At 57.3% G+C, this 115,343-nt stretch carries 103 protein-coding genes, 1 tRNA gene and 2 pseudogenes; 53 read left to right on the plus strand and 53 right to left on the minus strand.

What is annotated here, in order from left to right; genetic code table 11:
• The first annotated feature begins 14 nt into the window (after window positions 1–14).
• A complete protein-coding gene (locus tag RGV06_RS08700; RefSeq protein ID WP_019822326.1) occupies window positions 15–662 on the plus strand; it encodes an AP2 domain-containing protein in 648 nt (215 codons plus the stop codon).
• On the opposite strand, the gene RGV06_RS08705 is transcribed toward RGV06_RS08700, so the two are convergent.
• From RGV06_RS08705 to edd, 4 genes are all read right to left on the minus strand, one after another.
• Window positions 631–2,091 (minus strand): ATP-binding protein, encoded by a 1,461-nt coding sequence (locus RGV06_RS08705; protein ID WP_019822324.1) that lies wholly within the window; start codon window positions 2,089–2,091, stop codon window positions 631–633. The two genes, RGV06_RS08700 and RGV06_RS08705, sit on opposite strands and share 32 nt — an antisense overlap.
• Window positions 2,081–2,812, minus strand: a complete 732-nt coding sequence (locus RGV06_RS08710) for a response regulator (RefSeq protein ID WP_019822322.1) — start codon at window positions 2,810–2,812, stop codon at window positions 2,081–2,083. The genes RGV06_RS08705 and RGV06_RS08710 overlap by 11 nt, the downstream gene beginning before the upstream one ends.
• 116 nt (window positions 2,813–2,928) lie before the next feature.
• Window positions 2,929–3,885: a glucokinase gene (locus RGV06_RS08715; protein ID WP_198820977.1), complete on the minus strand. Its 957-nt coding sequence runs from the start codon at window positions 3,883–3,885 to the stop codon at window positions 2,929–2,931.
• Entirely contained in the window at window positions 3,882–5,708 is a 1,827-nt protein-coding gene (gene edd / locus RGV06_RS08720; protein WP_322149821.1) for a phosphogluconate dehydratase, read from the minus strand. The genes RGV06_RS08715 and edd overlap by 4 nt, the downstream gene beginning before the upstream one ends.
• Window positions 5,709–5,917: 209 nt before the next feature.
• Here edd and gap point away from each other — a divergent pair, with 209 nt between their 5' ends.
• The 7 genes from gap (at window position 5,918) to RGV06_RS08755 (ending at window position 12,985) form a co-directional block, all read left to right on the plus strand.
• The gene (gene gap, locus RGV06_RS08725) at window positions 5,918–6,919 is read left to right on the plus strand and encodes a type I glyceraldehyde-3-phosphate dehydrogenase (protein WP_019822319.1); all 1,002 of its coding nucleotides are present in this window, start codon (window positions 5,918–5,920) and stop codon (window positions 6,917–6,919) included.
• A gap of 4 nt (window positions 6,920–6,923) precedes the next feature.
• The gene (locus tag RGV06_RS08730) at window positions 6,924–7,388 is read left to right on the plus strand and encodes a methylglyoxal synthase (protein ID WP_019822317.1); all 465 of its coding nucleotides are present in this window, start codon (window positions 6,924–6,926) and stop codon (window positions 7,386–7,388) included.
• A 165-nt stretch (window positions 7,389–7,553) separates the two neighbouring features.
• The gene (locus RGV06_RS08735; protein ID WP_046808867.1) at window positions 7,554–8,072 is read left to right on the plus strand and encodes an RNA polymerase sigma factor; all 519 of its coding nucleotides are present in this window, start codon (window positions 7,554–7,556) and stop codon (window positions 8,070–8,072) included.
• A gap of 51 nt (window positions 8,073–8,123) precedes the next feature.
• Entirely contained in the window at window positions 8,124–9,092 is a 969-nt protein-coding gene (locus RGV06_RS08740; protein WP_037031625.1) for a FecR family protein, read from the plus strand.
• Between the two features lie 118 nt (window positions 9,093–9,210).
• Complete coding sequence (locus tag RGV06_RS08745) at window positions 9,211–11,808, plus strand: TonB-dependent receptor (RefSeq protein WP_322149823.1); 2,598 nt, start codon at window positions 9,211–9,213, stop codon at window positions 11,806–11,808.
• A 111-nt stretch (window positions 11,809–11,919) separates the two neighbouring features.
• Complete coding sequence (locus RGV06_RS08750; RefSeq protein ID WP_019822313.1) at window positions 11,920–12,528, plus strand: biliverdin-producing heme oxygenase; 609 nt, start codon at window positions 11,920–11,922, stop codon at window positions 12,526–12,528.
• 55 nt (window positions 12,529–12,583) lie between these two features.
• Window positions 12,584–12,985, plus strand: a complete 402-nt coding sequence (locus RGV06_RS08755; RefSeq protein ID WP_019822312.1) for a YbaN family protein — start codon at window positions 12,584–12,586, stop codon at window positions 12,983–12,985.
• 152 nt (window positions 12,986–13,137) lie between these two features.
• On the opposite strand, the gene arcD (RGV06_RS08760) is transcribed toward RGV06_RS08755, so the two are convergent.
• Window positions 13,138–14,565: an arginine-ornithine antiporter gene (gene arcD / locus RGV06_RS08760; RefSeq protein ID WP_019822311.1), complete on the minus strand. Its 1,428-nt coding sequence runs from the start codon at window positions 14,563–14,565 to the stop codon at window positions 13,138–13,140.
• Between the two features lie 455 nt (window positions 14,566–15,020).
• Between arcD (RGV06_RS08760) and arcD (RGV06_RS08765) the strand changes: the two genes are divergently transcribed.
• The 12 genes from arcD (RGV06_RS08765) to RGV06_RS08820 all read left to right on the plus strand — a co-directional run bounded on the left by arcD (RGV06_RS08765) (window position 15,021) and on the right by RGV06_RS08820 (window position 29,479).
• Window positions 15,021–16,448: an arginine-ornithine antiporter gene (gene arcD / locus RGV06_RS08765; protein WP_019822310.1), complete on the plus strand. Its 1,428-nt coding sequence runs from the start codon at window positions 15,021–15,023 to the stop codon at window positions 16,446–16,448.
• A 33-nt stretch (window positions 16,449–16,481) separates the two neighbouring features.
• Window positions 16,482–17,738, plus strand: coding sequence for an arginine deiminase (gene arcA / locus RGV06_RS08770; protein ID WP_322149824.1), 1,257 nt, complete (start codon window positions 16,482–16,484; stop codon window positions 17,736–17,738).
• Between the two features lie 77 nt (window positions 17,739–17,815).
• Entirely contained in the window at window positions 17,816–18,826 is a 1,011-nt protein-coding gene (locus RGV06_RS08775) for an ornithine carbamoyltransferase (RefSeq protein ID WP_019822306.1), read from the plus strand.
• A 124-nt stretch (window positions 18,827–18,950) separates the two neighbouring features.
• Window positions 18,951–19,880: a carbamate kinase gene (arcC, locus tag RGV06_RS08780; protein ID WP_019822303.1), complete on the plus strand. Its 930-nt coding sequence runs from the start codon at window positions 18,951–18,953 to the stop codon at window positions 19,878–19,880.
• Between the two features lie 54 nt (window positions 19,881–19,934).
• The gene (locus RGV06_RS08785) at window positions 19,935–20,294 is read left to right on the plus strand and encodes a DUF5064 family protein (protein ID WP_019822301.1); all 360 of its coding nucleotides are present in this window, start codon (window positions 19,935–19,937) and stop codon (window positions 20,292–20,294) included.
• Between the two features lie 184 nt (window positions 20,295–20,478).
• Window positions 20,479–21,987 (plus strand): sigma-54-dependent transcriptional regulator, encoded by a 1,509-nt coding sequence (locus tag RGV06_RS08790; protein ID WP_019822300.1) that lies wholly within the window; start codon window positions 20,479–20,481, stop codon window positions 21,985–21,987.
• Window positions 21,988–22,382: 395 nt separating this feature from the next.
• On the plus strand, window positions 22,383–22,766 hold the full coding sequence (gcvH, locus tag RGV06_RS08795) for a glycine cleavage system protein GcvH (protein WP_019822299.1): 384 nt from the start codon (window positions 22,383–22,385) through the stop codon (window positions 22,764–22,766).
• A 10-nt stretch (window positions 22,767–22,776) separates the two neighbouring features.
• Window positions 22,777–25,635 carry an aminomethyl-transferring glycine dehydrogenase gene (gcvP, locus tag RGV06_RS08800; RefSeq protein WP_046808872.1) on the plus strand — a complete coding sequence of 953 codons (2,859 nt, stop codon included), beginning with the start codon at window positions 22,777–22,779 and terminating at the stop codon, window positions 25,633–25,635.
• A 153-nt stretch (window positions 25,636–25,788) separates the two neighbouring features.
• The gene (locus tag RGV06_RS08805; protein ID WP_046808873.1) at window positions 25,789–27,165 is read left to right on the plus strand and encodes an L-serine ammonia-lyase; all 1,377 of its coding nucleotides are present in this window, start codon (window positions 25,789–25,791) and stop codon (window positions 27,163–27,165) included.
• 17 nt (window positions 27,166–27,182) lie between these two features.
• Complete coding sequence (gene gcvT / locus RGV06_RS08810; protein ID WP_019822295.1) at window positions 27,183–28,307, plus strand: glycine cleavage system aminomethyltransferase GcvT; 1,125 nt, start codon at window positions 27,183–27,185, stop codon at window positions 28,305–28,307.
• 378 nt (window positions 28,308–28,685) lie between these two features.
• Window positions 28,686–28,898: a cold-shock protein gene (locus tag RGV06_RS08815; protein WP_019822293.1), complete on the plus strand. Its 213-nt coding sequence runs from the start codon at window positions 28,686–28,688 to the stop codon at window positions 28,896–28,898.
• A gap of 92 nt (window positions 28,899–28,990) precedes the next feature.
• Window positions 28,991–29,479, plus strand: coding sequence for an RDD family protein (locus RGV06_RS08820; protein WP_019822291.1), 489 nt, complete (start codon window positions 28,991–28,993; stop codon window positions 29,477–29,479).
• 90 nt (window positions 29,480–29,569) lie between these two features.
• Here the strand turns inward: RGV06_RS08820 and RGV06_RS08825 are convergent, their stop codons facing one another.
• From RGV06_RS08825 to rpoE, 4 genes are all read right to left on the minus strand, one after another.
• Window positions 29,570–30,985 carry a DegQ family serine endoprotease gene (locus tag RGV06_RS08825; protein ID WP_019822289.1) on the minus strand — a complete coding sequence of 472 codons (1,416 nt, stop codon included), beginning with the start codon at window positions 30,983–30,985 and terminating at the stop codon, window positions 29,570–29,572.
• Window positions 30,986–31,170: 185 nt separating this feature from the next.
• Complete coding sequence (locus RGV06_RS08830; protein ID WP_322149827.1) at window positions 31,171–32,133, minus strand: MucB/RseB C-terminal domain-containing protein; 963 nt, start codon at window positions 32,131–32,133, stop codon at window positions 31,171–31,173.
• Between the two features lie 8 nt (window positions 32,134–32,141).
• Window positions 32,142–32,732 (minus strand): sigma-E factor negative regulatory protein, encoded by a 591-nt coding sequence (locus RGV06_RS08835; RefSeq protein WP_019822286.1) that lies wholly within the window; start codon window positions 32,730–32,732, stop codon window positions 32,142–32,144.
• A gap of 31 nt (window positions 32,733–32,763) precedes the next feature.
• The gene (gene rpoE, locus RGV06_RS08840; protein ID WP_019822285.1) at window positions 32,764–33,345 is read right to left on the minus strand and encodes an RNA polymerase sigma factor RpoE; all 582 of its coding nucleotides are present in this window, start codon (window positions 33,343–33,345) and stop codon (window positions 32,764–32,766) included.
• A gap of 509 nt (window positions 33,346–33,854) precedes the next feature.
• Here rpoE and nadB point away from each other — a divergent pair.
• From nadB to RGV06_RS08870, 6 genes are all read left to right on the plus strand, one after another.
• A complete protein-coding gene (gene nadB, locus RGV06_RS08845) occupies window positions 33,855–35,462 on the plus strand; it encodes an L-aspartate oxidase (RefSeq protein ID WP_019822284.1) in 1,608 nt (535 codons plus the stop codon).
• A gap of 303 nt (window positions 35,463–35,765) precedes the next feature.
• Window positions 35,766–35,987: a hypothetical protein gene (locus RGV06_RS08850; RefSeq protein ID WP_048351794.1), complete on the plus strand. Its 222-nt coding sequence runs from the start codon at window positions 35,766–35,768 to the stop codon at window positions 35,985–35,987.
• Window positions 35,984–36,841 (plus strand): DUF4123 domain-containing protein, encoded by an 858-nt coding sequence (locus tag RGV06_RS08855; protein WP_322149829.1) that lies wholly within the window; start codon window positions 35,984–35,986, stop codon window positions 36,839–36,841. Before RGV06_RS08850 ends, RGV06_RS08855 begins: the two co-directional genes overlap by 4 nt.
• Window positions 36,838–37,611: a hypothetical protein gene (locus RGV06_RS08860; RefSeq protein WP_322149831.1), complete on the plus strand. Its 774-nt coding sequence runs from the start codon at window positions 36,838–36,840 to the stop codon at window positions 37,609–37,611. The genes RGV06_RS08855 and RGV06_RS08860 overlap by 4 nt, the downstream gene beginning before the upstream one ends.
• A 12-nt stretch (window positions 37,612–37,623) precedes the next feature.
• Window positions 37,624–38,397 (plus strand): hypothetical protein, encoded by a 774-nt coding sequence (locus RGV06_RS08865; protein WP_322149833.1) that lies wholly within the window; start codon window positions 37,624–37,626, stop codon window positions 38,395–38,397.
• Window positions 38,398–38,410: 13 nt separating this feature from the next.
• Window positions 38,411–40,117 carry a lipase family protein gene (locus tag RGV06_RS08870; RefSeq protein WP_322149834.1) on the plus strand — a complete coding sequence of 569 codons (1,707 nt, stop codon included), beginning with the start codon at window positions 38,411–38,413 and terminating at the stop codon, window positions 40,115–40,117.
• 10 nt (window positions 40,118–40,127) lie between these two features.
• Here RGV06_RS08870 and RGV06_RS08875 read toward each other — a convergent pair whose 3' ends face one another.
• Together RGV06_RS08875 and RGV06_RS08880 are read right to left on the minus strand one after the other, a co-directional pair.
• A complete protein-coding gene (locus RGV06_RS08875; protein ID WP_048351798.1) occupies window positions 40,128–40,580 on the minus strand; it encodes a protein YgfX in 453 nt (150 codons plus the stop codon).
• Complete coding sequence (locus tag RGV06_RS08880) at window positions 40,564–40,818, minus strand: succinate dehydrogenase assembly factor 2 (protein ID WP_003440597.1); 255 nt, start codon at window positions 40,816–40,818, stop codon at window positions 40,564–40,566. The genes RGV06_RS08875 and RGV06_RS08880 overlap by 17 nt, the downstream gene beginning before the upstream one ends.
• A gap of 138 nt (window positions 40,819–40,956) precedes the next feature.
• Here RGV06_RS08880 and RGV06_RS08885 point away from each other — a divergent pair, with 138 nt between their 5' ends.
• Window positions 40,957–41,901 (plus strand): YgfZ/GcvT domain-containing protein, encoded by a 945-nt coding sequence (locus tag RGV06_RS08885; RefSeq protein WP_019822270.1) that lies wholly within the window; start codon window positions 40,957–40,959, stop codon window positions 41,899–41,901.
• 30 nt (window positions 41,902–41,931) lie between these two features.
• Complete coding sequence (locus RGV06_RS08890) at window positions 41,932–42,735, plus strand: HDOD domain-containing protein (protein ID WP_322149836.1); 804 nt, start codon at window positions 41,932–41,934, stop codon at window positions 42,733–42,735.
• Window positions 42,736–42,853: 118 nt separating this feature from the next.
• Here RGV06_RS08890 and RGV06_RS08895 read toward each other — a convergent pair whose 3' ends face one another.
• Together RGV06_RS08895 and RGV06_RS08900 are read right to left on the minus strand one after the other, a co-directional pair.
• Window positions 42,854–44,257 carry a sensor histidine kinase gene (locus RGV06_RS08895; protein ID WP_019822268.1) on the minus strand — a complete coding sequence of 468 codons (1,404 nt, stop codon included), beginning with the start codon at window positions 44,255–44,257 and terminating at the stop codon, window positions 42,854–42,856.
• Complete coding sequence (locus RGV06_RS08900) at window positions 44,250–44,921, minus strand: response regulator (RefSeq protein ID WP_019822267.1); 672 nt, start codon at window positions 44,919–44,921, stop codon at window positions 44,250–44,252. The genes RGV06_RS08895 and RGV06_RS08900 overlap by 8 nt, the downstream gene beginning before the upstream one ends.
• A 425-nt stretch (window positions 44,922–45,346) precedes the next feature.
• On the opposite strand from RGV06_RS08900, the gene RGV06_RS08905 reads away from it, so the two are divergent.
• From RGV06_RS08905 to RGV06_RS08920, 4 genes are read left to right on the plus strand one after another with little or no spacing between them, the layout of a single operon-like run.
• Complete coding sequence (locus tag RGV06_RS08905) at window positions 45,347–46,324, plus strand: Bug family tripartite tricarboxylate transporter substrate binding protein (RefSeq protein WP_019822265.1); 978 nt, start codon at window positions 45,347–45,349, stop codon at window positions 46,322–46,324.
• A 58-nt stretch (window positions 46,325–46,382) separates the two neighbouring features.
• Window positions 46,383–46,841, plus strand: a complete 459-nt coding sequence (locus RGV06_RS08910; protein ID WP_019822264.1) for a tripartite tricarboxylate transporter TctB family protein — start codon at window positions 46,383–46,385, stop codon at window positions 46,839–46,841.
• Window position 46,842: 1 nt separating this feature from the next.
• Complete coding sequence (locus RGV06_RS08915; RefSeq protein ID WP_019822262.1) at window positions 46,843–48,357, plus strand: tripartite tricarboxylate transporter permease; 1,515 nt, start codon at window positions 46,843–46,845, stop codon at window positions 48,355–48,357.
• Window positions 48,350–49,396 (plus strand): AbrB family transcriptional regulator, encoded by a 1,047-nt coding sequence (locus RGV06_RS08920; protein WP_322149839.1) that lies wholly within the window; start codon window positions 48,350–48,352, stop codon window positions 49,394–49,396. The genes RGV06_RS08915 and RGV06_RS08920 overlap by 8 nt, the downstream gene beginning before the upstream one ends.
• A 45-nt stretch (window positions 49,397–49,441) precedes the next feature.
• Here the strand turns inward: RGV06_RS08920 and ung are convergent, their stop codons facing one another.
• The gene (gene ung, locus RGV06_RS08925) at window positions 49,442–50,134 is read right to left on the minus strand and encodes a uracil-DNA glycosylase (protein WP_019822260.1); all 693 of its coding nucleotides are present in this window, start codon (window positions 50,132–50,134) and stop codon (window positions 49,442–49,444) included.
• Window positions 50,135–50,794: 660 nt separating this feature from the next.
• On the opposite strand from ung, the gene RGV06_RS08935 reads away from it, so the two are divergent.
• The 4 genes from RGV06_RS08935 (at window position 50,795) to RGV06_RS08950 (ending at window position 52,868) form a co-directional block, all read left to right on the plus strand.
• Window positions 50,795–51,016 carry a cysteine-rich CWC family protein gene (locus RGV06_RS08935; protein ID WP_046808678.1) on the plus strand — a complete coding sequence of 74 codons (222 nt, stop codon included), beginning with the start codon at window positions 50,795–50,797 and terminating at the stop codon, window positions 51,014–51,016.
• Window positions 51,017–51,049: 33 nt separating this feature from the next.
• Window positions 51,050–51,775 carry a pseudouridine synthase gene (locus RGV06_RS08940; RefSeq protein WP_019822256.1) on the plus strand — a complete coding sequence of 242 codons (726 nt, stop codon included), beginning with the start codon at window positions 51,050–51,052 and terminating at the stop codon, window positions 51,773–51,775.
• 55 nt (window positions 51,776–51,830) lie between these two features.
• Complete coding sequence (locus tag RGV06_RS08945; protein ID WP_198821930.1) at window positions 51,831–52,688, plus strand: alpha/beta fold hydrolase; 858 nt, start codon at window positions 51,831–51,833, stop codon at window positions 52,686–52,688.
• Between the two features lie 106 nt (window positions 52,689–52,794).
• Window positions 52,795–52,868: transfer RNA gene (locus RGV06_RS08950), tRNA-Gly, on the plus strand.
• 84 nt (window positions 52,869–52,952) lie between these two features.
• On the opposite strand, the gene RGV06_RS08955 is transcribed toward RGV06_RS08950, so the two are convergent.
• From RGV06_RS08955 to RGV06_RS08970, 4 genes are all read right to left on the minus strand, one after another.
• Window positions 52,953–54,230, minus strand: coding sequence for a GGDEF domain-containing protein (locus RGV06_RS08955; RefSeq protein ID WP_019822252.1), 1,278 nt, complete (start codon window positions 54,228–54,230; stop codon window positions 52,953–52,955).
• A gap of 80 nt (window positions 54,231–54,310) precedes the next feature.
• Window positions 54,311–54,946 carry a LysE family translocator gene (locus tag RGV06_RS08960; RefSeq protein ID WP_019822251.1) on the minus strand — a complete coding sequence of 212 codons (636 nt, stop codon included), beginning with the start codon at window positions 54,944–54,946 and terminating at the stop codon, window positions 54,311–54,313.
• Window positions 54,947–55,049: 103 nt separating this feature from the next.
• Entirely contained in the window at window positions 55,050–56,207 is a 1,158-nt protein-coding gene (locus RGV06_RS08965; protein ID WP_046810672.1) for a phospholipase D-like domain-containing protein, read from the minus strand.
• Window position 56,208: 1 nt separating this feature from the next.
• The gene (locus RGV06_RS08970) at window positions 56,209–56,799 is read right to left on the minus strand and encodes a YceI family protein (protein ID WP_019822247.1); all 591 of its coding nucleotides are present in this window, start codon (window positions 56,797–56,799) and stop codon (window positions 56,209–56,211) included.
• Between the two features lie 238 nt (window positions 56,800–57,037).
• On the opposite strand from RGV06_RS08970, the gene olsB reads away from it, so the two are divergent.
• Both olsB and RGV06_RS08980 read left to right on the plus strand, forming a co-directional pair.
• Entirely contained in the window at window positions 57,038–57,793 is a 756-nt protein-coding gene (gene olsB / locus RGV06_RS08975) for an L-ornithine N(alpha)-acyltransferase (RefSeq protein ID WP_019822245.1), read from the plus strand.
• The gene (locus RGV06_RS08980; RefSeq protein ID WP_019822243.1) at window positions 57,793–58,572 is read left to right on the plus strand and encodes a lysophospholipid acyltransferase family protein; all 780 of its coding nucleotides are present in this window, start codon (window positions 57,793–57,795) and stop codon (window positions 58,570–58,572) included. Before olsB ends, RGV06_RS08980 begins: the two co-directional genes overlap by 1 nt.
• A 631-nt stretch (window positions 58,573–59,203) precedes the next feature.
• Here RGV06_RS08980 and RGV06_RS08985 read toward each other — a convergent pair.
• A complete protein-coding gene (locus tag RGV06_RS08985) occupies window positions 59,204–59,473 on the minus strand; it encodes a hypothetical protein (protein WP_019822242.1) in 270 nt (89 codons plus the stop codon).
• 427 nt (window positions 59,474–59,900) lie between these two features.
• Window positions 59,901–60,488 (minus strand): ACP phosphodiesterase, encoded by a 588-nt coding sequence (locus tag RGV06_RS08990; protein ID WP_048351385.1) that lies wholly within the window; start codon window positions 60,486–60,488, stop codon window positions 59,901–59,903.
• A 156-nt stretch (window positions 60,489–60,644) separates the two neighbouring features.
• On the opposite strand from RGV06_RS08990, the gene RGV06_RS08995 reads away from it, so the two are divergent.
• From RGV06_RS08995 to RGV06_RS09005, 3 genes are read left to right on the plus strand one after another with little or no spacing between them, the layout of a single operon-like run.
• On the plus strand, window positions 60,645–60,947 hold the full coding sequence (locus RGV06_RS08995; protein WP_019822239.1) for an ArsR/SmtB family transcription factor: 303 nt from the start codon (window positions 60,645–60,647) through the stop codon (window positions 60,945–60,947).
• A gap of 11 nt (window positions 60,948–60,958) precedes the next feature.
• A complete protein-coding gene (locus tag RGV06_RS09000) occupies window positions 60,959–62,125 on the plus strand; it encodes an MFS transporter (RefSeq protein WP_019822237.1) in 1,167 nt (388 codons plus the stop codon).
• A 20-nt stretch (window positions 62,126–62,145) separates the two neighbouring features.
• Window positions 62,146–63,195 (plus strand): alkene reductase, encoded by a 1,050-nt coding sequence (locus tag RGV06_RS09005; RefSeq protein ID WP_322149844.1) that lies wholly within the window; start codon window positions 62,146–62,148, stop codon window positions 63,193–63,195.
• Between the two features lie 613 nt (window positions 63,196–63,808).
• Here the strand turns inward: RGV06_RS09005 and rpoS are convergent.
• From rpoS to RGV06_RS09045, 8 genes are all read right to left on the minus strand, one after another.
• Complete coding sequence (gene rpoS / locus RGV06_RS09010) at window positions 63,809–64,813, minus strand: RNA polymerase sigma factor RpoS (RefSeq protein WP_019822232.1); 1,005 nt, start codon at window positions 64,811–64,813, stop codon at window positions 63,809–63,811.
• A 106-nt stretch (window positions 64,814–64,919) separates the two neighbouring features.
• Window positions 64,920–65,738 (minus strand): peptidoglycan DD-metalloendopeptidase family protein, encoded by an 819-nt coding sequence (locus RGV06_RS09015; RefSeq protein ID WP_322151862.1) that lies wholly within the window; start codon window positions 65,736–65,738, stop codon window positions 64,920–64,922.
• A gap of 210 nt (window positions 65,739–65,948) precedes the next feature.
• Window positions 65,949–66,584 (minus strand): protein-L-isoaspartate(D-aspartate) O-methyltransferase, encoded by a 636-nt coding sequence (locus RGV06_RS09020; RefSeq protein ID WP_173667434.1) that lies wholly within the window; start codon window positions 66,582–66,584, stop codon window positions 65,949–65,951.
• A 41-nt stretch (window positions 66,585–66,625) separates the two neighbouring features.
• Complete coding sequence (gene surE, locus RGV06_RS09025; RefSeq protein ID WP_019822227.1) at window positions 66,626–67,375, minus strand: 5'/3'-nucleotidase SurE; 750 nt, start codon at window positions 67,373–67,375, stop codon at window positions 66,626–66,628.
• Window positions 67,363–68,421, minus strand: a complete 1,059-nt coding sequence (gene truD, locus RGV06_RS09030; protein WP_322149845.1) for a tRNA pseudouridine(13) synthase TruD — start codon at window positions 68,419–68,421, stop codon at window positions 67,363–67,365. The genes surE and truD overlap by 13 nt, the downstream gene beginning before the upstream one ends.
• A complete protein-coding gene (gene ispF / locus RGV06_RS09035; protein WP_019822224.1) occupies window positions 68,418–68,891 on the minus strand; it encodes a 2-C-methyl-D-erythritol 2,4-cyclodiphosphate synthase in 474 nt (157 codons plus the stop codon). The genes truD and ispF overlap by 4 nt, the downstream gene beginning before the upstream one ends.
• Before the next feature lie 62 nt (window positions 68,892–68,953).
• On the minus strand, window positions 68,954–69,796 hold the full coding sequence (gene fghA / locus RGV06_RS09040; RefSeq protein ID WP_019822223.1) for an S-formylglutathione hydrolase: 843 nt from the start codon (window positions 69,794–69,796) through the stop codon (window positions 68,954–68,956).
• A 155-nt stretch (window positions 69,797–69,951) separates the two neighbouring features.
• The gene (locus RGV06_RS09045; protein WP_019822222.1) at window positions 69,952–71,064 is read right to left on the minus strand and encodes an S-(hydroxymethyl)glutathione dehydrogenase/class III alcohol dehydrogenase; all 1,113 of its coding nucleotides are present in this window, start codon (window positions 71,062–71,064) and stop codon (window positions 69,952–69,954) included.
• A gap of 108 nt (window positions 71,065–71,172) precedes the next feature.
• Here RGV06_RS09045 and RGV06_RS09050 point away from each other — a divergent pair, with 108 nt between their 5' ends.
• A complete protein-coding gene (locus tag RGV06_RS09050; RefSeq protein ID WP_046810488.1) occupies window positions 71,173–72,069 on the plus strand; it encodes a LysR substrate-binding domain-containing protein in 897 nt (298 codons plus the stop codon).
• A 123-nt stretch (window positions 72,070–72,192) separates the two neighbouring features.
• Here the strand turns inward: RGV06_RS09050 and ispD are convergent, their stop codons facing one another.
• From ispD to rpsB, 23 genes and pseudogenes are all read right to left on the minus strand, one after another.
• Complete coding sequence (gene ispD, locus RGV06_RS09055; protein WP_019822220.1) at window positions 72,193–72,897, minus strand: 2-C-methyl-D-erythritol 4-phosphate cytidylyltransferase; 705 nt, start codon at window positions 72,895–72,897, stop codon at window positions 72,193–72,195.
• Window positions 72,894–73,172, minus strand: a complete 279-nt coding sequence (gene ftsB / locus RGV06_RS09060; protein ID WP_019822218.1) for a cell division protein FtsB — start codon at window positions 73,170–73,172, stop codon at window positions 72,894–72,896. Before ftsB ends, ispD begins: the two co-directional genes overlap by 4 nt.
• A gap of 168 nt (window positions 73,173–73,340) precedes the next feature.
• A complete protein-coding gene (gene eno / locus RGV06_RS09065) occupies window positions 73,341–74,630 on the minus strand; it encodes a phosphopyruvate hydratase (protein ID WP_019822217.1) in 1,290 nt (429 codons plus the stop codon).
• Window positions 74,631–74,783: 153 nt separating this feature from the next.
• Window positions 74,784–75,629 (minus strand): 3-deoxy-8-phosphooctulonate synthase, encoded by an 846-nt coding sequence (kdsA, locus tag RGV06_RS09070; protein ID WP_019822215.1) that lies wholly within the window; start codon window positions 75,627–75,629, stop codon window positions 74,784–74,786.
• Window positions 75,630–75,634: 5 nt separating this feature from the next.
• The gene (locus RGV06_RS09075; protein WP_019822213.1) at window positions 75,635–77,266 is read right to left on the minus strand and encodes a CTP synthase; all 1,632 of its coding nucleotides are present in this window, start codon (window positions 77,264–77,266) and stop codon (window positions 75,635–75,637) included.
• A 272-nt stretch (window positions 77,267–77,538) separates the two neighbouring features.
• Window positions 77,539–78,855, minus strand: a complete 1,317-nt coding sequence (gene tilS, locus RGV06_RS09080) for a tRNA lysidine(34) synthetase TilS (protein WP_322149846.1) — start codon at window positions 78,853–78,855, stop codon at window positions 77,539–77,541.
• A gap of 108 nt (window positions 78,856–78,963) precedes the next feature.
• On the minus strand, window positions 78,964–79,911 hold the full coding sequence (locus RGV06_RS09085; protein WP_046810490.1) for an acetyl-CoA carboxylase carboxyltransferase subunit alpha: 948 nt from the start codon (window positions 79,909–79,911) through the stop codon (window positions 78,964–78,966).
• 184 nt (window positions 79,912–80,095) lie between these two features.
• The gene (dnaE, locus tag RGV06_RS09090) at window positions 80,096–83,617 is read right to left on the minus strand and encodes a DNA polymerase III subunit alpha (RefSeq protein ID WP_322149847.1); all 3,522 of its coding nucleotides are present in this window, start codon (window positions 83,615–83,617) and stop codon (window positions 80,096–80,098) included.
• Window positions 83,618–83,695: 78 nt separating this feature from the next.
• Window positions 83,696–84,313 (minus strand): ribonuclease HII, encoded by a 618-nt coding sequence (rnhB, locus tag RGV06_RS09095; protein ID WP_322149849.1) that lies wholly within the window; start codon window positions 84,311–84,313, stop codon window positions 83,696–83,698.
• Window positions 84,314–84,324: 11 nt separating this feature from the next.
• Window positions 84,325–85,455, minus strand: a complete 1,131-nt coding sequence (gene lpxB / locus RGV06_RS09100; RefSeq protein ID WP_322149851.1) for a lipid-A-disaccharide synthase — start codon at window positions 85,453–85,455, stop codon at window positions 84,325–84,327.
• Window positions 85,456–85,457: 2 nt separating this feature from the next.
• Window positions 85,458–86,234 carry an acyl-ACP--UDP-N-acetylglucosamine O-acyltransferase gene (lpxA, locus tag RGV06_RS09105; protein ID WP_019822203.1) on the minus strand — a complete coding sequence of 259 codons (777 nt, stop codon included), beginning with the start codon at window positions 86,232–86,234 and terminating at the stop codon, window positions 85,458–85,460.
• Window positions 86,231–86,671 (minus strand): 3-hydroxyacyl-ACP dehydratase FabZ, encoded by a 441-nt coding sequence (gene fabZ / locus RGV06_RS09110; protein ID WP_016781990.1) that lies wholly within the window; start codon window positions 86,669–86,671, stop codon window positions 86,231–86,233. The genes lpxA and fabZ overlap by 4 nt, the downstream gene beginning before the upstream one ends.
• A gap of 109 nt (window positions 86,672–86,780) precedes the next feature.
• Window positions 86,781–87,835, minus strand: a pseudogene (gene lpxD, locus RGV06_RS09115) (UDP-3-O-(3-hydroxymyristoyl)glucosamine N-acyltransferase).
• Between the two features lie 2 nt (window positions 87,836–87,837).
• Window positions 87,838–88,341, minus strand: coding sequence for an OmpH family outer membrane protein (locus RGV06_RS09120; protein ID WP_019822199.1), 504 nt, complete (start codon window positions 88,339–88,341; stop codon window positions 87,838–87,840).
• 44 nt (window positions 88,342–88,385) lie between these two features.
• A complete protein-coding gene (gene bamA / locus RGV06_RS09125) occupies window positions 88,386–90,731 on the minus strand; it encodes an outer membrane protein assembly factor BamA (protein WP_019822197.1) in 2,346 nt (781 codons plus the stop codon).
• 75 nt (window positions 90,732–90,806) lie between these two features.
• Window positions 90,807–92,159 carry a sigma E protease regulator RseP gene (gene rseP / locus RGV06_RS09130; RefSeq protein ID WP_019822195.1) on the minus strand — a complete coding sequence of 451 codons (1,353 nt, stop codon included), beginning with the start codon at window positions 92,157–92,159 and terminating at the stop codon, window positions 90,807–90,809.
• A 43-nt stretch (window positions 92,160–92,202) separates the two neighbouring features.
• Entirely contained in the window at window positions 92,203–93,390 is a 1,188-nt protein-coding gene (gene ispC / locus RGV06_RS09135; protein WP_019822193.1) for a 1-deoxy-D-xylulose-5-phosphate reductoisomerase, read from the minus strand.
• A pseudogene (locus tag RGV06_RS09140) lies at window positions 93,387–94,192 on the minus strand (phosphatidate cytidylyltransferase). The gene ispC and the pseudogene RGV06_RS09140 overlap by 4 nt, the downstream one beginning before the upstream one ends.
• Window positions 94,192–94,947, minus strand: coding sequence for a polyprenyl diphosphate synthase (gene uppS / locus RGV06_RS09145; RefSeq protein WP_019822189.1), 756 nt, complete (start codon window positions 94,945–94,947; stop codon window positions 94,192–94,194). The pseudogene RGV06_RS09140 and the gene uppS overlap by 1 nt, the downstream one beginning before the upstream one ends.
• 15 nt (window positions 94,948–94,962) lie before the next feature.
• Window positions 94,963–95,520 (minus strand): ribosome recycling factor, encoded by a 558-nt coding sequence (gene frr / locus RGV06_RS09150; RefSeq protein ID WP_019822187.1) that lies wholly within the window; start codon window positions 95,518–95,520, stop codon window positions 94,963–94,965.
• On the minus strand, window positions 95,517–96,260 hold the full coding sequence (pyrH, locus tag RGV06_RS09155) for a UMP kinase (protein WP_003440426.1): 744 nt from the start codon (window positions 96,258–96,260) through the stop codon (window positions 95,517–95,519). Before pyrH ends, frr begins: the two co-directional genes overlap by 4 nt.
• Window positions 96,261–96,468: 208 nt before the next feature.
• A complete protein-coding gene (gene tsf / locus RGV06_RS09160; protein ID WP_019822186.1) occupies window positions 96,469–97,338 on the minus strand; it encodes a translation elongation factor Ts in 870 nt (289 codons plus the stop codon).
• A 205-nt stretch (window positions 97,339–97,543) separates the two neighbouring features.
• Window positions 97,544–98,287 carry a 30S ribosomal protein S2 gene (gene rpsB / locus RGV06_RS09165; protein WP_016781981.1) on the minus strand — a complete coding sequence of 248 codons (744 nt, stop codon included), beginning with the start codon at window positions 98,285–98,287 and terminating at the stop codon, window positions 97,544–97,546.
• A 534-nt stretch (window positions 98,288–98,821) separates the two neighbouring features.
• On the opposite strand from rpsB, the gene map reads away from it, so the two are divergent.
• From map to dapC, 3 genes are read left to right on the plus strand one after another with little or no spacing between them, the layout of a single operon-like run.
• Window positions 98,822–99,676, plus strand: coding sequence for a type I methionyl aminopeptidase (map, locus tag RGV06_RS09170; RefSeq protein ID WP_322149853.1), 855 nt, complete (start codon window positions 98,822–98,824; stop codon window positions 99,674–99,676).
• 55 nt (window positions 99,677–99,731) lie between these two features.
• Window positions 99,732–102,434: a [protein-PII] uridylyltransferase gene (locus tag RGV06_RS09175; protein ID WP_019822183.1), complete on the plus strand. Its 2,703-nt coding sequence runs from the start codon at window positions 99,732–99,734 to the stop codon at window positions 102,432–102,434.
• 26 nt (window positions 102,435–102,460) lie between these two features.
• The gene (gene dapC / locus RGV06_RS09180) at window positions 102,461–103,660 is read left to right on the plus strand and encodes a succinyldiaminopimelate transaminase (protein WP_046809199.1); all 1,200 of its coding nucleotides are present in this window, start codon (window positions 102,461–102,463) and stop codon (window positions 103,658–103,660) included.
• A gap of 177 nt (window positions 103,661–103,837) precedes the next feature.
• Here dapC and RGV06_RS09185 read toward each other — a convergent pair whose 3' ends face one another.
• A complete protein-coding gene (locus tag RGV06_RS09185; RefSeq protein ID WP_019822178.1) occupies window positions 103,838–105,484 on the minus strand; it encodes a Na+/H+ antiporter in 1,647 nt (548 codons plus the stop codon).
• Window positions 105,485–105,766: 282 nt separating this feature from the next.
• Here RGV06_RS09185 and RGV06_RS09190 point away from each other — a divergent pair, with 282 nt between their 5' ends.
• The 4 genes from RGV06_RS09190 to RGV06_RS09205 are packed head-to-tail and all read left to right on the plus strand — an operon-like array spanning window position 105,767 to window position 108,811.
• A complete protein-coding gene (locus RGV06_RS09190; protein WP_228795906.1) occupies window positions 105,767–106,075 on the plus strand; it encodes an arsenate reductase in 309 nt (102 codons plus the stop codon).
• Between the two features lie 36 nt (window positions 106,076–106,111).
• Entirely contained in the window at window positions 106,112–107,146 is a 1,035-nt protein-coding gene (dapD, locus tag RGV06_RS09195) for a 2,3,4,5-tetrahydropyridine-2,6-dicarboxylate N-succinyltransferase (RefSeq protein WP_048351378.1), read from the plus strand.
• 58 nt (window positions 107,147–107,204) lie between these two features.
• Entirely contained in the window at window positions 107,205–108,410 is a 1,206-nt protein-coding gene (locus tag RGV06_RS09200) for a cysteine desulfurase (protein ID WP_046809202.1), read from the plus strand.
• Window positions 108,407–108,811 (plus strand): SufE family protein, encoded by a 405-nt coding sequence (locus RGV06_RS09205; protein WP_322149854.1) that lies wholly within the window; start codon window positions 108,407–108,409, stop codon window positions 108,809–108,811. The genes RGV06_RS09200 and RGV06_RS09205 overlap by 4 nt, the downstream gene beginning before the upstream one ends.
• Before the next feature lie 282 nt (window positions 108,812–109,093).
• Here the strand turns inward: RGV06_RS09205 and tcdA are convergent, their stop codons facing one another.
• On the minus strand, window positions 109,094–109,903 hold the full coding sequence (gene tcdA / locus RGV06_RS09210; protein WP_048351376.1) for a tRNA cyclic N6-threonylcarbamoyladenosine(37) synthase TcdA: 810 nt from the start codon (window positions 109,901–109,903) through the stop codon (window positions 109,094–109,096).
• A gap of 276 nt (window positions 109,904–110,179) precedes the next feature.
• On the opposite strand from tcdA, the gene RGV06_RS09215 reads away from it, so the two are divergent.
• From RGV06_RS09215 to RGV06_RS09230, 4 genes are all read left to right on the plus strand, one after another.
• A complete protein-coding gene (locus tag RGV06_RS09215) occupies window positions 110,180–112,771 on the plus strand; it encodes a glycosyltransferase (RefSeq protein ID WP_046809203.1) in 2,592 nt (863 codons plus the stop codon).
• A gap of 104 nt (window positions 112,772–112,875) precedes the next feature.
• Window positions 112,876–114,027 carry a succinyl-diaminopimelate desuccinylase gene (dapE, locus tag RGV06_RS09220; protein ID WP_046809204.1) on the plus strand — a complete coding sequence of 384 codons (1,152 nt, stop codon included), beginning with the start codon at window positions 112,876–112,878 and terminating at the stop codon, window positions 114,025–114,027.
• Window positions 114,027–114,836: a putative RNA methyltransferase gene (locus RGV06_RS09225; protein WP_019822161.1), complete on the plus strand. Its 810-nt coding sequence runs from the start codon at window positions 114,027–114,029 to the stop codon at window positions 114,834–114,836. The genes dapE and RGV06_RS09225 overlap by 1 nt, the downstream gene beginning before the upstream one ends.
• 80 nt (window positions 114,837–114,916) lie before the next feature.
• Window positions 114,917–115,294, plus strand: coding sequence for a hypothetical protein (locus tag RGV06_RS09230; protein WP_019822159.1), 378 nt, complete (start codon window positions 114,917–114,919; stop codon window positions 115,292–115,294).
• Window positions 115,295–115,343: the final 49 nt, after the last annotated feature.

Raw genomic sequence — 115,343 nt, forward strand, 5'->3', positions numbered from 1 at the left:
AGGAGATGAGACTCATGCAAAAATATCGCAAAACGGCCCAGAACCACTGCTTCATTTGCGTGCTTGAATACCCGGACGGCTGCCGCTACGCCTGGAAGCTGGATATCCGGCGCTCAGGCAAGGTACATGTCCACCACTTCGACTTCGCGGAGTATGGCGGCGAGGCTGCTGCATTGAAGGCGGCCGAAAACGTGCGCGACCAGTTGGTGCTGACAATGCCCCAGGCCATCACCTATGAAAATCGCCAGCGCCTGACTTCCCACAACACCAGCGGGCACCCCGGGGTCTATCGGGTGCACGCCAACCATATCCATTACTGGCGCGCGACATCCCGCATTCACGGTTACAACCTGAGCAAGAGTTTTCGTGTTGATCGGTATGGCGATGACGAAGCCAAGCGGTTGGCGCTGCAAGAGCGCGAGAGGCAGTTAACCCTGTGCAACGAGCCCTATGACATCGCCATGGAAAAACTGCAGCAGCACTTCAGCCAGACCAGCAGGCGGGTGCGCGAAAACCGTATTAACGCTGCGATGAGCAGTCACCGACTGCCCAAACCCCTGATTGAAGAGACACCCGAGCGCCCTTTGGAACCCTTGCTGCCCATCAGTGCCGAACAGGCGAGCCAGTCGATCAGTCGCCATTTCGCGGCAAGTACAAAGTGACCCGCAGACCGCCTACACGCAGGTTTTGCAAGCTCACTTCACCGCCGTGGCTATGGGCAATGCTGCGGGCAATTCCAAGCCCCAGCCCGTAACCCTGCTGCTGCCCGGCCAGGCGGAAGTGAGGCTCAAACACTTGCTCCAGACGCTGTTCAGGTACGCCCGGCCCCTCGTCATCGACGGTGAGCACAAAGGCCTGGTCATTGTCATCGATACGCAAGTGGGCGTTGTTGCCGTATTTGAGCGCGTTGTCGATCAGGTTGCCCATGCAGCGGCGCAGCGCCAGTGGCTTGCCCGGGTAAGGCCTGAGGGCCCGCCCCTGCAGCGTTACACGACCGTTACCTTGGGGGAGCAAATAGGGTTCGATCAAACAATCGAGCAGATGATTCAAGTCCACCGCCTCGATGTTTTCGTGAATATCTGTATCTTTCACGCATTGCAGAGCGCCTTTGACCAGCATCTCCAGCTCATCCAGATCGCGGCCGAACTTGTGCTGCAATTGCTCGTCTTCCAACAGTTCGACCCGCAGGCGCAAGCGGGTGATGGGCGTGCGCAAGTCATGGGAAATGGCGCTGAACAATTGACTGCGCTCGGTCAGGTAACGGCTGATGCGAGCACGCATGCTATTGAAGGCACGCCCCACCTCGACCACCTCACTGCCACCCCCGATCTCGACCGGTTTGACCTCTTCTTCACCCAGAGACATATCTCGCGCCGCTCTGGCCAGACGCTTGAGTGGCCGGCTTTGCCAGTGCACCAGCAAGCCGATGAACAACAATAAAAAAACGCTGCTAAGCACGATAAACCACACCTGCAATGCCGGCAGCCCTTCTTCCTCAAGGCTGGTGTAGGGCTGCGGCAACAGGGACGCGATATACAGCCACTCGCCGGGCACCATCTGAATTTGTGTAACCAGCACCGGCGGATTGACCGGTTCAAGTGTCAACGCAAAATGCGCCCAAGAGCGCGGCAACTCATCGAGCTTCAGGCCCGCATTGAAAATGCGCAGGTCTTGGGGGCTGACGAATGTCACCGACATGTCGACATTGGGCCCCACCGCCTCGCGCAGCACTTTGTCCACAGCGTCCAGCACGGCCTGCTTGCGCTGGGTCGGTGGCAATACCGGCATGTCCAGGGGCTTGTCATTGAGGCTCACGACAAACCGTGTTCCGCCCATGCTGCGCAATTGATCCAGTACCAGTGGTCGATAGGCCAGCGGCAAGGAACGCAGGTAGGTCACGGTCGCATTCATCGAGTGCGCCATGCTGCGCGCACTGTTGACCAGCCCTTCAAGTTGGGTGGTGCGCAACTGCGACAACCAGATCGCACTCGACAGGGTTTGCGCCAGCAAAATGGCCAGCAACGTCAGCAGCAACATGCGCCCCAGCAACGAGCGGGGCATGTGCAATTTGCGCAGAAAATTAAAGGTCATTGCCGGACGAAACCTGAGCCGCCAATTGATAGCCGCTGCCACGAACGGTGCGAATCAACCGGGGGGGTTTGTCGGTGTCGCGCAGACGCTGGCGCAAGCGACTGACAGCCATGTCGACAATTCGGTCCAGGGGCATCAGGTCTCGGCCCCGGGTCGCATTGCCGATGGTGTCACGATCAAGAATCTGTTGCGGGTTATCCAGAAACAGCTTGAGCAACGCGAAATCGGCCCCGGACAAAATCACCTCTTCGCCATCGGTATGAAACAGTCGATGGGTCACGGTGTTCAATCGCCACTCCTCAAAAGCGAGCACTTCGTTGCCCCAACTTGTATTGGCAAATTGCGCTCGACGAAGTAATGCCTTGATTCGTGCCAGCAGTTCGCGGGGGCTGAAGGGTTTACCCAGGTAGTCGTCGGCGCCCAGTTCAAGGCCAATGATGCGGTCCGCTTCATCTGAACTGGCGGTGAGCATGATGATCGGGATCTGGGCAAAACGTGGATGCTGACGCACCCATCGGCACAGGCTGAAGCCATCTTCGTCGGGCAACATGACATCGAGGATCAGCAGGTCACTTGCGTCCCCATCAAGTGCTTCACGAAAGCCCGCCCCATCGCCCACGGTACGCACCTGAAAACCGGCGCGGGTGAGATAGATATCAAGCAGTTCTCGAATTTCCTGGTCATCATCGACCAGCAAAATGGATTTGCCGGGAGTGCTCACAGTGATGTTCCTTATTGTTTTTATCACGTCTGTGGGAGCGGACTTGTTCGCGATGCAAGCGACTCTATGCCTGCGCTATCGCGAGCAAGCCCGCTCCCACAGTGTGTGCATGGCTTTTAGCCAAATGCCTGTTGCAACGCCACTCCCGCGCCGATCAATCCCGGATACGGCGCTGTCACCAGCCACACCGGGATCCCCTTGAGGTAGTCGCTCATGCACCCTTTGTCGGCAAAACTGCGGGCAAAGCCGCTGGCCAGGAAAATATCGGCAAAGCGCGGGATGACACCGCCCACGATATACACCCCGCCACGCCCACCGATGGTCAGCACATTGTTACCCGCCACACGCCCCAGCCAGCAGCTGAAGTGCTCCAGCACCTGCAGGGCAACCGGATCACCGGCCAGGGCCGCTGCCGTGATTGCACGGTCGCTGTCCAGCACCGGCGTATGGCCATCCACCGCGCAAATCGCCCGATAGACCCGCGGCAAACCGTTGCCGCTCAAAATGCTTTCAGCACTCACATGCCCGATTTCGTTGTAGATGTGCTGCCACAACTGCACTTCACGGGGGTTGCTCATGGGCAGGTCAACGTGACCACCCTCCCCCGGCAAGGCCATCCACTGTGCCTCACCCAGGTTCAGCAAGGTGCCCACGCCCAGCCCAGTTCCCGGCCCGATAACCACGGCGGGTCGTGTCGGATCCGGGATGCCAGGGCACACCTGGCGTACGTCTTCAGGTTGCAGCCGGGTCATGCCCAGGGCCATCGCGCTGAAGTCGTTGATCAACAGAAGATTGTCGACCTGCAGGTCCTTACAGAACCCCGACCGGCTCAAGCGCCAGTGGTTGTTGGTAAAGCGAAACTCATCGCCACTCACGGGACCTGCCACTGACAGGCACACCGAACCTACAGCACCCAAGGCCAGATCCAGGTCGCTCAGATAAAGCTTGATGGCTTCTTGCGGGCAGGCGAAATCAGCTGTTGCCAGCACACGAACCGAGCGCAGCTGGTCGTTATCCCACAACGCAAACCGGGCGTTGGTTCCGCCAATGTCACCGACCAGTGCGAGCTTCATTTCAGATTTTCCAGAGACGAGGTAAAGGTACTCGCGCCCTGCTCGGCCGAACTGAAAGCCTGACGCATGAACGCAAACAACTCACGCCCGGACCCAACGGCATTATCCAGAGTGCCGATTGCCGGGGTGCGCGCCGCGAATTCTGCCTCATCCACCAACAGTTGCAATGTTCCTTTTACGCCGTCCACGCGAATCATGTCGCCGTCCTGAACCCGCGCCAGGGCGCCGCCGATCGAAGCTTCCGGACTGACATGAATCGCTGCCGGGATCTTGCCCGAGGCGCCTGACATGCGTCCGTCAGTGATCAGTGCCACTTTAAAGCCCCGATCCTGCAGTACACCCAGGAACGGCGTCATCTTGTGCAGCTCGGGCATGCCATTGGAACGCGGGCCCTGAAAACGCATCACGGCCACAAAGTCGTGTTCCAGCTCACCTGCCTTGAACGCGTCGGCCAGTTGTTGCTGATCCTGGAACACCCGTGCCGGGGCTTCGACGATTTGATGCTCAATCGCTACCGCCGAGACTTTCATCACGCCGCGGCCAAGATTGCCTTCCATCACCCGCAAGCCACCCTCGGCCGAGAACGCACGTGCAACCGGACGCAAGATCGTCTCGTCGAGGCTTTCGATCGGGCCTTCGCGCCAGACCAGTTCACCGTCTACCAGGAACGGTTCACGGGTGTAACGGCTCAGACCGAAGCCCGCTACCGTGTTGACATTTTCGTGGAGCAAACCGGCTTCCAGCAGTTCACGAATCAGGAACGCCATACCGCCTGCGGCCTGGAAGTGGTTGATATCGGCCTTGCCGTTTGGATACACGTGGGACAGGGTCGGCACCACTTCGGACAGGTCCGCCATGTCTTGCCAGGTCAGCTGAATGCCCGCGGCCATCGCAATCGCCGGCATATGCAAGGTGTGGTTGGTCGAGCCGCCGGTGGCATGCAGCGCAACAATGGAGTTCACCAGGGAGCGCTCGTCGACGATTTCGCCCAACGGGGTGAAGTCGCCATTTTGCTTGGTCAGGCGAGTGACCTGATGAGCGGCTTCGCGGGTCAGCGCATCACGCAATGGCGTGTAGGGATTGACGAAAGAAGCGCCCGGCAAGTGCAGGCCCATGACCTCCATCAGCAACTGGTTGGTGTTAGCGGTGCCGTAGAACGTACAGGTGCCCGGGCTGTGATAGGACTTCATCTCCGACTCAAGCAGCTCTTCGCGGCTGGCCTTGCCTTCAGCGTAACGCTGACGCACGTCGGCCTTTTCCTTGTTGGAAATACCCGACGGCATCGGCCCGCCCGGCACAAAGATGGTAGGCAGATGACCAAAGCGCAGTGCGCCCATCAACAGGCCCGGCACAATCTTGTCGCAGATCCCCAGCATCATTGCTGCATCGAACATGTTGTGGGACAGCGACACGGCCGTCGACAGCGCAATCACTTCACGGCTCAGCAGGCTGAGCTCCATGCCCGGCTCGCCCTGGGTCACGCCATCGCACATGGCCGGCGTGCCGCCTGCGAACTGGCCCACCGAGCCAATTTCGCGCAACGCTTTTTTGATTTGTTCAGGAAAGTGCTCGTAGGGCTGATGCGCCGACAACATGTCGTTATATGACGAAACAATTGCGACGTTGGCGGCGTTCATCATCCGCAGGCTGTTTTTATCTTCAGTGCCACACCCTGCCACGCCGTGGGCGAAGTTGGCACATTGCAACTTGCCGCGTTGCGGGCCGTCACTGGCGGCGCCGCGAATAAGCGTCAGATACGCCTCACGGGTTGCGCGACTGCGGGCAATAAGACGCTCGGTGACTTCAAGAACGCGGGGATGCATGTGTTGAACTCCAGGCTAACGGATGTGGCGACCTGTACGTGTCCTATGCTGACCGAAGGGCTTTTAGGAGCGACTTCAATCATTCGGACCCGTTGATTCAGGTCACTCGTTGTAGATAAAACAAAATATTGCCACTTAAATGGCTTGTTTTCTATTTTTATGCGAATAATCTTGTAATTCCAACAACAAATCGATGGCAGGCGCTTTCCATGACTCTACGAATCGCAATCAATGGTTTTGGCCGAATCGGCCGTAACGTCCTGCGCGCACTGTATACCCAAGGCTACCGTCAGGACCTGCAGATCGTCGCTATCAACGATCTGGGTGACAGTTCGATCAATGCTCATCTGCTGAAGTACGACACGGTTCACGGCACGTTCGACGCGACGGTCGAGCATGACCAGGAGAGCCTGACGGTCAATGGCGACCGCATTAGCGTGACCGCTATTCGCAACCCGGCTGAACTGCCATGGGCGGCACTTAAAGTCGATGTGGTGTTTGAATGCACAGGTTTGTTCACAGATCGCAGCAAAGCTGAAGCGCATATTAGCGCTGGTGCCCGTAAGGTGATTATCTCTGCGCCTGGTAAAAATGCCGATGCGACTGTGGTCTATGGTGTTAACCACGACATTCTGCGCCAATCCCACCAAATTATTTCCAATGCTTCCTGCACCACCAACTGCCTGGCACCTGTGGCGCAAATCCTGCACCGCGAGTTCGGCATTGAAAACGGCCTGATGACCACCATCCACGCCTACACCAATGACCAGAACCTGACCGACGTTTATCACTCGGACCCGTACCGTGCGCGCTCGGCCACCCAGAACATGATCCCGAGCAAAACCGGTGCAGCCGAAGCGGTTGGCCTGGTATTGCCTGAGCTGGCCGGCAAGTTGACCGGCATGGCCGTGCGGGTTCCAGTGATCAATGTATCGCTGGTTGACCTGACTATTGAACTCAAGCGCGAAACCACCGCAGCTGAAGTCAACGCGCTGTTCAAGGAAGCCAGCCAGCATTCCAAGGTACTGGGTTACAACACCCTGCCGCTGGTATCGAGCGACTTCAACCACAACCCGCTTTCGTCGATCTTCGACGCCAATCACACCAAGGTCAGCGGCAAACTGCTGAAAGTACTGGCCTGGTATGACAACGAGTGGGGCTTCTCCAACCGCATGCTCGATAACTGCCTGGCGCTGTGCAACGCGGAGTAACGCGATGATCGGTATCAGCTTCACTACAGCCACCCTGGCAGCGCGCAAGCGTATCGCCCTGGTGGCTCATGATCATTGCAAGGGATTCTTGCTGGATTGGGCCGAGCGACACACCTCGGCACTCAGCCAGCACAACCTGTGCGCCACTGGCACCACGGGCCTGTTACTGAGTCAGCGCCTTGGACTGCCGATCGAAAGCATGATCAGCGGCCCGCTGGGCGGCGATCAGCAGGTCGGTGCCCAGATCGCCGAGCAGCGGGTCGACATGCTGGTGTTTTTCTGGGACCCGTTCGAACCCCAGCCCCACGACCCGGACATCAAGGCGTTGTTGCGGGTGGCTGCGGTTTGGAACATTCCAGTGGCCTGCAATGAATGCAGCGCCGACTTCATGCTCAGCAGCCCGCTGATGAGCCAGCCCCATGAACACCGCATCCCGGACTACAACGCGTACTTGAAGGGCCGAGTTTAGGTTTTTGGTGGGAGCGAGCCTGCTCGCGAAGACGCGCTATCGTCTACAACCTTCGCGAGCTGGCTCGCTCCCACCAGAACGATTTCACGTCATTTCAAAACAGCGCTTGACCAACAGTACAGATGATAAGCATTATCATTCGCTCAAAACCGGTCGGGTAGCACTGTGAGTCAGTCCCACTTCAATCAAGTCTTCCTGACCCAGCGGGTCACCTTGCTGCGCACGCTGGAGCGGATGGTCAATAACCACAGCACCGCTGAAGACCTGCTGCAAGAGACCTACCTGCGCGTGACGCGCGCCTTGAGCGAGCGTTCCGTCGAACACCTGGAACCCTTTGTTTTCCAGACCGCACGCAACCTGGCGCTTGATCATCTGCGCGCCCGGCGCATTCAGTCACGCACAGTGGTCGAAGATGTGCCACTGGACGTCATTGAAGGCGTCGCCTCCCCTCTCAGCACCCCGGAAGAAGACCATCAAGCCGCGCAATTACTGGAGCGTTTGAGTGTGAGCCTGAGCCAGCTAAGCGCCCGTCAACAGCGGATTTTCATCCTGAGCCGTCTCCACGGCTGCAGTTATCAAGAGATTGCCGAAGAGCTTGACGTTTCATTGAGCACGGTTCAAAAGGAACTCAAATTAATCATGGCAATCTGCATCGGGGTAGCCGACAGACTTAATCGCCCTTAACCTTGACTGGCGACGCCTGTACGAACGCTCTGAAACTGCCAAGGAACATCCGTGACGGACACTCACCAATCAGCTGCGCCTGAAGAGGCGCAAAACATGCTGCAAGACAGCGCCATGGATCAGGCACTGGACTGGCTGATTACCCTTGAGTGTGCGAGCAACGAACAAAAAGCCGCCTTCGATAACTGGCTCAATGCCGACCCTGCCCACGCCCATGCCTTTGCCAAAGCCAACGCAATCTGGAATGGAGAACCGGTGCTGGCTGCTGCGCAAACCCTGCAAACCCGGCGCGCCCCCAGCCTGTTGCGTCGCATCGGGCGGCACTGGAAACACCTGGCAACAGCGGCGGTGGTGATTATCTGTGTCGGCAGTTACAGCAACGTGCCCTTGCGACTGCAAGCCGATCATCTGACCGTGGTCGGCGAGCGCCAGCGCCTGCAGCTCGAAGACGGTTCAAAAGTGCTGCTTAACACCAACTCTGCGTTCTCCAGCAAAGTGGTCAACGCCCAGGCCAGCGCCCGCCTGTACCAAGGCGAGGCGTACTTCGAAATCCCGGCCGACCTGGAACTCCCTATGGTGCTCGATGCAGGCCCCGTGCGTGTCAGCGTGCGCGATACCGACTTTGCAGTGAGCTACCTCAATGGCGAAGCGCAAGTGCGGGTGCAACGCGGCGATGTTGATTTACGGGTAAGCAGTGCTGGCACGCAAATGCGCTTGTCAGCCGGTAACAGCGTGCGCATTGGCCCCAACGGATTCAGCAAGACCGCCAGGCTCAACCCCCAGACCGATCTGGCCTGGGTTCAGGGGCGTCTGGTGTTTGAAAACTGCCCGATGGGCAAAGTACTGGATGAAGTGCGACGCTATTACCCCGGATGGATCGTGAGCAACAACGACAAACTCGCCAGCATTGCAGTGACCGGAAATTACCGGCTCGATCAACCGCTGGATATCCTGCGCTCACTCGCCCACATCACCTCGAGCAACATCTCGGAATTCCCCGCGCTGGTCATTCTCAATTAGTTGTAAGTTTTTTTACGCGATAGCCACAGGTCGTTCGTCTCGTTGTAGTCAATGCAACTGATTCGCATTTTGAATCAGCTTCGCAACTATAAGATTCGTTCACCACGGAGCGCTATCAATGCCCACTCGTTTCAACAGCCGGTCCTCATCCAACGTCCGCACGGGCGGTTTGCAACAGTGCACGTTGTCGTTGTTGACCGCTGCCATGCTCCTGGCCGGTGTACAGGCGACTCCCGTCCTGGCAGCGACCGATGAGCAGCCGGCCACCCGCTCCGTGGGCAATTACAAATTTGCGATTTCCCAGCAGCCGCTGGCGTCTGCCCTGAACGACTTCAGCGCCGTCACTGGCTGGCAGGTCGGCTTGCCGGCAGAGCTTGCGCAGAATGTTTCCTCGCCCGGCGTACGCGGCTCCCTGCCTCCGGAAAAAGCCCTTGAACGCCTGCTCATCGGTACCAACCTGGGCTACCGCAAACTGGGCAGCAACAACATTGTCCTGGAAAAGCGCAGCAGCTCCACCGGCACCCTGGCCTTGCAACAAGTGACCATCAGCGCCACTCGCCAGGAACAGGACGTGAACTCGGTGCCCAGCACCGTCACCGTCCATGACCGCCAGGAGCTGGACCGCGATAACGTCAATAACATCAAGGATCTGGTGCGTTATGAGCCGGGTGTGTCGGTAGGTGGCGCCGGTCAGCGCGGCGGCATCAGCAACTTCAACATCCGCGGCATCGACGGCGACCGGATCCTGACCCAGATTGATGGCGTTGAAATCCCCAGCTCGTTCTTCAACGGCCCTTATGCCAAGACCCAGCGCAACTACGTCGACCCGGAGATCATCAAGCGCGTCGAGATCCTGCGTGGCCCGGCGTCGGTGCTGTACGGCAGCAACGCCATCGGCGGTGCCGTCAGCTACTTCACCCTGGACCCGGATGACATTATCAAGCCGGGCCAGGATGTCGGTGCCCGCCTGAAAACAGGCTACAGCTCGGCCGATCGCAGCTGGCTCAAATCCGGTACCGTGGCCGGTCGTTCGGGTGAGTTCGATGGCCTGCTGCACCTGAGCCAGCGCGACGGGCATGAAACCAAGTCTTACGGCGATCACGGCGGCACCGGCCTGTCCCGTACCGCGGCCAACCCTGAAGACGTGAAAACCACCAACGTGCTGGCCAAGGCAGGTTGGAACTATAACGATGACGATCGCCTGGCCTTTACCTACGAGAAGTACAAGGACCGCTCGGATATCGATTTGAAAAGTGCTGTCGGCGGCCCGTTCAACAATGGCCAACCCCTGGGCATGTATCGCTCCCGAACAGGTCAGGACACCATTACTCGCGAACGTTTCGGTGTGGAAAACAGCATGGTTCTGGATACCGTGCTGACCGATCACTTTAAGTGGAGCCTGAACTACCAGATCGCCAAGACCGACCAAAACACCCTGGAAAATTACTTCCCGTTCACCCGCAATGTGATGCGCTCGCGCAACACCAAATATGAAGAAAAAATGTGGGTCCTGGACGCCCAGGCGGATAAAGCTTTCCAGATTGCCGACACCGATCACTTGCTGACCTACGGCGCCACCGTCAAGCACCAGAACGTCACCGGTTCACGCAGCGGTTCAGGTACTTGCCTGGCAGTAGGCAGAGGGTGCACGGCTGTCGGGGCCAATAGCCCGAGCGATTATCTGGTCAAGTCCAGTGACTTCCCCGATCCAACCATCAACACCTACAGCCTGTTCGCCCAGGATCAGATCAGCTGGAACGACTGGACCTTTATGCCGGGCCTGCGCTACGACTACACCAAGCTGACGCCGCACATCACCCAGGAATTTCTCAATACCGTCAACAGCGACCAGCGAGGCACTGTGAACGATGACGACAAAGTCTGGCATCGTCTGTCGCCCAAATTTGGCGTGACCTACGCGTTCAACGACAACTACACGTGGTACGGCCAATACAGCGAAGGCTTCCGCACCCCAAGCGCCAAAGCCTTGTATGGCCGCTATGACAACCTGCAGGCGGGTTACACGGTAGAGCCAAACCCTGATCTGGAACCGGAAAAAAGCAAAAGCTACGAGACTGGCCTGCGCGGCAACTTTGATGCCGGCTCATTCGACGTCGCGGTTTTCTATAACAAATACCGTGATTTCATCAATGAAGACGCCATCACCCCCGGCTACAACGAACTTGCGTTCCAGACCAACAACATCAAGCACGCCACCATCAAGGGGGCTGAAGTCAAAGGCCGCTTGAATCTGGACGCCTTCGGCGCGCCGCAGGGTCTCTACACCCGCGGTTCGATGGCTTATGCCCACGGTCGTAATAACGACACCGGTCAACCGATCAACAGCGTCAACCCGCTGACCGCCGTCATGGGTCTGGGCTACGAGCAACAGAACTACGGTGGCCTGGTGAGCTGGACACTGGTCAAGAGCAAAAATCAGGTCGACGACAGCACCTTCTTTACCCCGGACGGCACCAGCAAACAGTTCAAATCGCCGGGCTATGGCGTGCTGGATCTGACCGGTTTCTACAAGGTCAGCCAGGACGTCACCGTCAACGCTGGCCTGTACAACCTGACCGACAAGAAATACTGGAACTGGGATGACGTACGCGGTTACGACAGTGTGGGTGAAGCCGGTGTGCTGAACCCGGCCAATATGGAGCGTTTGACCGCTCCGGGCCGCAACTTCGCGATCAATCTGGTCTGGGATATCTGACCGCGCGCCTCACTGCGCAGACTTTTGTACTGCGCAGTGAGGATTTTTTACTGTGATCCGTCTTCCTGATCGTCTAGTTACAAAGTGCATCTCATTCTCAAGGATATTGGCATGACCACTCCAGATTCCGCACCGCGTCCTTCCGAGCGCTCCAAGCGCCTGACCCTCGCCACCCGTGAGACTCACGACACCCTGGGCGAGAAGGTCATGGGCCGCGATCCCTTTGGCAGCCTCGAAAACTACACCCACTTTGCGACCGCCCAGTATCTGTTCCTGACCGAGCTGGCAGCGCTGCATACCGATCCACGCCTCACTCAGCACATCCCTAACTTGCCTGAGCGCTGCCGCGCAGCTCAAATCAAGGCAGACCTGATCGACCTGGGCGTAGAACTGCCGGCACCTGTTACCGGCGCGGTTAATGCACCGAGCAAGGCACAGGCACTGGGTTGGGTGTTTGTGTCCGAAGGCTCCAAACTGGGCGCGGGCGTACTGATCAAGCAAGCCCGTCTGCTGGGCCTCAGCGAAACCCACGGTGCCCGTCACATGGGCGAACCTGCCGAAGGCCGTGGTCGTAACTGGAAGAGCTTTATCGAAATGCTCGACAGCGTCGAACTCACCCCAGAGGAAGATGCCGAGCTGGAACAAGCCGCCAACGATGCTTTCAGCCGCTTTACCTTCCTGCTGGAACAGACCTACGTGAAACAGCCAGAACTGGCTTAAGCTTGTTGCCCGGCCAGCACTCGCTGACCGGGCGTCCTTTACGCGTCTTGAGCTTATGACCCGCCAAACCCAATCCTCGTCGAAAATCGCGCGTATCCTGTTCGGCTTGCTGGCCTACGTGAGCCTGGGCATTGGCTTGATCGCGATTGTGATTCCCGGCCTGCCGACCACTGAATTCATTTTACTCGCCGCCTGGGCCGCGACCAAAAGCTCCCCACGCCTGAGTGCCTGGTTAGAAAACCATCGATTATTTGGCCCGATTCTGACCCATTGGCGCAACGGTAAAATCATCCAGCGCAAAGCCAAAGTGAGCGCCACCCTCAGCATGCTGCTCTGTGCAGGATTGATGCTGTACGTGCTCGATCACGACTGGCCTGTGTTCCTTGCCATTGCCGGCATGAGCATGGGTAACCTGTGGATCTGGTCGAGGCCGGAAAGCTTGCCAAGTACTTCGTAGCAGCTGCCGAGCCTGCGAGGCTGCGTCCGGCGGCGAAGCCGTCGTAAAACCAGAATCCCGTTTTAACCTGACACAACGAAGTTGCCTGACTTTACGACGGCTACACCGCCGAACGCAGCCTCGTTCCTTCGGCAGCTGCTACCAAAGACAAATCATAAGGATATTGCTCCGCTGTAGAGCGCATACGCCGCCCCCAGTGCTGCGATCAACACCGCCGCAAAAATGACTTTTTCCCAGGACTTGAACAGCACTTCGCCCTGCTCACGCTTGGCCTTGGCAAAGAAGATTATCCCCGGGGCATACAACAATGCCGACAGCAGCAGGTACTTGGGCCCGGCGGCATACAGAAGCCACATCGCATAGATCAGCGCTATCCCCCCCACCACCATGTCCTTGATGCGCCGGCGGCTCGCCTGCTCGTAAGTCTCCCCCCGCACGCACAGCAGCACCGCATAGGCTGCCGACCACAGATAAGGCACCAGAATCATCGACGACGCGAGGTAGATCAGGCTGGTGTAGGTCCCCGCTGACACCAGGGTAATCACCAGAAAAATCTGGATCATGGAATTGGTCAACCACAGGGCATTGACCGGCACATGGTTGACGTTTTCTTTTTTCAGGAACGCCGGCATGGTTTTGTCCCGGGCCGTGGCATACAGAATTTCAGCGCACAACAATGCCCACGACAACAACGCGCCCAGCAGCGAAATCGCCAGCCCGATGCTGATCAGGATCGCGCCCCACTCCCCCACCACATGCTTGAGCACACCGGCCATCGACGGATTCTGCAGGTTCGCCAGCTCTGGCTGACTCATGATCCCCAGCGACAGCACGTTCACCAGTACCAGCAAAGCCAGTACCCCAAGAAAACCTACTACCGTAGCCTTGCCGACATCCGAGCGTTTTTCCGCACGACCCGAGTAGACACTGGCGCCTTCGATACCGATAAAGACAAACACCGTGACCAGCATCATGTTGCGCACCTGGTCCATCACGCTGCCCAGGCTGGGCGTTTCAGTGCCCCAAAAGTCCCGGGTAAAAATATCCGCCTTGAAGGCCACGGCGGTGAGCACGATAAACATGACAATCGGCACGATCTTGGCAACTGTGGTCAGCTGGTTGATAAACGCTGCCTCCTTGATCCCGCGCAGCACCAGAAAGTGCACGCCCCACAGCAACAGCGACGCACAGCCGATGGCAACAGGCGTGTTGCCCTGACCAAACACCGGAAAAAAATACCCCAGGGTGCTGAACAGCAACACGAAGTAGCCCACATTCCCCATCCAGGCACTGATCCAGTAGCCCCAGGCGGATGAGAAGCCCATGTAGTCACCAAACCCGGCCTTGGCGTAGGCATACACCCCCGAATCGAGTTCCGGCTTGCGATTGGCAAGGGTCTGAAACACGAAGGCCAGCGCCAGCATCCCTACCGCAGTGATCGTCCAGCCGATCAATACGGCACCACCCGCAGCACGCTCGGCGATATTTTGTGGCAGCGAAAAAATCCCGCCGCCGATCATCGAACCCACCACCAATGCGATCAAGGCGTTTAGCCGAAGCTTCTGCGTCTGTTGCGACATCGCCACCTCTGAGTGTGCTGTTTATTTAAACTCATCATTATCGGAATTAAAGCGTTCACCGACTAATTATAGGTACCCGCCGAACGTTCAATAGGGTTGCGCAATAAGCCAGCCGTTACTAATAACGTTCTTTTCTATTGAAGCCTAAAAAACAGTTCACATATAGATGACGATTTAATTTCATCGACCGTTTCATGAAACATGGACGTGACATTTGCAAATCTGAAAATACTGGCTAGCTTCAATCTCCACGACAACGCGATTAACCGACCTATTAATACCTGAAAACACCTCTGGCGTAAGGCTTTCAGGAAGCGTCATAAAAATACGTCATCGCGACCTTCCCCGCTCTACTAACAATGGAATGTAGTAATGCCCTGATCTATGTCAAATGGCTTGATTATCAATGGACTTAACTTCGAAGCCTCACTTCTCCTAGATTGGAGTCACTACAAATGTCTGATACTCCTGGAAAACTGCGACTGGGTGCGCTGGTTGCTCTGGTAGTCGGCTCAATGATTGGCGGCGGTATTTTTTCATTGCCGCAAAACATGGCCGCCAGTGCCGATGTAGGTGCAATCCTGATCGGCTGGGCAATCACCGCAGTCGGTATGCTGACCCTCGCTTTTGTGTTCCAAACCCTCGCCAATCGCAAACCTGACCTGGACGGTGGTGTCTACGCCTACGCCAAGGCCGGCTTCGGCGATTACATGGGTTTCTCATCCGCCTGGGGCTACTGGATCAGTGCCTGGCTGGGTAACGTCGGCTACTTCGTGTTGCTGTTCAGTACCTTGGGCTACTTCTTCCCGATCTTCGGCGAAGGCAACACCCCCGCCGCCATCATCGGCGCGTCAATCCTGCTCTGGGCCGTGCATTTCCTAGTACTGCGCGGGATCAAGGAAGCTGCGTTCATCAACCTGGTCACGACCGTTGCCAAGATCGTACCGCTGGTGCTGTTTATCCTGATTGCCATCTTCGCGTTCAAACTGGACATCTTCACCAGTGACATCTGGGGCGTAAAAAACCCGGACCTGGGCAGCGTGATGGACCAGGTGCGCAACATGATGCTGGTCACCGTGTGGGTGTTCATCGGCATCGAAGGCGCAAGCATCTTCTCTTCCCGTGCCGAGAAACGCTCCGACGTGGGCCGCGCAACCGTGATCGGTTTTATCACCGTGCTGCTGTTGCTCGTACTGGTGAACGTGCTCTCGCTGGGCATCATGACTCAGCCTGAGCTGGCAAAACTGCAGAACCCGTCGATGGCGGCCGTGCTTGAGCATGTTGTCGGTCACTGGGGTGCGGTGCTGATCAGCGTCGGTTTGATCATCTCTCTGCTGGGTGCCCTGCTGTCCTGGGTGCTGCTGTGCGCCGAGATCATGTTCTCGGCCGCTAAAGACCACACCATGCCGGCCTTCCTGAAAAAGGAAAACGCCAACCATGTACCGGTCAACGCCCTGTGGCTGACCAACGCCATGGTGCAACTGTTCCTGATCATCACACTGTTCTCGGCCAGTACTTATCTGTCGCTGATTTACCTGGCGACCTCGATGATCCTGGTGCCTTACCTCTGGTCTGCGGCCTACGGCTTCCTGCTGGCGGTGCGCGCCGAGACTTACGAGAACGCCCTGGCTGAACGCAAGAAAGACCTGATCATTGGTGGCATCGCGCTGATCTACGCCATCTGGCTGATCTATGCCGGCGGCCTCAAGTACCTGCTGCTCTCGGCCTTGCTGTACGCACCTGGCGCCATTCTGTTCGCCAAGGCCAAGCGAGAAAGCGGCCAACCTGTTTTCACCAACATCGAGAAAGTGATTTTTGCCGCAGTAGTGATCGGCGCCCTGGTGGCTGCCTATGGTCTCTACGACGGTTTCCTGACCCTGTAACAACCTGTTTGTGTACTTTGGAGGATGACTGTAATGACCACGGAAAAAGTGAAGTACGGCGTGCATTCCGAAGCCGGTAAGCTGCATAAGGTTATGGTGTGTTCCCCAGGCCTGGCTCACCAGCGCCTGACCCCAAGCAACTGCGATGAACTGCTGTTCGATGACGTGCTGTGGGTCAACCAGGCCAAGCGTGACCACTTCGACTTCGTCACCAAGATGCGCGACCGCGGCATTGATGTGCTGGAAATGCACAACCTGCTGACCGATATCGTCGCCCTTCCAGAAGCATTGGACTGGATCCTGGACCACAAAGTGACCCCCAATCAGGTGGGCGTGGGCCTGGTCAACGAAGTCAAATCCTGGATCAAGAGCCTTGAGCCACGCCAGGCGGCCGAATACCTGATCGGCGGCGTGTCGGCAGACGATCTGCCGGACAGCTTCGGTGGCAAGACCATCCAGATGTTCCGGGACTTCCTGGGGCACACCAGTTTTATCCTGCCACCACTGCCCAACACCCAGTTCACCCGTGACACCACCTGCTGGATTTACGGTGGCGTAACGCTGAACCCGATGTACTGGCCTGCGCGTCGTCAAGAAACCCTGTTGACCACCGCGATCTACAAGTTCCACCCCGAGTTCACCAACGCCGAATTCCAGATCTGGTACGGCGACCCGACTGTCGACCATGGCAACGCCAGCCTTGAAGGCGGCGACGTAATGCCGGTCGGTAACGGTGTGGTACTGATCGGTATGGGCGAGCGTACTTCGCGTCAGGCCATCGGCCAACTGGCGCTGAACCTGTTCAAGAACAAAGCCGTAGAACGCATCATCGTGGCCGGCATGCCCCGCTCCCGCGCCGCGATGCACCTGGACACCGTGTTCAGCTTCTGCGACCGCGACCTGGTGACCATCTTCCCTGAAGTCGTGAAGCAGATCGTTGCCTTCTCCCTTTACCCGGATGACAAGAAACAAGGCGGCATCGACGTGCGACGCGAAGAAGGCAGCTTCCTCGAAGTCGTTGCGCACGCCCTGGGCCTGAAAAAACTGCGTGTCGTCGAAACCGGCGGCAACTCCTTCGCGGCAGAACGCGAGCAGTGGGACGACGGCAACAACGTGGTGGCGCTGGAACCTGGCGTGGTGATCGGTTACGACCGCAACACCTACACCAACACCCTGCTGCGCAAGGCTGGCGTTGAAGTGATCACCATCAGCGCTTCCGAGCTGGGACGCGGCCGTGGCGGCGGTCACTGCATGACCTGCCCGATCGTACGTGACCCAATCGACTATTAATTCACTCAAATGATTGCTTGCGGCGGCCCCCACAAGGGGCGGCGCAAGCCGGTTATCGAAAAACCCAGGAGATCCCCATGGCGTTTAACATGAAAAACCGCAGCTTGCTGAGCCTTGTGCACCACACTCCACGTGAGCTGCACTTTCTGCTGGATCTGTCCCGCGATCTCAAGCGCGCCAAGTACACCGGTACTGAAGAGCCGCACTTGAAAGGCAAAAATATTGCGCTGATCTTCGAAAAAACCTCGACCCGCACCCGTTGCGCATTCGAAGTGGCGGCCCACGACCAGGGCGCACACGTGACGTACATCGACCCGGTTTCCTCGCAAATCGGTCACAAAGAAAGCATGAAAGACACCGCCCGCGTTCTGGGCCGCATGTTTGATGCCATCGAATACCGTGGTTTTGAACAAGCCATTGTTGAAGAACTGGCCAAGTACGCTGGTGTACCGGTTTTCAACGGCCTGACCGCTGAATTCCACCCGACGCAAATGATCGCCGACGTATTGACCATGCGTGAACACAGCGACAAGCCGCTGCATAACATTAGCTATGCGTACCTGGGCGACGCCCGCAACAACATGGGTAACTCGCTGCTGCTGATCGGCGCCAAACTGGGCATGGACGTGCGCATCGCGGCCCCCAAAAGCCTGTGGCCAGAAGAGTCGTTCGTGAAGCAGTGCCAGGAATTCGCCAAGGAAAGCGGTGCCAAAATCACCCTGACGGAAGACCCTAAAGCTGCCGTCAAAGGCGTGGACTTTATCCACACCGACGTATGGGTATCGATGGGCGAGCCGGTCGAAGCCTGGAACGATCGCATCAAACTGCTGCTGCCTTATCAGGTCAACAGCGACATGATCAAGGCTGCAGAAAACCCGCGCGTGAAGTTCATGCACTGTCTGCCTGCGTTCCACAACTGTGAAACCAAAGTCGGCAAGGACGTGGCCGAGCACCATCCAAACCTGAAAAACGGTATTGAAGTGACCGAGGAAGTGTTTGAGTCCCCCGTCAACATCGCCTTTGAGCAAGCTGAAAACCGCATGCACACGATCAAGGCGATTCTGGTAGCGGCACTGGCTGATATCTAAGCCTGGCCCACCGTAGTTATGTGCACGCATAACTACGGTGGGAGTGAGCCAGCTCGCGAACGAGCTTCGCGAGCTGACTCGCTCCCACACAAGGCCCTCTCACACTTCAATAAGGATATTTTTTATGCGTATCGTCGTTGCACTGGGCGGTAACGCCCTCTTGCGTCGCGGCCAGCCCATGACCGCAGAGAACCAGCGCGAAAACATCCAGACCGCTACCGCCCAAATCGCCCGCATTGCCCACGGCAACGAGCTGGTAGTGGCCCACGGCAATGGTCCCCAGGTTGGCCTTCTATCGCTGCAAGCCGCCGCCTACACTGCCGTCGCTCCTTATCCGCTAGATGTGTTGGGAGCTGAAACCGAAGGCATGATCGGCTACATGATCGAGCAAGAACTGGGCAACCTGCTGCCACCAGAGGCGCCTTTCGCCACGCTGCTGACCCAGGTTGAAGTCGATCCTAAAGATCCTGCGTTCCAGAATCCGACCAAACCGATCGGGCCGGTCTATAGCGAAACCGAAGCCAAGAGCCTGGCCGCTGAAAAAGGCTGGAGCATTGCTCCTGACGGCGACAAGTTCCGTCGCGTGGTCGCCAGCCCGAAACCCAAGCGCATCTTCGAAATTCGTCCGATCAAATGGCTGCTGGAAAAAGGCACCATCGTGATCTGTGCCGGCGGTGGCGGTATCCCTACCATGTACGGCGAAGACGGTAAGCTGCGGGGCATTGAGGCGGTGATCGACAAGGACCTGGCGTCCTCGCTGCTGGCCCAACAGCTGGGCAGCGACCTGCTGGTGATCGCCACCGACGTGAATGCGGCCTTTATCGACTGGGGCAAGCCAACCCAGAAGGGCATTGCCCAGGCTCACCCCGACGAACTGGAAAAGCTCGGGTTTGCATCGGGCTCAATGGGGCCCAAAGTCGAAGCTGCTTGCGAGTTCGCCCGCAAAACCGGCAAGACCGCAGTGATTGGCGCACTGGCGGATATCGAAGCAATCGTTCAAGGTAAGGCCGGTACTCGCGTCAGTACGGAAAAATCGGGTATCACTTACTACTGAGTCCCAGGGCAGGCCCTGGGCCTGCCCTTTCCCATAGCATCAAGGAGTAACCCTATGGCCTCGTTCGAACCCGGTCACCTGCATATCCACCGTGAACCGCTGCAGCCGGGCGACTTTGGGTATGACATCAAGATTGATTACCAGGTCGTTCAGGATCCCAAGGAAGGCAAGTCGATGCAGTTCGACATGCATGGCCAGATCAACAAGAAGGACTTCAAAGAGTCGTTCACCCTGCCCAAGGACATGGCTTTCAATTTTGCCCATGACGCATTCCAGATTGCCGTAAAGCACGGCATTCCAAGAACCGCAGACATCCGAGCGATGCACGGTTACTACGACAAGATGTTTTCAGACGTATTGGCCCAGCTCAACCACAAGCCGGGTGACCCGATCAAACCAGAACATCTGGAGTAATTCAGCCGCTTGATGGTGGCTGCGCTTTTGTGGGAGCGGGCTTGCTCGCGATGCAGGCAACGGGGTTTTATCGCCAGACCGCGCTGATGCCATCGCGGGCAAGCCCGCTCCCACGGAATTTCACCTATCTCCCCCACCAAGGCATACTGGCCATCCCCGCTGGCCAGAAGTGTCTGTAGTTCCCATGCGTATCCATGTCAGTTTCATCGACCGTGTCGGCATTACCCAGGAAGTCCTGGCACTGCTGGGCGGGCGTAACCTCAATCTGGATGCGGTGGAGATGGTCCCGCCCAACGTATATATCGACGCCCCGACCCTGAGTCCGCAAGTGCTCGACGAACTGCGAGAAGCGCTGTTCGGGGTCAAGGGTGTGCAGACCGTGACCGTGGTCGATATCCTTCCCGGCCAACGCCGCCACCTGCAACTCGATGCCCTGCTCGCCGCCATGACTGATCCGGTACTGGCACTGGACAGCGAGGGCCATGTGCTGCTGGCCAACCCGGCACTGGTGGCGCTGTATGGCCATGAACCCACCGGCGAAAGTATCGGCGAGCTGTTCACCGACCCCGGGTTGCTGGACGTGTTGCTGGAAAACGGCTTTCGCCTGCCATTGCGCGAAGTCACGCTTAACGGCCACCCGTTGATGCTCGATGCCACTCCCATCACCGATGCGGGTGCCCTGCTGACCCTGTATCAACCCAGTCGCATCGGCGAGCGCCTGGCAGCGCTGCACCATGATCACGCTGAAGGCTTTGATGCACTGCTTGGCGACTCACCTGCCATTCGCACGCTTAAGGCCCGGGCACAACGCGTGGCGGCCCTGGACGCGCCCTTGTTGATCCAGGGTGAAACCGGCACCGGCAAAGAACTGGTCGCCCGCGCCTGCCATGCCATCAGTGATCGATTCGCCGCACCGTTCCTGGCCCTCAACTGTGCCGCACTCCCAGAAAATCTGGCCGAAAGCGAACTGTTCGGCTATGCCCCCGGTGCCTTCACCGGCGCACAGCGTGGCGGCAAGCCCGGGCTGATGGAACTGGCCAACCACGGCACGGTGTTCCTCGACGAAATCGCTGAAATGTCACCCTACCTGCAAGCCAAGTTGCTGCGTTTTCTCAATGATGGCAGCTTCCGCCGGGTGGGAGGCGAGCGCGAGGTCAAGGTCAATGTGCGTATCCTCAGCGCCACTCACCGCAACCTCGAAAAAATGGTCAACGAGGGTACGTTTCGCGAAGACCTGTTTTACCGCTTGAACGTGCTCAACATCGAAGTGCCGCCCCTGCGCGAGCGTGGTCAGGATATTTTGCTGCTGGCGCGCACCTTCATGCAGCAGGCCTGCACCCAGATTCAGCGTCCGGTGTGCCGTCTGGCACCGGGCACCTACCCGGCCCTGCTGGGCAATCGCTGGCCCGGCAACGTGCGCCAACTGCAGAACGTGATCTTTCGTGCAGCGGCCATTTGTGAAAGCAACCTCGTCGACATTGGCGACCTGGACATCGCCGGCACCTCGGTTGCACGGCAAAGCGATGGCGAGGTAGAAACCCTGGAGCACGCCGTCGAAACCTTCGAAAAAGCGCTGCTGGAAAAGCTCTACGTCAGCTACCCCTCGACCCGACAACTGGCCACTCGCCTGCAAACCAGCCACACCGCCATTGCCCACCGGCTGCGCAAATACGGGATACCGGGTAAGGCCTGAGCATTCCCAGCCCCTGCTAGTGGGAGCGAGCCTGCTCGCGATTGAATCGACACGGCTTCGTTGAAAGAACGCGTCGCCTGCATCGCGAGCAGGCTCGCTCCCACGAATGCCCCCATCGACTGTATTGATATCACTCCAGTGGAGCGATATCGATACACGCCCTCTAAACCTCAGCTATGCAAGGCTTTGATCCCCTTGGATTTTTTTAGGGTCTTGCGGCTGTATCGATATCGCTACAGCGCCTTTCCCCAAATAACACCAAATAACTACCAAGCAATTGATAAATAACGATATTTTTAAACTGGCAACTATCTTGCAGAGAACTCCTCCATAAGCTCGAGCTGCACGAGCATTTACCTGTGACCACCAGACATGTCTGGCCCTGAGGAGTTTCCATGAGCGAATTGCGTTTTACTGAAGACCACGAATGGCTGCGCGCCGAAGCCGATGGCAGCGTAACTGTGGGGATTACCGCGTTTGCGCAAAACGCTCTGGGTGATGTGGTGTTTGTGCAATTGCCTGAGTTGCAGTCCTACGACAAGGGCGCAGAAGCCGCTACCGTTGAGTCGGTCAAGGCTGCCAGCGGCGTGTACATGCCGCTGGACGGTAAAGTGCTCGAAGTAAACCCGGCCCTGGACAGCAGCCCGGAACTGGTCAACGAAGACCCGCTGGGTCAAGGCTGGTTCTTCCGCTTCAAGCCCGCCGATGCCGACGCTGTAGGCCAACTGCTCGATCAGGATGCCTACGACCGCCTGATCAAAGCCCAAGACGACAACTGAGAAGCCTGCCATGACCATCAACCTCAGCACTGCCAATGAATTTATCGCGCGCCACATCGGCCCGCGCCAGGCCGATGAGCAGGCCATGCTCGCCACCCTCGGTTTTGATTCCCTTGAAGGCCTCAGCGCCAGCGTAATCCCGGAAAGCATCAAGGGCACCAGCGTGCTCAACTTGCCGGCCGGTCAAAGCGAAGCCGACGCACTGGCCTCGATCAAGGCCATCGCCGCCAAGAACCAACTGTGCAAAACCTATATCGGCCAGGGCTATTACAACTGCCACACGCCTTCGCCAATCTTGCGCAACCTGCTGGAAAACCCGGCCTGGTACACCGCCTACACACCGTATCAGCCTGAAATCTCCCAGGGTCGTCTCGAAGCCCTGCTGAACTTCCAGACCCTGATCAGCGACCTTAGCGGCCTGCCGATTGCCAACGCCTCGCTGCTCGACGAAGCCACCGCCGCTGCCGAAGCGATGACCTTCTGCAAACGCCTGAGCAAAAACAAAACCAGCCACCGTTTCTTTGCTTCCAGCCACTGCCATCCCCAAACCCTCGACGTGCTGCGCACCCGTGCCGAGCCGCTGGGCATTGAGGTTGTGGTTGCCGACGAGCGCGAACTGACAGACGTGTCGGCTTTCTTCGGTGCCCTGTTGCAATACCCAGCCAGCAACGGCGACGTGTTTGATTATCGCGAACTGGTTGAGCGCTTCCATACCGCCAATGCACTGGTGGCTGTTGCCGCCGACCTGCTGGCCCTGACCCTGCTGACGCCTCCGGGCGAGTTCGGCGCGGATGTGGCCATCGGCAGCGCACAACGCTTTGGCGTACCACTGGGCTTCGGTGGCCCGCATGCTGCCTACTTCGCCACCCGTGACGCCTACAAGCGCGACATGCCGGGTCGTCTGGTCGGTGTTTCGGTTGACCGTCACGGCAAACCGGCATTGCGTCTGGCCATGCAAACCCGCGAGCAACACATCCGCCGCGAGAAGGCCACGAGCAACATCTGCACCGCCCAAGTACTGCTGGCCAACATTGCCAGTATGTACGCCGTGTACCACGGCCCAAAAGGCCTGATTCAGATCGCTCAGCGCATTCACCAACTGACCGCGATTCTGGCCCAGGGCCTGAGCGCGCTGGGGCTGACTGTCGAGCAAGAACAGTACTTCGACACCCTGACCCTCAACACCGGCAACACCACCGCAGCCCTGCACGCCAAAGCCCACGCACAGCGCATTAACCTGCGCGTGATCGACGGCCAGCGTCTGGGCCTGTCGCTGGATGAAACCAGCAGCCAGTGCGACGTGATTGCTCTCTGGACCCTGCTCGCCGCCGATGGCCAGACCCTGCCTGACTTCGACGCTCTGGCCGCGAGTGTAACGGGCACCCTGCCAGTTGCACTGCTGCGCCAGTCGCCAATCCTCAGCCACCCGGTGTTCAACCGTTACCACTCCGAAACAGAGCTGATGCGTTACCTGCGCAAGTTGGCAGACAAGGATCTGGCGCTGGACCGCACCATGATTCCGCTGGGCTCGTGCACCATGAAACTCAACGCTGCCAGCGAAATGATCCCGGTCACCTGGGCCGAGTTCGGCAGCCTGCATCCGTTTGCACCTGCCGAGCAGAGCGAGGGTTATCAGCAATTGACCACTGAACTGGAAGCCATGCTCTGCGCGGCAACCGGTTACGACGCCATCTCCTTGCAACCAAACGCCGGTTCCCAAGGTGAGTACGCCGGGTTGCTGGCCATTCGTGCCTACCACCAGAGCCGTGGCGAAGAGCGCCGCGATATCTGCCTGATCCCGTCCTCGGCCCACGGCACCAACCCGGCAACCGCCAACATGGCCGGCATGCGCGTTGTGGTGACCGCCTGTGACGCACGAGGCAACGTCGACATTGAAGACCTGCGCGCCAAGGCCCTGGAGCACCGCGACCATCTCGCCGCGCTGATGATCACCTACCCGTCGACCCACGGCGTGTTCGAAGAAGGCATTCGCGAAATCTGCGGCATCATTCATGACAACGGCGGTCAGGTGTACATCGACGGCGCCAACATGAACGCGATGGTGGGCCTGTGTGCACCGGGCAAGTTCGGCGGCGACGTGTCCCACCTCAACCTGCACAAGACTTTCTGCATTCCCCACGGCGGTGGCGGTCCAGGCGTTGGTCCGATTGGCGTCAAATCGCACCTTACGCCGTTTCTGCCGGGTCACGCGGCAATGGAGCGCAAGGAAGGCGCGGTATGCGCGGCTCCATTTGGCAGCGCAAGCATTCTGCCCATCACCTGGATGTACATCCGCATGATGGGCGGCGAAGGCCTCAAGCGTGCTTCGCAGCTAGCGATCCTGAACGCCAACTACATCGCCCGCCGTCTCGAAGAGCATTACCCGGTGCTGTACTCGGGCAGCAACGGCCTGGTGGCTCACGAATGCATCCTCGACCTGCGCCCGCTCAAGGAAACCAGCGGGATCAGCGTCGACGACGTGGCCAAGCGCCTGATCGATTTCGGCTTCCACGCCCCGACCATGTCGTTCCCGGTTGCGGGCACGTTGATGATCGAGCCGACCGAAAGCGAATCCAAGGAAGAACTGGACCGCTTCTGCAACGCCATGATCTGCATTCGCGAAGAAATTCGCGAAGTCGAAAGCGGCGGTCTGGACAAGGAAGACAACCCGCTGAAAAACGCGCCGCACACGGCTGCTGAAATGGTGGGTGAATGGACCCATCCTTACAGCCGCGAGCAAGCGGTGTACCCGGTTGCATCCTTGATCGAAGGCAAGTACTGGCCACCGGTCGGTCGTGTCGACAACGTGTTCGGCGACCGTAACCTGGTGTGCGCGTGCCCGTCGATCGAGAGCTATCAGGAGGCGTAAGCATCCAGATCATGGAGATTTAATGTGGGAGCGGGCTTGCTCGCGATGCTAACGGCGCGGTTTTCATGCAAGACCGGGTTGATACCATCGCGAGCGAGCCCGCTCCCACAGGGATGGCTAGTTTCGCCACACAACAAGAAACCGGAGAACCCTATGTCGTTAAGCGTGTTCGACCTGTTCAAGATTGGCATCGGCCCCTCCAGTTCCCATACCGTCGGCCCCATGCGTGCGGCTGCGCGTTTTGTCGAAGGTTTGCGCCGTGATGAACTGCTGCAAAATACCGCCTGCGTAAAAGTTGAACTCTACGGCTCCCTCGGTGCCACCGGCAAAGGACACGGCAGCGACAAAGCCGTATTGCTGGGGCTTGAAGGCGAGCACCCGGACACCGTCAACACCGATACCGTGGCCGAACGTCTGGCCGCGATTCGCAGCAGCGGGCGCTTGAACCTGCTGGGCGAACACCCCATCGATTTCAACGAAAAATCGCACTTGGCGATGATTCGCAAACCCCTGCCCTACCACCCCAACGGCATGATTTTCAGGGCTCTGGATGCCGCTGGTATTCAGATCCGCAGCCGCGAGTATTACTCGGTCGGCGGCGGCTTTGTGGTGGATGAAGGCGCCGCTGGCGCTGACCGTATCGTCGAAGACAGCACCGCGCTGAAATACCCGTTCAAAACCGCCAAGGACTTGCTGCGCCATTGCGTCACTCACACTCTTTCGATCAGTGAAGTGATGATGGCCAACGAAAGCGCCTGGCGCCCCGAGGCAGAGACCCGTTCCGGTTTGCTGAATATCTGGCAAGTGATGCAGGACTGCGTGAGTGCGGGCTGTCGCAATGAAGGCATTTTACCCGGCGGCTTGAAGGTCAAGCGGCGGGCGGCTGCGCTGCACCGTCAACTGTGCAGCAACCCTGAGGCCGCCTTGCGCGATGCGCTGTCTGTGCTCGACTGGGTCAATCTGTACGCACTGGCCGTCAATGAAGAAAACGCCAACGGCGGACGCGTGGTCACTGCCCCTACCAACGGCGCGGCCGGGATCATTCCAGCCGTTTTGCATTACTACATGCGCTTTATCGGCGGGGCCAATGAAGACGGCGTGGTGCGCTTTCTGCTGACCGCCGCCGCCATTGGCATCTTGTACAAGGAAAACGCCTCGATTTCCGGCGCCGAAGTTGGCTGTCAGGGAGAGGTGGGCGTGGCTTGCTCAATGGCAGCGGGCGCGTTGTGTGAAGTGCTGGGCGGCACCGTGCAACAAGTCGAGAACGCCGCCGAAATCGGCATGGAACACAACCTGGGCCTGACCTGTGACCCGATTGGCGGCCTGGTGCAAGTGCCCTGCATCGAACGCAACGCGATGGGCTCGGTCAAGGCGATCAACGCCGTACGTATGGCCCTGCGCGGCGACGGGCAGCACTTTGTGTCTCTGGACAAGGTGATCCGCACCATGCGCCAGACCGGCGCCGACATGAAAAGCAAATACAAGGAGACCGCTCGCGGCGGTCTGGCTGTCAACATTATTGAGTGCTGATTTTCAAGGAGTCTCGAATGTCCACCGAACAACTGCTTCACACCCCGCTGCACGCACTGCACCTTGAGCTCGGTGCCCGCATGGTGCCATTTGCCGGCTATGACATGCCCGTGCAGTACCCGCTGGGAGTCATGAAAGAACACCAGCACACCCGTGAACAGGCCGGGTTGTTTGATGTATCCCACATGGGCCAGATTCGGCTGATCGGCGCTGACGCGGCCAAGGCGCTGGAAGCCCTGGTGCCGGTCGATATCATCGACCTGCCAGTGGGCATGCAGCGCTATGCCATGTTCACCAATGAACAGGGCGGCATCCTCGATGACCTGATGGTTGCCAATCTGGGTAATGACGAGCTGTTTCTGGTGGTTAACGCCGCCTGCAAGGATCAGGACCTGGCCCATCTGCGCAAGCACTTGAGCGCCCACTGCCAGATCCAGCCGCTGTTTGAAGAACGTGCCCTGCTCGCACTGCAAGGCCCGGCCGCCGTCAACGTGTTGCAACGCCTGGCACCGGAAGTGGCAAAAATGACCTTTATGCAATTTGCCCCGCTGACGTTGCTGGGCGCGGAGTGCTACGTCAGCCGCTCGGGATATACCGGTGAAGACGGCTTTGAGATTTCAGTACCCGCAGATCGTGCCGAAGAGCTGGCACGTCGCCTGCTGGCTGAGCCCGAAGTGCAGGCAATCGGCCTGGGCGCACGAGATTCGCTGCGCCTTGAAGCCGGGTTGTGCCTGTACGGCCATGACATGAACGACACCACCACGCCGATTGAAGCCAGCCTGCTCTGGGCCATTTCCAAGGCCCGTCGTGCAGACGGACCGCGTGCCGGTGGCTTCCCCGGCGCCGAAACTGTCTTCGCCCAGCAGCAAAATGGTGTCGCGCGCAAACGCGTGGGCTTGTTGCCTCAAGAGCGCACACCGGTGCGTGAAGGTGCTGAAATTGTCGATGCTGACGGCACAGTAATCGGCACCGTTTGCAGCGGCGGTTTCGGTCCGACCCTGGGCTCGCCTCTGGCAATGGGTTACCTGGATATCGCGTTCACGCCTGTGGATACTGAAGTCTGGGCGATCGTTCGAGGCAAGCGTGTACCGATGAAAGTGTCGAAGATGCCTTTTGTCGCGCAGCGTTATTACAGAGGTTAAACCCTCACGTAAGACAGTTGCATGTTCCTGATACTTACAGGGCATGCAACTGCTGCAACAGCCTCTAACTTTCGATAGTGAAAACACTGTTTTAAGCACGAAAACAATTGAACACACCTATCAAACACCTGCACTTATAACTTCTTCAGCGATGCTAATAACCCGGCCTTACGGGCTTATTCGAGGGGCTTGTTTTTTCAATTCCAGTTTCGTAGAGTTTGCCCACTGTGTTTGCATGGGTCGCTGGAATCGTGACCTGGGCAGTAGCTCTAAGTTTGCTACACCCGTTCTGCGTCTCTTACTTTCCTGCAACCCAGCACCCGAACTCTTTCCTTTGAAAGAGGCTGTCATTAATTGTTAGCGTCAAGGAATTAAGAAATGTCCCAACGTCAGAGCGGTACCGTTAAGTGGTTCAACGACGAGAAAGGGTTTGGCTTTATCACCCCGGAAAGTGGCCCTGACCTGTTTGTGCACTTCCGTGCCATTCAAGGCAACGGCTTTAAAAGCCTGAAAGAAGGCCAGAAAGTGACCTTCATCTCGGTTCAAGGCCAAAAAGGCTTGCAGGCTGACGAAGTTCAAGCAGAAGGCTGATCTCGTACACAAAAGCCTCTGATGGTGACATCAGAGGCTTTTTTATGGCTGTTATTCCGTAAGATGGCGTTTTTCCTTCACGAGACCCTGCCATGTCGAAACAACCACTTAGACCTCAAGGCGATTTTCCCGCCGTTGGCCTGGGGCGCCGCCTGGCAGCCATGTTCTATGACTTTCTGCTGTGTACCGCCCTGCTGATCGTCACGACCTTTATCTACAAGCTGATCATGATGAGTTTTATCGGTGAAGCCAAAATGAGGGCGCTTTCAGAGGCAGGCGCTCTGGATGGTGATCCGCTGCTCTCCACCCTTCTGTTTTTTGTCCTGTTCGGTTTTTTTGCCAAGTTCTGGACTCACTCCGGGCAAACCCTGGGCATGCAGGTCTGGGGCATACGCGTACAGAACGCTGATGGCACCGCAATCAGCCTGTGGCAGGCGTTGCTGCGCTTTATCGTCTCCATCGCTTCATGGCTGTGCCTGGGACTGGGATTCATTTGGTCTGTATTCGACAAACACAAACGTACCTGGCATGACCTGTATTCCAATACTCAACTGGTGCGCATCCCCAAACCAAAAAAATAAAAAAAGCCCGTATCTCACGATACGGGCTTGGTGATGACGGTTAGCTCTTTGTGGGAGCGAGCAGGCTCGCTCCCACCCAGGTCAACCTGCTTACTCCGCCAGTTTGAAGGTAATGAAGCTGGCGCGACCTTGACGCAGAACCCGCATCGACACCGAACGATTCTTCGGCAATGCCTTGGCAATTTCGGTGAATTCCTTGCCGTTGTTAATGGCCTGATTGTTCAGGTGAGTGATCACGTCACCAGGTTGCAGGCCGATCAGGGCAGCAGGACCGTCCTGAACGTCAGTGATGATCACGCCACCCTTGATGTCATTGGCTTTCTTCTGCTCTTCACTCAGGTCCGCCACGGACACGCCAAGACGGTTGCTGCTTTGCTCAGCACCTGCGCCAGAAGCAATGTCTTTTGCGTCATCAGGGATGGCACCGACCGTCAGGTCCAGATTTTTGCGCTTGCCGTCACGAATCACTTCAAGCGTTGCCTTGCTGCCAGCCTTGAGTGCGCCAACCAGATGCGGCAAATCTGCCGACATGACGATCGGCTGACCATTCATGCTCAGAATCACGTCGCCGACTTGCAGACCGCCTTTGGCAGCCGGGCCGTTATCAAGTACCTGGGCCACCAGCGCACCTGCCGGTTTTTCCAGACCAAAGGATTCGGCCAGGTCTTTGTTGACCTCTTGAATCACCACACCCAACCAGCCACGGCTGACTTTGCCGCCAGCCTTGAGCTGATTGGCAACGTCCATCGCCACATCGATAGGGATTGCGAAAGACACGCCCATGAAACCGCCCGAGCGGGTGTAGATTTGCGAGTTGATACCCACCACTTCGCCCGCCAGGTTGAACAGCGGACCACCCGAGTTGCCCGGGTTGATCGGTACGTCAGTCTGGATAAAAGGCACGTAGCTTTCATTTGGAAGGCTGCGACCGATGGCGCTGATAATGCCTTGGGTTACGGTGTGGTCAAACCCAAACGGTGACCCTATGGCAACTACCCACTGACCGGCCTTGAGGTCCTGGGACTTGCCCAGCTTAAGGACAGGCAGGTTCTTGCCTTCGATTTTCAGCAACGCAACATCGGAACGTGGATCCGTGCCTACGAGCTTGGCTTTCATTTCACTGCGATCAGACAAGCGCACGATGATTTCATCGGCGTCTGCTACCACGTGGTTATTGGTCAGGATGAAGCCATCGGGCGAGATGATGAAACCCGAACCCAGTGACTGGGCCTCGCGCTGACGACCACCTTTACCACTGGGCGGAATGCTGCGCTCAAAAAAGTCACGCAGGCCAGGTGGCAAACCTTCCAGATCGGGCATTTGGCCCAAGCTTGAGGCGCGGCGCTCAGGGAGCTTTTGCGTGGTGCTGATATTCACTACAGCTGGCGAAGCCTGCTCAACCAATTGCGTGAAGTCAGGTAACTGCGCTTCAGCCATGACCGGCACTGCCTGCCCGAGCATCAGCACGGCTGCAAAAATGGGTAGATAAGATTTCAATCGAGGCATCGACATACAGCTCCCGTTAATAACTGCAGAGTTAAGCGACAGGCACCAAAAAACAAGACCAAAGCATAGACCGTTTTTTAGGCCCCGGAAAACAAACAAGGCCAGAGCCCGCTAGGGCCCTGACCTTCATAAAAAGACAAGAAAATGGCAAATCGAAATGTGTCACCCGCCATGTCGGAGCAACCCTATGGTTTGGCCTGCGCATCGTCTTTACCGACACGCATCGAGAGCGCTATACGCTCTGCGGTACCCAACGGGATTTCACCCACCACAGTGGCCATCATGTCTCCCTGAGGGGTACTCAGGTGCCGTGTAACCGCAGCTGTAGGCCCCAGTTGAACGCGTGCATCAGGAACTGCGGCCCCCTGCAACGGTTCGAGAAACACTGAGAAACGCGTCAGGCCATCGTCATATAAGAGACTGGTGACTTCAGACTTGGTCCGGGGATCACGGTGCACGGTGTTGCTGACTTGCTCGAAACCGGGCGGCAGCCAGTCGGAGTGCCAGGCATGAGCCGTGTCAGCGACAGGTGCTGCAGTATCAGCCACCGTAACCGGGCGGCATGTGCCTGCAGGCGTCAGCTGGTTTTCATCAGGGGGCGTGGTGACCAGGCTTGTAAACTGGTAACGCTCAAGCAACTGACCCTTGTCATTGAGCAACAATGACTTGAGGGGCAATCCGGTTTCACGATCCAGATACAGTTCAAACCCATAACGGTGCTGGTCGCGAGGGGCAAGTGAGATCACCACCACCGGTCGACCTGCAACCCTGGAGTCACCTTGCTTGGTTACCGAGTACCAGTCATTGAGCTTCTGGGCATCGAACTGTCTTGCCGAAACGGCGGTGACATCACCTAACCCCGAAGCCAACTTTCCAGTAACGCATTCAGTGCGCCCATCCGTACGAATGACCTCTTGAGCAGAGCCATCCAATTGCATCAAACGCTCACGAACTTTCCCATCTTGCACGCGGTGCCAGATGCTATGGGTAGAAAAACTACCGTTACGCTCATAAACGAATGTGCCCTGATAGCTGTGCTGTTGCTCAGCCTGCCCAAGACGTTTTAGCCAGTCCTGGGCTTCATCGGCGTGGGCCGGTACTGCAAACCAGCCACTCAGCAGAAGAGGTAGCAAAGGTAGGACGCGCATGGTGGTCCTTAACGGTTTTCAAGGCTCGCGGCACGAGCGTATGGCAGAGGGCTTTCTGCCCCTTTCAACGCTGCTTGCTGTGCATGCTGACGCAGGTAGCCTGGCAAACGCTGATCCTGCCAGCCTGGCTGGCCTTGCAGAACACCGTTGGCCATAGGACCAGTCGCCTTGTCGGAGCTTTCGCTGTAGTTAGCCAGTACCGCCGGGCCTTTAGCCATCGGTGCACTCAGGCTCTGCGCAGCGTTCTGCTGGGCAAGCTGATTACCGACGATGTCATCCTGGTTGTACATTCTGACACCCGCCAGAACAGCAACGGTCACCGATGCAGCAACGGCCAGACGGCCGATGCTGCGCCATGGGCCACGTACGACCTTGACCGGGGTTTGCTCTTCGGCCAGCGCGGCCGAAACGGCAGATGCGATGTCCAGGCGCGGAATCAACAGGTCCTTGTGCATCACAGCACGGGCCACCTGATAACGGGACCAGGTGTCACGTGTATGTGTGTCGTCAAAGGCATTCAATACCCGACGTAGTTCCAGTTCGTCCGCTTCGTTATCCATCACCGCGGACAGCGATTCCTGCAGGGCTTCACGACTCATGGCGGTTCCTCTCTTGGCTGTCGCCGCTGTCTCAGTTTTCCTGCAACAACGGCTGCAGGGCTTTATCAATGGCTTCCCGAGCGCGGAAAATCCGGGAGCGCACGGTACCCACTGGACACTGCATGACGCTCGCAATGTCCTCATAACTCAGACCATCAAATTCACGTAAAGTTAACGCCGTACGCAAATCTTCTGGCAGTAACTGAATAGTGCGATGAACGGTGGTTTCGATCTCGTCGCGGAGCAAAGCACGCTCCGGCGACTCGAGATCCTTAAGACCATGATCACCATCGTAAAACTCGGCATCTTCCGAGCTCACGTCACTATCAGGCGGACGTCGACCGCGTGACACCAGGTAGTTTTTCGCCGTATTGATGGCGATGCGATACAGCCATGTGTAAAAGGCGCTGTCTCCGCGAAAATTACCGAGTGCCCGGTAAGCCTTGATAAAGGCTTCCTGAGCGACGTCCTGGGCTTCATGGGTGTCGTGCACAAAACGCACGATCAACCCGAGAATTTTGTGTTGATACTTCAACACGAGCAGATCGAATGCGCGCTTATCGCCACGCTGTACGCGCTCGACCAGCTGCTGATCCTCTTCCTGGGCTAGCATGAATACTCCTCATAAGACCGGGAGGAAGATTGCTGTGCTAATTGATCAGGCTTGCAAACATAGACTCGGGCTTTACACAAAAGTTCTCTCCCCCCTGGCAAGTTTCCTGCGTGCTCGGATTTGGCACACACGAAAACGCAGCTCGGGCCTGGCCGGCTGCGTCAATAATCTTGTCGTCAAATTCCGCTGTCAGATCGAAACACAGACCCCGCATCAATTTGGACGCCGTTCCCCTGCATCAAGGGCAGCCCTCTATGGAACCCCGGACCGTACGAAAAGTTCAATAACTTCGTACGCCACCGATAGCACCACACAAGCGCATCAGCCCTGGAGCAAGCCCCCAGCCCTGATCCCCTTTGCAGATTTATTGTGCAAATCAACATGCAGACCCTTCCAGTCTGAGGCACACTTTGCGCCCGCTGTAATTTCACAATGCCATAAAGGCCCGGCCATTGTGCCGATCCCCCCCTCTATATACTAGTGGGCGCTTTTTTGCGGATGTCAGAAGAATGAGCCAACATTTTCAACATGATGTGCTGGTGATTGGCAGCGGCGCTGCCGGTTTGAGCCTTGCGCTCACGTTACCCAGCCATATGCGTATTGCGGTCCTCAGTAAAGGCGACCTGGCCAATGGCTCGACATTCTGGGCACAAGGCGGTGTAGCCGCAGTGCTGGATGATACCGACACGGTGCAGTCTCACGTCGAAGACACCCTCAATGCTGGCGGCGGGCTATGTCATGAAGACGCCGTGCGCTTTACCGTCGAGCACAGCCGCGAAGCCATTCAGTGGTTAATCGATCAAGGCGTTCCCTTCACCCGCGATGACGCCGTTGACCCTGAGCAGCCCGGTTTTGAATTTCACCTCACCCGTGAAGGCGGCCACAGCCACCGACGCATCATCCATGCGGCAGATGCCACCGGCGCCGCCATCTTCAAGACGTTGCTCGAACAGGCGCGCCAGCGACCCAATATCGAACTGCTCGAACAGCGCGTTGCCGTTGATCTGATTACCGAGCGCCGATTGGGACTGGAAGGCGATCGCTGCCTGGGCGCCTATGTGCTGAACCGCGCAACGGGCGAAGTCGACACCTTTGGCTCGCGCTTCACGATTCTGGCCACGGGTGGCGCGGCCAAGGTGTATCTCTACACCAGCAACCCGGACGGCGCCTGCGGTGACGGCATCGCCATGGCCTGGCGTTCAGGGTGCCGCGTGGCAAACCTGGAGTTCAATCAGTTCCACCCTACCTGCCTGTATCACCCGCAGGCCAAAAGCTTTCTGATCACTGAAGCGCTGCGCGGTGAAGGTGCTCACTTGAAACTGCCCAACGGTGAGCGTTTCATGCAGCGCTTCGACGCCCGGGGAGAACTGGCCCCTCGAGATATCGTGGCTCGCGCTATCGACCATGAAATGAAGCGCCTGGGTATCGATTGCGTGTACCTGGATATCAGCCATGAGCCCGAAACCTTTATCAAGGCTCACTTCCCGACGGTTTATGAACGCTGCCTGACATTCGGCATCGACATCACCAAGCAGGCTATCCCGGTGGTGCCTGCAGCGCATTACACCTGTGGCGGAGTCATGGTCGACGAACATGGCCACACTGACGTGCCAGGCCTGTACGCCATTGGCGAAACCAGCTTCACCGGCCTGCACGGCGCCAACCGCATGGCCAGCAACTCATTGCTGGAGTGCTTTGTGTACGCCAAGTCGGCTGCGGCCGACATTCTCGCCCAACTGCCCGAAATCGCCGCCCCTGCTGCCCTGCCGAGCTGGGATGCAAGCCAGGTTACCGACTCCGATGAAGATGTGATCATCGCTCACAACTGGGATGAGCTACGGCGTTTTATGTGGGACTACGTCGGAATCGTGCGCACCAACAAGCGCCTGCAACGCGCGCAACACCGCGTGCGCCTGCTGCTGGACGAAATTGACGAGTTTTATAGCAACTATAAAGTCAGCCGCGACCTGATCGAACTGCGCAACCTGGCACAAGTTGCCGAACTGATGATCAGGTCTGCCATGGAACGCAAGGAATCTCGCGGCCTGCACTACACGCTGGACTATCCAGAGATGCTGCCAGAGGCGAAGGATACGATTCTGACCCCAACCCGGTGAGGCACGTCAGGTACGAGAACCCGGCACCGCTTGAAACAGCGTTGCCGGTTTTTTTTCACGGTGAACAACACTCCCACCTGCAGCCAGGACCAGCGCGCCTGAGCGCAAACAGTCTGGCAACGCCCTCTCAAGCAGCTCCCTGAATCAGCGACGATTCAGGCAAGAACTAGGATAAGTCCTACATATTTAACATCTAAACCTTGCTAGCTTTTTCGGTTTTAGCTTTCCACGCGCACTACGGGCTAATCGTTCGCCTGCTCAGTGCCTGTGGTCCGCGCCCTAAAACTGAAAAAGGAACACTGGATGTTCAACCCACGCCCTCAAACCCGTTTCAACCTGACCGAAAGTGTCTTCAAGCCCCCTTCCTTCACTCACCAAAAATCCTTTAGCGCACCCTCTTGTTTTGATCTGGAACAGGTCAGCGGACGTCCTGATCTGACTATCGAAAGCCCGCGACCTCAGGTTCTTGAAAAGGACCTCGCCAGCAAAAAAGGTGTTTGCCTGATTGAAGGGACCGCAGCATGACCCTGGTTGCGGCTCAACAATGGATGGCCGAACAACGCCACCTCGGGTGCTCTGTATGTTTGATTCTGGACTCACTGGACGAACTCACCGCCCGTAACGGCCTGTTAAACAACAGGGCACCTGAGCTGTATTGCAGCATTTACCGCGAAACGCCGGCAGCCGATATGGCAGACAAGGGGCCTTTTCTGTTCCTTATCGACAACCCTGAAGACGAGCACTTGAGCGAGTTGCTCAAAGCGCCTGAAAGGAACTGGGGCTGGCTTGCCAGTGTTGCACCTGAGGCAGGGCTACAGGCGCTGGTCAAACATTGGCGCGACCGCATGATTTTCGGCGTCCGGCCCCATCGCGGGATTTATCGTTTCCATGACAACCGGGTGCTGGCCCGCGCACTGAAGCACTTAACCACTGCAACGGTTGCGGGGTATTTAGGGCCTGCGATCAGCGTCTGCTACTGGCAAGGGGAGCACTGGGAAACACTCGGCAACCCGGCACCGGGTAACTATCCAGTTCCTGAAAGCCCTGTCTGGAATGACTTTCCCATGGAGGCCGATCAGCGCGCTAGCACGCGCGAGGCCAATGCCCACCGCTACCTGCTGGCCAGGCATCTTGAAGCCTATGCCCGAATGGCCGAACAACAAGACCCGGAACTATGGCTCAGCACTCTATTAGCCCAAGCCAACACCTGGGGTTGGCAGGCGGCTGAGCAGTTGGAGTTTTTGCTCGTTCAACGCTTAAAGGCTACCACTGACCCACTTACACAGCGCTGGCAGGCGCGCCCTGGTGAAAGTCCTGATGCTCATTTCCAGCGGGTTTTTCAGGAAATGCAGTTTTGGCAAGGCGATGGCCTTTTATGAAAGTCATAGTTAAAACGCTGCTCCTGTGGGCCTGCGCACTGTCGACGACTGGGTGTTTTACTGGCGAGTCAGACAGTTTTATTTTTACGGCTGATCTGCCTGCAAATTTTGCTTATTACGCAGTGGCCAAGTATGCGCCCGCCAAGGGAGAAACTTGTACGGTCACCCTTGATGACAATCCATACCTCGGCTTTAACAGAGAGTGGCGCACAGCATATAAACCAGAATCTGAAATACCGATTTACCGCACCGTCAAAGGCTGCCGACTGGCCATCTATAAAATCGATCTGGAAATCAATGCCATTTATGGAGCTGACTATGGAGACTTCAGCGGAGACACAACCGCAGTTATTATCAGGGAGGAACTAAAAACTCAATACAAAGGAACTTTTGATACTAATGGCGAAAGCGCCATAAAGGGTCAATGCCAATGGCTGTTTCGTACAGTAGGCCCCAAGCGATATATAAGAAAACTCCTCGACTGCAAAAAAATTGACGATCAAGGCTTAGTGACTAAAGGACGACCCGTCGGGGCTTACACCCTGGATCAACTACCGGGTAAAACTGTGAGACTGAAGATCAAGTTGGCCGATGAGGAAAGACCCGGCTGGGGAGATACATGGGTCAAGTTTCCCAATGGCTGGAAACGCTGTATGGGGGAAGGCCTAGAAGATCAGCGCGGTTACTGTCATGGAAATTATACGGACTTCAGCAGTTTTTTGATGCCTGACGGGCGTAGCTGCTCTATTTATCCTGGCTGCACTGAATAAGGAAATAACTCTATGACACGAATATTTAAAGGCGGGGTTTTGGGTTCTTGTATGGCCCTGGTAGCAGGGTGCGTTATGGGCAAATCGGAAAGCTTTACCTTTACAGCTGATCTACCTCCAAACTTTGCTTATTACGCAGTGGCCAAGTATGCACCCGCCAACGGAGAAACTTGTACGGTCACCCTTGATGACAATCCATACCTCGGTTTTAACAGAGAGTGGCGAACAGCATACAAACCAGAATCTGAAATACCGATTTACCGCACCGTCAAAGGCTGCCGACTGGCCATCTATAAAATCGATCTGGAAATCAATGCCATTTATGGAGCTGACTATGGAGACTTCAGCGGAGACACAACCGCAGTTATTATCAGGGAGGAACTAAAAACTCAATACAAAGGAACTTTTGATACTAATGGCGAAAGCGCCATAAAGGGTCAATGCCAATGGCTATTTCGCACCCAAGGGCCAAAACGTCGATTATCCAAGGGGCTCGACTGCAAAAAAATTGACGATCAAGGGGTGGTGACTAAAGGACGTCCCGTCGGGGCTTACACCTTGGATCAGCTGCCGGGTAAAACCGTGATATTGAAGATCAAGCTGGCCGATGAGGAAAGACCCGGCTGGGGAGATACATGGGTCAAGTTTCCCAATGGTTGGAAACGCTGTATGGGGGAAGGCCTAGAAGATCAGCGCGGTTACTGTCATGGAAATTATACGGACTTCAGCAGTTTTTTGATGCCTGACGGGCGTAGCTGCTCTATTTATCCTGGCTGCACTGAATAAGGAAACTAAAAAAATGACCACTTTTGATGAAGAGGTTAAACACCCGCTGAACAGTCGTATGTTCGCCTGCCCTGCCCAAGGAAATTGGACCAGCTTCAAGTTTGTTGATGAACTAGGTGAGGGACTGTCTTATGCGGGGCTGAACTACAGCGTTATTGATTCAGAAGGCCAAGTATATAAAGGCACGCTAGACCGCTCAGGTATAGGAAAAGTAGACAACCATTTTTCCGGCCCAATCTCCATAATTCTTGTACAGAAATATACCGGCAAGGCCCTACCCTATAAGGACTTAATACAACGGGACCACTACCCTCTCCCCATAACAGAGCTGCAAGTTCGCGCCGAACAAACCCGTTACGTCAACGAAGACGGCTCACGCACTCAAAGCAACCCAGCACAAGCTTGTGCCGATTATTTCTGCCAAGTTGAAGTTCGTCATTTGGTCAAACCTGCCAAGATTCATTTTCTGGATGACCGCGGCCAGAAAAATGATACCGACACCCAGGCTTTTATCACCCATAACGACGAGTTAGTGCTGATTTCTGTGCGTGGCACCAGTGAATTACTCGCAGATGCGCTTCGAGACGCCGATGCTTTCCAAACCCCTTTTGGAAAAGAAGGCCTGGGCAAGGTCCACCGTGGGTTCTATGACGCTGCGCTGAAAGTCTATGAGCTTTCGATCAACTATCTCGAAAAATTCTACACCGGCCAGAAACTGATTATTTGTGGCCATAGCTTGGGTGGTGCGATCACCTTGCTTCTATCGGAAATGCTGCGTCGTCGAACTGGCTACGAATACAAGATCGTGCTGTACACCTACGGCGCCCCAAGAGCAGCAGACAGCACTTTTGTAAAAGGCGCTGCCGACCTGGTGCATTACCGCATGGTCAACCATAACGACCCGGTACCCAGCGTGCCGGCAACCTGGATGAACACCAAGCCCAGGGTGTACCTCCCGGGAGCGGCACTCACTTTCTTTAACGCGCCCCTGGGCATCGCCGGGTTTGTTGCGGGCATTACCAACTTGACCGGCGAGCCTTACGAGCATCACGGCACCTTGCAACACTTTATGCCGGTAGCGTTCGGCGCAATCAAAAAGTCCTCGATTATGTGGGAACCCGGCTGCGACACCATTACCGAGCATGCGGCCTGTACCTTGGCTATTCATCAGAACAATGGGCTACCTGAAAGGGAGGGGTTTATTGCCCAGATTTTTGACGCGGACAACCATTCAATGACCGGTGGCTATATCCCCGGTTGCTGGGCTGCCCTGCGGCGTTGGCAAGAAGCGCTGACACTCAAACACTCTCTGGTGACCGACGAGGAGTTCGAGCACATCAGCCGTGCTCTGGCAACAATCATTGAACAACTACGCTTCAAGCGCCGCATGCTCGGCGACTCCCCTACCCCCTACAGCCGGGCCCACGAATTGACCATCAATGCGCTCAATCGCGAGGTCGACAAGGTACACATGACCTTCGAGCGCTTGAAACGCCTGCGGCAAAGCACAATCAACGAGAACCGTGTTTACGGCTCGTTTTCAACACAACCCGACCTGCTATCTGAGTGCCTGCTGCGCTGGGATGCTCATCCGGAAAACAAGGTGCCCGAACAACTGGCCATGACCCCAGCCCCAGACGTTGATGATGATTTGTTGGCCTCGATCAACGGGCACGCCGTGGGTGCGCCCTATACCTTTGATATTGATTCACTGTTCTAGGCCCTGGACACTATTCGGGTGCCAGCCACCTACGCCGACTGAACTTCAGTCGCACGCGCAAGCGTCGGTGCTGATCCGGCGCCAGCGCGCCTGCGAGGATGCACACCGCCCGCACCCGCCATTCGCCGCGCAAACTGAAACGTACGATCACCACCCAGGGCAGCGCCAGGCTGTCACGGCGCAGCTGCACGGCCTGCCAACCCTTGTCACGACTCCACAACTGCCAGCCATCGGCATCATGGCGCAATCGTGTAAGCGCACTGGCGTGGGTCAGTCGAATATGACGGGGCAGCGCCCAAGCCCCATGGGCCAGGCACCACAAAGCGCCAAGCACACGTGCCCAGGCAGGAATTGAAAGAAAGCAGATTGAGATCAGCGCCAGAGCCTGGGCTGCAAGATAAGCCGCCAGCAATTGCCCGCAGGCATGCCAGCGGCATTCAAAGCAATTACTTGGGCTGGACACGATCCAGAATCATGCGAACCATGCGCTGCAGCTCAGGGTCTTCAGACTCGGCGCGCTCCATGAACCAGCCAAACATGTCCTGGTCTTCACATTCCAGCAGCTTGCGATAGCATTCGCGGTCCACGTCATTCAGGGTGGCGTACACCTCCTTGACGAACGGCACCAGCAGCACGTCCAGTTCAAGCATGCCGCGACGGCTGTGCCAGTAGAGACGATTGAGTTCAACATCTTCGACCATGGAGCGCTCCTCAAATAGAGCGCAAGTATACAGGCCGATCCGTCATAGAACAGTCGGCTTTGGTCGGCCCCTGGAACTACCCATTTGCAGGGCGCACCTCTATGATGTGTCCCAGACATTTTTTACCTGCGATGACCCATGGCCGACTCTGCTTTTTTCTGCACCCTGAACCACGAAGGCATTCTTGCTGTGATCGGCAACGACGCCAGCAAGTTTCTGCAAGGCCAGTTGACCTGCAACCTCAACTACCTGAGTGAAACCCGCTCGAGCCTGGGTGCCCGCTGCACGCAAAAAGGCCGCATGCAGTCCAGTTTTCGCATCGTGCTGCAGGACAACGGCTGCCTGCTGGCGATGGCTCGCGAGCTGGTTGAGCCACAGTTGGCAGACCTGAAAAAATACGCCGTGTTTTCCAAGTCAACCCTCACAGACGATAGCGCCAACTGGGTTCGCTTTGGTCTGAACCAGGCAGACGCGGTGCTGCAAAGCCTGGGCCTGAACCTGCCCGCCGAAACCGACAGCGTTGCACGTGCCAGCGGTTTGATCGCCGTTCGCGCCTCTGAAGGCCGTGCAGAACTGTGGGCTCCTGTGGAGCAGACCGAAAGCCTTGTCCAGCATTTGAAAGCGCAACTGGTTGAGGCCGACCTCAATCAATGGTTGCTGGGCCAGGTACGCGCAGGCATCGGTCAGGTCATGCCCCAGACCCGCGAGCTGTTCATCCCGCAGATGATCAACCTGCAAGCCGTGGGCGGTGTCAGCTTCAAAAAAGGTTGCTACACCGGCCAGGAAATCGTCGCCCGCATGCAATACCTTGGCAAACTCAAACGCCATCTTTACCGTTTGTCGCTGGAGGCGGGTCATGACGTACCGGCTCCCGGCACCCCTCTGTTTTCCCCTACCCACAACAGCTCCGTAGGCGAAGTCGTGCTTGGCGCAAAAGCAGAGAACGGTATCGAGTTGCTGGCCGTCCTGACCTCTGATGCCGCGCAAGCGGGCGATATTCACGTGGGCGACTTGCAAGGCCCCAGCCTTTCGCTGCTTGAGCTGCCGTATCAACTGGACCGTGATCGCGAAATCCAGCGTTGATTGCCACACATCGAAACGCCCCCTAGAGAAATGAGCATGCTGGCGCACAGAGTCCAAATGGACTTGATTAAGGCCATTGATAGAGATGATCTGGTTTTACCAACGCTGCCTGAAGTGGCGTTAAACATCCGCAAGGCAGCAGAAAACCCTGAAATCAGCGTCAGTCACTTGAGCAAGGTCATCGGTCGCGATACCGCGCTGTCTGCACGCCTGATCAAAGTGGTCAACAGCCCGATGCTGCGCGCCACCCGGGAGGTCACCGACCTGCATACCGCTATCACGCGCCTGGGTGTCAACTACAGCAGTAACCTGGCGATCGGGCTGGTCATGGAGCAAATCTTCCATGCCCGCTCGGAAGTCGTTGAGCAGAAAATGCGCGATGTATGGCGTCAAAGCCTGGAAGTGGCCGGTATTTGCTACACCCTGTGCCGCCGCCATACTTCACTCAAGCCCGACCAGGCAGCTTTGGGCGGTCTGGTGCATCAGATTGGCGTGCTGCCCATCCTGACCTACGCCGAAGAGAACAATGAACTGCTCTCCGATCCCGTTTCACTCAATCACGTCATTGAAAGCATTCATCCGTTGATTGGCGACAAACTGCTGGCTGGATGGGAGTTCCCGGAAATGCTGTTGAAGATTCCTGGGCAATATCAGGACTTTTATCGTCAGTCCAAAAAAATCGACTACATCGACTTCGTGCAAATCGCGACCGTGTTCATGCAACAGGACATCGAGAAGCTGAACGCCCTGCCCGCTTTCAGGTACCTGGGGCTGGATGCAGACGATGCAAAATTCGAACAGCAACTCAATGACGCACGCGGGATGTTTATCTAAGGCCCTGAATTCCTAGTGGGAGCGTGCCAGGTCGCGATGTCGGGCCGACGCAATTTCACTTCCTGAAATTTTCGCGAGCAGGCTCGCTCTCACAAAAATCGGCCCCGCATCAAGACAGCTACTGCACCCGCCCGCCATTGGCTGGCACAAAGCTGACCCTCACTTTCAACCCGCCCTGGGCACCGTCGTGCAAGCTGATATGGGCAAGGTGAGCGCGGCAGATGTCACCGACGATCGCCAGGCCCAACCCCGACCCGGCTACGTGTGAATTGCGTCGATAGAAACGCTCGAATACCCGCTCACGGTCTTCATGGGGAATACCCGGCCCATCGTCTTCGACTTCCAGTATCGCGGGCCAATTGACACGCAAAATAATATTGCCACCGGCTGGCGAGTGAGCCATGGCGTTGTCCACCAGATTGCTCAGCAACTCATGCAGCAACGTCGGCTCACCGTACAGCCACACAGGTTGGTCGGCCTCAAGCGCCAGCGCAAAACCCCGGGCATGGGCCAATGGAGCCATGGCCATACCCAGCTCGCGAGCCAACTGACTGAGGTCGAGCAACTGCGCGCCCCCTTCGGCGATCGCTCGCGCACCATTTTCGATGCGCGCCAGCGATAGCAGCTGATTGGCCATGTGGGTCAAGCGGTCAGTGCCCTGTGTAGCCTGCTCAAGCGTATTGCGCCAGATCTGCGGATCATTGGCGCGCAAACCCAATTCAAGCTGGGCCTTGAGTACTGCCAAGGGTGTACGCAGCTCATGGGCGGCATCTGCAATAAACTGCGCCTGACGCTTGAACTGGCCACGCAAGCGCTCGGTGAAGTGATTGAGCGCCTGAACCAATGGCCGCAACTCTCGCTGCACGGAGACCAGTGGCAAGGGTCGCAAGTCATCCGGCTCACGCTCCTCCACAGCAGTGCGCAAACGCTCCAGCGGGCGCAAGGCGGCACTGACAGCAAACCATACGACCAACAATGCCCCCAGCCCCAACATTCCCAGGCGCAACAGCGTGTCAGCCATCAAGCTGCGGGCCATGGCTACGCGCGCCTCATCGGTTTCAGCCACACGGATTTCCGCCATGCCATTCATGCTGGGCTCGGTCACGGCTTTGAGCAAGCTCACGACCCGCACGTTCTGCCCCAGATACGTGCCGTTATAGAAACGCGCCAACGCCGGGTAATCATCGGTCCGCGGCGTGCCTGGTGGCGGTGCAGGCAAGTTCTCATAGCCGGAAATCAGCTTCTGATGGATATCGTTGACCTGATAGTAAATACGTCCGGCGCTGTCGTAGGCAAACGTATCAAGCGCAACGTAGGGCACATCGGCACTTAAACTGCCATCACGCTGAGAGAGGCCTGCGGAAATGGTTCGTGCCGAGGCCAGCAAGGTACGGTCGTAGGCCGTGTCGGCCGCCTCACGACCATTGAAATAGGCGCTCAGCCCGCTGGCCAGCATCAAGACAACCATTAACAGCGTCAGGTGCCAGAGCAGGCTCCAGCGCAAGCTGTCGAGCTTAAACATCGCGGCCTTCCAGCAGGTACCCCAAGCCTCTGAAGGTGACAATCGCTACCGCCTGGCCGTCGAGTTTTTTGCGTAATCGGTGAATATAAATTTCGATGGCGTCAGGGCTCGCTTCTTCGTCCAGGCCAAACACCTGAGCCGCCAACTGTTCCTTGCTCATGACCCGGCCCGGCCGCGCAATCAGCGCTTCGAGCACTGCCTGCTCGCGAGAGGTCAAGGTGAGCAAATCATCCCCCAGGGTAAAGCGCCGGGTGCCAAGGTCGTACACCAGGGATCCGCATTGCTGCTGGCGCTCACCCCCCAACACGCTACGGCGCAACAGTGCTTTGACACGTGCCTCCAGCTCAGTCAGCTCGAAGGGCTTGGCCAGGTAATCATCGGCCCCAAGATTGAGCCCATGAACCCGGTCCTTTACGTCGCTGCGCGCCGTCAGCATCAACACCGGCAAGGTTTTGCCACGGGCACGCAAACGCGCCAGCACTTCAAAACCATTCATGCGCGGCAATCCCACATCCAGGATCGCCACTGCATACTCCTCAGAACTCAAGGCCAGGTCAGCGGCCACGCCATCGTGCAATACATCCACGGTCAGGCCTGTGCCTTTCAAGGCCTGGGCAACACTCTCGGCCAGCTGAAGCTGATCTTCGACCAAAAGCACACGCATCGTGTTTACCTCGATATTTTTTGTCCGGGCCGCAGCCTTTTGTGCCCGGAGTGTACAGACGACAGAAGTGCTGTGAAGCCCAAAAACAGGGAATGTCTATTGAAAGGTTAGCGAAAGGTTGGCGGGCTAGCATCGCGAGACTGACAGGAATCTCTGTTGCCGTTATGCACAGCACGACGGCCCGAAAAACGCCTTGAAGCGTTTTCGCCAATAAGAACAATAATGGAGCACCCCCATGCTGACTTATCAGTCCAAGACCCCTCGCCCCTGTATTTCTTACGTGTCCAATGCCTCCCTCGCGCCGCCTGCGAGTAGCCATGTGCTGTGCGCACGTTGCACGTAATACGGATTGAGCACGGCTGCGCACCAGCGATTTTGAGCAACAAAAACTGCCCTATAAAAACAAAAACTCCTGAGGAGACGACATGAAACTTCCCCTGCGCACCCTGGCACTCGCTGCTGGCTGCCTGCTGTTCACTGGCCAACTCATGGCTGAGCCAAAACGTCCGGAATGTATTGCCCCAGCCTCCCCAGGCGGTGGCTTTGACCTGACCTGCAAACTGGTGCAAAGCGCGCTGGTGAACGAAAAGCTGCTCAGCAAACCCATGCGAGTGACCTACATGCCCGGTGGCGTTGGCGCCGTTGCCTATAACGCTGTGGTCGCCCAGCGCCCGGCCGATGGCGGCACCCTGGTAGCCTGGTCCAGTGGTTCATTGCTAAACCTAGCGCAAGGCAAGTTCGGTCGTTTCGATGAAAGCGCCGTGCGCTGGCTGGCTGCAGTCGGCACCAGCTATGGCGCCATTGCGGTGAAGAGCGATTCGCCCTACAAAAACCTCGATGATCTGGTTCAGGCGCTGAAAAAAGACCCCAGCAAAGTAGTGATTGGCTCAGGCGGCACTGTGGGCAGCCAGGACTGGATGCAAACCGCACTGATCGCCAAGGCCGCCGGCATCAACCCCCGTGACCTGCGCTACGTAGCACTTGAGGGTGGTGGTGAGATCGCCACGGCGTTGCTGGGTGGTCATATTCAGGTCGGCAGCACAGACATTTCCGACTCCATGCCGCATATCCAGAGTGGCGACATGCGCCTCCTGGCGGTGTTCGCCAACGAACGCCTGGACGAGCCTGAGATGAAGGACATTCCAACCGCCAAAGAGCAGGGCTATGACATTGTCTGGCCAGTGGTGCGCGGTTTCTACCTGGGGCCGAAAGTCAGCGACGAAGATTACGCATGGTGGAAAGAGGCGTTCGACAAGCTGCTGATTTCCGAGGAGTTCAACACATTGCGCGACCAGCGTGAGCTCTTCCCGTTTGCCATGACCGGTCCGGAGCTGGACACCTACGTCAAAAAACAGGTGGCTGATTACAAAATTCTGGCCCAGGAATTTGGCCTCATTCAGTAATCCTTGCTGACCGGCAACCGGGCCACGAACCTTCGCAGGCCCGGTTCAGGAGTGAACCATGCTCTTACAACGCATTTTTGCCTCAGTGCTGCTGCTCGCGTGCGCCGCACTGGCGCTGATGGCCTGGCCCTATCAGGCACAGTTTTCCTACGAACCCGTTGGCCCGCGAGCCTTCCCGCTGCTGATGCTCGGCCTGATGGGACTGGGTCTGATCTACATGATTTTTCGTCCCACGCCCGTCGTCCACAGTGAAGAAGACCCACAACTGGACCGCGAAACCCTGACCAAGATCGCGCTGTGCATCGTGTTGCTGCTGATCTTCGCCGGTACGTTCGAGCCCCTGGGTTTCATCCTTAGCAGCATCCTGATCGGTATCCCGATGGCACGTCTGTATGGCGGACGCTGGCTACCCAGTTGCGTGATCGTCAGCCTGATGAGCGTCGGCCTTTATCTATTGTTCGATAAAGCGATGGACGTTCCACTGCCGCTTGGCTTGCTCGAAGTTCTGGAGAACTGACATGGATACTTTTGGCTATTTGGGTCAGGGCTTCGGCGTCGCGCTCAGCCCGTACAACCTGATCACTGCTTTGTGCGGAACACTGATCGGCACCGTGGTCGGCCTGCTGCCGGGGCTTGGCCCGATCAACGGGGTCGCACTGCTGATTCCGATCGCCTTTGCCCTGGGCCTGCCACCGGAGTCTGCGTTGATTCTGCTGGCGGCGGTGTACCTGGGCTGTGAATACGGCGGCCGTATCAGCTCTATCCTGCTGAACATTCCGGGCGAAGCTTCGACCGTGATGACCACCCTCGACGGCTACCCTATGGCGCGCAAGGGCCTGGCAGGCGTCGCGCTGTCGCTGTCCGCCTGGAGTTCGTTCATCGGCGCCTTTATTGCCACCTGCGGCATGGTGCTGTTCGCCCCGCTGCTGGCCAAGTGGGCAATTGCCTTCGGCCCCGCGGAATATTTTGTATTGATGGTGTTCGCCATCGTTTGCCTGGGCGGCATGGCCGGGGATCGTCCGCTCAAGACCTTTATCGCCGCACTTATCGGCCTGTTTCTCTCCAGCGTGGGGATTGATGCCAACAGCGGTGTTTATCGATTCACCGGGGACAACATCCACCTGACTGACGGCATTCAGTTCGTCGTGCTGGTGCTTGGGCTGTTCTCCATCAGCGAGATATTGCTGCTGCTGGAAAAAACCCACCGCGGTCAGGAAGCCGTGAAGGCCACGGGCCGCATGATGTTCAACTTCAAGGAAGCGTCTGCGGTGTTTGTAGTAAACATCCGTTGCGGCTTGCTCGGTTTCATCATGGGCGTACTTCCGGGTGCCGGCGCAACATTGGCCAGCGCCGTGGCCTACATGACAGAAAAACGTCTGGCAGGCACGACCGGCAAATTCGGTCAGGGAGACATGCGCGGTCTGGCCGCACCTGAAACGGCCATCGGCGCATCGGCCTGCGGCGCACTGGTCCCCATGCTGACACTGGGCGTCCCTGGCTCAGGCACCACAGCGGTGATGATCGGCGCGCTGTCGCTGTACAACATCACCCCAGGTCCTCTGCTGTTTCAACAGCAACCCGATATCGTCTGGGGCCTGATTGCGTCGCTGTTTATCGCCAACATCATGCTGGTGATCCTCAATATCCCGATGATCCGCATCTTCACCCGCATTCTGTCGGTACCCAACTGGGCGCTGGTGCCGGTGATCGCAATCATTACCGCAATCGGTGTCTATGCCGTGCACGCCACTACTTTCGATCTGTTCCTGATGATCGGTATCGGCATCTTCGGCTACATCCTGCGCAAGCTCGACTTCCCCCTCTCGCCAGTCCTCCTGGGCTTCATTCTGGGCGGGCTGATGGAGCAAAACTTGCGCCGCGCACTGTCGATCTCCAACGGCGCGCTGGACATCCTGTGGGCAAGCCCGATCACCCTGGGTGTCTGGGTACTGACGGCAATCATGTTGCTGATGCCTGTGCTGCGCATCTGGCGCAAGCGTAGCGCTCAACGTCGCGCCTTGGCCGATGCTTGATTCAGGACTCAGGCAATGGTGGGGCACGCCACTGGTCGGTCTGGCCGGTGGCTACCTCGCCAGCCTGATCGGCTGGCCGTTGCCGTGGATGGTCGGCTCATTGCTGGCCATCATCCTGGTGCGTTGCCTGACACCCTGGCAGTTGGCCGAGATTCCTGGCGGACGTAAATGCGGTCAGTGGATTGTGGGCATCGGTATCGGCCTGCACTTCACGCCCGTGGTCATGGAACAGGTGCTGGCGCACTTCTGGCTGATCCTGGCCGGCGCCCTGCTCACCAGTGTGTCGAGCGTGATCGGCGTGTGGCTTATGCGCCGCAGTGGGGAAGATCGCGCCACTGCGTTTTTCTCCAGCATGCCCGGTGGCTCGGGTGAGATGGTTAACCTCGGCGCACGCAATGGTGCCGTGTTGAGCCGCGTCGCTGCAGGTCAAAGCCTTCGGGTACTGACGGTTGTGTTATGCGTTCCGGCAGCGTTCAAGTACCTGCTGGGCGAAGGCACACCCGCCTTGCACCCCGCCGCCATAAACATTTACTGGCTGGCGGTGCTGTTTCCGGCAGGCGCTTTGCTGGCCTGGATCTGGCAACGCTTGCGTCAGCCCAATCCATGGCTGTTCGGGCCACTGCTGGTGAGTGCCAGCGTCAGTATTGTTTGGGATCTGCACATTGGCCTGCCCGACGGCAGTAGCCAGACGGGGCAGTGGCTGATTGGTAGCGGGCTGGGTTGTCACTTCAATCGTGCGTTCTTTCGCCGGGCACCTTCGTTCATCGGCAAAACACTGCTGGGTACCGCCCTGACCATGCTGATCGCCAGCCTGTGCGCATTGGGCTTGAGCGCCCTCACTCAACTTGATTTGCGCTCCATGACACTGGGGATGATGCCAGGGGGCATTGCAGAAATGAGCCTCACGGCAGAAACGCTGCAACTCTCCGTGCCGTTAGTCACGGCCTTGCAGGTCATGCGCCTGATCTTCGTGCTGTTTTTGGCCGAGCCCCTGTTTCGTTACTGGGTTCACCAGGACCGAACCGACGCGTCTTTATAGGGACCGGCACACCAGTAACGTTGCCCGGCGTGCCTGATCAATCGCTTAAACCGGTGGCAGTTTCCAGTCGATCGGAGTTAAACCGTTTTGCTCGAGAAACTTGTTGGTTCGACTGAAGTGGCCGTTACCGATGAACCCGCGATAGGCCGATAACGGTGAGGGGTGTACCGACGTCAGCACCAGATGCTTGGTCGCATCGATCAGTTTTTGCTTGCTCTGTGCATGGGCGCCCCACAGCAGGAAAACGAGCTTGGGTTGCTGCTCACTCACCACCTCGATAATCCGGTCGGTAAAGTGTTCCCAGCCTTTTTTGGCATGGGATGCCGCATTCGCACGCTCAACCGTCATCGTCGTATTGAGTAGCAAAACGCCCTGCTCGGCCCAATGTTGCAAGCAACCGTGGGGCGCAATGTCGATATTCAGGTCGCGCTTGAGCTCTTTGTAAATATTGACCAGCGAGGGTGGTGTCGGGATGCCGGGCTGTACCGAGAAGCACAAGCCATGGGCTTGCCCCGGTCCGTGATAAGGGTCCTGGCCAAGAATCACCACCTTGATCTTGTCCAGCGGAGTCAGGTTCAACGCGTTGAAGATAAGCGGGCCTGGCGGGTAAATCTCTTTCCCGGCCGCATGCTCCTGGCGCAAGAACTCGCGCAGGGAGTCCATGTAAGGTTTATCGAACTCCTCACGCAAGGCCTGCTTCCAGACAGGTTCAAGTTTTATACGGTCATCGGGTGTCATGGCTACATCCTGAAAAACAATGGGGCGGACACTAGAAAAGCCCGCCCCTGTTGTCAACTTCCCTATCGGCCACGCCAACCGTTTCCGGGACCGGGACCATAACCGGGCCTGTGATCGGGACGGTAACCTCGATCCCGGTGATAGCCTCGTGGGGGCTGATAGTAGCGCGGCCCCTGATAAGCCTGCTGAGACGGGTAGTAGCGCGGGCCGTGATAATAACGAGGGGGCGGGGCATAGACTGCCCGCGGGTAGACATAATAAGGACGGTAGCCACCACCATAGTACTCAGGCGCTGGCGCGGAATAGACCTCGGAGCGGTAATAGCCTGAGCTGCCCGAGTAATAAGGCACACAAGCAGATACGGACAAGCCTATTGCAATGATAGAGAGTAGGCGACGATACATGGCGGCCTCCTGGACCGCGAAAGAGCACACCCAGCGACGCTGGGTGGCGACAAACAGCTAATGCTGCCCGACACCTGTTAAGACCACAAAAAGGATATTCGGTGCCGTAGACACAAAGCTTCAGACCGACGGATCAGCAGATAGATAATCCTCCCTGGCATACAAGAGATCGACGCGCTCAACCTAAAAAAACCTGAGCCACCAACAGCGTTACCATAGAACGATTGAACACCAGCCCCACCACGGACGCATCGACATGACCACCTCCGACATTTGCCCCGCTTGCGGCGCCCGCAACGACTGCTCCATGGCAAACCCTGACACGGTGGAGCAACCCTGCTGGTGCTATGGCGTCACCATTGATCCCGAAATCATCCGGGCCCTGCCCCTTACTCAGCGCGATCTGACCTGCCTTTGCCCTCGCTGCGCGAAGGTGCAAAACCAATTGCAATCAGCGCAATCAGAATCCCTCACGTAAGATACTCGGCTGTTTCCTTGTGATTGATCGCTTATGCGCGTAGACCGTTTTCTAAGCAACCTGCCCCAATTCAGCCGCCAACACGTGCGCTTGCTCCTGATAGAGAAGCGTATCCAGGTTGATGGGCAGGTCATCAGCGATCCACACCACGAAGTCCGCGCATTCAGTCGTATCGAACTTGACGGGGAAATCTTGCAGGCCGGTAAACCGGCGCGGTACTTCATGCTGCACAAGCCGCCTGGCTGTGTCAGCGCCACCCAAGACCCGGAACACCCGACGGTGCTCGACCTGCTCGATGAGCCGGACATGGACGAACTGCACATCGCGGGCCGGCTGGACTTCAATACCAGCGGGCTGATGCTGATCACCAACGATGGGCACTGGTCGCGCCATGTCACTCAGCCACAGACCAAAATGCCCAAGGTGTATTACGTCGAGACCGAGCAGGAAATAACCGCCGCATATGTCAGTAAATTCAAGGAAGGCGTCTATTTCGCCTACGAAGATCTGACAACACTGCCCGCCGAACTGGAACTGCTCGGCCCTTGCTCTGCCCGCTTGAGCATCGTTGAAGGTCGTTATCATCAGGTAAAGCGCATGTTTGGCTTCTTCAACAACAAGGTCATACGCCTGCACCGCGAAAGCATCGGGTCTCTGATGCTCGACACCCAACTGGCTCCCGGGGAATACCGGGCTTTGCTCGACCTTGAAATCAACCTGTTCCAGGCCACGGCTGGGCACAAGGCCACCTGCCTGTAACAATCGCGGCGCAGCATCAGTCAGACCGACGCTCGATTCACTGGAGTCTGACGCCATGATAAAGCCCGAAATCGCTGTGCTCGATATTCAAGGTCACTATCGAATTCACACCGAGTTCTATCGCTGCGACACCGCAGAAAACACCATTATTCTGGTCAATGGCTCGATGGCCACGACCGCATCGTTTGGCCAAACCCTGAAAAACCTGCACCCGCATCTGAACGTAGTTCTTTACGACCAGCCGTATGCGGGTCAGTCAAAACCCCATAACCCGCATCAAAAGATGCTGACAAGAGAACTGGAAGCACAGGTTCTTCTTGAGCTGATAGAACACTTTAACGCCAATTATCTGCTGTCATTCTCATGGGGCGGCACTGCGGCACTCACCGCGCTGGCGTGCACACCCCGGCGTATCGAGAAAGCGGTGATCAGTTCGTTTTCACCGCTGATCAACGAAGCCATGCGCGATTACCTGGAACGTGGCCGCAGCTGCCTGGCAGCCTGCAATCGCACCCAGGTGGGTAATCTGGTCAACGACACGCTAGGCAAACACTTGCCGCCCCTGTTCAAGCGCTTCAATTTTCGCCATGTCAGCAACCTGGCCGACCACGAATACGCACAAATGCACTTTCACATAAACCACGTTCTCAACAGCGACCAGCCGTGCTTTCTCAGTGCAACCCGGGGTATCGAGATTCCAGTGCTGTTTATCAATGGCGCATGGGACGAGTACACCGTGGCCAGCGACGCCAGGCACTTTGCGCAACCCATTGCACACAGCCAGTTCATCAGCCTGGAAAACACCGGGCATTTTCTGGACATGGAACACAAATCTGCCAGCCACATCAGTAAAACTGCGCTGCTCAATTTTTTACAACCGGCACACACAGAACACCGGCAACACTCTCGGTGAGACGCAGGAAGCTGACAGCTCATTGAAAAAACGCTGCAAAATGACGTATTTGAAGAATAAAACTTCTCATCAAGGCCGACTTCTGGTACAAAGTCAGCCGCTCTGAGCGGGTGTCGTATAATGGTATTACTCCAGCTTCCCAAGCTGATCACGCGGGTTCGATTCCCGCCACCCGCTCCACTTCTTTAAGGCTTTCACCCCACTGAAAGCCTGGCCTGTACAGCAACAAAATCCCCTTCCCGTTTTACTGCTTGCACACGCTGTTTAGCCACGCCCCCTCTTTTTGACTCGATACATCGCCGTATCCGCATGGTGCAGCAATTGCTGGGCCTGTTCGCCGTGCTCGGGATAAACCGCAATGCCAATGCTGGGGATGATGTTGAGCGTGTGATTACCAACGAAGACAGGCTGGCTGAGATTGAGGCGAATTTTTTCGGCCACGATCAGCGCATGCTCTGGCAGCTTGAGCCTTTCCAGCACCAGCACAAACTCATCCCCGCTCATCCTGGAGACCGTATCGCTTTCACGCACGCACAGCGTCAGGCGCCGCGCAGTCTGCTGCAACAGGTCATCACCGACAGCATGCCCATAGTTGTCGTTGACGAGTTTGAAGTGGTCCAGATCGACATACAGCACGGCCAGGCATTCATTGTCGCGCTTCGCAGAGGCCAGGGCGCGGTGCAGGCGATCGTAGAGCAGGTCTCGATTGGGCAAATGAGTCAAGGCGTCGTACTGCGCCAGATACTGCAAGCGGGCATGCAACTGCTTGCGTTCAATGGCCGTTGCCACTTGGGTCGACACGTACTGCAGCAGGTCTTTGTGCTGTTCGGTGTAGCGCTCTTCGCCCAGCAGGCTCTTGACCACCAGCGCACCAATGTTGCCGTTCTGGGTGGTCAGCGGAACACCCAGCCATGACGGCGCATGGTCAGCAACACGCATCACGCACTGGCCACTGAGAATGACCTCCTCACTCAGATGGCGAACGGGGGAATGCTGCTCTAGCGGATGATCGTCGACGTGGTAGGGGAAAGTCAGCGCACCTTGTTCCCGAAGTGCGACCGAAAAACTCACGGCAGGCAGCCACTGCCCGATGAGCTGGTGAACACACCTGAACAGCGCCAGCAAATCTTCGGCCCCATGGGCGGCCTCCGAAATCGCAAACAGGGCCGCTTGCCGTGACTCCGCCAGTTTGCGCTCGGTGATATCACGGGCCACGGCAACGCGCATTTCATGGGTTTCAGACCAGCACGCAGACCATTGGATATGCACCACATGCCCGGCCTTGTGCACATAGCGGTTCTCGAAATTGAGCGTGGGTTCACCCGCCATGATCTCATTGGCCGCGAGCAGGGTTCGCTCACGGTCAGCGGGAAACACCAGATCGATCATCGACTGGCCTTTAAGCTCGTGGGGCTCATAGCCCAGAATACGTTTGCAGGCTGCACTGACGTAAACAAAGCGACCATTGCGGTCCACCACACAGACTGCGTCTAGCAACAGGTCAATAAAACCTGCCTGAAGCAGGTAGTTCTTGATGTCCATAGGGCAACTCGATGCCTCAGGGTTAAATGTCAACATTCATCCCTGACTCGCCCACCGCACTGCATTCCCTGCCACCTACTTCAAACGATAGTTCGTAACAGCCCGGGCAGTGCATGCATCAAAGCACTGATGGCAAAACCGATAAACATGACCCCGCACAGCCGGGTAATCAGCAGCTCATGACGCTGATAGAGTGCCCTGACATGCCCAGCGCCGACAATACCCACCAAAATCGCGTAGGCCAGCGCCCCGCCCACAAAGCTCAAAGCGATCAACCAGGGCAGCATCTCCCAGGTCAGCAGTTCTGCACGGCTGGACAGCAGCGCCGTGAACGTCGCGACGGCTACGGGGTACGCCTTGGGATTGGTCAGGCCGAAGAAAATTCCATGAGCAAATGGCTGCCGCGCCGGCCCTTGCTGGGCCACGCTGCTACGCTGAGCGCGAACGGCGCGCAATCCCAGCCAAAACAGGTAAAGCCCGCTGATCAAGCCCAACACATTAAACGCCGTGCTGCCAAACTCACGTGCGCCCACAATGGCAATCAGCGCCGTGCTGCACCAGATCACATCACCCAGCAAGTGCCCGCACAGGAACCCGGCTCCGGCGCGCCGGCCACGGGCTGCGCCAATACCGAAAACAGCGAGCACACCTGGCCCCGGGGTGATGCCATAGATAAAGCCAGAAGCCAGAACAGCCAGTAACAACGAAGGTGTCATGCAATAACGCTCCAGGAAATCATGCCCCACGCTCTTGCGTTACCGTGAGGTGGCTCGATTTTGCACGTTCTCAACGATTCTGTAACCGCGTGCCAGGCAAAATCTAGTGTCGACGCCCCAGCACATTGACCACCAGCCGATCGACCCAACCCCAAATACGTTGTTTTACCCGTTTCCAGAGTGGCCGTGACTGCCAGTCTTGCAAGCTGACAGGCTGGCTTTGGGCGAAGTCCGTGATAAAACTTGCAACCACCGCTTGAGTCAGCGCCGGGTCGAGCGCTTCAAGGTTGGCTTCAAGGTTGAAACGCAGGTTCCAGTGGTCGAAATTGCACGAGCCAATGCTGACCCAATCGTCGGCCAGCACCATTTTCAAGTGCAGAAAGCAGGGCTGGTATTCCAGTATCTGTACACCGGATTTCAGCAAGCGCGGGTAATAACGATGACCGGCGTAACGCACGGAAGGATGGTCAGTACGGGGGCCAGTCAGCAGCAACCGCACGTCTACGCCCCTGGCCGCCGCGCGGCGCAGAGAACGGCGCACACTCCAGGTGGGCAAGAAATAAGGCGTGGCCAGCCAGATACGCTGCTTGGAGCTGTTGATCACCCGCACCAGCGATTGCAGGATATCGCGATGTTGATGAGCGTCTGCGTAGGCGACACGGCCCATGCCTTCACCCTTCTCGGGTAGACCCGGCAAGCGTGCCAAACCGAAGTGAGTCGCGGGTTTCCACGCTTTGCGGCTGATATTGGCGCGCCATTGACGATCAAACAGCATCTGCCAGTCCATCACCAAAGGGCCTTGAATGTTGACCATGACTTCATGCCATTCGCAGATGTCGTCACTGGGGCGCCAAAACTCATCCGTTACGCCAGTGCCCCCGACCACGGCCAGTTGCTGATCCACCAACAACAGTTTGCGATGATCGCGATACAGGTTGTTCAGGCCTCGCCGCCAGCTAAGCGGGTTATAAAACCTGAGTTCAACCCCGGCATCCGTGAGCCTGCGACGCAAGCCCAAACCCAGGCCCAGACTGCCATAACCGTCAAACAGGCAGCGTACTCGCACCTCGCGCCAAGCCGCTTGCTCCAGGGCTTGCACGATGGCTTCAGCGCAGCCTCCAGCCTCAACCAGATATAACTCCAGATCAATCTGCTCTTGAGCCTGCTCAATGGCAGCCAGAATTCGTGGGAAAAACCGGGAGCCATCGATCAGCAACTCGAACTGATTGTCGCTGCGCCAGCCAAACACCGCGCCGGCCATCTTAGCGAGCCGTGAAAATCAGTACCGCACCCACCGGCACTGAAAAACTGATGGTCGAAAGCCCGGCCAATTTACGCAAGGTTTCAAGCTCCGGCTGCAGGCCAAAATCTTCGGCTTGCAGCATCAGCGGTTCCAGGGTCACGACCTGAAAGCGCCGCTCATCAAGGCGCGTGGCCAACAGTTCGGCCTCATAGGTGTGTTGCTTACCGCGCAAGCTGACCGTGACGGGCAAGTGCAACTCCAGTTGCGCACCGGGGGCAAGATCATTGATGGGCTGCAAGTCTATCTGCGCAGTGATCTGCGCTTCGGGGAAATGCTTGAAATCAAACAGCACGTCGCGCATGCGCTCATCACGCAATGGTACGTCGCTGTTGACCGAGTCCATTTCAATGCGCAATTGCGCCTGACCTTTACGGTCGACCTTGCCGTGCAGGACCAAAAAGCGATGCACGTTCGCGATATTGGCATTTTGCGTGGTGATAAATGAAAGCCGTGACGACTCACCGTCCAGGTACCAGTTGGCCTGGGCAGGCAGGCTCACACCAACGGTCAACAACAAGGCGCAGGCAGAAGAAAACAACGCTTTAAGCATAAAAACTCATCGACAAATAAACGTGGGTGAACATTAAACCTGGCGAGCGGTTTTGGCTGGACTTTTTTACACAGTGTTAGGACGCCTCCCGAGACCGACAGTTCCTCCGGGGCGGCTGTCATACAAGCATCACCCAAACGTCACAGGGGTGACATTGCACCTGCCTAGCCTGAAGTTGCACACCTCAGTCGATTGGCAGAAACCCAAGGCGGGCACAGTGCCTGCACGGAGATTCGCAATGTCCCAGATCGCCCGTATCCGCGACACCGCTCCAGAACGCCGCCTGCAGGCAGAACGCCTGATCGGATCCGGCGCTTTGCGCGAGGCTCAAGCCCTGCGTTTTCGTGTGTTCAGCGGCGAAATGAAGGCCAAACTCAAAGGCGCCGAACACGGTCTGGACGAGGACGGTTACGACGCGTATTGCGAACATATCGGGGTGCGCGACCTCAATAACGGCCAACTGGTAGCCACCACTCGCTTGCTGGATCACAGCGCCGCTCAACGCATCGGCCACTTTTACAGCGAAGAAGAGTTCAACCTCCACGGCCTGGTCAACCTTCAAGGGCCGGTACTGGAAATCGGACGAACCTGTGTCGACCCTGCGTACCGTAATGGCGGCACCATCGCCGTGCTCTGGGGCGAACTGGCGGAAGTGCTCAACCACGGTAACTACCGCTACCTGATGGGTTGCGCGAGCATCCCCATGCAGGACGGAGGCATCCAGGCTCGGGCAATCATGCAGCGCCTGCGCGAACGCTATTTGTGTACCGAGCATTTGCGCGCCGAACCAAAAAAGCCATTACCGGCTCAAGAAGTACCTGCCAACGTCATCGCCGAAATGCCGCCGTTGCTCAAGGCTTACATGCGCCTGGGCGCCAAGATTTGCGGTGAACCTTGCTGGGATGAAGACTTTCAGGTGGCTGACGTGTTTATTTTGCTCAAGCGCGACGAACTGTGCCCGCGTTATGCACGTCACTTCAAGGCGGCCATGTAATGAGCCGCTTGCGCCAATATGGCCGAGTGGCTCGTGTGTTGGTGGTAGTCAGCCTGGGATTGGGCATGGCCGCAGTGTTCGGGGTGCTTGAGCGCTTGCGCCTGAGCAACGCGATGGACCGTCGCCAACGCTGGTCGCAATTTTTTATGTCTCGCCTGAGCAACGCCCTGCCCTTTCGCATCACCGTCGTCGGCCAGTTGCCTGCAACGCCCATGCTGTGGGTCAGCAATCACGTGTCATGGACCGACATTGCTCTGCTGGGGCAACTCACCCCGCTTTCATTCCTGTCCAAATCCGAAGTACGCGGCTGGCCGGTTGCTGGCTGGCTGGCGGCCAAGGCGGGCAGTCTGTTTATTCGCCGGGGCGCGGGTGACAGCCAGTTGATTCGTGAGCAAATGGCCCACCACTTGCAGCACCCCCTCTCTCTGCTGATGTTTCCCGAGGGCACCACCACTGATGGGCGTTCGGTACGTACCTTTCATGGTCGGCTGTTATCGGCGGCAATAGACAGCCATGTACCTCTGCAGCCTGTGGCCATTCGCTATTTACGCAATGGAGAGATCGACACGATCGCACCGTTTATTGGCGACGATGACTTGCTGTCACATCTACTGCGCCTGTTTAGCCATGAACAGGCCGAGGTCGAGATACACCTGCTTGAGCCCATTGCCAGCCAGGCGCAGGAGCGCGCCGTGCTGGCGTTCAGGGCCCAGGAGGCCATACGGCGGGTGGTGACAGCGCCAGTGGCGCAAACAGATCCACTGGGGGCGATGGTCTGAGCTGCCCTGTGTAACTGGAATAAAGGTTCCGCCCTCACTCCGGCACTGTTATGGGCATTCGTGGCGTTCAGGTAATCGCGTGGCGACAGCAAAAGCAAAAGAACCTTGCGCAGATCCCTGTAGCAGCTGACGAGCCGTGCGAGGCTGCGTTCGGTTTGGTGCGCCACTGCGACGTAGCAGTCGTAAAACCGGATACTGCGGTCGTTCAGGTAAATCCCGGACTCAGGTTTTACGGTCGCTTCGCAACCGGACGCAGCCTCGCACGGCTCGTCAGCTGCTACGGATCGTGAGTGCAACTCACCAACCAGGCCGGCCGGTCGGCCGCCTCTGGGCGCAATGCTTTTGATCTGCCCGCCCCTTCGGGAGGCCGAGAGGAGGTTTTGCGCAGTGGGCATCCCGGCATGGATGCCGGGATAGCCGTGTTGGGCCAAGGATGGCCCGTCACGGCGGGCCCACGGAGCTGGACCGGAGCGAGGGACACCTGAGCGAAGCGAGGGCCGTACGCTGGGGCGAGGACTTTTTGGTTCCTTTTTGGTCCTTCAAAAAGGGACTCGCTGTAAGAGCGAAACCAATATTCCAGTTAAACGCTGATGCCGGATATGTACTCAATACATCAGTAATAAAAACGGTATCAAACAGGCCGCAAGCGCCAGCCCAAGACATCCAGCAGATCACAACCGTCGCGCAGCAATTGCGCCGAAACCGTGGCCAGGTGTTTGAGGTCGACAGAATCGGCCTGCTGCACTTCGCGGCAGGAGAACATTTCCATCAACTGGGTTACGGCCAGCACGCGGGCGACGGCGTTGGCGTGGAGCACATCGAGAGGAGCGTTGCGGTCGATCAATAAGGCGGGGATGGTGCAGTCGATAGCGGTAAGAGGAACAAACGTGGAGTTAGTCATAAGTAAACCTCTGGTGCTCTAAAGTTCTAGCCATCCGTTTTCGTCGCCAAACAAAAACAGGTGGCCGCTGTACGCGGGTTGGCGAACCGGTTAGAGCCCAGAAAACCCGGCAGATCCGAAGATCTCCCACGTACAGCTGCCATAAAACACAGCGAGCAAAATACACGCTCCGGTATTTATAGCAATTGCGTATTTTCTAGGCTGTTCCCGGATCGCCAAATCCGGTCGCTATATCGGCGAGCACCGACTATAGGCCGCGCACCAAGCCCCAGCAATTGCCAACCCTGTGCGAAAAATCCTGAAGAAACGTGAGCGTTAAGCAACGCGAGCAATCCCATGTCCATGGGAAATCGAGTCCACATCGATGCACGTATCAACAGAGGTTTTTTGCTGCTGCTTCGCAGCAGATCGCAGCCTTCGGCAGCGACTACAGATATCCCTGCCGGTAGCAGCCCGCCGCAAACGCCTGCAACTGCGGATAAAACGCTCGAAAATCCTCACTGAGCGGTTCGTACAAGGCCTTCAAATCCTGCATCGCCCCGGCCAGTTCTTCGGGGCGCGACAAACGTCGGGCTATGCCGTTAAACACCTGCTCCAGCACGTCAAAATCCCGGTACGAACCCAACCAGTCATGGGCCGCCATGTGCGGTGCGATGCTGGCCAGCCTGCGCGGCAACTGCTGCTCAGCCACCAGCACACGGTAAAAATCGGAAGTAAAACGCTCCAGCGGCCCTTCGGCATACTGCATCCAGTCCCGCGCCAGGCAGTGGTCGAAAAACACATCCAGCACGATGCCCGCATAGCGCCTGCGGGTCCGGGTGAATCGCGACAGCGACTGATCAACCAGAGGGTGGTTGTCAGTAAACACATCAATACTGCGGTGCAGTTGAATGCCCTGTTCAATCTGAGGGCTGTACTGACCATGCAGCCGCCCTTTGACGAAATCGCCATACAGGCTACCGAGTAATTCTTCCGGACGCTGACCGCCCAAGTGCAGATGTGCGAGATAATTCATGGCGCGCAGTTTAGCACTGCCCCACTCATATCGTTATAACCCGATATACCGATTTGAACTGAACTAAGATCAAATTCATATTTGTATATCGCGATATAACGATTTAAGGTTCGCCTCATCGCGATATAACGCTACACCTCATTGAGCACTGCCATCATGCCGATTGACCTCGACGAAATAATAAAAGCCCTGGCACACCCAGTACGCCGAGAAATTCTCAACGCACTCAAAAACCCCGATGCTTCGTTCCCTGACCAAATCCACTCAACCGAACATGGCGTGTGCGCCGGGCAGTTTGATCAGCTCTGCGGCCTGTCGCAGTCGACGGTCTCTGCCCACCTGGCAACGCTGCAACGAGCGGGTCTGATTACCAGCCAAAAGCATGGCCAGTGGCACTTCTTCAAACGTAATGAGGAAACCATCAAGGTCTTCCTCGAAAAAATCAGCCAAGAGCTTTAACAAGGACCTTCATGCCCCTCTCACTCCTCATTCTGGCGCTCAGCGCTTTCGCCATCGGGACCACCGAGTTCGTGATCATGGGTTTGTTGCCCGATGTAGCGGCCGATCTTGGTGTATCAATCCCGGGCGCTGGCTGGCTGGTGACCGGTTACGCGCTGGGGGTGGCCATCGGTGCTCCGTTCATGGCAATGGCCACGGCCAAGTTGCCGCGCAAAGCCGCGCTGGTCGCGTTGATGGTGATCTTTATCATCGGCAACCTGCTCTGTGCCCTCGCCAGCGATTACAACGTGCTGATGTTTGCCCGGGTCGTTACAGCCTTGTGTCACGGCGCTTTCTTCGGCATTGGCTCGGTAGTGGCTGCAGGCCTGGTACCCGCCAACAAGCGCGCTTCGGCGGTGGCACTGATGTTTACCGGCCTGACCCTGGCCAATGTGCTGGGCGTGCCCTTGGGCACCGCTTTGGGGCAAGCCGCAGGATGGCGCTCGACGTTTTTTGCAGTCACCGTGATTGGAGTCGTGGCCCTGATCGGTCTGATCCGCTATTTGCCCGCCAAGCGCGATGAAGAAAAGCTCGATATGCGTGCCGAACTTGCCGCACTCAAAGGCGCCGGGATCTGGTTGTCCCTGAGCATGACTGCGCTGTTTTCCGCCTCCATGTTCACCCTGTTCACGTATGTCGCGCCCCTGCTAGGTGATGTCACCGGCGTATCGCCCAGCGGCGTGACCTGGACCTTGCTGCTGATCGGCCTTGGCCTGACCGTGGGCAATATCATCGGTGGCAAGCTGGCAGACAAGCGTCTGGCCGCTACATTGATCGGTGTTTTTATCGCGATGGCCGTGCTGTCGACCGTACTGACCTGGACCAGCGTCGCCGTGATCCCGACCGAAATAACCCTGTTCCTGTGGGCAGCCGCCTCATTTGCCGCCGTACCGGCGCTGCAAATCAATGTCGTGACCTTCGGCAAGGCCGCACCCAACCTGGTGTCAACCTTGAACATCGGCGCTTTCAACGTCGGCAATGCGCTGGGCGCCTGGGTGGGCGGCAGCGTCATCGCCCACGGCTTCGGCCTGACCAGCGTTCCGCTGGCCGCTGCAGCGCTGGCGATTCTGGCGCTGCTGGTCACCCTGATTACTTTTCGCCAGAACGGCAATGCCGAACTGGCCACTGCCACACACTGATCCTTGAGAGGGCTGCATAAATGACCACGATTTTTGATCCGATCAAGCTGGGCGATCTCGAACTGCCCAACCGCATCATCATGGCTCCGCTAACACGCTGCCGCGCCGATGAAGGTCGGGTTCCCAATGCGCTGATGGCTGAATACTACGTTCAGCGCGCTTCAGCGGGTCTGATCCTGAGCGAAGCCACTTCGGTGACGCCGATGGGCGTCGGCTACCCTGACACCCCGGGCATCTGGTCCAACGATCAGGTGCGCGGCTGGACCAACATCACCAAGGCAGTACACGCTGCCGGTGGCCGGATCGCGTTGCAGTTGTGGCATGTCGGACGCATCTCGCACCCGATGTACCTGAACGGCGAAGCGCCGGTCGCCCCAAGCGCCATTGCCGCCAAAGGCCATGTCAGCCTGGTTCGTCCAAAGGTTGAGTACCCGACACCTCGCGCACTGGAAACGGCCGAAATCGCGGATGTCGTCGAGGCCTACCGCACCGGCGCAGAAAACGCCAAGGCTGCCGGTTTTGACGGCGTAGAAATTCATGGCGCGAATGGTTACCTGCTCGATCAGTTCCTGCAAAGCAGCACCAACAAGCGCACCGACCAGTACGGTGGCAGCGTAGAGAACCGCGCGCGCCTGTTGCTTGAAGTCACCGACGCAGCCATCGACGTCTGGGGTGCTGGCCGGGTTGGCGTGCATTTGTCGCCACGGGCCGACCTGCACGATATGGGTGACGACAATCTGGCTGAAACCTTTGGCTATGTAGCCCGTGAACTGGGCAAGCGTGGCATTGCGTATATCTGCTCCCGTGAGCATGAAGCGCCAGACAGCCTCGGCCCACAGCTCAAACAAGCCTTTGGCGGCCCGTACATCGCCAATGAGAGTTTCACCAAGGACAGCGCCAATGCATGGCTGGCTGCGGGCAAGGCAGATGCCATAGCCTTTGGCGTACCGTTTATCGCCAACCCGGACCTGCCTGCACGCCTGAAGGTCGATGCGCCGCTCAATGAAACGCACCCAGAAACCTTCTATGTAAAAGGTCCCGTGGGTTATATCGACTATCCGGTGCTGTAAGCACTGAAAAGGCTGTTTGATACCCCAACGCAAAACGCCCGAGGTTAATGACCTTGGGCGTTTTGCGTTGAACGATTCGGTGACACGCTTTATGAGAACCTGCAGAAGATAAAACGCTGCTCTCTTGAGTTTTTTCGGGCAAAAAAAAGGGGCGGTTTGACCCGCCCACATTTTTTCCCTAGTCCCTTTTTTCCTTCTCATCATCCTGATGAATCGCATCCCGCGATGTCCGTCTGCGTTCTTCCTTGAGCGTGGTGTCGATCCGTCGACACAATTCAAATACTAGAGTTTTATAGGATTGCTGCAAGCGCAGCAGTTATAGATTTTTATTACATGGTCACTTTATGAAAAAAATATAAAACCTTATTTTTCATGGACTTATGAACAAACCAAAGTAAGAAAAAGGCACTTGCCTGACCTATTTTCGCACTTGGCTTACATGAAAGGTAAGTAAAGGCTTACAGCACTACGCAGGTAATAATCAATCTTGTCAGTGACATTCCATTTCAGAGCCAAACCAATCAGACACAGGCTAAAACTGCAGCCGAAACAATTTTCCATGACCCACAAAAAACCCCGAACAGCTCGGGGTTTAAAGTCAGCCTGTTGTGAACTACTGGAACAGCGACTCGCTCGACAGACCGTTGCGCTCAAGGATTTCACGCAAGCGCTTGAGCCCCTCGACCTGGATCTGGCGCACGCGTTCACGTGTCAGACCGATTTCCAAACCTACATCTTCAAGGGTACTGCTCTCATGACCGCGTAGCCCGAAACGGCGAATGACGACCTCGCGCTGCTTGTCGGTGAGTTCAGACAACCATTGATCGATACTCTGCGACAAATCATCGTCCTGAAGCAGCTCGCAAGGATCTGTAGGGCGATCATCGGTGAGGGTATCAAGGAGGGTTTTGTCTGAGTCCGGGCCTAAAGAAACGTCTACCGAAGACACCCGTTCATTGAGCCCAAGCATGCGCTTGACCTCTGCGACAGGTTTTTCGAGGAGATTGGCGATTTCTTCAGGGGAAGGTTCATGATCGAGCTTTTGCGTGAGTTCGCGCGCTGCTCGCAGATAGACATTGAGTTCTTTAACGACATGGATCGGTAAACGGATGGTACGGGTCTGGTTCATGATCGCCCGTTCAATCGTTTGGCGGATCCACCAGGTAGCGTAAGTCGAGAAGCGAAACCCTCGTTCCGGGTCAAATTTCTCGACGGCCCGAATCAGTCCCAGGTTGCCCTCTTCAATCAGGTCAAGCAACGACAACCCACGATTGACATAACGGCGTGCGATTTTCACCACCAGCCGCAAGTTGCTTTCAATCATGCGTTTGCGCCCGGCTGGATCGCCACTTTGCGACAAGCGTGCAAAGTGAACTTCTTCTGCTGGGGAGAGCAACGGGGAGAAGCCAATTTCATTGAGATACAACTGGGTCGCATCAAGCGCCCGTGTGTAGTCAATGTACTTGTGCTGTTTTGTAACGGGTGCTTTTTTGGACTTGGTTCGAGCTGTAGGGGTTGAATCGTCTTCTTCTGACATCAAGTCGCTGTCGATGTTGGAGTCCATAAGGAGCACCTCATCGTCGATGTCAAACCCCGGCGCTTCTTTGTTGAGAGCCATTGCTATAGTCCTTTGATGAGTTCGACCTCAAGCTCTAGCATCGCCCAAGTCCTTGGCAACGCTGGAGCCTGTTCCTTATCCACATCAGGAACAGGCTGGTAACCGATCAACGGCGAGGAAGGAATTGCAATGGATCTACAGGTTTACCTTGACGGCGAATCTCAAAGTGAAGTTTCACCCGGTCTGTACCAGTTGACCCCATTTCGGCAATTGTCTGTCCGACCTTGACCTGCTGCCCCTCCCGAACCAACAGCCTACGGTTATGTCCGTAAGCACTGACGTAGGTATCGCTGTGTTTGATGATGATCAGTTCGCCGTAGCCCCTCAATCCACTGCCAGCGTATACAACCGACCCATCAGACGCAGCTAAAACAGGCTGTCCCAAATCACCGGCGATATCAATACCTTTATTCAAACTACCGTTTGAAGAGAATTTGCCGATCAAAATCCCGTTTGAAGGCCATCCCCAGCCCTTGGGCGCGGGACCTGCTGGCAGCGGCGCAGCAGCTACAGGTGCAGTGGCGGAACGCTTGATTACCGTGGTCTTGCTGCCTGCAGAGGACGACACTACTGTTCTTGTCGTGCCGCCCGCTGGCTGGGTACCGGAGCGCCCGTCAAAACGAATGACCTGGCCAGGGACAATGGTGAACGGGGCGCCGATGTTGTTACGGGCAGCCAGCGCCTTCCAGTCCCAGCCGTACCGAAAAGCAATGGAGAACAAGGTATCGCCACGACGCACGGCGTATTGGCCTGTGGTCACTGCCGGACGTTGGGCTACCCCGTTACGGTCAACGACATTGACGCCATTTTTTGGGCTACTGGAGCACGCTGCCAACAAAGCCAGTGTGGCACTCAGGAACAGACCGACCACCAGCCTCTGAAAGCTTTTGCTGCTCATACGCTGCGCAATGACTGTGAGACTCACCCGCCGCTCCCTTTGAAGATGGCTAAATAGTAAAACGCCAGTACTGGCCATGGTTTAGCGCAAGTATAACTGGCTACAGGGCTTTTACAGACTGCAAAGCCTAATCATAAACACACTGTATAAAATACAAACAAACACTGGGCAGGGCCCGGGGTGACGGGCTTTATGACCCGCAGCTCACCCTATAATTCACCCGGCTCGAATAAAGACTCAGGCCAGCGGCCCGTTAAGCAGTGGCACAAAGCGCACATTACCGATCACCCGCCGGGCAAAACCGTGCTCTTCGCGTACGATCAACATCAATTGCTGGACTTCACCCGCACCCACCGGGATCACCAGGCGCCCACCGGGAGCCAGCTGGTCGAGCAATGCCTGCGGTACATCTGTGGCTACTGCCGTCACGATGATGCCGTTGTAAGGCGCCAGCGCTGGCCAGCCCTCCCAGCCATCGCCCCAGCGGAACACCAGGTTGCGCAGGTTGAGCTCCAGCAATCGCTCCTTGGCCCGGTCCTGCAGCACCTTGATGCGCTCGACCGAAAATATGCGTTCAACGAGTTGCGAGAGCACGGCGGTTTGATAACCCGATCCGGTGCCGATTTCCATCACCTTGTCCAGCGGCCCGTCCTCAAGCAGCAGCTCGCTCATGCGCGCCACCATGTAAGGCTGGGAGATGGTCTGGTTATTGCCGATTGGCAGCGCAGTGTCTTCGTAGGCGCGGTGTGCCAGGGCTTCATCCACAAACAGATGACGTGGCGTGCGGCGAATGACCTCAAGCACGTTCTGGTTAACGATGCCCTCTTCACGCAAGCGCTGAATCAGCCGCTCTCGTGTGCGTTCAGAGGTCATGCCAATGCCACGGTGCATCATGCCATCCTGCTCGCGCGCCATCAGCCCATGCCCTCCAGCCAGCCATTCAGGCTTTTGAAACCATCACCAAAGGTGCGGTCCAGTTGTAGAGGCGTGATCGACACATACCCCTGCATCACCGCATGAAAGTCCGTCCCCGGCCCGCCGTCTTCAGCGTCGCCCGCGGCGGCAATCCAGTAGCCAGCCTTGCCACGCGGGTCAACAACCCGTACCGGCGCCGCTGCCCGCGCCCGATGGCCCAGGCGGGTGAGTTGAATGCCGCGAATGTTCTCAAGCGGCAAGTTAGGAATATTCACATTGAGGACCGTGCGCGGTGGCAAGTCCAGTGAGGCGTGGGCCTCAAGCAGCTTGCGGGCAAAAAATGCCGCCGTCGGCAAGTTGTCGACCTGGCGCGACACCAACGAAAACGCAAACGAAGGACGCTCCAGAAAGCGCCCCTCAAGAGCCGCCGCCACCGTGCCGGAATACAACACGTCATCACCCAGGTTGGCGCCCAGGTTGATGCCGGATACCACCATGTCCGGCTGAGGCTCCAGCAAGCCGTGAAGGCCCAGGTGCACGCAATCGGTCGGTGTTCCATTAATGCTGATAAAACCATTGGCCAGAGTGTGCGGATGCAGGGGACGGTCCAGCGTGAGCGAACTGCTCGCTCCGCTTTTGTCTTGATCCGGGGCAACCACCACACACTCGGCGTAATCGGCCAGCGCACCGTAAAGCGCGGCGAGGCCCGGGGCAGTGACCCCATCATCGTTTGAAATCAGAATACGCATAGGCTATCCGCTTGATCCAAAGGCACCAGATCAACAAGCTCGCGCACCAGAACAGTGGCGAAGCATCCGGCCGGCAGAACAAATTCCAGTTGCAAAACGTCAGGCTGCGGATAATGCCACGTCAATCGGCCAATGGGCAGTCGCAGGATACGTCGCTCATGGCTCATGCCCGCGCGAACCAGCCAGTCACGCAAGTCCGCTTCGCGTTCTGCAATCAACTGCTCCAACGCATGGGTCGCGCCGGTGGTCGGTGACTCGCCCTCGCCCCACTGCGGGCCGGTGGGGTGCAGATCGAGAATGCCCAGCCGCGGATCGCTGCATTCAGCCTCGCCCGCCGGGAAAAAACTGCGGCTGTCGGTAAAGGCCAGCAAATCGCCGACCTGCGCCCGCTGCCAGCTACCATCAGCCACCCGCGCTGCCAGCACCTGATTGAACAGATAGCTGCGAGCGGTGGAAAGCAGCCGCGAGCGAACATTACGCTGCTCAGGCAAGGCCTTGCGCGCAGCATAATCACGCGCCTCCCCCACGTTGCCACCTTGCCAGCCGAATCGCTGGGTGCCGAAATAGTTAGGAACACCCTGTTTGGCGATCCGTTCAAGGCGTTGCTGCAGCGCGTCCTTGTCCCCGGCCAGCTGCGTCAGGCGCAATGTGAAACCGTTGGCCGCGTGGGCGCCTCGCTGTAATTTTCGCTTGTGACGTGAGGTCTTGAGAATTTTCAGAGTGTCGTTTTCAGCGCCCGACAAGTCAGGGTCTGCCTTGCCCGGCAACTGCACGCTGAACCATTGGCGGGTTAACGCCTGGCGGTCCTTGAGACCCGCGTAACTGACCGTACGCAAAGGCACGCCCGCCGCCTTGGCGATGCGGCGCGCGGCTTCCTCGGTGTTCAGGCCGCGTTTCTCGACCCACAACCACAGATGCTCGCCATCACCGGACAGCGGTATATCAAGCACTTCGTCGACTTGAAAATCTTCAGCCGTCGCTTTGAGCACAGCAGTGCCCAGCGCCTCGCCGTAGGCCCGCGGGCCGAGCAGATCAGACTCGTTCATGCGCGAACCAACAACGCAATGGAGTGCACCGCAATACCTTCTTCACGACCAACGAAGCCGAGCTTTTCAGTGGTAGTGGCCTTTACGTTTACCTGGTCCAATTCAACCTCTAGATCCGCAGCGATCAGCGCTCGCATTGTTTCAATATGCGGCGCCATTTTCGGCGCCTGGGCAATGATGGTGTTGTCGACATTGCCGACTTTCCAGCCCTTGGCATGGATCAGACCCACGACATGACGCAGCAGGACGCGACTGTCAGCGCCCTTGAAGGTCGGATCGGTGTCCGGAAAGTGTTTGCCTATATCACCAAGTGCCGCAGCCCCCAGCAAGGCATCGCTGAGGGCATGCAAAAGCACATCGCCATCAGAGTGGGCCAGCAGCCCGAATTTGTGGGAGATCCGCACGCCGCCCAACGTAATGAAATCGCCTTCAGCGAAACAGTGCACATCATAGCCGTGGCCAATACGCATAAAAAAACGCCCCGATTAAGTCAGGGCGTGATTCTACCTACTTTGTCCAACATTGGGCGCTATTAGCTCAGTGCATTGGCGTGATGACGCAAGTGGTCATCAATGAAACTTGCGATAAAGAAATAGCTATGGTCGTAGCCTGGCTGCAGGCGCAGGGTCAACGGGTAGTCAGCAAGTTTAGCGGCCTGCTGCAGCACCTCAGGCTTGAGCTGGACAGTCAGAAAGTCATCCCGGTCACCCTGGTCGACCAGCAGCGGCAGCTTTTCACGTGCCTCGCCAATTAACACGCTCGCATCCCACTCACGCCAACGGGCGCGTTCTTCGCCCAAGTAATTGGAGAACGCCTTTTGCCCCCATGGGCAGTCCATCGGATTGCTGATCGGCGCGAAAGCCGAGACCGACTGATAGCGGCCAGGATTGCGCAGTGCACACACCAATGCCCCGTGCCCGCCCATCGAGTGCCCGCTGATGCCGCGCTTTTGCGAAGCAGGAAAATGCGCCTCGACCAAAGCCGGTAATTCCTGCACCACATAATCGTGCATCCGATAATGCTGCGACCAAGGCTCTTGCGTAGCATTCAGGTAAAAACCTGCACCCAAACCAAAGTCCCAAGCAGCCTGCGGGTCATCCGGCACACCTTCACCACGGGGACTGGTGTCCGGCGCCACGATGATCAGCCCCAACTCGGCAGCCATCTTCATTGCACCGGCCTTGTGCATAAAGTTCTCGTCGTTGCAGGTCAAGCCCGACAGCCAGTACAGCACCGGCAACTTCGCGCCCTGCTCCGCCTGCGGCGGCAAGTACACGGCGAAGACCATGTCGCAGCCCAGCACTTCAGAGCGATGCTTGTAACGCTTGTGCCATCCGCCAAAGCTTTTTTGGCAGGAGATATTTTCCAATGTCATGGGCAGCTCCAGACCGTAAGCAAAACACCCCACCTGTTGGAGCGGGCTTGCTCGCGATGCAGACAACTCGGTCCTTCAATCAAACCGGGTAGCTGCAATCGCGAGCAAGCCCGCTCCAACACGTGTTTAGCGGTGTTTAGACTTACCGCTGTTAATTAGAAATGGATGACGGTGCGAATGCTTTTGCCTTCATGCATCAGGTCAAATGCCTTATTGATATCTTCAAGGCCCATGGTGTGGGTAATGAAGGTATCCAGCGGAATCTCGCCGCTTTGCGCCATGTCGACATAGCTCGGCAGCTCAGTGCGGCCACGTACGCCACCAAATGCCGAGCCGCGCCAGACACGACCGGTTACCAGCTGGAATGGGCGGGTCGAAATTTCTTGACCTGCACCGGCTACGCCGATGATCACAGACTCGCCCCACCCTTTGTGGCAGCACTCCAGCGCCGCACGCATCAAGTTCACATTGCCGATACATTCAAAGGAGAAGTCGACACCACCATCCGTCATGTCGACGATCACTTCCTGAATCGGGCGATCGAAGTCTTTAGGGTTGACGCAATCGGTCGCACCCAACTGACGGGCGATCTCGAACTTGGCCGGGTTGATGTCGATTGCAATGATCCGTGCTGCCTTGGCTTTCACCGCACCGATCACCGCGGACAGGCCAATGCCGCCCAGACCGAAGATGGCCACGGTGTCACCCGGCTTGACCTTGGCGGTGTTGAGCACCGCGCCGATCCCGGTCGTCACGCCGCAACCCAGCAGGCAAACCTTCTCAAGCGGCGCATCTTTCTGAATCTTGGCGACCGATATTTCCGGGAGCACGGTGTATTCAGAAAAGGTCGAAGTCCCCATGTAGTGGAAAATCGGCTGCCCCTTGTAGGAGAAACGCGTGGTGCCGTCCGGCATCAAGCCCTTGCCTTGGGTCGAGCGAATCGCCTGGCACAGGTTGGTCTTGCCCGACAGGCAGAATTTGCACTTGCCGCATTCTGGGGTGTACAGCGGGATCACATGATCACCGACCGCAACAGAGGTCACGCCTTCGCCAATGGCTTCAACAATGGCGCCGCCTTCATGACCCAGGATGGACGGGAAGATGCCTTCCGGGTCCGCGCCTGACAAGGTGTAGGCATCGGTATGGCAAACACCCGACGCCACAACCCGCAGCAGTACTTCGCCAGCCTTGGGCATGGCAACGTCAACTTCTACGATTTCCAGCGGCTTTTTGGCCTCGAAGGCTACGGCAGCACGTGACTTGATCATCGATCGTCTCCAGCAAAGTAAAAACAAGACGCCGAGTGTAAATCAGCGCTGAGTGATTAATAATCCAGACAAAAGCAAAACATTATTGCCATATAGGGATAATCTGCCGTGAATGAAAACCGCTGGGAAGGTATCGATGAGTTTGTCGCCGTGGCCGAGTGTGGCCAATTCACTGCGGCGGCCGAGCGTCTTGGCGTCTCTTCGTCCCACATCAGTCGCCAGGTAGCGCGGCTCGAAGAGCGCCTGCAGACCCGTTTGTTCTACCGCAGTACTCGCAAGGTCACGCTGACAGAGGCCGGACAAACGTTCTTGCAGCATTGCCAGCGCCTTCAAGACGGACGTGAAGAGGCGCTGCGAGCGATAGGGGATCTGGCCAGCGAGCCCAAGGGCATGCTGCGCATGACCTGCGCGGTGGCCTATGGCGAACGTTTTATCGTGCCATTGGTGACGCGTTTCATGGGGCTGTATCCGCAGTTACGGGTCGATATAGAGCTCAGCAATCGACCGCTGGACCTGGTGCATGAAAGTCTGGATCTGGCAATTCGACTGGGTCGCTTGCAGGACTCAAGGCTGGTGGCCACGCGACTCGCCCCCAGACGCATGTATGTCTGCGCGTCGCCTTCGTACCTGGAACATTATGGCCGCCCCCACAGCCTGTCAGAGCTTAGCCGACATAACTGTCTGATTGGCAGCACGGATCTATGGCAATTGCAGCAGGACGGGCGTGAGTTTTCGCAACGGGTGCAGGGGAATTGGCGCTGCAACAGTGGGCAGGCGGTATTGGATGCTGCACTTCAGGGTGTGGGACTTTGCCAGTTGCCGGACTACTACGTGCTGGAGCACTTAAAGACCGGAGCTCTGGTGTCTTTGCTCGACACCCACCAGCCGCCCAACACTGCGGTTTGGGCGCTGTATCCGCAACAGCGGCATTTATCGCCCAAAGTCAGAAAACTGGTGGATTACTTGAAGGAAGGCTTGGCCAAGCGGAAGGAGTATCAGGGGTAAGCCGCTGCTCCTATTACCTGTAGGAGCGGGCTTGCTCGCGATGCAGACGCCACAGTCTGCCGGGAAAACCAGGTGATGTCATCGCGAGCAAGCCCGCTCCCACAAGTCCCCGGGACACTCTGATCAGCGAGTAGCCCAACGCAATCGCAACCACTCAAGGTCTTCCGGGCGAGTGACCTTGATATTGTCCGCACGCCCTTCGATCAGTCGCGGGGCCAGGCCGGCCCATTCCATTGCCGAAGATTCGTCGGTAATGATCGCATCGGCCACGAGACTGTCCGCCAGCGCGCGATGCAATGGCCCCAGGCGAAACATCTGCGGTGTATACGCTTGCCAGATCAAGCTGCGATCAACGGTTTCGACCACACGACCTTTTTTGTCGACTCGCTTGAGCGTGTCCCGCGCGGGAACTGCCAGCAAACCACCCACAGGGTCGTCAGCCAACTCACCCAGCAGTTTGTCCAGGTCTTCACGGGACAAGTTGGGCCGGGCCGCATCATGGACCAACACCCAGTCGTCATCCGCTGCGCCTTGCGCATGCAGGTACAACAACGCATTGAGTACGGAATCCGCCCGCTCACGCCCGCCGTCCACCCGCACTACCCGCGCATCAGAAGCACACGGCAAAGACGGCCAAAATGGGTCATCAAAAGCGACACTGACCACCAGCCCCTTGAGGCCTGGATGATCGAGAAAACAGCTGATGCTGTGTTCGAGAATACTGCGCCCGCCCAACTGCAAATATTGCTTGGGACGGTCTGCGGCCATACGGGCACCCACGCCCGCGGCAGGAATCACGGCCCAAAAGGCCGGTGATGAATGACTCATTGGGCCAACTGATAGAGGGTTTCACCCTCCTTGATCATGCCCAACTCATGGCGAGCGCGTTCTTCAACGGTCTCCATGCCTTTTTTAAGCTCCAGCACTTCCGCATCCAGCACGCGGTTACGCTCCAGCAAAATTTCGTTTTCAGCACGCTGATCGGCGATTTGCTGAGTCAGGTCGGTAACCTGCGCCAAACTGCCATTCCCCACCCACAGGCGATACTGTAGGCCAGCCAGCAGCAAGAGCAGGACGAGAAACAACCAATAGGGACTGCGCATCGAATATCAGGTATCCAGTAAAAAGACAGCCATGCCGACAAACGTAAACAACGAATAGTACAAAGCCTGGAAGAACCAGGCTTGTATACAGAAGCATCAGATTAGTGTCAAAAGGCCCGAGTTGACGAGCATTTCAACACAATCTGCTGACTTTTTACGATTCAGTACTTAGCCGCGGAACTCGCCACGACCGTTGTACTTGGCTTTAGCACCCAATTGCTCTTCGATACGCAGCAATTGGTTGTACTTGGAAACACGGTCAGAACGGCACAGAGAGCCGGTCTTGATCTGGCCAGCCGCAGTACCCACTGCCAGATCGGCAATCGTGGAGTCTTCGGTTTCGCCGGAACGGTGCGAGATCACAGCCGTGTAACCAGCAGCCTTGGCCATCTGGATAGCTTCCAGCGTTTCGGTCAGGGTGCCGATCTGGTTGAACTTGATCAGGATCGAGTTGGCGATGCTTTTGTCGATGCCTTCTTTCAAGATCTTGGTGTTGGTTACGAACAGGTCGTCACCGACCAGTTGAACCTTCTCACCGATTTTGTCGGTCAGGATTTTCCAGCCATCCCAGTCAGACTCATCCAGACCGTCTTCGATGGAGATGATCGGGTAGCGCTGAGTCAGGCCTTTGAGGTACTCAGCAAAACCTTCGGAGTTGAAGACTTGACCTTCGCCCGACAGGTTGTACTTACCATCTTCGTAGAATTCGCTGGCAGCGCAGTCCAGAGCCAGGGTCACGTCAGTGCCCAGGGTGTAACCGGCATTTGCCACGGCTTCGGAGATCACTTTGAGTGCATCTTCGTTGGAAGCCAGGTTAGGTGCGAAACCACCTTCATCGCCCACGGCGGTGTTCAGGCCACGGGCCTTGAGCACAGCTTTGAGGTGATGGAAGATTTCGGTGCCCATGCGCAACGCGTCAGAAAAGGTCTTGGCGCCAACCGGCTGAACCATGAACTCTTGAATGTCGACGTTGTTATCAGCGTGTTCGCCACCGTTGATGATGTTCATCATCGGAACCGGCATCGAGTAAACACCCGGAGTACCGTTCAGATTGGCAATGTGCGCGTACAGCGGCAGGTCCTGGTCCTGTGCAGCCGCTTTGGCAGCAGCCAAAGACACCGCCAGAATGGCGTTAGCGCCCAGGGAACCTTTGTTCTCAGTACCGTCCAGCGCGATCATCGCGTGGTCCAGCGCCTTTTGGTCAACCGGGTCTTTACCCAGCAGCAAATCACGAATCGGGCCGTTGATGTTGGCAACGGCTTTCAGAACGCCTTTGCCCAGGTAACGGCTCTTGTCGCCATCACGCAGTTCCAGCGCTTCACGGGAACCGGTGGATGCACCGGACGGCGCGCAAGCGCTGCCGATGATGCCGTTGTCGAGAAGCACGTCCGCTTCCACAGTGGGATTGCCACGGGAGTCGAGAACTTCACGACCTTTGATGTCGACGATTTTTGCCATTGTTGTAAACACTCCAAAGTTGACGAAAACGACGCAGCTGAGGGAAATATTGTTATCGGCGGCAAGGGGCAAATAGCGGGCAGCCTTGCGGGCGATAAGGCTCGGGCCCAGAGGCCCGAGAAATCGTGCGGTACTTTACCGGAGAAACGAGGGTTACGCGGTTTCTATTGTCGGAAAACTTTTAACCAACTCATCCAGAGACTTCAACTGGGCCAGGAATGGCTCCAGCTTGTCCAGACGCAAGGCACAAGGGCCGTCGCATTTGGCATTATCCGGATCCGGGTGCGCCTCAAGGAACAGACCGGCAAGGCCCTGGCTAATGCCAGCCTTGGCCAGGTCGGTTACTTGGGCACGACGACCACCGGCAGAGTCCGAGCGACCACCCGGCATTTGCAGCGCGTGGGTCACGTCGAAAAATACCGGGTACTCGAACTGCTTCATGATGCCAAAGCCCAGCATGTCTACAACAAGGTTGTTGTAGCCGAAGCTGGAACCACGTTCGCAGAGGATCAACTGATCATTACCCGCCTCTTCGCATTTGCTCAGGATGTGTTTCATCTCCTGAGGTGCAAGGAATTGGGCTTTCTTGATGTTGATCACGGCACCGGTCTTGGCCATGGCCACGACCAGATCAGTCTGACGCGACAGGAAGGCCGGCAGCTGGATGATGTCGCAAACCTCGGCGACCACGGCTGCCTGGGCAGGTTCGTGGACGTCGGTGATCAGCGGCACACCAAAGGCGGCTTTGATGTCCTGAAAAATCCGCATGCCTTCTTCGAGGCCGGGGCCCCGGTAAGAGCTGACAGATGAACGGTTGGCCTTGTCGAAACTGGCCTTGAACACGTAAGGGATACCAAGCTTTTCAGTAACCCGCACGTACTCTTCGCACACCTGCATGGCCATATCACGGCTTTCGAGCACGTTCATGCCACCGAACAAGACCATTGGCTTGTCGTTGGCAATTTCGATATTGCCTACACGGATAATCTTTTGCGCCATTCTGATTACGCCTTCTTCTCGTGTTGCGCCAATGCTGCTTTGACGAAACCGGTGAACAATGGATGGCCATCACGTGGCGTGGAGGTGAACTCCGGGTGGAACTGGCAAGCAACGAACCAAGGATGATCCGGAGCTTCAACCACTTCTACCAGTGCGCCGTCACCGGAGCGACCGGTCACTTTCAGGCCAGCTTCGGTCAGCTGAGGCAGCAGGTTGTTGTTCACTTCATAGCGATGACGGTGACGTTCAACGATCACGTCCTTGGCATAGCAGTCGTGAACCAGGGAACCGGCTTGCAACTGGCAATCCTGCGCACCCAGACGCATGGTGCCGCCCAGATCAGAGGTTTCGGTACGGGTTTCGACTGCACCGGTGGCGTCTTCCCACTCGGTGATCAGACCTACAACCGGGTGGCCGCTGCTGCGATCGAACTCGGTGGAGTTAGCGTCTTTCCAGCCCAGCACATTACGTGCGAACTCGATAACCGCTACTTGCATGCCCAGGCAGATACCCAGGTATGGAACCTTGTTCTCGCGAGCGTACTGAACAGCCGTGATCTTGCCTTCTACGCCGCGCAGACCGAAGCCGCCCGGAACCAGAATGGCATCACAGCCTTCAAGCAGTTCAGTGCCTTTGTTTTCGATGTCTTCGGAGTCGATATAACGCAGGTTGACCTTGGTACGGTTGGAAATACCGGCGTGGCTCATCGCTTCAATCAGCGACTTGTACGCGTCCAGCAGCTCCATGTACTTGCCAACCATCGCGATGGTGACTTCGTGCTCCGGATTAAGCTTGGCATCAACAACCTGTTCCCATTCGGACAGGTCGGCGCTGTTGCATTCCAGGCCAAAACGCTCGACAACGAAATCATCCAGACCCTGGGCGTGCAGCATGCCCGGGATACGGTAGATGGTGTCGGCGTCTTCCAGCGAAATAACGGCACGCTCTTCAACGTTGGTGAACAACGCAATCTTGCGACGCGAAGAAATATCAACGTGGTGATCGGAACGGCAGATCAGGACATCTGGCTGCAGGCCGATGGAGCGCAATTCTTTAACCGAGTGTTGCGTTGGTTTGGTTTTCGTTTCGCCAGCAGTGGCGATATACGGAACCAGCGTCAGGTGCATCAGCATGGCGCGCTTGGCGCCCACTTCGATGCGCAACTGACGGATAGCCTCGAGGAACGGTTGGGACTCAATGTCACCCACAGTACCGCCAATCTCAACCATCGCTACGTCGGCATCGCCGGCGCCCTTGATGATCCGACGTTTGATTTCGTCGGTGATGTGCGGAATCACCTGGATGGTTGCACCCAGGTAATCACCACGGCGCTCCTTGCGCAGGACGTGTTCGTAAACGCGGCCCGTGGTGAAGTTGTTGTTCTGGGTCATGGTCGTGCGGATGAACCGCTCGTAATGCCCCAAGTCCAGGTCGGTTTCGGCGCCGTCGTGTGTGACGAACACCTCACCGTGCTGGAACGGGCTCATGGTGCCCGGATCAACGTTGATGTAGGGGTCCAGCTTCAGCATGGTGACCTTAAGTCCCCGCGCCTCCAGGATGGCTGCCAATGAAGCCGAGGCAATGCCTTTCCCCAATGAAGAAACAACACCGCCCGTGACGAAGATGTAGCGCGTCATGAAAAACCCTAGAAGTCTGCGTTAAAGCGGTCAGAGCCGCCGGGGAAAGCGAAGGAAGGCCGAAGCCCCCAATCACCAGCATTAGTCACAGTGCACCTTTCGAAAAACTGCTGCGTTGAAACAGACCGATGCAAATCATCGGTTCGATGCAAGCCACACATTTTTTTAAAATCGCCCAGCAAAGACTGCTTGGTAATCGGCAACTTCTGTAATTTCGGTGAATCCACAGAAGTTGTATCAAGAAGGGAGCGTAGTCTACCGGAAACCCCCTTTCAGCTCAAACCTTGATCGCTCGAAGTTGGCAGCCACTGTAATTGCCAGCGTCCACAGGGGCTCGAGTCCAGTCCGTTGAGGTTTGCCACGGCCAATAACTGCTCATTGCGGTACAGAAGCGGCAATCTGCCACGGGCAAACAACGGAATACCCCGCTCGTTGAACAGCCGCTTCAGATCACGGTGACCACGCTGTTCCAGCGCCATCACTTCGCCCCCTTGACGATAGCTCACTTGCAAGGGGCCATCGGCAATACCCCCGACAAAGCGCACCTGACCATTACCCGGCAGCACCAGCGCCTGATCGGGTTGCGCCCACACCCCTGGCGCAGGGTGCGGGCACAACCAGTCACCGGACAACCACCAGATCCGTCCGCCAGCACGATGAAGTTCACCCTTGGCGAGTTTCCAGACCGGCTGCGCATCCTCGCGGGCATCACGCAGGGCATTCCAACCCGCCCAGTGATCGGTATCAGGCAATTGAGTGAACGCTGCCAACCAGTGACGCAAGGCGTTGCGTTGACGAGCAGGCGACAGCCGGGCAATGGGCGCAAGTTCCAGTGAGGGCACCCCGAGCCAGGCAAATTCGGTGACAGTGCCCGCATCACGCAGATCCTGCTGCGCCAGCTCATCAAGCAACTCCTGAGCCTCGGCACAGTGCGCAGCACTGCGGGCCAGGCTGGCAGCCGCCTGTGGCCAGCGCTGAGTCAGGACTGGAAATACTTCATGGCGCAAATAGTTACGGGAAAAATCTGTTTGCACGTTGGACGGGTCTTCGATCCAGCCCAGCCCCTGCTCAAGGGCGTAAGCCTCAAGCTGAGCGCGAGAAACGTCCAGCAAAGGCCGACACAAGTGCCCCGCCCCCAAGCGCCGCTGACGGGGCATGGCCGCCAACCCATTGACCCCTGCCCCTCGCAACAAACGAAACAGCAGCGTTTCAGCCTGATCATCACGGTGCTGACCGACCAGCAGCACTTCCTCAGCCCTGATGAGTGCAGCAAAGGCCTGATAGCGCGCATCCCGCGCTGCCCGCTCGACGCTTGCGCCAGCCTGCACCTGCACGCGAATCACCTGCAAGGGCACGCTCAGCCCGTCACACAACGCCTGACAATGATCCGGCCACGCATCAGCCGCCGCCTGCAGGCCATGATGAATATGGACAGCGGTAATTAGCGGTAACGAGTGGGTTTGGCGCAATTGAACGAGAAGGTGAAGCAGCACAGTCGAATCGAGACCGCCGGAGAGCGCGACATGCCAGGCCTTGGCGTTGCGCCAGGGGCTGAGGGCTTGCAGCAGCGGAATCGATAGACTGGGCATTACGCAATCCTGTAGGAGCGGGCTTGCTCGCGATGCTGACTACTCGATCGTTGAGCCAAACCGCGCAGATGCCATCGCGGGCAAGCCCGCTCCCACACTAAATCTGAATCAGAGACCGTAGCTCATCAGACGATCGTAACGGCGCTTGAGCAGTGTTTCGTGATCCAGCTTGTTCAGCATGTCCAGCTGGGAAATCAGGTCGGCACGAATGCTGGCAGACGCAGCAGCCGGGTCACGGTGTGCGCCACCCAATGGCTCGCCAATCACCTTGTCCACGATACCCAGACCTTTGAGGCGCTCGGCGGTAATGCCCATGGCCTCAGCGGCGTCCGGTGCTTTTTCTGCGGTTTTCCACAGAATCGATGCGCAACCTTCCGGCGAGATCACCGCGTAGGTCGAGTACTGCAGCATGTTCAGTTGGTCGCAAACGCCAATCGCCAATGCACCGCCCGAACCACCTTCACCGATAACCGTGGCAATGATCGGGGTTTTCAAACGCGACATGACACGCAGGTTCCAGGCAATGGCTTCGCTCTGGTTACGCTCTTCAGCATCGATACCCGGGTATGCACCCGGGGTGTCGATAAAGGTCAGGATCGGCATTTTGAAACGCTCGGCCATTTCCATAAGACGGCAGGCCTTGCGATAGCCTTCAGGACGCGGCATACCGAAGTTGCGACGCACCTTTTCACGGACTTCACGACCTTTCTGGTGACCAATCACCATCACTGGCTGATCGTCCAGACGGGCAATACCGCCAACGATGGCAGCGTCATCCGAAAAATGACGATCGCCATGCAGCTCATCGAACTCGGTGAAGATATGATCGATGTAGTCCAGGGTGTATGGACGACGCGGGTGACGGGCCAAACGGGCAATCTGCCAGCTGGTCAGCTTGCCGAAAATATCTTCAGTCAGCGTTTTGCTTTTGTCTTGCAGACGAGAGATTTCATCACTGATATTCAGCGAATTGTCATTACCAACCAAGCGCAACTCTTCGATTTTGGCTTGCAGGTCAGCAATCGGCTGTTCGAAATCAAGAAAATTCGGGTTCATAAGCATCCGTCTTGGGTCGGCGGCAAAGCATGCCAGAAGGTCTGAAACCCAGCATTTGCTGGCGTTTCGAACCGAGCTGGGGCAGCCGGTTGATCTGTATCGCGCCTACCTTAAGGGACAGGCGCTCTCAGGTCGAGATTAAAAATTCAGGTCGAGGTCAGGGCGCAGTTCTTGCCCCTGACCGTCAACGGTATTGGAGGAAGACGTTGTCTCGCCCGAACTGGTCACGCAGGGCTTGAATCAAGCTGTCTGCCGGATCAATCCGCCAGGTCTCGCCAAACTGCAACATGGCCTTGGCGTCATCGCCGGTGTAATCCATGGTGATCGGGCACGCACCACGGTGTTTCTTGAACAATTCACCCAACCAGCGCAATTGATCGCCCTTGAGTGCGGCCCGGTTCACTTTCAGTCGCAAACTCTCGGCCAGGTTGGTGCGAGCATCTTCCATGCTCATCACTCGCTTGACCCTAAGACGCAGCCCGCCAGAGAAGTCATCATTACTGACCTCCCCTTCGACCACCACCATCGCATCGGTCTGCAACAGTGATTGTGCCGAATGAAAGGCCTCGGCAAACAGCGAGGCTTCAATGCGCGCCGAACGATCGTCAAGGGTGATAAAGCCCATCTTGTCGCCTTTTTTGTTCTTCATCACCCGCAATGCAATGATCATCCCGGCAACGGTCTGAGTATCGCGTGCAGGCTTGAGATCAATAATGCGCTGGCGTGCAAAACGACGGATTTCACCTTCGTATTCGTCAATCGGATGACCCGTCAGGTACAGGCCCAGCGTATCCTTCTCGCCTTTGAGCCGTTCTTTGAGCGTCAGTTCCTTGGCCTTGCGGTGATTGGCGTAGACGTCCGCGTCCACCTCGACAAACAATCCGCCAAACAGATCGGCGTGGCCACTGTCATGGGTTCGTGCGGTTTGCTCGGCCGCCTTGATCGCTTCTTCCAGTGCCGATAACAACACCGCACGGTTCTGGTCGATGCTGGCTTGCCATGCTTTGGGTTCGTCATGAAAGAACGGCCCCAGACGGTCCAGCGCGCCACTGCGGATCAGCCCATCGAGAGTACGCTTGTTGATGCGCTTGAGGTCAACCCGGGCACAAAAGTCGAACAGATCCGTAAAAGGACCGTCCTGACGCGCCTCGGTGATGGCCTCAACGGGCCCCTCGCCTACACCCTTGATCGCCCCAAGACCGTAAATGATCCGGCCTTCATCGTTCACCGTAAACTTGAACTCAGAGGCGTTCACATCCGGCGCATCAAGACGCAGCTTCATGCTGCGAATTTCTTCGATCAGGATCACGACCTTGTCGGTGTTATGCATATCCGCCGACAGTACCGCGGCCATGAACGGTGCCGGGTAGTGGGTTTTCAGCCAAGCGGTCTGGTAAGACACCAGACCGTAAGCAGCTGAGTGAGACTTGTTGAAGCCATAACCGGCAAATTTCTCTACCAGGTCGAAAATGTTGCCAGCCAGGTCGCCATCAATATTGTTGTTGGCACAACCTTCAATAAAGCCGCCGCGCTGCTTGGCCATTTCTTCGGGTTTTTTCTTACCCATGGCTCGACGCAGCATGTCGGCGCCGCCGAGGGTATAACCGGCCATGACCTGGGCAATCTGCATCACCTGTTCTTGGTACAGGATGATGCCGTAGGTCGGCGCCAAGACCGGCTTGAGACCTTCGTACTGATAGTCGGAGTGCGGGTACGCCAGTTCGGCACGACCGTGCTTACGGTTGATAAAGTCATCAACCATGCCTGACTGCAACGGGCCCGGACGGAACAGGGCTACCAGAGCGATCAAGTCTTCCAGGCAGTCGGGCTTGAGCTTTTTGATCAGCTCTTTCATCCCGCGCGACTCAAGCTGGAATACCGCTGTGGTCTCGGCCTTTTGCAGCAACTGGTATGTCGGCTTGTCGTCGAGCGGGATAAAGGCGATATCCAGTGGCGGTTCATCAACCTTGGCGCGATCGCGGTTGATGGTTTTGAGCGCCCAGTCAATAACCGTCAGGGTCCGCAGACCGAGGAAGTCGAACTTCACCAGGCCGGCCGACTCAACGTCATCTTTATCGAACTGGGTAACAAGCCCCCCGCCCTCTTCATCGCAGTAAATAGGCGAGAAGTCTGTCAGTTTGGTCGGCGCGATAACCACACCACCGGCGTGCTTACCGACGTTACGTACAACGCCTTCGAGCTTGCGGGCCATTTCCCAGATTTCAGCCGCTTCCTCATCGACCTTGATGAAGTCGCGCAGAATTTCTTCTTGCTCGTAGGCTTTTTCCAGAGTCATGCCGACTTCAAACGGAATCATCTTAGACAGACGATCCGCCAAGCCGTAGGACTTGCCCTGCACCCGCGCCACGTCACGGATTACCGCCTTGGCGGCCATCGAACCAAACGTGATGATTTGACTTACCGCGTTGCGGCCGTATTTTTCGGCCACATACTCGATCACCCGGTCTCGACCATCCATGCAGAAGTCGACGTCGAAGTCAGGCATCGATACCCGTTCCGGGTTAAGGAATCGCTCGAAAAGCAGGTCGTATTCCAACGGATCGAGGTCAGTAATCTTCTGCACATAAGCCACCAGCGATCCGGCACCCGATCCACGGCCAGGCCCCACTGGCACGCCGTTACTCTTGGCCCACTGGATAAAGTCCATCACGATCAGGAAGTAACCCGGGAACCCCATCTGGATAATGATATCCAGCTCGAAATTCAGCCGTTCGACATAAACCTGTCGCTTGGCGTCGTAGTCCTCGGTGGTGTCCTTGGGCAGCAAAACACTCAGACGATCTTCCAGACCATCAAACGATACCTTGCGGAAATACTCATCGATGGTCATGCCATCGGGAATCGGAAAATTGGGCAAAAAGTGAGTGCCCAATTTCACTTCAATATTGCAGCGCTTGGCAATCTCAACGGTGTTTGCGAGCGCCTCAGGCAAATCACTGAACAGCTCAGCCATTTCCTCGGCGCTTTTCAGATACTGCTGATCGCTGTAATTCTTGGAGCGGCGCGGATCATCCAGCGCCCGGCCTTCACCAATGCAGACACGGGTTTCGTGAGCTTCGAAATCCTGCTGCTTAATGAAGCGCACGTCGTTGGTCGCAACCAGCGGCGCGCCGATCTTGTCCGCCAGGGCTACAGCCGCATGCAGATGTTCTTCATCGTTGGGGCGCTTGGTGCGCTGAACCTCGAGGTAGAAGCGGTCCGGGAACACTGTCATCCATTCGCGGGCCAGGGCCTCGGCTTCCTCAGTGTTACCACTGATCAGCGCGACACCAATCTCGCCCTCCTTCGCGGCTGAAAGCATGATCAGACCTGCAGCGGCCTCGGCCACCCACTCGCGCTCAATAATCACCTGGCCATTGCGCTGGCCATCGATGTAACCGCGGGAAATCAGCTCGGTGAGGTTGCGATAACCCAAAGGGTTCATCGCCAACAGACTGATACGGCTGAGCGGGTTTTCCGGGTCCTTGTTCGACAACCACAGATCCGCGCCACTGATCGGCTTGATTCCGCCGCCCATGGCCGCTTTGTAAAACTTGACCAGGGAACACATGTTGTTCTGATCGGTTACCGCGACAGCGGGCATATTCATGCCGGCCAGGGTTTTGATCAGCGGTTTGATCCGCACCAGGCCATCGACCAGGGAGTATTCAGTGTGCAGGCGCAGATGAACGAATGAAGCCGGCATGGTGATCCTGTCTATAAGCTTTGAGAAACAACAAGGCCCGGATTGTACCGGGCCTTGGCAAAAACATCAGCCTTGCGGCTAAACCTTGGTGAGACCTTCAAGCGCCTCATACGCACGACGAACCGGACCAAACGAACGCCGGTGAATCGGTGTCGGGCCCAAACGCTCAAGCGCTTCGAGGTGTACAACCGTTGGGTAACCCTTGTGTCCACCGATGCCATAGCCCGGGTATTGCAGCTCAAAAGCCGCCATTTCACGGTCACGACTGACCTTGGCCAAAATCGATGCTGCAGCAATCGCTGGCACCTTGCTATCACCTTTAACCACGGCTTCGGACGGCATGGCCAGCTTGGGGCAGCGATTACCGTCGATCATCGCCAGCTTCGGAGTGATACTCAGCCCTTCGACAGCGCGCTGCATGGCCAACATGGTGGCGTGCAAAATATTCAGCTCATCAATCTCTTCGACTTCGGCCCGGGCGATACACCAGCTCAGGGCCTTTTCACGAATTTCGTCGTACAGTTTTTCGCGACGGGCCTCGGTGAGTTTTTTCGAGTCGTTCAGCCCGGCTATCGGCCGATTGGGATCAAGAATGACGGCTGCAGTGACAACTGCGCCGCACAATGGGCCGCGACCCACCTCATCAACACCGGCCACGAGGTCTTCGACCAGATTGAAGTCCAACCCGATTTGCATGGTTACTTTACTCACTTGGATTGTGCAATCAGGCCCAGTACCGCTTTGGCGGCCTGATTGGAAGCGTCGAGACGCAATGTACGGTGAATCTCATCAAAACCACGGGTCTGCTCTTCACCACCGTCCAGCAGAGGCAGCAAGGTCTGGGCCAATGCTTGAGGCGTAGCTGCGTCTTGTAAAAGCTCGGGTACCAACATGCGCTGAGCCAGCAAATTGGGCAGCGACACGTAAGGGCTTTTGACCAGCCGCTTGAGAATCCAGAACGTCAGACGTGCGAGACGATAAGCAACTACCATCGGCCGCTTGTAGAGCAAGGCCTCGAGCGTCGCGGTACCGGATGCAATCAATACCGCATCACAGGCCGCCAGTGCCAGGTGTGATTGACCGTCAAGCAAGGTCAGCGGCAGATCACGCCCCACCAGCAACTGCTCAATCTGCTCGCGACGGGCGGCACTCGCACAAGGCAATACAAAACGCACATCAGGCCGGGCTTCGTGAATGAGCTGCGCCGCATCGAGAAACAACCCGCCCAGCTTACCCACTTCTCCGCCGCGACTGCCTGGCATCAAGGCGACCAACGGCCCGTCAGGCAGGTCCAATTCGGCGCGAGCACCGGCTTTATCGGCTTCAAGGGGGATAGTGTCGGCCAATGAATGACCAACGAAGCGCACGGGCACGCCGTGTTCTTCGTAGAATTTGGCTTCAAACGGCAACAGCGTGAGCATCAAATCGCAGCCTTCGCGAATTTTCAGCACTCGCTTCTGACGCCACGCCCATACCGACGGACTGACGTAATGCACGGTCTTGATCCCGGCACGGCGCAATTGAAGTTCTATATTGAGGGTGAAATCGGGAGCATCGATACCGATAAATACATCGGGCTTTTCAGCGATCAAGGTCTGAACAAGGAGTTTTCGGCGCTTAAGCAGCTCACGCAGACGCCCCAGCACTTCAACCAGGCCCATCACCGACAGACGCTCCATCGGGAAGTAGGAGGTCATGCCCTCTGCTTCCATCAACGGACCGCCAACGCCGATAAATTCGATATCAGAATGCTGAGCCTTGAGCGCTCGCATCAAGCCCGAGCCCAAAATGTCACCCGAGGCCTCTCCCGCCACCAGCGCGATACGCAATCTGGCCATGACTAGCGCGTAATGCCGCGGGTGGAAGAACGAATGGACTCTACAAACATGGCCACTTCAGGGAACTGCACAGCAGGTTCAGCCAGCTCGGCAAGCGCCTGATCAACGGTCAGGCCTTGGCGGTAAACCACTTTGTAGGCACGACGTAACGCATGAATGGCATCTTCACTGAAGCCGCGACGACGCATCCCTTCGAAGTTCATGCTGCGTGCTTCGGCAGGGCTGCCAAACACGGTCACAAACGCAGGTACATCCTTGCCGATAGCAGTACCCATGCCCGAAAAGCTGTGGGCACCGATGTGGCAGAACTGATGCACCAGTGTAAAACCTGACAGGATCGCCCAGTCCCCCATATGCACATGGCCCGCCAGCGCGGCGTTGTTGACCAGAATGCAATGGTTACCGATGACGCTGTCATGCCCGATATGGGCATAGGCCATCACCAGATTGTGATCACCCAAGGTGGTTTCGGCGCGATCCTGAATCGTTCCGCGGTGAATGGTGACCCCTTCACGAATAACGTTGTGGTCACCGATCACCAGGCGAGTTTCCTCACCCTTGTACTTGAGATCAGGCGTGTCCTCGCCTACCGAAGAAAACTGGTAGATACGATTGTGCTTACCGATTTTGGTTGGGCCTTTGAGAATCACATGCGGCCCAATCACTGTCCCCTCGCCGATTTCCACACCAGCGCCGACGATCGACCAAGGGCCGACCTCGACGTCGTCGGCCAAAATGGCCGTCGGATCGATGATTGCGCGAGGGTCAATCAAACTCATAGTTTGCGTTCCGCACAGATGATTTCAGCCGAGCATACCGGCTTGCCGTCAACCGTTGCCTGGCACTCAAACTTCCAGATGGAGCGCTTGCAGCTCAAGAACTTGGCCTCAAGGATCAGTTGATCGCCTGGCAGCACGGGCTGACGGAAGCGCAGCTTATCGGAGCCTACGAAGTAGTAGAGCGTACCGTCAGCCGGCTTGAGGTCCATCATCTTGAAGCCAAGGATGCCAGCAGCCTGAGCCATGGCTTCAATGATCAACACGCCGGGCATGATCGGGTGCGCCGGGAAGTGACCGTTGAAAAAGGGCTCATTGATGCTGACATTCTTGTAGGCACGAATGCGCTTGTTCTCGACATCCAGATCCACCACTCGATCCACCAGCAGGAACGGGTAACGGTGGGGCAGATATTCGCGAATCTCGTTGATGTCCATCATTTCGTGGGGAAGCCTGTAATAAAGATTGGGCGCGCGCGACTAAGGCGCGCTCCTCTAGCAAATCAAGGAAGCAAACCAGAGGTTCTGCACTCTTGATATGGAAATTGTATTAGCCTTTTGAAGAAGCATTACCGCCGGGGGTCACTTACCGACGCGCTTTTCCAGTTGTTTCAACCGCCGGGCTATATCGTCCAACTGACGAATACGTGCGGCACTTTTGCGCCACTCAGCGGCTGGCTGCATTGCGGTACCGGAAGAGTAGGCACCGGGCTCGGTAATCGAGTGGGTCACCATCGTCATGCCAGTCAAGAACACATTGTCACAAATTTCAATGTGCCCCACCAAACCGACCCCCCCCGCCAACATGCAGTGCTTGCCGATTTTAGTGCTACCGGAAATCCCTACACAGGCGGCCATAGCCGTATGGTCACCGATCTGAACGTTGTGCGCGATCTGGATCTGGTTGTCCAGCTTGACGCCATTACCGATCAGCGTGTCAGCCAAAGCACCGCGGTCGATAGCGGTATTGACACCGATCTCGACATCATCACCGATGGTAACACCACCGATTTGCGCGATTTTTTGCCAGACACCCTTCTCGTTGGCAAAGCCAAAACCTTCACCTCCCAGCACCGCTCCCGACTGAATGACCACTCGCTTACCGATGCGTACATCGTGATAGAGCGTCACTCGTGGAGCCAGCCAACCGCCTTCGCCAATTTCGCAGCGAGCCCCGATAAAGCAATGAGGCCCTACCGTGACGCCGGCAGCAATGCGCGCACCGCTTTCGATCACAGCAAAAGCGCCAACGCTTGCCGCAGGATCAACCACTGCGTCAGCAGCGATAACCGCCGATGGATGAACGCCGGCAGCCGCTTTGGGCTTGGGATCAAACAGATGGGAGACTCGGGCGTAAGCCAGGTAAGGATCGGGGACAACCAGCGCATCACCAGCATAATCTTCGGCGTCAGAAGCCTTGAGCAATACAGCTGCGGCCTGGCAGTCAACGAGGAATTTGCGGTATTGGGGGTTGGCCAGAAAGCTCAACTGAGCTGGGCCAGCCTCTTGTAAAGTGGCTAGCCCAGTGATTTCTCTCTCCGCAGAGCCACGTAAGGTGGCTCCGAGGAACTCGGCCAATTGGCCGAGTTTTATAGTCGCAGTCATAATTACTTCAGCTGGTTCATGCGCTCGATAACTTGGCGAGTGATGTCGTACTGAGGCTTAACATCAATCACAGCACCACGCTCGAACACCAGGTCAAAGGCGCCTTTTTTGATGACTTCTTCAACAGCGCTGTCCAGTTTTGGCTTCAGCTGTTTCAGCATTTCACGGTCAGCAACGGCTTTGGCTTCATTCAATTCCTTGGACTGGAACTGGAAGTCACGAGCCTTTTGCTTGAATTCAAGCTCCAGACGCTCACGCTCGCCCTGCGCCATTTTGTCGCCGCCCTTCACCAGACGATCCTGAATACCTTTTGCGCTGCTTTCCAGGCTTTTGAGCTTGGTCAGTTGTGGGCCAAATTTCTTCTCGGCATCCACGGCGTAACGCTTGGCTGCGTCCGATTCAAGCAATGCCATCTGATAGTTCAGCACGGCAATTTTCATATCGGCGAAAGCCGGGCCAGCCACTAAAACCGAAGCCAGGAGAACCAATTGAGTCAACTTACGCACGATGCACTCCTAAAAAATCCGTTGTCTGTATCTAAGGTCAGGCTTTAGAAAGTCTGGCCGAGGGAGAATTGGAACACTTGAGTGTCTGCGTCATCCGGTTTCTTGATCGGCATGGCCAAGCTGAAGCTCAACGGGCCAAGCGCGGTAACCCAGGTCACACCAACACCAACAGAACTGGCCATGTTGCTAAAGCTGATATCGCAGTCTTTGGTATCACCTTTGCAGTTGGTGTCGAACACGTTACCCACATCCCAGAACACGGAGGTCCGCAGGGAACGCTGATCTTTCACAAACGGCATAGGGAACAGAACCTCTACACCACCCTGGATCAACACGTTACCACCAAATGGCAGCGCGTCCTGATCAGGGTCCACAAGCGTACCGTTTTTACCCGTACTTGGCGTACTGCGAGGCCCCAGAGCGCTGTCCTTGAAACCACGTACCGAGTTGAAACCACCCGCGTAGTAGTTCTCATAGAACGGCAACCCGGCGGTCGAACCATAGCCATCACCATAGCCCAGTTCTGTGTGCAGACGCATGGTGTAGGTGTCGGTCAGCGGCTGGAACAACTGCGCACGGTAATCAAGTTTGTAGAACTGCAGATCACTGCCCGGGATCGTGCTCTCAAGCACCAGGCTCTGAGAGCTGCCACGTGTAGGCAATACGCCTTTGTTCAATGTCGACTCGGACCAGCCCACGGATGCCTTGAAGTTGAGGTACTTGTCACCCTCACGCTGCACAAAGTCGAAAATCTCGTCAACGGTGTACTGACCTGTGCTGATTTCGTCCTGCTGGACCGTCAGACCGTAAGTCAAACGCGATGTGTCGCTGATCGGGTAGCCCATGGTGATACCAGCGCCAAGGCTGTCCACCGAGTAGTTTGCTACGTCAACATCCAGCTCTTTGTAATCAGTGGTGCGGTAGAACGCGTTGTAACCCAGGCTCACACCGTCAGCTGTCCAGTACGGATCAACGTAACTGAAGTTGTAGCGGCTCTGGTATTCGCTGCGGGTCAAGCCAAGGCTGACCTTGTTACCCGTACCCAGGAAGTTGTTCTGGGTAATCGAACCGCCAAGGATCAAACCGGCGCTCTGGGCAAAACCTACGCTTGCAGTGATCGAACCCGACGCCTGCTCTTCAACCGCGTAGTTCACGTCAACCATATCGTCAGTACCTGGCACTGCCGGGGTTTCAACGTTTACTTCTTTGAAGAAGCCCAGGCGCTCGAGGCGAACCTTGGACTGATCAATCAGGTAAGTCGACGCCCAACCACCTTCCATCTGACGCATTTCGCGACGCAGCACTTCGTCTTCCGACTTGGTGTTACCGCGATAGTTAATGCGGTTTACGTAAGCCCGCTTGCCCGGATCAACCACGAAGGTGATGGCAACCGTGTGATCTTCAGGGTTTGGCTGAGGTACGCCGTTAACGTTGGCGAAGGTGTAACCCTCGTTACCCAGACGACGGGTAATAAGCTCGGAGGTGGTGGTCATCAGCTTGCGCGAGAACACCTGGCCAGGCTGAACCAGCAACAGCGACTTGATCTGATCTTCCGGGACCTTGAGGTCACCGCTCAGTTTCACTTCGCCGACATTGTATTTTTCGCCTTCATTCACGTTAACGGTGATGTAGACGCTTTTCTTGTCGGGAGTGATCGAAACCTGGGTCGAAGCGATATCCATATTGATATAGCCACGATCGAGGTAGTAAGAGCGCAAGCGCTCAAGGTCACCCGACAGTTTTTCACGTGCGTACTTGTCGTCGTTCTTGAAGAACGACAACCAGTTCGTGGTTTTGAGCTCGAACAAGTCAACCAGGTCAGACTCAGGGAAAACAGTGTTGCCCACCACATTGATGTGCTGGATGGCGGCAACAGTGCCTTCGTTGATGTTGACCTTCAAGGCGACACGGTTACGCGGCTCAGGCACCACTTCGGTGTCGACCGTCGCCGAGTAACGGCCCTGGGCAACATACTGACGTTGCAGTTCGTTACGCACGCCTTCAAGGGTGGCGCGCTGGAAAATCTCACCTTCGGCAAGCCCCGACTGTTTCAGACCTTTCATCAGGTCATCAGTGGAGATCGCCTTGTTCCCGTCAATAGTGATGCTGGAGACAGAAGGACGTTCGACAACCGTGATAACAAGCACATTGCCGTCACGACCCAGTTGGATATCCTGAAAGAACCCGGTTTTGAACAACGCACGAGTGGATTCCACCAAACGGCGGTCATCCGCTACCTCACCTACGTTCAGAGGCAACGCACCAAACACGCTACCGGCGGAAACCCGCTGGAGCCCGTTGACACGGATATCAGAGATAGTGAAGGACTCGGCGTGAACTTCGGCGATCATCAGTACGGCGAGAACCGCAGTTAGCAGCAGACGTTTCATGAAGTCCTTTCTTATTCCAACTGGCAATAAACAAACTGCCGCAAAATGCGGCAGATTCGCAATTCAGCGAAGCGTTTACAGACGGCCCAAATCGTTGATCAAGGCAAGCAACATCACCCCGACCACCAAACTGATACCGATCTGCATTCCCCAACCCTGCACCCGATCCGACAAGGGACGACCACGCGCCCACTCGATCAGATAAAACAACAAATGCCCCCCATCCAGTACTGGTATGGGCAACAAGTTCAGAACCCCCAGGCTTATGCTTAGATAAGCCAGAAAATTCAGGAAATCCGCAACACCCGACTGGGCAGAAGCGCCCGCCACTTTAGCAATGGTTATCGGTCCACTCAAGTTTTTTACCGAGAGCTCACCGAACAACATTTTCTTGAGTGAGTCGAGCGTCAATATGCTCATGGTCCAGGTGCGTTTTGCCCCCTCCCCGATTGCAGCCAGCGGGCCATAACTGACCTCCCGGATCATCGCTGGTGGCCAGTCGACACCTTTAACCCCGGCCCCCAGGTAACCCGTAGCGTCCTTGCCTTCGCCGCGAGCAGCCAGCGTGACCGGAATATCGACAGGTACGCCATCGCGTTCGACATGCAACACAACACGGGCGTCAGGACGTGTGCGCACCCAGTCAACAACCTGTTGCCAATCCTTGATTGGCTGATCGTTCATGGCCAGCAGCTTGTCGCCGGCTTTAAGCCCGGCAGCCTGGGCCGGACCTTTCGGATCAAGCTCTGCCAGAACCGCCGGTAGCTCGGGGCGCCACGGGCGAATCCCTAGCGAAGTGATAGGGTTCGGCTCGTCAGCACCCTTAAGCCAATCTTTCAATACAAGCTGATGCGATGCCTGGGCGGTTGAGCCCGGCTCACTCACCACAACCTGCAGAGAACCACTCTCGCCCAGACGACGTACCAGCTGCAGATTGACGTTGGACCAGCCCGTCGTAGGCTCGCCATCAATTGAAACGATTTCCTGGCCTGCAGCCAAACCGGCCTGCGCCGCCAGGCTACCGTTTTCTACCGAACCAATAACCGGCCGCACTTGCTGACTGCCCATCATTGCCAGCACCCAGAAAAAAGCCATCGCCAACATGAAGTTGGCAATGGGCCCGGCTGCGACAATAGCAATGCGCTGGCCAACGGTTTTACGATTGAAAGACTGATCAAGCTGGTCGGCCGGTACTTCGCCTTCACGCTCGTCGAGCATTTTTACGTAGCCGCCCAAGGGTATGGCCGCGATCACAAACTCGGTGCCCTGGCGATCATGCCAGCGCAGCAAAGGCGTACCGAAGCCCACGGAGAAGCGCAGAACCTTGACGCCGCAACGGCGCGCCACCCAAAAGTGACCGAATTCATGAAAAGTGACCAGCACCCCCAATGCGACCAGGGTGCCAACAATCATATAGAGCGCACTCATCTACTTTCTCCGCGATTCTGTCCGGGTCCGGCAAGCACCACTTTTAGCCGTTACGACTCAACCACTGTTCAGCCAGCATCCGGGCTTTGCCATCAGCGGCAAACACCGCTTCCAATTCGTCGACGGCAACCACCGGCTCGCTATTTAATACATCTTCGATGATACGAGCGATCTGCGGGTAACGGATCCGCCCGTCCAAAAAGGCGGCCACTGCCACCTCGTTTGCCGCATTGAGCATCGCTGGCGCGCTGTTGCCTGCCATGGCAGCCTCGCGAGCCAAACGCAAACAAGGGAAACGTTGCTCGTCAGGACGCTGAAAGTCCAGCCGTGCAACAGCAAAAAGATCCAGCGGCGCAACACCCGAATCAATACGCTCAGGCCAGGCCAGGGCATTGGAAATCGGTGTTCGCATATCCGGATTACCCAGCTGCGCCAATACCGACCCATCTACATAGTCAACCAGCGAGTGGATCACGCTCTGCGGATGGATCACCACTTCAACTTGATCTGGCCTGGCATCGAACAACCAGCAAGCCTCGATCAGCTCCAAACCCTTGTTCATCATGCTCGCCGAATCTACCGAAATCTTGCGTCCCATCGACCAGTTGGGATGAGCGCAGGCTTGGTCCGGCGTGACGTGTTCCAGCTCTGCCAGCGGAGTTTCGCGGAAAGGCCCACCAGACGCCGTCAGCAAAATCCGACGGACACCCACATTACCCAGTCCGCGCGCAAAATCCTGCGGCAAGCACTGGAAGATAGCGTTGTGTTCACTGTCGATGGGCAACAAAACCGAACCGCTGCGACGCACTGCCTGCATAAACAGGTCGCCCGTCATCACCAGCGCTTCCTTGTTGGCCAACAGGATCTTCTTGCCAGCATTGACCGCTGCCAGTGTCGGGCGCAAGCCTGCAGCACCGACGATTGCCGCCATCACCGAATCGACTTCAGGTGCAGACGAAACCTGGCACAGCCCCTCTTCACCGACCAACACTTCGGTATTGAGCCCGGCAACGCGCAGATCCGCCTGCAATTGGCTGGCAGCACCTTCATGAGGGACCACAGCGACTTGAGGCCTGTGTTTGATGCACAAGGCCAGCAACTCTGCGAGGCGAGTGTAGCCACTCAGGGCAAACACTTGATAACGATCAGGATGACGCGCAATAACATCCAGGGTACTCAGGCCAATAGAACCCGTAGCCCCCAGAACAGTAATCTGTTGTGGACGACTCATGAGGCAGCCATCCACAGCAATACAGCAAATACAGGGATCGCCGCCGTCAGGCTGTCGATGCGATCCAGAACACCGCCATGGCCCGGCAGCAGATTACTGCTGTCTTTAACACCGGCCTGGCGTTTGAACATACTTTCCGTGAGGTCGCCTACCACCGAAATCAAAACAATCACGGCGGCACCAACTAGCGCAGCAAACATCTGTGAAGCGCTCCAGCTGCGCACAATACCTACTGCAGCGGTGATCAGCAGGCTCAGCAACAAGCCTCCAAATACACCCTCCCAGCTTTTGCCCGGGCTGACTTTAGGGGCAAGCTTGCGCTTGCCAAATTTGCGCCCTGAAAAATATGCGCCGATATCTGCGCCCCACACAAGAACCATCACCGCCATGATCAGCCAGTTACCCAACGGCATCGCCTTGATCAGGACCAGACCTTGCCAGGCTGGCAACAGGATCAACAACCCAATCACCAGCTTGGTCGCAATACTCGACCAGTGCACAGCGGATTGCGGAAAGGTCAGCACCAGGAAGGTTGCCAGCGCCCACCACAACACCGCAGCACCCAGCACCCATGGCGCCAGATCAGGAAAGAGGTGCAGGCCAAACAGAAGTACGGCCACTAACGCTGCAAATACTACCCGCGCGGATTGAGCTTCAAAGCCTGCAAGACGAGCCCATTCCCAGGCACCCAAGGTAACAACCAGGCCAATAAACAGCGCAAAGCCGCTACCCTCGAGCAGGAAAAACCGCACAAGGCGATTGGCAACAAGATAAGAGCAGTGATGATTCGTTGTTTAAGCATTAAATCCGGGCTCCAGCCTCAACCTGCTCGCTCGTTTTACCGAAGCGGCGCTGGCGAGAAGCGAAATCAGCCAATGCATGACGCATGGCCTCGTGTTTGAAGTCCGGCCAGAACAGGTCGGAGAAGTACAACTCGGAGTAGGCAAGCTGCCACAGCAAGAAGTTGCTGATGCGATGCTCACCACCGGTGCGGATACACAGATCAGGCAATGGCAAATCGCCGGTTACCAGACAGGTTTGCAACAACTCCGGCGTGATGTCCTCAGGCTGCAAATCACCCGACTGGACTTGACGCGCCAATTGCTGAGCAGCCTGGGCAATGTCCCACTGACCACCGTAGTTAGCGGCAATCTGCAACACAAAGCGGCCTTCGCCCACCGTCATTTCTTCCGCTTCACGCATCGCCTTTTGCAAGTCGGGATGAAAGCGTGAGCGGTCACCTATGATCTGCAGGCTGATCTCGTTTTCGTTGAGGCGCTTGGCCTCACGACGCAGCGCCCTGAAGAATAAATCCATCAAGGCACTGACTTCAGCCGCAGGACGCCGCCAGTTTTCACTGGAGAACGCGAACAGGGTGAGCACCTCGACCTTGGCCTCGACACACACCTCAATGACCGCACGAACTGCATCCACACCCGCTTTATGCCCGGCAACACCCGGCATAAAGCGCTTTTTCGCCCAGCGATTATTACCGTCCATGATGATCGCGACATGTCGCGGAACAGATGACGGGTCAGCCTGCTTCGTCTTTTCCATAAAACGCCCTGACCCTTATACGGCCATCAGGTCCGCTTCTTTCTGCTTGGTGGCAACTTCGATATCAGCCACGGCCTTGTCAGTCAGCTTCTGAATATCATCAGCAGCACGACGCTCTTCGTCTTCGCTGATTTCCTTTTCCTTGACCAGGTCTTTCAACTGGCTCAAAGCGTCGCGTCGGATATTGCGCACGGCAATACGAGCATCTTCAGCTGCATCACGAGCCTGCTTAGCGAAAACCTTACGGGTTTCTTCAGTCAGGGCCGGCATGGAGATCAACAACAATTCGCCCAGGTTGGTCGGATTGAGGTTCAGACCAGCGCTCTGGATTGCCTTGTCTACCGCACCCAGCATGTTGCGCTCGAACGCAACCACTTGCAGGGTGCGCGAATCTTTAACGGTGATGTTAGCTACCTGGCTGATCGGAGTGTCCGAGCCATAGTAAGGCACCATCACGCTACCCAGGATGCTTGGGTGAGCCTTGCCGGTACGAATCTGGCCAAACGAATGGGCCAGGGATTCCAGCGATTTCTGCATGCGCGTTTGAGCGTCTTTCTTGATTTCGTTGATCATTGTTGACCTTCCTCGATCAGAGTGCCTTCAGCACCGCCATGGACAATATTAAGTAGGGCGCCAGGCTTGTTCATATTAAATACACGCAATGGCATTTTGTGGTCGCGGCACAGACAGATAGCCGTCAGGTCCATAACACCCAGTTTGCGATCCAGTACTTCATCGTAAGTCAGATGATCGAACTTCTCGGCATGCGGGTCTTTGAATGGATCTGCGGTATACACGCCGTCAACCTTGGTTGCCTTGAGTACAACATCAGCGTCGATTTCAATGGCACGCAAGCAAGCCGCGGAATCCGTAGTGAAGAATGGATTACCGGTGCCTGCAGCGAAAATCACCACATCCTTGGCGTTCAGATGGCGCATGGCCTTACGACGGTCGTAATGATCGGTCACGCCAACCATGGAAATAGCCGACATAACGATGGCAGAGATATTCGCACGTTCCAGCGCATCGCGCATGGCCAGGGCGTTCATCACGGTAGCCAGCATGCCCATATGGTCGCCAGTCACACGATCCATACCTGCGGCGCTCAATGCTGCACCGCGGAACAGGTTGCCACCACCAATCACCAATCCTACCTGAACGCCGATGCCGACCAACTGGCCGACTTCCAGCGCCATGCGGTCGAGTACCTTGGGGTCGATCCCGAACTCTTCAGAGCCCATCAGGGCTTCGCCGCTTAGCTTGAGTAGAATGCGTTTATAGCGAGCTTGATAACCACTGCCCTGCTGAGCCATTGCGAATCTCTCCTGCCGCGTTTTATTAAAAATCTGTGCGAGGCCATTTTGCAGCCTGCGCATACTCTAGCTGTGGTACTGCACAGCAGCACCATCGGAACACGATTTTGCAAACCGGTTCCGTCGAGAAGGTAAAATCCCCTCCCATTTGAAAAGAGGCTGCGCGCGTGAGCGGGCAGCCTCTTCGGGTCGACAGTTGAAAACCGTCTTATTGCTTGCTTGCAGCCACTTGAGCAGCAACTTCTGCAGCGAAGTCATCAACTGGCTTCTCGATGCCATCACCTACTTTGAAGTAAGTGAAGGAAACGATTTCAGCGCCGGCTTTCTTGGCCAGGTCGCCGACTTTGATTTCCGGGTTTTTCACGAAAGCTTGCTCAACCAGGCTAGCTTCAGCCAGGAACTTGCTGATGCGACCGGCAACCATTTTTTCAACGATTTCGGCTGGCTTGCCTTTGATCTTGTCTTCGTTGAGGCTCATGAACACGGCTTTTTCGCGTTCGATAGCATCAGCGGAAACTTGCGATGGCAGCAGGAACTCAGGGTTGCTTGCAGCTACGTGCATGGCGATGTCACGAGCCAGCTCAGAGTTGCCGCCTTTCAGAGCAACTACAACACCGATCTTGTTGCCGTGCAGGTAAGCGTCAACAACGTCGCCTTCGATGCGCGCCAGACGACGGATGTTAACGTTCTCGCCTACTTTGCCAACCAGAACCAGACGGGCTTCTTCTTGAGCGGTGATCAGCGGAGCTACGTCAGTCAGCTTGTCAGCGAACGCTTTTTCAACGCTATCGTTAACGAAGTTTTTGAAGTCTTCTTGCAGAGCCAGGAAGTCGGTTTGCGAGTTGACTTCCAGAATTACGGCAGACTTGTTGTCTTCCGCAACTTTAACTGCGATAGCGCCTTCAGCAGCAACGTTGCCTGCTTTTTTGGCAGCCTTGATGGCGCCCGAAGCACGCATGTCATCAATGGCTTTTTCGATGTCGCCGCCAGCCTTGGTCAAGGCTTTCTTGCAATCCATCATGCCTTCGCCAGTACGCTCACGCAGTTCTTTAACCAACGCTGCAGTAATCTCTGCCATTTCAAAATTCCTCTTGGATAGGTTTTCAACCATTCCACCCGAGCGAGCGGGCGTTCAATTCGTGTGAAGCCCACCTCGAACAAGCCTGCTGGCCGCAATCATGAACAGCAACGGCAAGCACACCCCCAACAAATGGATTTCGAGGTGGCAAAAAGGGGGCCAAGCCCCCTTTTTGCGTACTGAGTAAACGCTAGGCGTTAATTACTCAGCCTTCAACTACCGCTGCAGCTGGAGCTTCTTCGACGAAAACGTCGGTGCCGCCAGCAACGTGGTTACGGCCTTTGATCACAGCATCAGCCATCGCACCCATGTACAGCTGGATAGCGCGGATTGCGTCATCGTTACCCGGGATGATGTAGTCAACACCTTCTGGGCTGCTGTTGGTATCGACAACGCCGATTACCGGGATACCCAACTTGTTAGCTTCGGTGATCGCGATACGCTCGTGGTCAACGTCGATAACGAACAGAGCGTCTGGCAGACCGCCCATGTCCTTGATACCACCCAGGCTACGATCCAGCTTCTGCAGATCGCGAGTACGCATCAGCGCCTCTTTCTTGGTCAGCTTGGCGAAAGTACCGTCTTCTGCCTGGATTTCAAGGTCACGCAGACGCTTGATCGAAGCACGAATGGTTTTGAAGTTGGTGAGCATGCCGCCCAACCAGCGGTGATCCACGTACGGCGAACCGCAACGTGCTGCTTCTTCAGCAACGATCTTGCCAGCGGAACGCTTGGTGCCGACGAACAGAATCTTGTTTTTGCCCTGGGCCAGACGCTCTACGAAAGTCAGAGCTTCGTTGAACATTGGCAGGGTTTTTTCAAGGTTGATGATGTGGATCTTGTTACGCGCGCCAAAGATGTATTTACCCATCTTTGGGTTCCAGTAACGGGTTTGGTGACCGAAGTGCACACCGGCCTTCAGCATATCGCGCATGTTGACTTGGGACATGATAGTTCCTTAATAAGTCGGGTTAGGCCTCCACGTATCCCAACGACCAACCAGCAGCTTCAAGCTGAAGGCACCCAGGTCATCGTGTCGACACGTGTGTGGGTTTGTGCTCTGCGGGCTATACCCGCAAAGCGGCGCATTTTATACCACAAGGTGGTCAAAAAACGAAGCACGGATTCAGCTTTTATTGCTAAGCCGTTGCACGGCAAGGGTTTACGTCAGATTTTGCGCTTGCCGCTTGCCGCTTGCCGCTTGCCGCTTGCCGCTTGCCTGACAATGTTACTGCTGCCACTGAAATATTCCAAACACCTCTGGAGCCCATCACCGGATGGCCGAACGCAGAACCTCCATTCGGCCTTCCGAAGGGGCCAGCAGATCAAAAGCCGGATCAAATGCAGGTCAAAAGCTCGCTCATGATTCGCGCACCATTTTTGCGCAGGCCTTGGAATAGAGCCAGAATGTCCCATTCTATTAAGAGAAGCGATGGCGAGAGGCCCATGATTAACGCCGACCGTCTGTTAGAATCGCGTTTTTATGACGGTGTGCAGCATTAAACAGCACACCCGTAATCCTGATGATGAGCGCCAACGCGCGAAGAGAGCCCGAATGACCGTCACCCTCAAAACCCCCGAGGACATCGCAAAAATGCGTATCGCCGGCAAACTGGCCGCCGAAGTCCTGGAAATGATCGCCGAGCACGTCAAGCCCGGCGTTACCACCGAAGAGCTGGATCGCATCTGCCACGACTATATAGTCAACGTGCAGCAGGCTATCCCTGCTCCGCTCAACTATAAAGGCTTCCCGAAGTCTATCTGCACCTCGATCAACCACGTGGTATGCCACGGCATCCCTGGTGACAAGGCTCTGAAAGACGGCGACACCCTGAACATCGACGTCACCGTGATCAAGGACGGTTACCACGGCGATACCAGCCGCATGTTCCACGTCGGTAATGTGCCGGTCTGGGCCGAGCGTTTGTCGCAGGTCACCCAGGAATGCATGTACAAGGCCATCGAAATCGTCAAGCCTGGCTGCCGCCTGGGCGATATCGGCGAAGTGATCCAGAAGCACGCTGAAAAAAATGGCTTCTCGGTGGTTCGCGAGTTCTGCGGCCACGGTATCGGCAAGGTCTTCCACGAAGAGCCGCAGATCCTGCACTACGGTCGCGCTGGCACCGGCATGGAACTCAAGGCTGGCATGACCTTCACCATCGAGCCGATGATCAACCAGGGCAAGGCCGACACCAAGGTGCTGGGCGATGGCTGGACCGCCATCACCAAGGACCGCAAGCTGTCCGCACAGTGGGAACACACCCTGCTGGTAACCGAGACCGGCTACGAGATCTTCACCCTGCGCAGCGATGACACCATCCCCCGCGTTTCGGCCTGATACTTGCGTGTTGTCACCGTTTAAACAGAAATAACCACGACAGGAATGCCAATCGATGCCGCAGGTGGATCCAGAACTTTTTGACCGTGGCCAGTTCCAGGCCGAGCTGGCATTAAAGGCAAGCCCCATTGCCGCTTTCAAAAAGGCGATCCGCCAGGCACGCGAGGTGCTCGACGAACGCTTCAAAAAAGGGCGCGATATTCGCCGTCTGATCGAAGATCGTGCATGGTTCGTCGACAACATCCTGCAACAGGCGTGGGATCAGTTCAGCTGGAGCGACCAGGCCGACATCGCCTTGGTCGCCGTCGGCGGTTATGGCCGAGGCGAACTCCACCCCTACTCCGACATTGACCTGTTGATCCTGCTGGACAATGCCGACCACGAAATTTTCCGCGATTCCATTGAGCGCTTCCTGACCCTACTCTGGGACATTGGCCTGGAAGTAGGCCAGAGCGTGCGATCGGTGGACGAGTGTGCAGAACAGGCCCGGGCTGACCTGACCATCATCACCAACCTGATGGAAAGCCGCACCGTTGCCGGCCCCGAGCATTTGCGCCAACGCATGCTGGATGTCACCAGCACCGAACACATGTGGCCCAGCAAGGACTTTTTCCTGGCCAAGCGTGCCGAGCAAAAAGCCCGCCATCACAAGTACAACGACACCGAATACAACCTGGAACCCAACGTCAAAGGCTCCCCTGGCGGCCTGCGCGATATCCAGACCCTTTTGTGGGTAGCCCGTCGCCAGTACGGGACCCTGAATCTTCGCGCCCTGGCCGGCGAAGGCTTTCTGGTCGAAAGCGAGCATGCCCTGCTCGCCTCATCCCAGGAGTTTTTGTGGAAGGTGCGCTACGCCTTGCACATGCTCGCAGGCCGCTCCGAAGACCGTCTGCTGTTCGATCATCAGCGCAGTATCGGCGAACTGCTCGGCTTTGCAGGCGATGACGCCAAGCAGACCATCGAAAACTTCATGCAGCAGTACTATCGGGTGGTCATGAGCATTGCCCAGCTCAGCGACCTGATCATCCAGCACTTCGAAGAAATCATCCTTGCCCCCGAAGACGAAGCGCCGCCAACGCCCTTGAACTCACGGTTTCAGCTGCACGATGGCTATATCGAGGCCACCAGCGATTACGTGTTCAAACGCACACCCTTCGCCATGCTCGAAATTTTCCTGCTGATGGCCCAGCACCCCGAAATCAAAGGCGTACGTGCCGATACAATCCGCTTGCTGCGCGAACACCGTTACCTGATCGACGACGATTTCCGTAAAGACATTCGCAATACCAGCCTGTTTATCGAGCTGTTCAAGTGCAAGATCGGTATCCACCGCAACCTGCGCCGCATGAACCGCTACGGCATTCTCGGACGTTACCTGCCCGAATTCGGCTTTATCGTCGGGCAGATGCAACACGACCTGTTCCACATCTATACGGTCGACGCCCATACCCTGAACCTGATCAAGCACCTGCGTAAGCTGCAATACACCCAGGTCTCAGAGAAATTCCCGCTGGCCAGCAAGCTAATGGCCAAGCTGCCAAAACCCGAGCTGATCTACCTCGCCGGGCTTTACCACGACATTGGCAAGGGCCGACACGGTGACCACTCCGAAATTGGCGCCGTGGATGCCGAAGCGTTTTGCATTCGCCACCAGTTGCCGCAGTGGGACACCCGCCTGATCGTCTGGCTGGTACAAAACCATCTGGTGATGTCTACCACCGCCCAGCGCAAAGACCTGTCCGATCCACAGGTTATCCATGACTTTGCCCAGATCGTGGTCGACGAAACTCACCTCGACTACCTTTATGTTCTGACCGTCGCGGACATCAACGCCACCAACCCGACGCTGTGGAACTCCTGGCGCGCCAGCCTGTTGCGCCAGCTCTATACAGAGACCAAGCGCGCCTTGCGTAGAGGCCTCGAAAACCCGGTAGACCGCGAAGAACAGATTCGCCAGACCCAAAGCGCTGCCCTGGACACCCTGGTGCGCAATGGCAACGACCAGGATGATGTGGAGCAGCTATGGTCGCAGTTGGGCGATGACTACTTCTTGCGCCACACCTCGGCCGACGTGGCCCTGCACACTGAAGCCATCTTGCAACAGCCTGCCGATGGTGGCCCGCTGGTGCTGATCAAGGAAACCACCCAGCGCGAGTTCGAAGGTGGCACGCAGATATTCATTTACGCACCTGATCAGCATGATTTCTTCGCCGTGACCGTGGCGGCCATGGACCAGCTAAACCTGAACATCCATGACGCACGCATCATCACCTCCAGCAGCCAGTTCACCCTCGACACCTATATCGTGCTCGACAACGACGGCGGCTCAATCGGCAATGACCCGGTGCGCATTGAAAAAATCCGCAAGGGCCTGACTGAGGCCCTGCGCAACCCGGATGACTACCCGACCATCATCCAGCGCCGGGTGCCGCGCCAGCTCAAACACTTCGCCTTCGCGCCCCAGGTGACGATCCACAACGACGCCCAGCGCCCCGTCACTGTGCTGGAACTCAGCGCCCCCGACCGTCCGGGCCTGCTGGCCCGGATCGGGATGATCTTCCTGGAGTTCGACCTGTCGTTGCAAAACGCCAAGATCGCCACCTTGGGCGAACGCGTCGAAGACGTATTCTTCATTACCGATGCAAACAACCAGCCGTTGTCCGACCCACAGCTGTGCATGCGTTTGCAGGAAGCAATCGTCGAACAACTGACGGTCAACCAGGATTCAACCCCAGAACCGTGGCGCCTTAGCATTTAACCGCCGCCGAGTGAGACCCGCACCCCATGAACAACGCTCTAAACCAGCTACAGCCTTACCCGTTCGAAAAACTGCGCGCCCTGCTTGGCAGCGTGCAGCCCAATGCCGACAAGCGCCCGATTGCGCTGTCGATTGGCGAACCGAAACACCGCTCGCCGGACTTCGTGGCCAAGGCACTGGCTGACAACCTCGACCAGATGGCGGTCTACCCGACCACCCTGGGCATCCCGGCGCTGCGTGAAGCCATCGCTGGCTGGGCCGAGCGTCGCTTCAACGTGCCAAAAGGCTGGCTCGACCCGGCGCGCAACATCCTGCCGGTCAACGGCACCCGTGAGGCCCTGTTCGCCTTCACCCAAACCGTGGTCAACCGTGGCGACGACGCACTGGTCGTCAGCCCGAACCCGTTCTATCAGATCTACGAAGGTGCAGCCTTCCTGGCGGGCGCCCAGCCGCACTACCTGCCATGCCTGGCCGAACATGGCTTCAACCCTGATTTCGACGCGGTATCGGCCGAGACCTGGAAGCGCTGCCAGATCCTGTTCCTGTGCTCACCGGGCAACCCGACCGGCGCACTGATCCCCCTCGACACCCTGAAAAAACTCATCGCCCTGGCCGACGAACACGATTTCGTGATTGCCGCAGACGAATGCTACAGCGAGCTGTACTTCGACGAGCAAACACCTCCGGTGGGCCTGCTCAGCGCTTGCGTGGCACTGGGCCGTGAAGATTTCAAACGTTGCGTGGTGTTCCACAGCCTGTCCAAGCGCTCGAACCTGCCGGGCTTGCGCTCGGGTTTTGTGGCCGGTGATGCAGAGATCCTCAAGGCATTTTTGCTGTATCGCACCTATCACGGTTGCGCCATGCCGGTTCAGACCCAACTGGCCAGCATTGCCGCCTGGAACGACGAAGCACACGTACGCACCAATCGCGACCTGTATCGCGAGAAGTTCGATGCAGTGCTGGCGATTCTGAGCCCGGTCTTGGACGTACAGCGACCGGACGGCGGGTTTTACCTGTGGCCAAGGGTTGAAGGCGACGACGCCGAATTCTGCCGCGATCTGTTCGCCGAAGAGCACGTGACCGTAGTACCGGGCTCTTACCTGTCACGTGAAGTTGACGGTTTCAACCCTGGCGCTGGCCGCGTGCGCATGGCACTGGTCGCGCCACTGGCTGAATGCGTAGAAGCCGCCGAGCGCATTCGCGACTTTATCCAGCGCCGGGGCTAACCCCCTCGCGACCCTGTAGCAGCTGCCGAAGGAACGAGGCTGCGTCCGGCGGCGCAGCCGCCGTAAGTCCGACAAATGCGGTTTATCCGTGACACCCGCATATGCCTGATTTTTCGACCGCTGCGCGCTCGAACGCAGCCTTCGTTCCTCGGCAGCTGCTACGGTTTTATCAAGCCGTTACTTCACCGTCCCCAGATTGGCCTCGCTCAAGTCCAGATCCTTGAGAATCTCGCTCAACGCGTCATCCCCGATTTCGTGATGACGCCTCAAGCTGTAAAGCTCCAGCCGCTGCGCCCTGAGCGCCTTGAGGCGTAACCGGCTTTCCAGCTGGTCCATCTGAGAAGCCAGTTCCTGGGCTTGCGCGGTGTCGTTGTAAACCTCCAACTGATGACGGTATTCGGACATGATCCGCGCCTTCAACTCAGCCGCCAATGCCGCCTCAGCGGCATCCTGCTGCCCCGCCGCATCGACCACCTCCTCGGCTTCCAGCGCGTGGATCGCCGCCTCGGCGGTACGCCGCCATGCTTCTCGCACCTCTTTGCGCATCGCATCGTCCGAGCTTTTTTCAATCCCGCGCAACAGCAAGGGCAAGGCAATACACGCCGCCACCAGCGACAGCAGAATCACCCCCGCAGCAATAAAGATCAGCAGGTCACGCTCAGGAAAATCCAGTCCCTCGTTCAGTAACAGCGGTATCGACATCACACCCGCCAGAGTGACTGCACCGCGCACCCCACCTACGGTCAACAGCCAGCACGAGCGCGCCGTCGGCACCATCGTCAGCTCGCCCTTGCCGCGCCAGCGGCGCAACAGGCCGGACAAACGCCAGATGCTCTGTACCCAGATAAAACGCAGCGCCAGCAACACCAGAAAGATCGCCACGACTTCCAGGCAGCGGTACATCAAGCTGGGCCACAGCGTGATTTCATCGCTGACCACCGCCTTGATGATGTCCGGCAGTTGCAAGCCCAACAACAAGAAGATCAGCCCGTTAAACGCAAACTCCAGCAGCGACCACACACTGCGATTGAGCAACCGGGTGCTGGTCTGGCGAGGCAAAAGGTCGAGCCAGCTCTGCATCATCCCCGCAGCAACCGCTGACAAAATGCCCGACGCCCCCAAACGCTCGGCCAGTACATAGGCGGCAAAGGGCAGCAACAGCATAAACACCACATGGGTTGCCGGATCATCCCAGCCACGGGTGATCATCCACGAGCGCAGGCGCCCCACCAGCCAGCTCAAGGCCACACCAATTGCCAGACCGCCGCACGCCACCAGAACAAATGCCACGCTGGCATTGGCCAGGGAAAACACCCCGGTAATGGCGGCCACCAACGCAAACTTGAATGTCACCAGGCCCGTGGCGTCGTTCATCAGCGCCTCGCCTTGAAGCATGTGCATCAAGGGTGCCGGCAAACGGTTTTGCGCAATGGCCGACACCGCCACGGCATCGGTCGGCGACAACACTGCCGCCAGCGCAAACGCCACCGGCAAAGGTATGGTCGGCAATAGCCAGTGAATAAAATAACCGGCGCCCACGACCGTAAACAGCACCAGCCCGACGGCCAGCGTCAAAATCGGCCCGCGCAAACGCCAAAACTCACGTTTGGGCATGCGCCAGCCATCCGAGAACAGCAGCGGTGGCAGGAACAGAAACAGGAACAGCTCCGGCTCCAGCGCAACGTGCAGGCCCAGGGTCGGCCAGGCCAGCACGGCGCCTGCAGCAATCTGCACCAGTGGCAACGGCAACGGGATTAAACGCCCCAATAGACGCGAGACACTCACCAGCATCAGCAGGATGAGGACGGTGTAGGCGGTTTGCATATCGACAAGGTTCCCAAACAATCAGCTTCTACTAGACACAGCTAGCAACATTTTTGCATTGCAGGTCATAGTAGCCGCTAGCGGCAAATCTGGAGCCTGAACATAAGTAGCAGTGCGACGACATGTCACAAGAGCATGAGATGCTCAAGCCATCCACGCCCTGGCACGCTGCACATGGCATAATCCGCGACTGCTCATTTACACGCATCTCCAAGGGGGGCAATTGCCGTGACCGATTCAAGCAAGACGTTGCACCTTTTCGGCATCAAAGCCTGCGACACCATGAAAAAGGCTCGCACCTGGCTGGATGAACATGCAGTGCGCTACGACTTCCACGATTACAAAAGCAGCGGCATCGACCGTGAACATCTGACCCAGTGGTGCAACGAGCACGGCTGGCAAGTGGTGCTCAATCGCGCAGGTACAACCTTTCGCAAGCTCGACGACGAACGCAAAGCCGATCTCGACCAAGCGAAAGCCATTGAACTGATGCTCGCCCAACCCTCGATGATCAAGCGCCCCGTGCTCGATCTCGGTGACAAAACCCTGATTGGCTTCAAGCCAGATCTTTATGCGGCGGCCCTTCTTTAAGCGACCGCCCATTTATTTTTTGTAAGAGGTAATTGCATGTCTACTACCCTGTTCAGCGCAGCCTTCGGCGTCGGCACCCAAAACCGTCAAGGCGCATGGCTGGAAGTGTTCTACGCACAACCCCTGATCAATCCATCGGCCGAGCTGATCGCTGCCATCGCACCGATCCTTGACTACACCGGCGGCAACCAGGCAATCACCTTTACTACCGCGCAAGCTGCGCAACTGGCCGAAGCCGTTAAACCGGTCGACGCGGCTCAAGCAGCCCTGCTGACCCGTCTGGCTGAAAGCCACAAGCCGCTGGTTGCAACGCTGCTGGCCGAAGACGCCGCACTGACCTCGACACCAGAGGCCTACCTCAAGCTGCACCTGCTGTCCCATCGTCTGGTCAAGCCCCACGGCCTGAACCTGGCCGGTGTGTTCCCGTTGCTGCCGAACGTGGCCTGGACCAGCCAGGGCGCCATCGACCTGAGCGAGCTGGCTGAGCGTCAACTCGAAGCACGCCTGCGTGGCGAGCTGCTGGAAGTGTTCTCGGTCGACAAGTTCCCGAAAATGACCGACTACGTAGTGCCTGCCGGTGTGCGTATCGCTGATGCGGCCCGTCTTCGTCTGGGTGCCTACATCGGCGAAGGCACGACCGTGATGCACGAAGGTTTCGTCAACTTCAACGCTGGCACCGAAGGCCCGGGCATGATCGAAGGCCGCGTTTCGGCGGGCGTATTCGTCGGCAAGGGTTCGGACCTGGGCGGTGGTTGCTCCACCATGGGCACCCTGTCGGGTGGCGGCAACATCGTGATCAAAGTGGGCGAAGGCTGTCTGATCGGCGCCAATGCCGGTATCGGTATCCCGCTGGGCGATCGCAACACGGTTGAATCCGGTCTGTACCTGACGGCAGGCACCAAAGTGGCGCTGCTGGACGAAAACAACCAACTGGTTAAAGTGCTTAAAGCGCGTGACCTTGCAGGTCAACCTGATCTGTTGTTCCGTCGCAACTCGCAAACCGGCGCGGTGGAATGCAAAACCCACAAGTCGGCCATCGAGCTGAACGAAGCACTGCACGCTCACAACTAAGCGTTTATCTGCCACTGACGGGGCCAGTTTCTGGCCTCGTCAACAGAGCCCGAACACCATGCTTTTGCCTTCTCCCTGGCGCGCTGACTTCCCAGCCATCGCCGCCTTGCAACGTCAGGACCAGACCTATCTGGACAACGCTGCAACCACGCAAAAACCCCAAGCCCTGCTCGACGCACTGACGCATTACTACGCCAACGGCGCAGCCAATGTGCACAGGGCCCAACACCTGCCGGGCGCCCACGCGACCCAGGCATTTGAAAATACCCGCCACAAAGTGACTCAATGGCTCAATGCTGGCGAGTGCGGGCAAATCGTTTTCACCCATGGCGCCACCTCGGCCCTGAACCTTCTGGCCTATGGCCTGGAGCACCACTTCAACCCGGGCGATGAAATTGTTATCAGCGCTCTGGAACACCACGCCAACTTGCTGCCGTGGCAACAGCTTGCACAGCGTAAAAAGCTGAACCTGGTGGTATTGCCACTGGATGCCGATGGCGTCATCGACCTCGATGCGGCCACGCGCCTGATCACCCCGCGCACCCGCCTGCTGGCCGTGAGCCAACTGTCCAACGTACTCGGTGTATGGCAACCCCTGCCTGCGCTGTTGGCGCTGGCCAAGGCACAGAGCGCACTGACGGTGGTGGATGGCGCGCAGGGCGTGGTCCATGGCCGCCCTGATGTGCAAGTACTGGGTTGCGACTTTTATGTATTTTCCAGCCACAAACTCTACGGTCCGGACGGGCTGGGCGTGCTGTTCGGTCGCCACGAAGCGCTGAGCTGTTTGCAGCACTGGCAGTTCGGCGGCGAGATGGTGCAAGACGCCGACTACCAGCACGCCACCTTTCGCCCCGCTCCGCTCGGGTTTGAGGCTGGCACTCCGCCGATTGCCAGCGTGATCGGGCTGGGGGCAACCCTCAACTATCTGGCCAATCTCGACCAGAACGCCATTCAAGCCCACGAAGCGGCGCTGCACGCGCTGCTGGTCGAGGGTTTGAAGCAGCGCCAGAGCATTCGACTGCTGGGGTCGCCACAACTGGCGTTGGTCAGTTTTGTGGTCGAGGGCGTGCATAACGCCGACCTGGCCCACCTGCTGACTGAACAGGGGATTGCCGTTCGCGCCGGACATCACTGCGCCATGCCGCTACTGAAAAGCTTTGGGCTGGCCGGTGCCATCCGCGTCTCGCTGGCGATGTACAACGACTCTGAAGATCTGGAACGGTTCTTCGACGCCCTCGATCAGGCCCTGGAGTTATTGCAATGACCCTGCCCGCCAACGCCCAGGCCGCGCTCGACAGCTTTGAGCACTGCAGCGGCTGGGAACAGCGCGCACGCCTGCTGATGCAATGGGGCCAGCGCCTGCCGGAATTGAACGACGCCGACAAAACCGATGCTCATCGCGTGCATGGCTGTGAAAGCCAGGTGTGGTTGGTGGGCGCACAGGTCGATGGCCACTGGCAGTTTGCTGCCAGCAGCGATGCGCGGCTGATTCGCGGTTTGGTGGCGTTGCTGCTGGCGCGAGTCAACGGTTTGAGCACCGAGCAACTGCAACAGATCGACGTGCCTGACTGGTTCAACCAGTTGGGCCTGAGCCGTCAGCTTTCACCGTCGCGCAGCAATGGCTTGAACGCCGTGCTGCAGCGGATGCGGGAAGTGGCAGGCTGAACCGCAGCGATGCCTGTAGATACTCTGTTGCCAGTCGACCCTCCCACAGTTGAAGTTTCCTTCAGACCTTGTAGCACGGCCAGAATCCTCGAAGCTCCTGCTACACCTGAACGGCCAGTTTATGACTGCTACGCAGACAATCGCAGCCTCGTGCCTCGACAGCGGCTACGGGACAACGGCAACTGTGGGAGCGAGCCTGCTCGCGAAGGTCGTTCGCGAGCAGGCTCGCTCCCACAGTAGGGCTTGACCGGCAACAGAGTATCTACAAGGATCGCATCGCACTCATGCAGGCTTGACCCGCTCCGAAGGCCGGCGCACGCCCGCCACGATTTTGTCCACCGCCTTGGTGGCCGCCACCATGCCGAAGGTCGCCGTCACCATCATTACCGCGCCAAAACCACCGGCGCAGTCGAGCTTGACGCCGTCACCGACAAAACTCTTCTGCAGGCAAATACTGCCGTCCGGCTTGGGGTAGCGCAGCTGCTCGGTGGAGAACACGCACGGCACGCTGTAATGACGGGTCATGGTGCGCGAAAAACCATAATCACGGCGCAACGTCGAACGCACTTTCGAGGCCAACGGGTCATTGAACGTACGGTTCAAGTCGCAGACCTGAATCAGTGTCGGATCGATTTGACCGCCCGCACCGCCGGTCGTGATGATCTGAATCTTGCGGCGCTTGCACCAGGCAATCAGCGCCGCCTTGGCATTGACGCTGTCGATGCAGTCGATCACGCAATCGATAGTGGGCGTGATGTACTCGGCCATGGTTTCACGCGTCACGAAATCCGCTACTTCATGAACGATGCAGTCCGGGTTGATCTGACGCAGACGCTCGGCCATCACTTCGACCTTGTCCCGACCAATGGTCGTACTCAAGGCGTGCAATTGCCGGTTGCTGTTGCTGACGCAAACGTCATCCAGGTCAAACAGCGAAATTTCGCCGACGCCGCAGCGCGCAATCGCTTCCGCGGCCCAGGACCCGACACCGCCCACACCGACGATCGCAACATGCGCCGCCTTCAGTCGTTCAAGGCCTTCCAGCCCATATAACCGGGCTACACCGGCAAAACGTGGATCTTCTGTACTCATGACCAACACCCCAAAAACCGGCGCGCATTATAGGGGGCTTGCCTTGCATTGAATATCTTTCCTACGGGCTAAGCGACCAAGCCTGCTTTAATAGTCTGTTGAGCAGAAAGATAAGCGCTACACGCAATAAATAAAGAACTTAAGTCGGCAGCAACTGCCAAACGCCCGACCTCACTCCGTCAGCTATACGGTGGGTCAGAGCACAGTGTAGGATGCGCGCCGTTTGGCACCCGCCGACCGATCTTCGTTCCACTCCCTTTGGAACCCGAAATAGTTATGTCATCGCGTAAATTTGGACTCAACCTGGTGGTGGTACTGGCCATTGCCGCCCTGTTCACAGGCTTCTGGGCGTTGATCAATCGCCCGGTCTCTGCCCCCAACTGGCCCGAACAAATCTCCGGCTTTTCGTATTCGCCGTTCCAGCAAGGCCAGTACCCGCAGAAAGACCAATACCCGACCGACGACGAAATGCGTCGCGACCTGGAGATCATCAGCAAACTGACCGACAACATTCGTACCTACTCTGTAGACGGTACCTTGGGCGATATCCCCAAGCTTGCGGAAGAGTTCGGTTTGCGGGTGACCATCGGGATCTGGATCAGCCCTGATCTGGAGCGCAACGAGCGCGAGATCCAGAAAGCCATCGAGCTGGCCAACAACTCGCGCAGCATCGTACGAGTGGTGGTGGGCAACGAAGCCCTCTTCCGTGAAGAAATCACCCCGGAGGACTTGATCGTGCTGCTGGATAGGGTTCGGGCCGCGGTCAAAGTACCCGTGACCACGTCCGAGCAATGGCATATCTGGGAGAAATACCCGCAACTGGCCAAGCACGTTGACCTGATCGCCGCTCACATCCTGCCCTACTGGGAGTTTATCCCTGTGGACAAGGCCGGTGAGTTCGTACTGGACCGTGCCCGCGACCTGAAAAAAATGTTCCCGAAAAAGCCGCTGCTGCTTTCGGAGGTTGGCTGGCCGAGTAATGGCCGCATGCGCGGTGGCGCAGACGCCACCCCGGCCGACCAGGCGATTTATCTGCGTACGCTGGTCAACACCCTGAACCGTCGCGGCTACAACTACTTTGTGATCGAAGCCTTCGACCAGCCGTGGAAGGCCAGCGATGAAGGCTCCGTAGGCGCGTACTGGGGCGTATACAACGCTGCACGCCAGCAAAAATTCAACTTTGAAGGCCCGGTGGTCGCCATCCCGCAGTGGCGCGTACTGGCCATTGGGTCGGTGGTGATGGGCTTGCTGTCGCTGGCGTTGCTTCTGATTGACGGCTCCGCACTGCGCCAGCGTGGTCGTACCTTCCTGACGTTCACCGCCTTTCTGTGCGGGTCGGTGCTGGTCTGGATCGGTTACGACTACAGCCAGCAATACAGCACATGGTTCAGCCTGACCGTGGGCTTCCTGCTTGGGTTGGGCGCACTCGGGGTGTTTATTGTCCTGCTGACCGAGGCTCATGAACTGGCCGAAGCAGTATGGACGCATAAGCGACGACGCGAGTTCTTGCCGGTCGAAAGCGACGATGCCTATCGCCCGAAAGTCTCGATCCATGTGCCCTGCTACAACGAGCCGCCGGAGATGGTCAAACAGACCCTGGACGCATTGGCGAACCTCGACTACCCCGATTTCGAAGTGTTGATCATCGACAACAACACCAAGGACCCGGCCGTCTGGGAGCCCGTTCGCGACTACTGCGCCACCCTCGGACCACGCTTCAAGTTCTTCCACGTGGCACCGCTGGCCGGCTTCAAGGGCGGCGCGTTGAACTACCTGATTCCGCACACCGCACCCGATGCCGAAGTGATTGCCGTGATCGACTCCGATTACTGTGTGGATCGCAACTGGCTCAAGCACATGGTGCCGCACTTTGCCGACCCGAAAATCGCCATTGTGCAATCGCCCCAGGACTACCGCGACCAGAACGAAAGCACCTTCAAAAAGCTCTGCTACTCGGAGTACAAGGGCTTCTTCCACATCGGCATGGTGACCCGCAACGACCGTGACGCGATCATTCAACACGGCACCATGACCATGACCCGACGCTCCGTGCTCGAAGAGCTCGGCTGGGCGGACTGGTGCATCTGTGAAGACGCCGAGCTGGGCCTGCGCGTATTCGAAAAAGGTTACTCCGCAGCTTATTCCCACAACAGCTACGGCAAAGGCCTGATGCCTGACACCTTTATCGACTTCAAGAAACAGCGATTCCGCTGGGCCTACGGTGCGATTCAGATCATCAAGCGTCACACCTCAAGCCTGTTGCGCGGTAAAGACACAGAGCTGACCCGTGGCCAGCGCTATCACTTCCTCGCGGGCTGGTTGCCGTGGGTGGCCGATGGCATGAACATTTTCTTCACCGTGGGCGCCCTGTTGTGGTCGGCGGCGATGATTATTGTGCCTACGCGGGTCGATCCGCCGCTGCTGATTTTCGCCATCCCGCCATTGGCACTGTTTGTGTTCAAGGTTGGCAAGATCATCTTCCTGTACCGCCGTGCCGTGGGGGTTAACCTCAAGGATGCGTTTGCGGCGGCACTGGCCGGGCTGGCGTTGTCCCACACCATCGCCAAAGCGGTGCTGTACGGATTTTTCACCACCAGCATTCCGTTCTTCCGCACACCTAAAAACGCCGATAACCACGGCTTCTGGGTCGCCATCTCGGAAGCACGCGAGGAAGTGTTCATCATGCTATTGCTCTGGGGCGCGGCGCTGGGGATCTTCCTGGTACAAGGCCTGCCCAGCAACGACATGCGCTTCTGGGTGGTGATGCTATTGGTGCAATCGCTGCCGTATCTGGCGGCGCTGATCATGGCCTTTCTGTCTTCGTTGCCCAAACCGGTCGACGCGGCGCAGGAACAACCTGCTGCATAAATTGACTGCAACCTCCTAAACGGCGGCCTCTGGCCGCCGTTTTGCTTTAAGATAACCGCCCTTTCTCGCCCGCCCCGCACATGCCCTGCTTCGGAGTCCACACCATGACGGCCCACGCCGACCTTTCGCCGACCCTGCAACTTGCCTGCGATCTGATCCGTCGCCCTTCCGTGACCCCGATCGACGCCGACTGCCAGAAGCTGATGATGCAGCGCCTGGGCGATGCCGGCTTCAAGCTTGAGCCGATGCGCATCGAGGACGTCGACAACTTTTGGGCCACCCACGGCAAACACGAAGGCCCGGTGCTGTGCTTCGCAGGCCACACCGACGTGGTCCCGACCGGCCCGGTGCAAGCCTGGCAAAATGACCCGTTTGACGCGCTGATCGATGAACACGGCATGCTCTGCGGTCGTGGCGCTGCTGACATGAAAGGCAGCCTGGCCGCGATGCTGGTGGCAGCCGAGCGCTTCGTCGCCGACTACCCGGACCACAAGGGCTCGGTCGCATTTCTGATCACCAGCGACGAAGAAGGGCCGGCCCATCACGGCACCAAAGCTGTGATCGAGCGCTTTGCCGCCCGTAACGAGCGCCTGGACTGGTGCATCGTGGGCGAGCCGTCGAGCACCTCTCTGGTGGGCGATGTGGTTAAAAACGGCCGTCGCGGCTCGCTGGGCGCCAAGCTCACCGTTCGCGGCGTTCAAGGCCATGTGGCCTACCCGCACCTGGCCAAGAATCCGATTCATCTGGCAGTGCCTGCGCTGACCGAACTGGCCGCCGAGCATTGGGATAACGGCAACGCCTTCTTCCCGCCGACCAGCTTCCAGATTTCCAATCTGAACTCCGGTACGGGTGCAACCAACGTGATCCCCGGTGATCTGGTGGCGGTCTTCAACTTCCGCTTCTCCACCGAATCCACGGTTGAAGGCCTGCAGAAGCGCGTGGCGGACATACTGGACAAGCACGGCCTGGACTGGCACATCGACTGGGCGCTGTCCGGCCTGCCGTTCCTGACCGAGCCGGGCGCTCTACTGGACGCGGTGTCGTCGAGCATCAAGCAAGTCACAGGCCGCGAAACCAAAGCGTCTACCAGCGGCGGTACTTCGGACGGACGCTTCATCGCGACCCTGGGTACGCAAGTCGTCGAACTGGGGCCGGTCAACGCGACCATTCACCAGGTCAACGAGCGGGTTCTGGCCAGCGATCTTGATGTACTGACCGAGATCTACTACCAAACCCTGATCAAGTTGCTCGCCTGATGCTCGCCTGCCCAATTTGCAGCGCACCGCTCAACGCGGTGGACAATGGCGTGGCGTGCCCGGCCGGCCATCGCTTTGACCGCGCCCGCCAGGGCTATTTGAACCTGCTGCCGGTGCAGCACAAAAACAGCCGGGACCCGGGTGACAACCAGGCGATGGTCGAGGCTCGCCGCGACTTTCTCAACGCAGGCCATTACGCGCCCGTGGCCAAGCGCCTGGCCGAACTGGCGGGTGAACAAGCGCCACAACGCTGGCTCGACATCGGATGTGGCGAGGGTTACTACACCGCGCAAATCGCCGAGGCCTTGCCCAACGCCGATGGCTATGCGCTGGATATCTCCCGCGAGGCGGTCAAGCGCGCCTGTAAACGCAGCCCGCAACTGACCTGGTTGATCGCCAGTATGGCCCGCGTGCCACTGGCCGATGCCAGCTGCCAGTTTTTGGCCAGCGTCTTCAGCCCGCTGGACTGGCTAGAAGCCAAGCGCCTGCTCAGTCCAGGGGGCGGCCTGATGCGCGTAGGCCCCACTCGCGGGCATTTGATGGAGCTGCGCGAGCGACTGTACGACGAAGTACGCGACTACGCAGACGACAAGCACTTGGCGCTGGTGCCCGAAGGCATGCAGTTGCAACACAGCGAGACTCTGGAGTTCACCCTCAGGTTGAGTGAGCCCCAAGACCGCGCCAACCTGCTGGCCATGACCCCCCATGGCTGGCGCGCCAGTGCCGAGCGTCGTGCCCAGGTCATCGAGCACCCGGAGCCTTTAGTGGTGACGGTGTCGATGCGCTACGATTACTTCGTGCTCCAATAACCAACTTTACGGTCAAGGGCACACGCCCTTGACCCGATTAATCCGCGAGTGGATTTTTCAGACCCGCAGTGAGGACATCCATGCGCCAACCCGATATCGAGATTTACCTGAAAGAAGCGGTCACCTACAAAGACGTCGAAGCCTGGCTGGCAGACGTGCTGGGCCCGTGCACCGAATGGAAAAAGAAAGGTGAAACCTGGAAGTGCACCGCTGGCGACGTACCCGTGACCTGGATGCCAAAAGCCGTCGGCAAATGGAACAGCCTGTACCTGGACAGCGACAAAACCCCATGGGAAGACGACATTGCCTGTGCCAAGGCCGCATTTGAGGCGCTGAAGATCGAAGTGCGTTGCGCGCCGGGCAGCTGGGTCGAGGAACAGGGCGAGGCAGATGCCGATCGCTGGATCCGCATCAGTGAAGACGGCCAGGAAGAAATCACCTGGAAAACCGGTTCCTGAGTTGCAAACAACACCCTGTAGCCGCTGCCGCAGGCTGCGTTCGAGCGCG

Source organism: Pseudomonas sp. CCI3.1, from assembly GCF_034313985.1.
Classification (GTDB): domain Bacteria; phylum Pseudomonadota; class Gammaproteobacteria; order Pseudomonadales; family Pseudomonadaceae; genus Aquipseudomonas; species Aquipseudomonas psychrophila.

Bases quoted from the DNA above. Each gene is read 5' to 3' on its own strand.
- arcD (WP_019822311.1), bottom strand. From the start codon at position 14,565: ATGTCGCAACAGACGCAGAAGCTTCGGCTAAACGCCTTGATCGCATTG.
- rpoS (WP_019822232.1), bottom strand. From the start codon at position 64,813: ATGGCTCTCAACAAAGAAGCGCCGGGGTTTGACATCGACGATGAGGTG.
- uppS (WP_019822189.1), bottom strand. From the start codon at position 94,947: ATGGAAAAGACGAAGCAGGCTGACCCGTCATCTGTTCCGCGACATGTC.
- ftsB (WP_019822218.1), bottom strand. From the start codon at position 73,172: ATGCGCAGTCCCTATTGGTTGTTTCTCGTCCTGCTCTTGCTGCTGGCT.
- RGV06_RS08775 (WP_019822306.1), top strand. From the start codon at position 17,816: ATGGCGTTTAACATGAAAAACCGCAGCTTGCTGAGCCTTGTGCACCAC.
- RGV06_RS09190 (WP_228795906.1), top strand. From the start codon at position 105,767: ATGAAAAAGGCTCGCACCTGGCTGGATGAACATGCAGTGCGCTACGAC.
- frr (WP_019822187.1), bottom strand. From the start codon at position 95,520: ATGATCAACGAAATCAAGAAAGACGCTCAAACGCGCATGCAGAAATCG.
- RGV06_RS08985 (WP_019822242.1), bottom strand. From the start codon at position 59,473: ATGACTAACTCCACGTTTGTTCCTCTTACCGCTATCGACTGCACCATC.
- eno (WP_019822217.1), bottom strand. From the start codon at position 74,630: ATGGCAAAAATCGTCGACATCAAAGGTCGTGAAGTTCTCGACTCCCGT.
- RGV06_RS08700 (WP_019822326.1), top strand. From the start codon at position 15: ATGCAAAAATATCGCAAAACGGCCCAGAACCACTGCTTCATTTGCGTG.
- RGV06_RS09200 (WP_046809202.1), top strand. From the start codon at position 107,205: ATGCTTTTGCCTTCTCCCTGGCGCGCTGACTTCCCAGCCATCGCCGCC.
- truD (WP_322149845.1), bottom strand. From the start codon at position 68,421: ATGAACGAGTCTGATCTGCTCGGCCCGCGGGCCTACGGCGAGGCGCTG.
- RGV06_RS08815 (WP_019822293.1), top strand. From the start codon at position 28,686: ATGTCCCAACGTCAGAGCGGTACCGTTAAGTGGTTCAACGACGAGAAA.
- tcdA (WP_048351376.1), bottom strand. From the start codon at position 109,903: ATGAGTACAGAAGATCCACGTTTTGCCGGTGTAGCCCGGTTATATGGG.
- lpxA (WP_019822203.1), bottom strand. From the start codon at position 86,234: ATGAGTTTGATTGACCCTCGCGCAATCATCGATCCGACGGCCATTTTG.
- olsB (WP_019822245.1), top strand. From the start codon at position 57,038: ATGTCCCAGATCGCCCGTATCCGCGACACCGCTCCAGAACGCCGCCTG.
- nadB (WP_019822284.1), top strand. From the start codon at position 33,855: ATGAGCCAACATTTTCAACATGATGTGCTGGTGATTGGCAGCGGCGCT.
- RGV06_RS08905 (WP_019822265.1), top strand. From the start codon at position 45,347: ATGAAACTTCCCCTGCGCACCCTGGCACTCGCTGCTGGCTGCCTGCTG.
- RGV06_RS08885 (WP_019822270.1), top strand. From the start codon at position 40,957: ATGGCCGACTCTGCTTTTTTCTGCACCCTGAACCACGAAGGCATTCTT.
- lpxB (WP_322149851.1), bottom strand. From the start codon at position 85,455: ATGGCCAGATTGCGTATCGCGCTGGTGGCGGGAGAGGCCTCGGGTGAC.
- RGV06_RS08915 (WP_019822262.1), top strand. From the start codon at position 46,843: ATGGATACTTTTGGCTATTTGGGTCAGGGCTTCGGCGTCGCGCTCAGC.
- RGV06_RS09215 (WP_046809203.1), top strand. From the start codon at position 110,180: ATGTCATCGCGTAAATTTGGACTCAACCTGGTGGTGGTACTGGCCATT.
- RGV06_RS09005 (WP_322149844.1), top strand. From the start codon at position 62,146: ATGACCACGATTTTTGATCCGATCAAGCTGGGCGATCTCGAACTGCCC.
- RGV06_RS08920 (WP_322149839.1), top strand. From the start codon at position 48,350: ATGCTTGATTCAGGACTCAGGCAATGGTGGGGCACGCCACTGGTCGGT.
- gcvT (WP_019822295.1), top strand. From the start codon at position 27,183: ATGTCCACCGAACAACTGCTTCACACCCCGCTGCACGCACTGCACCTT.
- RGV06_RS08745 (WP_322149823.1), top strand. From the start codon at position 9,211: ATGCCCACTCGTTTCAACAGCCGGTCCTCATCCAACGTCCGCACGGGC.
- kdsA (WP_019822215.1), bottom strand. From the start codon at position 75,629: ATGGCGCAAAAGATTATCCGTGTAGGCAATATCGAAATTGCCAACGAC.
- rpsB (WP_016781981.1), bottom strand. From the start codon at position 98,287: ATGTCCCAAGTCAACATGCGCGATATGCTGAAGGCCGGTGTGCACTTC.
- RGV06_RS08805 (WP_046808873.1), top strand. From the start codon at position 25,789: ATGTCGTTAAGCGTGTTCGACCTGTTCAAGATTGGCATCGGCCCCTCC.
- RGV06_RS08855 (WP_322149829.1), top strand. From the start codon at position 35,984: ATGACCCTGGTTGCGGCTCAACAATGGATGGCCGAACAACGCCACCTC.
- ispC (WP_019822193.1), bottom strand. From the start codon at position 93,390: ATGAGTCGTCCACAACAGATTACTGTTCTGGGGGCTACGGGTTCTATT.
- RGV06_RS09075 (WP_019822213.1), bottom strand. From the start codon at position 77,266: ATGACGCGCTACATCTTCGTCACGGGCGGTGTTGTTTCTTCATTGGGG.
- RGV06_RS08960 (WP_019822251.1), bottom strand. From the start codon at position 54,946: ATGACACCTTCGTTGTTACTGGCTGTTCTGGCTTCTGGCTTTATCTAT.
- RGV06_RS09085 (WP_046810490.1), bottom strand. From the start codon at position 79,911: ATGAACCCGAATTTTCTTGATTTCGAACAGCCGATTGCTGACCTGCAA.
- edd (WP_322149821.1), bottom strand. From the start codon at position 5,708: ATGCATCCCCGCGTTCTTGAAGTCACCGAGCGTCTTATTGCCCGCAGT.
- RGV06_RS09045 (WP_019822222.1), bottom strand. From the start codon at position 71,064: ATGATCAAGTCACGTGCTGCCGTAGCCTTCGAGGCCAAAAAGCCGCTG.
- tilS (WP_322149846.1), bottom strand. From the start codon at position 78,855: ATGCCCAGTCTATCGATTCCGCTGCTGCAAGCCCTCAGCCCCTGGCGC.
- RGV06_RS09225 (WP_019822161.1), top strand. From the start codon at position 114,027: ATGCTCGCCTGCCCAATTTGCAGCGCACCGCTCAACGCGGTGGACAAT.
- RGV06_RS08785 (WP_019822301.1), top strand. From the start codon at position 19,935: ATGGCCTCGTTCGAACCCGGTCACCTGCATATCCACCGTGAACCGCTG.
- RGV06_RS08730 (WP_019822317.1), top strand. From the start codon at position 6,924: ATGATCGGTATCAGCTTCACTACAGCCACCCTGGCAGCGCGCAAGCGT.
- bamA (WP_019822197.1), bottom strand. From the start codon at position 90,731: ATGAAACGTCTGCTGCTAACTGCGGTTCTCGCCGTACTGATGATCGCC.
- dnaE (WP_322149847.1), bottom strand. From the start codon at position 83,617: ATGCCGGCTTCATTCGTTCATCTGCGCCTGCACACTGAATACTCCCTG.
- RGV06_RS08965 (WP_046810672.1), bottom strand. From the start codon at position 56,207: ATGGCCGGCGCGGTGTTTGGCTGGCGCAGCGACAATCAGTTCGAGTTG.
- RGV06_RS08890 (WP_322149836.1), top strand. From the start codon at position 41,932: ATGAGCATGCTGGCGCACAGAGTCCAAATGGACTTGATTAAGGCCATT.
- gcvH (WP_019822299.1), top strand. From the start codon at position 22,383: ATGAGCGAATTGCGTTTTACTGAAGACCACGAATGGCTGCGCGCCGAA.
- RGV06_RS08705 (WP_019822324.1), bottom strand. From the start codon at position 2,091: ATGACCTTTAATTTTCTGCGCAAATTGCACATGCCCCGCTCGTTGCTG.
- RGV06_RS08830 (WP_322149827.1), bottom strand. From the start codon at position 32,133: ATGCGCGTCCTACCTTTGCTACCTCTTCTGCTGAGTGGCTGGTTTGCA.
- rseP (WP_019822195.1), bottom strand. From the start codon at position 92,159: ATGAGTGCGCTCTATATGATTGTTGGCACCCTGGTCGCATTGGGGGTG.
- RGV06_RS09020 (WP_173667434.1), bottom strand. From the start codon at position 66,584: ATGACCTCTGAACGCACACGAGAGCGGCTGATTCAGCGCTTGCGTGAA.
- RGV06_RS09230 (WP_019822159.1), top strand. From the start codon at position 114,917: ATGCGCCAACCCGATATCGAGATTTACCTGAAAGAAGCGGTCACCTAC.
- RGV06_RS08825 (WP_019822289.1), bottom strand. From the start codon at position 30,985: ATGCCTCGATTGAAATCTTATCTACCCATTTTTGCAGCCGTGCTGATG.
- RGV06_RS08895 (WP_019822268.1), bottom strand. From the start codon at position 44,257: ATGTTTAAGCTCGACAGCTTGCGCTGGAGCCTGCTCTGGCACCTGACG.
- ispF (WP_019822224.1), bottom strand. From the start codon at position 68,891: ATGCGTATTGGCCACGGCTATGATGTGCACTGTTTCGCTGAAGGCGAT.
- RGV06_RS08820 (WP_019822291.1), top strand. From the start codon at position 28,991: ATGTCGAAACAACCACTTAGACCTCAAGGCGATTTTCCCGCCGTTGGC.
- RGV06_RS08870 (WP_322149834.1), top strand. From the start codon at position 38,411: ATGACCACTTTTGATGAAGAGGTTAAACACCCGCTGAACAGTCGTATG.
- RGV06_RS08790 (WP_019822300.1), top strand. From the start codon at position 20,479: ATGCGTATCCATGTCAGTTTCATCGACCGTGTCGGCATTACCCAGGAA.
- arcD (WP_019822310.1), top strand. From the start codon at position 15,021: ATGTCTGATACTCCTGGAAAACTGCGACTGGGTGCGCTGGTTGCTCTG.
- RGV06_RS08880 (WP_003440597.1), bottom strand. From the start codon at position 40,818: ATGGTCGAAGATGTTGAACTCAATCGTCTCTACTGGCACAGCCGTCGC.
- rnhB (WP_322149849.1), bottom strand. From the start codon at position 84,313: ATGCAAATCGGGTTGGACTTCAATCTGGTCGAAGACCTCGTGGCCGGT.
- RGV06_RS08850 (WP_048351794.1), top strand. From the start codon at position 35,766: ATGTTCAACCCACGCCCTCAAACCCGTTTCAACCTGACCGAAAGTGTC.
- RGV06_RS09185 (WP_019822178.1), bottom strand. From the start codon at position 105,484: ATGCAAACCGCCTACACCGTCCTCATCCTGCTGATGCTGGTGAGTGTC.
- RGV06_RS08940 (WP_019822256.1), top strand. From the start codon at position 51,050: ATGCGCGTAGACCGTTTTCTAAGCAACCTGCCCCAATTCAGCCGCCAA.
- arcA (WP_322149824.1), top strand. From the start codon at position 16,482: ATGACCACGGAAAAAGTGAAGTACGGCGTGCATTCCGAAGCCGGTAAG.
- dapD (WP_048351378.1), top strand. From the start codon at position 106,112: ATGTCTACTACCCTGTTCAGCGCAGCCTTCGGCGTCGGCACCCAAAAC.
- RGV06_RS08900 (WP_019822267.1), bottom strand. From the start codon at position 44,921: ATGCGTGTGCTTTTGGTCGAAGATCAGCTTCAGCTGGCCGAGAGTGTT.
- RGV06_RS08935 (WP_046808678.1), top strand. From the start codon at position 50,795: ATGACCACCTCCGACATTTGCCCCGCTTGCGGCGCCCGCAACGACTGC.
- RGV06_RS09000 (WP_019822237.1), top strand. From the start codon at position 60,959: ATGCCCCTCTCACTCCTCATTCTGGCGCTCAGCGCTTTCGCCATCGGG.
- surE (WP_019822227.1), bottom strand. From the start codon at position 67,375: ATGCGTATTCTGATTTCAAACGATGATGGGGTCACTGCCCCGGGCCTC.
- RGV06_RS09175 (WP_019822183.1), top strand. From the start codon at position 99,732: ATGCCGCAGGTGGATCCAGAACTTTTTGACCGTGGCCAGTTCCAGGCC.
- RGV06_RS08750 (WP_019822313.1), top strand. From the start codon at position 11,920: ATGACCACTCCAGATTCCGCACCGCGTCCTTCCGAGCGCTCCAAGCGC.
- tsf (WP_019822186.1), bottom strand. From the start codon at position 97,338: ATGGCAGAGATTACTGCAGCGTTGGTTAAAGAACTGCGTGAGCGTACT.
- ispD (WP_019822220.1), bottom strand. From the start codon at position 72,897: ATGAGTCATTCATCACCGGCCTTTTGGGCCGTGATTCCTGCCGCGGGC.
- RGV06_RS08945 (WP_198821930.1), top strand. From the start codon at position 51,831: ATGATAAAGCCCGAAATCGCTGTGCTCGATATTCAAGGTCACTATCGA.
- RGV06_RS08910 (WP_019822264.1), top strand. From the start codon at position 46,383: ATGCTCTTACAACGCATTTTTGCCTCAGTGCTGCTGCTCGCGTGCGCC.
- arcC (WP_019822303.1), top strand. From the start codon at position 18,951: ATGCGTATCGTCGTTGCACTGGGCGGTAACGCCCTCTTGCGTCGCGGC.
- RGV06_RS08715 (WP_198820977.1), bottom strand. From the start codon at position 3,885: ATGAAGCTCGCACTGGTCGGTGACATTGGCGGAACCAACGCCCGGTTT.
- rpoE (WP_019822285.1), bottom strand. From the start codon at position 33,345: ATGCTAGCCCAGGAAGAGGATCAGCAGCTGGTCGAGCGCGTACAGCGT.
- gcvP (WP_046808872.1), top strand. From the start codon at position 22,777: ATGACCATCAACCTCAGCACTGCCAATGAATTTATCGCGCGCCACATC.
- RGV06_RS08865 (WP_322149833.1), top strand. From the start codon at position 37,624: ATGACACGAATATTTAAAGGCGGGGTTTTGGGTTCTTGTATGGCCCTG.
- RGV06_RS08755 (WP_019822312.1), top strand. From the start codon at position 12,584: ATGACCCGCCAAACCCAATCCTCGTCGAAAATCGCGCGTATCCTGTTC.
- ung (WP_019822260.1), bottom strand. From the start codon at position 50,134: ATGACACCCGATGACCGTATAAAACTTGAACCTGTCTGGAAGCAGGCC.
- gap (WP_019822319.1), top strand. From the start codon at position 5,918: ATGACTCTACGAATCGCAATCAATGGTTTTGGCCGAATCGGCCGTAAC.
- fabZ (WP_016781990.1), bottom strand. From the start codon at position 86,671: ATGATGGACATCAACGAGATTCGCGAATATCTGCCCCACCGTTACCCG.
- RGV06_RS09205 (WP_322149854.1), top strand. From the start codon at position 108,407: ATGACCCTGCCCGCCAACGCCCAGGCCGCGCTCGACAGCTTTGAGCAC.
- pyrH (WP_003440426.1), bottom strand. From the start codon at position 96,260: ATGGCTCAGCAGGGCAGTGGTTATCAAGCTCGCTATAAACGCATTCTA.
- dapC (WP_046809199.1), top strand. From the start codon at position 102,461: ATGAACAACGCTCTAAACCAGCTACAGCCTTACCCGTTCGAAAAACTG.
- RGV06_RS08955 (WP_019822252.1), bottom strand. From the start codon at position 54,230: ATGGACATCAAGAACTACCTGCTTCAGGCAGGTTTTATTGACCTGTTG.
- RGV06_RS08990 (WP_048351385.1), bottom strand. From the start codon at position 60,488: ATGAATTATCTCGCACATCTGCACTTGGGCGGTCAGCGTCCGGAAGAA.
- dapE (WP_046809204.1), top strand. From the start codon at position 112,876: ATGACGGCCCACGCCGACCTTTCGCCGACCCTGCAACTTGCCTGCGAT.
- RGV06_RS08835 (WP_019822286.1), bottom strand. From the start codon at position 32,732: ATGAGTCGTGAAGCCCTGCAGGAATCGCTGTCCGCGGTGATGGATAAC.
- RGV06_RS08995 (WP_019822239.1), top strand. From the start codon at position 60,645: ATGCCGATTGACCTCGACGAAATAATAAAAGCCCTGGCACACCCAGTA.
- RGV06_RS08860 (WP_322149831.1), top strand. From the start codon at position 36,838: ATGAAAGTCATAGTTAAAACGCTGCTCCTGTGGGCCTGCGCACTGTCG.
- RGV06_RS08980 (WP_019822243.1), top strand. From the start codon at position 57,793: ATGAGCCGCTTGCGCCAATATGGCCGAGTGGCTCGTGTGTTGGTGGTA.
- map (WP_322149853.1), top strand. From the start codon at position 98,822: ATGACGGTGTGCAGCATTAAACAGCACACCCGTAATCCTGATGATGAG.
- fghA (WP_019822223.1), bottom strand. From the start codon at position 69,796: ATGACATTGGAAAATATCTCCTGCCAAAAAAGCTTTGGCGGATGGCAC.
- RGV06_RS08970 (WP_019822247.1), bottom strand. From the start codon at position 56,799: ATGCTTAAAGCGTTGTTTTCTTCTGCCTGCGCCTTGTTGTTGACCGTT.